Origin of the sequence: Paenarthrobacter sp. YAF11_1 (genome assembly GCF_052113445.1) — a bacterium.
Taxonomy (GTDB): domain Bacteria; phylum Actinomycetota; class Actinomycetes; order Actinomycetales; family Micrococcaceae; genus Arthrobacter.
The window spans coordinates 57,672-173,014 of record NZ_JBFRDF010000006.1 but is presented as its reverse complement, the minus strand read 5'-3'; the positions used below and the strand labels follow the sequence as shown (position 1 = coordinate 173,014).

The 115,343-nt window shown below is 60.7% G+C and carries 94 protein-coding genes and 1 tRNA gene (1 of these 95 only partly in view); 61 read left to right on the top strand and 34 right to left on the bottom strand.

From position 1 onward, the window contains the following. A protein-coding gene (locus AB4Y77_RS11845) for a TIGR03085 family metal-binding protein (protein WP_172323894.1) crosses the window boundary here: on the bottom strand, nucleotides 1–635 show its 5' portion. 10 nt of this gene lie to the left of the window's left edge; 635 of the gene's 645 nt are visible here — the first part of the coding sequence; it begins with the start codon at nucleotides 633–635; the stop codon falls past the left edge of the window. An 89-nt stretch (nucleotides 636–724) separates the two neighbouring features. Here AB4Y77_RS11845 and hisI point away from each other — a divergent pair, with 89 nt between their 5' ends. The 11 genes from hisI (at nucleotide 725) to pyk (ending at nucleotide 15,957) form a co-directional block, all read left to right on the top strand. Next, nucleotides 725–1,141, top strand: a complete 417-nt coding sequence (hisI, locus tag AB4Y77_RS11840) for a phosphoribosyl-AMP cyclohydrolase (protein ID WP_400386401.1) — start codon at nucleotides 725–727, stop codon at nucleotides 1,139–1,141. A gap of 57 nt (nucleotides 1,142–1,198) precedes the next feature. Then, nucleotides 1,199–2,782 carry an anthranilate synthase component I gene (locus tag AB4Y77_RS11835; protein ID WP_089594624.1) on the top strand — a complete coding sequence of 528 codons (1,584 nt, stop codon included), beginning with the start codon at nucleotides 1,199–1,201 and terminating at the stop codon, nucleotides 2,780–2,782. Further along, complete coding sequence (locus AB4Y77_RS11830; RefSeq protein WP_442014096.1) at nucleotides 2,779–3,384, top strand: Trp biosynthesis-associated membrane protein; 606 nt, start codon at nucleotides 2,779–2,781, stop codon at nucleotides 3,382–3,384. The genes AB4Y77_RS11835 and AB4Y77_RS11830 overlap by 4 nt, the downstream gene beginning before the upstream one ends. Before the next feature lie 132 nt (nucleotides 3,385–3,516). Further along, entirely contained in the window at nucleotides 3,517–3,789 is a 273-nt protein-coding gene (locus tag AB4Y77_RS11825) for an HGxxPAAW family protein (protein WP_089594626.1), read from the top strand. A gap of 2 nt (nucleotides 3,790–3,791) precedes the next feature. Continuing rightward, complete coding sequence (gene trpC / locus AB4Y77_RS11820) at nucleotides 3,792–4,610, top strand: indole-3-glycerol phosphate synthase TrpC (RefSeq protein ID WP_311215105.1); 819 nt, start codon at nucleotides 3,792–3,794, stop codon at nucleotides 4,608–4,610. A gap of 115 nt (nucleotides 4,611–4,725) precedes the next feature. After that, a complete protein-coding gene (gene trpB / locus AB4Y77_RS11815) occupies nucleotides 4,726–6,102 on the top strand; it encodes a tryptophan synthase subunit beta (RefSeq protein ID WP_442014095.1) in 1,377 nt (458 codons plus the stop codon). Then, nucleotides 6,102–6,914, top strand: a complete 813-nt coding sequence (trpA, locus tag AB4Y77_RS11810) for a tryptophan synthase subunit alpha (protein WP_311215107.1) — start codon at nucleotides 6,102–6,104, stop codon at nucleotides 6,912–6,914. The genes trpB and trpA overlap by 1 nt, the downstream gene beginning before the upstream one ends. Before the next feature lie 20 nt (nucleotides 6,915–6,934). Further along, nucleotides 6,935–8,089, top strand: coding sequence for a prolipoprotein diacylglyceryl transferase (lgt, locus tag AB4Y77_RS11805; RefSeq protein WP_442014094.1), 1,155 nt, complete (start codon nucleotides 6,935–6,937; stop codon nucleotides 8,087–8,089). A 259-nt stretch (nucleotides 8,090–8,348) separates the two neighbouring features. Next, nucleotides 8,349–12,962: a glutamate synthase large subunit gene (gene gltB / locus AB4Y77_RS11800; protein ID WP_442014093.1), complete on the top strand. Its 4,614-nt coding sequence runs from the start codon at nucleotides 8,349–8,351 to the stop codon at nucleotides 12,960–12,962. Beyond that, a complete protein-coding gene (locus tag AB4Y77_RS11795; RefSeq protein WP_311215110.1) occupies nucleotides 12,955–14,412 on the top strand; it encodes a glutamate synthase subunit beta in 1,458 nt (485 codons plus the stop codon). The genes gltB and AB4Y77_RS11795 overlap by 8 nt, the downstream gene beginning before the upstream one ends. Before the next feature lie 54 nt (nucleotides 14,413–14,466). After that, the gene (pyk, locus tag AB4Y77_RS11790) at nucleotides 14,467–15,957 is read left to right on the top strand and encodes a pyruvate kinase (protein WP_231338917.1); all 1,491 of its coding nucleotides are present in this window, start codon (nucleotides 14,467–14,469) and stop codon (nucleotides 15,955–15,957) included. A gap of 143 nt (nucleotides 15,958–16,100) precedes the next feature. On the opposite strand, the gene AB4Y77_RS11785 is transcribed toward pyk, so the two are convergent. Next, complete coding sequence (locus AB4Y77_RS11785) at nucleotides 16,101–16,706, bottom strand: ANTAR domain-containing response regulator (RefSeq protein ID WP_442014092.1); 606 nt, start codon at nucleotides 16,704–16,706, stop codon at nucleotides 16,101–16,103. A 198-nt stretch (nucleotides 16,707–16,904) separates the two neighbouring features. Between AB4Y77_RS11785 and AB4Y77_RS11780 the strand changes: the two genes are divergently transcribed. Continuing rightward, a tRNA-Leu gene (locus AB4Y77_RS11780) sits at nucleotides 16,905–16,986 on the top strand. An 86-nt stretch (nucleotides 16,987–17,072) separates the two neighbouring features. Next, nucleotides 17,073–18,203 (top strand): tyrosine-type recombinase/integrase, encoded by a 1,131-nt coding sequence (locus AB4Y77_RS11775; RefSeq protein WP_442014091.1) that lies wholly within the window; start codon nucleotides 17,073–17,075, stop codon nucleotides 18,201–18,203. A gap of 608 nt (nucleotides 18,204–18,811) precedes the next feature. Here AB4Y77_RS11775 and AB4Y77_RS11770 read toward each other — a convergent pair. After that, nucleotides 18,812–19,615, bottom strand: coding sequence for a hypothetical protein (locus AB4Y77_RS11770; RefSeq protein WP_442014090.1), 804 nt, complete (start codon nucleotides 19,613–19,615; stop codon nucleotides 18,812–18,814). 667 nt (nucleotides 19,616–20,282) lie between these two features. Here AB4Y77_RS11770 and AB4Y77_RS11765 point away from each other — a divergent pair. From AB4Y77_RS11765 to AB4Y77_RS11745, 5 genes are all read left to right on the top strand, one after another. Beyond that, entirely contained in the window at nucleotides 20,283–21,431 is a 1,149-nt protein-coding gene (locus tag AB4Y77_RS11765) for a hypothetical protein (RefSeq protein WP_442014089.1), read from the top strand. 174 nt (nucleotides 21,432–21,605) lie between these two features. Next, nucleotides 21,606–22,097 (top strand): hypothetical protein, encoded by a 492-nt coding sequence (locus AB4Y77_RS11760; RefSeq protein ID WP_442014088.1) that lies wholly within the window; start codon nucleotides 21,606–21,608, stop codon nucleotides 22,095–22,097. After that, nucleotides 22,094–23,116: an MAB_1171c family putative transporter gene (locus AB4Y77_RS11755; RefSeq protein ID WP_442014087.1), complete on the top strand. Its 1,023-nt coding sequence runs from the start codon at nucleotides 22,094–22,096 to the stop codon at nucleotides 23,114–23,116. Before AB4Y77_RS11760 ends, AB4Y77_RS11755 begins: the two co-directional genes overlap by 4 nt. Nucleotides 23,117–23,276: 160 nt before the next feature. Beyond that, on the top strand, nucleotides 23,277–23,558 hold the full coding sequence (locus AB4Y77_RS11750; protein ID WP_442014086.1) for a hypothetical protein: 282 nt from the start codon (nucleotides 23,277–23,279) through the stop codon (nucleotides 23,556–23,558). 304 nt (nucleotides 23,559–23,862) lie between these two features. Beyond that, nucleotides 23,863–24,759: an alpha/beta hydrolase family protein gene (locus tag AB4Y77_RS11745; protein ID WP_442014085.1), complete on the top strand. Its 897-nt coding sequence runs from the start codon at nucleotides 23,863–23,865 to the stop codon at nucleotides 24,757–24,759. Here the strand turns inward: AB4Y77_RS11745 and AB4Y77_RS11740 are convergent. Then, nucleotides 24,728–24,994: an ArsR family transcriptional regulator gene (locus tag AB4Y77_RS11740; protein WP_442014147.1), complete on the bottom strand. Its 267-nt coding sequence runs from the start codon at nucleotides 24,992–24,994 to the stop codon at nucleotides 24,728–24,730. The genes AB4Y77_RS11745 and AB4Y77_RS11740 overlap by 32 nt on opposite strands. 193 nt (nucleotides 24,995–25,187) lie before the next feature. On the opposite strand from AB4Y77_RS11740, the gene AB4Y77_RS11735 reads away from it, so the two are divergent. Continuing rightward, a complete protein-coding gene (locus AB4Y77_RS11735; RefSeq protein WP_442014084.1) occupies nucleotides 25,188–25,694 on the top strand; it encodes a hypothetical protein in 507 nt (168 codons plus the stop codon). On the opposite strand, the gene AB4Y77_RS11730 is transcribed toward AB4Y77_RS11735, so the two are convergent. Next, a complete protein-coding gene (locus AB4Y77_RS11730; protein WP_442014083.1) occupies nucleotides 25,648–25,971 on the bottom strand; it encodes an ArsR/SmtB family transcription factor in 324 nt (107 codons plus the stop codon). The genes AB4Y77_RS11735 and AB4Y77_RS11730 overlap by 47 nt on opposite strands. Before the next feature lie 182 nt (nucleotides 25,972–26,153). On the opposite strand from AB4Y77_RS11730, the gene AB4Y77_RS11725 reads away from it, so the two are divergent. Both AB4Y77_RS11725 and AB4Y77_RS11720 read left to right on the top strand, forming a co-directional pair. After that, nucleotides 26,154–27,053 carry a hypothetical protein gene (locus AB4Y77_RS11725; protein ID WP_442014082.1) on the top strand — a complete coding sequence of 300 codons (900 nt, stop codon included), beginning with the start codon at nucleotides 26,154–26,156 and terminating at the stop codon, nucleotides 27,051–27,053. A gap of 763 nt (nucleotides 27,054–27,816) precedes the next feature. Beyond that, nucleotides 27,817–28,929 (top strand): C40 family peptidase, encoded by a 1,113-nt coding sequence (locus AB4Y77_RS11720; protein ID WP_442014081.1) that lies wholly within the window; start codon nucleotides 27,817–27,819, stop codon nucleotides 28,927–28,929. A gap of 4 nt (nucleotides 28,930–28,933) precedes the next feature. Here AB4Y77_RS11720 and AB4Y77_RS11715 read toward each other — a convergent pair whose 3' ends face one another. After that, nucleotides 28,934–31,747 (bottom strand): NACHT domain-containing protein, encoded by a 2,814-nt coding sequence (locus AB4Y77_RS11715; protein WP_442014080.1) that lies wholly within the window; start codon nucleotides 31,745–31,747, stop codon nucleotides 28,934–28,936. Between the two features lie 205 nt (nucleotides 31,748–31,952). Here AB4Y77_RS11715 and AB4Y77_RS11710 point away from each other — a divergent pair, with 205 nt between their 5' ends. From AB4Y77_RS11710 to AB4Y77_RS11665, 10 genes are all read left to right on the top strand, one after another. Next, the gene (locus tag AB4Y77_RS11710) at nucleotides 31,953–32,267 is read left to right on the top strand and encodes a hypothetical protein (protein WP_091551245.1); all 315 of its coding nucleotides are present in this window, start codon (nucleotides 31,953–31,955) and stop codon (nucleotides 32,265–32,267) included. A gap of 12 nt (nucleotides 32,268–32,279) precedes the next feature. Continuing rightward, nucleotides 32,280–33,695 (top strand): type IV secretion system protein, encoded by a 1,416-nt coding sequence (locus tag AB4Y77_RS11705; protein WP_442014079.1) that lies wholly within the window; start codon nucleotides 32,280–32,282, stop codon nucleotides 33,693–33,695. Further along, nucleotides 33,688–35,178, top strand: a complete 1,491-nt coding sequence (locus AB4Y77_RS11700) for an SCO6880 family protein (RefSeq protein ID WP_442014078.1) — start codon at nucleotides 33,688–33,690, stop codon at nucleotides 35,176–35,178. Before AB4Y77_RS11705 ends, AB4Y77_RS11700 begins: the two co-directional genes overlap by 8 nt. Continuing rightward, nucleotides 35,175–36,635 (top strand): ATP-binding protein, encoded by a 1,461-nt coding sequence (locus tag AB4Y77_RS11695; protein ID WP_442014077.1) that lies wholly within the window; start codon nucleotides 35,175–35,177, stop codon nucleotides 36,633–36,635. The genes AB4Y77_RS11700 and AB4Y77_RS11695 overlap by 4 nt, the downstream gene beginning before the upstream one ends. A gap of 26 nt (nucleotides 36,636–36,661) precedes the next feature. Further along, nucleotides 36,662–38,434: a type IV secretory system conjugative DNA transfer family protein gene (locus AB4Y77_RS11690; RefSeq protein WP_442014076.1), complete on the top strand. Its 1,773-nt coding sequence runs from the start codon at nucleotides 36,662–36,664 to the stop codon at nucleotides 38,432–38,434. Then, a complete protein-coding gene (locus tag AB4Y77_RS11685) occupies nucleotides 38,431–38,931 on the top strand; it encodes a hypothetical protein (RefSeq protein WP_442014075.1) in 501 nt (166 codons plus the stop codon). Before AB4Y77_RS11690 ends, AB4Y77_RS11685 begins: the two co-directional genes overlap by 4 nt. 84 nt (nucleotides 38,932–39,015) lie before the next feature. Beyond that, on the top strand, nucleotides 39,016–40,173 hold the full coding sequence (locus AB4Y77_RS11680) for an ArdC-like ssDNA-binding domain-containing protein (protein ID WP_442014074.1): 1,158 nt from the start codon (nucleotides 39,016–39,018) through the stop codon (nucleotides 40,171–40,173). A 52-nt stretch (nucleotides 40,174–40,225) separates the two neighbouring features. Further along, complete coding sequence (locus AB4Y77_RS11675; RefSeq protein ID WP_442014073.1) at nucleotides 40,226–40,732, top strand: single-stranded DNA-binding protein; 507 nt, start codon at nucleotides 40,226–40,228, stop codon at nucleotides 40,730–40,732. A 98-nt stretch (nucleotides 40,733–40,830) separates the two neighbouring features. Then, nucleotides 40,831–41,112 carry a hypothetical protein gene (locus AB4Y77_RS11670; protein WP_442014072.1) on the top strand — a complete coding sequence of 94 codons (282 nt, stop codon included), beginning with the start codon at nucleotides 40,831–40,833 and terminating at the stop codon, nucleotides 41,110–41,112. Nucleotides 41,113–41,366: 254 nt separating this feature from the next. Then, nucleotides 41,367–42,992, top strand: coding sequence for an AAA family ATPase (locus tag AB4Y77_RS11665; protein WP_442014071.1), 1,626 nt, complete (start codon nucleotides 41,367–41,369; stop codon nucleotides 42,990–42,992). A 574-nt stretch (nucleotides 42,993–43,566) separates the two neighbouring features. Here the strand turns inward: AB4Y77_RS11665 and mobF are convergent. Next, entirely contained in the window at nucleotides 43,567–47,133 is a 3,567-nt protein-coding gene (gene mobF, locus AB4Y77_RS11660; protein WP_442014070.1) for a MobF family relaxase, read from the bottom strand. 903 nt (nucleotides 47,134–48,036) lie between these two features. On the opposite strand from mobF, the gene AB4Y77_RS11655 reads away from it, so the two are divergent. From AB4Y77_RS11655 to AB4Y77_RS11635, 5 genes are all read left to right on the top strand, one after another. Beyond that, a complete protein-coding gene (locus AB4Y77_RS11655) occupies nucleotides 48,037–48,255 on the top strand; it encodes a hypothetical protein (RefSeq protein ID WP_442014069.1) in 219 nt (72 codons plus the stop codon). Between the two features lie 230 nt (nucleotides 48,256–48,485). Further along, nucleotides 48,486–48,761, top strand: a complete 276-nt coding sequence (locus AB4Y77_RS11650; protein ID WP_442014068.1) for a hypothetical protein — start codon at nucleotides 48,486–48,488, stop codon at nucleotides 48,759–48,761. Nucleotides 48,762–49,376: 615 nt separating this feature from the next. Next, a complete protein-coding gene (locus AB4Y77_RS11645) occupies nucleotides 49,377–50,000 on the top strand; it encodes a hypothetical protein (RefSeq protein WP_442014067.1) in 624 nt (207 codons plus the stop codon). A 216-nt stretch (nucleotides 50,001–50,216) separates the two neighbouring features. After that, a complete protein-coding gene (locus AB4Y77_RS11640; RefSeq protein ID WP_442014066.1) occupies nucleotides 50,217–51,317 on the top strand; it encodes an ImmA/IrrE family metallo-endopeptidase in 1,101 nt (366 codons plus the stop codon). Next, the gene (locus AB4Y77_RS11635; protein WP_442014065.1) at nucleotides 51,314–51,883 is read left to right on the top strand and encodes a hypothetical protein; all 570 of its coding nucleotides are present in this window, start codon (nucleotides 51,314–51,316) and stop codon (nucleotides 51,881–51,883) included. The genes AB4Y77_RS11640 and AB4Y77_RS11635 overlap by 4 nt, the downstream gene beginning before the upstream one ends. A 138-nt stretch (nucleotides 51,884–52,021) precedes the next feature. On the opposite strand, the gene AB4Y77_RS11630 is transcribed toward AB4Y77_RS11635, so the two are convergent. The 11 genes from AB4Y77_RS11630 to AB4Y77_RS11580 form a co-directional block, all read right to left on the bottom strand. After that, nucleotides 52,022–52,870, bottom strand: coding sequence for an HIRAN domain-containing protein (locus AB4Y77_RS11630; RefSeq protein ID WP_442014064.1), 849 nt, complete (start codon nucleotides 52,868–52,870; stop codon nucleotides 52,022–52,024). Between the two features lie 572 nt (nucleotides 52,871–53,442). After that, nucleotides 53,443–54,987 (bottom strand): family 43 glycosylhydrolase, encoded by a 1,545-nt coding sequence (locus AB4Y77_RS11625; RefSeq protein WP_442014063.1) that lies wholly within the window; start codon nucleotides 54,985–54,987, stop codon nucleotides 53,443–53,445. 132 nt (nucleotides 54,988–55,119) lie between these two features. Further along, complete coding sequence (locus AB4Y77_RS11620) at nucleotides 55,120–55,326, bottom strand: hypothetical protein (protein ID WP_442014062.1); 207 nt, start codon at nucleotides 55,324–55,326, stop codon at nucleotides 55,120–55,122. A 53-nt stretch (nucleotides 55,327–55,379) separates the two neighbouring features. Continuing rightward, on the bottom strand, nucleotides 55,380–55,682 hold the full coding sequence (locus AB4Y77_RS11615; protein ID WP_442014061.1) for a hypothetical protein: 303 nt from the start codon (nucleotides 55,680–55,682) through the stop codon (nucleotides 55,380–55,382). A gap of 154 nt (nucleotides 55,683–55,836) precedes the next feature. After that, nucleotides 55,837–56,898: a cupin domain-containing protein gene (locus AB4Y77_RS11610; protein WP_442014060.1), complete on the bottom strand. Its 1,062-nt coding sequence runs from the start codon at nucleotides 56,896–56,898 to the stop codon at nucleotides 55,837–55,839. A gap of 110 nt (nucleotides 56,899–57,008) precedes the next feature. Beyond that, nucleotides 57,009–57,650, bottom strand: coding sequence for a GDSL-type esterase/lipase family protein (locus AB4Y77_RS11605; protein WP_442014059.1), 642 nt, complete (start codon nucleotides 57,648–57,650; stop codon nucleotides 57,009–57,011). A 46-nt stretch (nucleotides 57,651–57,696) separates the two neighbouring features. After that, on the bottom strand, nucleotides 57,697–58,992 hold the full coding sequence (locus tag AB4Y77_RS11600; protein WP_442014058.1) for an MFS transporter: 1,296 nt from the start codon (nucleotides 58,990–58,992) through the stop codon (nucleotides 57,697–57,699). 55 nt (nucleotides 58,993–59,047) lie between these two features. Then, on the bottom strand, nucleotides 59,048–59,977 hold the full coding sequence (locus AB4Y77_RS11595) for an alpha/beta hydrolase fold domain-containing protein (RefSeq protein WP_442014057.1): 930 nt from the start codon (nucleotides 59,975–59,977) through the stop codon (nucleotides 59,048–59,050). 169 nt (nucleotides 59,978–60,146) lie between these two features. Then, nucleotides 60,147–61,499: a glycoside hydrolase family 1 protein gene (locus tag AB4Y77_RS11590; RefSeq protein WP_442014056.1), complete on the bottom strand. Its 1,353-nt coding sequence runs from the start codon at nucleotides 61,497–61,499 to the stop codon at nucleotides 60,147–60,149. 68 nt (nucleotides 61,500–61,567) lie between these two features. Then, entirely contained in the window at nucleotides 61,568–64,294 is a 2,727-nt protein-coding gene (locus tag AB4Y77_RS11585; protein ID WP_442014055.1) for a family 78 glycoside hydrolase catalytic domain, read from the bottom strand. Between the two features lie 43 nt (nucleotides 64,295–64,337). Continuing rightward, entirely contained in the window at nucleotides 64,338–65,642 is a 1,305-nt protein-coding gene (locus AB4Y77_RS11580; protein WP_442014054.1) for an MFS transporter, read from the bottom strand. 138 nt (nucleotides 65,643–65,780) lie between these two features. On the opposite strand from AB4Y77_RS11580, the gene AB4Y77_RS11575 reads away from it, so the two are divergent. The 4 genes from AB4Y77_RS11575 (at nucleotide 65,781) to AB4Y77_RS11560 (ending at nucleotide 70,231) form a co-directional block, all read left to right on the top strand. Beyond that, the gene (locus tag AB4Y77_RS11575) at nucleotides 65,781–66,392 is read left to right on the top strand and encodes a TetR/AcrR family transcriptional regulator (protein WP_442014053.1); all 612 of its coding nucleotides are present in this window, start codon (nucleotides 65,781–65,783) and stop codon (nucleotides 66,390–66,392) included. A 576-nt stretch (nucleotides 66,393–66,968) separates the two neighbouring features. Beyond that, nucleotides 66,969–69,077, top strand: a complete 2,109-nt coding sequence (locus tag AB4Y77_RS11570; RefSeq protein WP_442014052.1) for a GMC family oxidoreductase N-terminal domain-containing protein — start codon at nucleotides 66,969–66,971, stop codon at nucleotides 69,075–69,077. Nucleotides 69,078–69,137: 60 nt separating this feature from the next. Next, nucleotides 69,138–69,719 carry a heme-degrading domain-containing protein gene (locus AB4Y77_RS11565; protein WP_442014051.1) on the top strand — a complete coding sequence of 194 codons (582 nt, stop codon included), beginning with the start codon at nucleotides 69,138–69,140 and terminating at the stop codon, nucleotides 69,717–69,719. Beyond that, nucleotides 69,716–70,231 carry a LacI family DNA-binding transcriptional regulator gene (locus AB4Y77_RS11560; protein WP_442014050.1) on the top strand — a complete coding sequence of 172 codons (516 nt, stop codon included), beginning with the start codon at nucleotides 69,716–69,718 and terminating at the stop codon, nucleotides 70,229–70,231. The genes AB4Y77_RS11565 and AB4Y77_RS11560 overlap by 4 nt, the downstream gene beginning before the upstream one ends. A 60-nt stretch (nucleotides 70,232–70,291) precedes the next feature. Here the strand turns inward: AB4Y77_RS11560 and AB4Y77_RS11555 are convergent, their stop codons facing one another. The 4 genes from AB4Y77_RS11555 to AB4Y77_RS11540 are packed head-to-tail and all read right to left on the bottom strand — an operon-like array spanning nucleotide 70,292 to nucleotide 76,570. Then, nucleotides 70,292–70,969 (bottom strand): SDR family NAD(P)-dependent oxidoreductase, encoded by a 678-nt coding sequence (locus AB4Y77_RS11555; RefSeq protein WP_442014049.1) that lies wholly within the window; start codon nucleotides 70,967–70,969, stop codon nucleotides 70,292–70,294. Continuing rightward, entirely contained in the window at nucleotides 70,966–71,991 is a 1,026-nt protein-coding gene (locus AB4Y77_RS11550; protein WP_442014048.1) for a Gfo/Idh/MocA family protein, read from the bottom strand. Before AB4Y77_RS11550 ends, AB4Y77_RS11555 begins: the two co-directional genes overlap by 4 nt. Beyond that, nucleotides 71,992–74,868, bottom strand: a complete 2,877-nt coding sequence (locus AB4Y77_RS11545) for an FAD-binding and (Fe-S)-binding domain-containing protein (protein ID WP_442014047.1) — start codon at nucleotides 74,866–74,868, stop codon at nucleotides 71,992–71,994. Next, a complete protein-coding gene (locus AB4Y77_RS11540) occupies nucleotides 74,855–76,570 on the bottom strand; it encodes an IlvD/Edd family dehydratase (RefSeq protein WP_442014046.1) in 1,716 nt (571 codons plus the stop codon). Before AB4Y77_RS11540 ends, AB4Y77_RS11545 begins: the two co-directional genes overlap by 14 nt. Before the next feature lie 50 nt (nucleotides 76,571–76,620). On the opposite strand from AB4Y77_RS11540, the gene AB4Y77_RS11535 reads away from it, so the two are divergent. The 6 genes from AB4Y77_RS11535 (at nucleotide 76,621) to AB4Y77_RS11510 (ending at nucleotide 82,219) form a co-directional block, all read left to right on the top strand. Beyond that, nucleotides 76,621–77,424 (top strand): IclR family transcriptional regulator, encoded by an 804-nt coding sequence (locus tag AB4Y77_RS11535; protein WP_442014045.1) that lies wholly within the window; start codon nucleotides 76,621–76,623, stop codon nucleotides 77,422–77,424. After that, a complete protein-coding gene (locus AB4Y77_RS11530) occupies nucleotides 77,421–78,326 on the top strand; it encodes an SMP-30/gluconolactonase/LRE family protein (RefSeq protein WP_442014044.1) in 906 nt (301 codons plus the stop codon). Before AB4Y77_RS11535 ends, AB4Y77_RS11530 begins: the two co-directional genes overlap by 4 nt. A 42-nt stretch (nucleotides 78,327–78,368) precedes the next feature. Continuing rightward, nucleotides 78,369–79,229: a fumarylacetoacetate hydrolase family protein gene (locus AB4Y77_RS11525; RefSeq protein ID WP_442014043.1), complete on the top strand. Its 861-nt coding sequence runs from the start codon at nucleotides 78,369–78,371 to the stop codon at nucleotides 79,227–79,229. A 7-nt stretch (nucleotides 79,230–79,236) separates the two neighbouring features. Continuing rightward, the gene (locus AB4Y77_RS11520) at nucleotides 79,237–80,250 is read left to right on the top strand and encodes a zinc-dependent alcohol dehydrogenase (protein ID WP_442014042.1); all 1,014 of its coding nucleotides are present in this window, start codon (nucleotides 79,237–79,239) and stop codon (nucleotides 80,248–80,250) included. 24 nt (nucleotides 80,251–80,274) lie between these two features. Next, complete coding sequence (locus tag AB4Y77_RS11515; protein WP_442014041.1) at nucleotides 80,275–81,018, top strand: SDR family NAD(P)-dependent oxidoreductase; 744 nt, start codon at nucleotides 80,275–80,277, stop codon at nucleotides 81,016–81,018. A gap of 223 nt (nucleotides 81,019–81,241) precedes the next feature. Continuing rightward, nucleotides 81,242–82,219, top strand: a complete 978-nt coding sequence (locus AB4Y77_RS11510; protein ID WP_442014040.1) for a Gfo/Idh/MocA family protein — start codon at nucleotides 81,242–81,244, stop codon at nucleotides 82,217–82,219. A gap of 183 nt (nucleotides 82,220–82,402) precedes the next feature. Here AB4Y77_RS11510 and AB4Y77_RS11505 read toward each other — a convergent pair whose 3' ends face one another. Next, nucleotides 82,403–84,670 carry a family 78 glycoside hydrolase catalytic domain gene (locus AB4Y77_RS11505; protein WP_442014039.1) on the bottom strand — a complete coding sequence of 756 codons (2,268 nt, stop codon included), beginning with the start codon at nucleotides 84,668–84,670 and terminating at the stop codon, nucleotides 82,403–82,405. 426 nt (nucleotides 84,671–85,096) lie between these two features. Between AB4Y77_RS11505 and AB4Y77_RS11500 the strand changes: the two genes are divergently transcribed. The 5 genes from AB4Y77_RS11500 (at nucleotide 85,097) to AB4Y77_RS11480 (ending at nucleotide 92,163) form a co-directional block, all read left to right on the top strand. After that, a complete protein-coding gene (locus tag AB4Y77_RS11500) occupies nucleotides 85,097–86,644 on the top strand; it encodes an ABC transporter substrate-binding protein (protein WP_442014038.1) in 1,548 nt (515 codons plus the stop codon). Between the two features lie 78 nt (nucleotides 86,645–86,722). Then, nucleotides 86,723–87,664 (top strand): ABC transporter permease, encoded by a 942-nt coding sequence (locus tag AB4Y77_RS11495; RefSeq protein ID WP_442014037.1) that lies wholly within the window; start codon nucleotides 86,723–86,725, stop codon nucleotides 87,662–87,664. Beyond that, nucleotides 87,661–89,475, top strand: coding sequence for a dipeptide/oligopeptide/nickel ABC transporter permease/ATP-binding protein (locus tag AB4Y77_RS11490; protein WP_442014036.1), 1,815 nt, complete (start codon nucleotides 87,661–87,663; stop codon nucleotides 89,473–89,475). The genes AB4Y77_RS11495 and AB4Y77_RS11490 overlap by 4 nt, the downstream gene beginning before the upstream one ends. 1 nt (nucleotide 89,476) lies before the next feature. Next, nucleotides 89,477–90,361 (top strand): ATP-binding cassette domain-containing protein, encoded by an 885-nt coding sequence (locus AB4Y77_RS11485; protein ID WP_442014035.1) that lies wholly within the window; start codon nucleotides 89,477–89,479, stop codon nucleotides 90,359–90,361. Between the two features lie 740 nt (nucleotides 90,362–91,101). Further along, nucleotides 91,102–92,163, top strand: a complete 1,062-nt coding sequence (locus AB4Y77_RS11480; RefSeq protein WP_442014034.1) for a family 43 glycosylhydrolase — start codon at nucleotides 91,102–91,104, stop codon at nucleotides 92,161–92,163. 182 nt (nucleotides 92,164–92,345) lie between these two features. Here AB4Y77_RS11480 and AB4Y77_RS11475 read toward each other — a convergent pair whose 3' ends face one another. Beyond that, complete coding sequence (locus tag AB4Y77_RS11475) at nucleotides 92,346–93,611, bottom strand: FAD-dependent oxidoreductase (RefSeq protein ID WP_442014033.1); 1,266 nt, start codon at nucleotides 93,609–93,611, stop codon at nucleotides 92,346–92,348. 34 nt (nucleotides 93,612–93,645) lie between these two features. After that, nucleotides 93,646–94,896 carry an MFS transporter gene (locus AB4Y77_RS11470; protein WP_442014032.1) on the bottom strand — a complete coding sequence of 417 codons (1,251 nt, stop codon included), beginning with the start codon at nucleotides 94,894–94,896 and terminating at the stop codon, nucleotides 93,646–93,648. Between the two features lie 176 nt (nucleotides 94,897–95,072). Here AB4Y77_RS11470 and AB4Y77_RS11465 point away from each other — a divergent pair, with 176 nt between their 5' ends. Together AB4Y77_RS11465 and murJ are read left to right on the top strand one after the other, a co-directional pair. Continuing rightward, nucleotides 95,073–95,951 (top strand): LysR family transcriptional regulator, encoded by an 879-nt coding sequence (locus tag AB4Y77_RS11465; RefSeq protein WP_442014031.1) that lies wholly within the window; start codon nucleotides 95,073–95,075, stop codon nucleotides 95,949–95,951. Nucleotides 95,952–96,245: 294 nt separating this feature from the next. Further along, nucleotides 96,246–98,120 carry a murein biosynthesis integral membrane protein MurJ gene (gene murJ / locus AB4Y77_RS11460; RefSeq protein ID WP_442014146.1) on the top strand — a complete coding sequence of 625 codons (1,875 nt, stop codon included), beginning with the start codon at nucleotides 96,246–96,248 and terminating at the stop codon, nucleotides 98,118–98,120. Nucleotides 98,121–98,986: 866 nt separating this feature from the next. On the opposite strand, the gene AB4Y77_RS11455 is transcribed toward murJ, so the two are convergent. From AB4Y77_RS11455 to AB4Y77_RS11440, 4 genes are all read right to left on the bottom strand, one after another. Continuing rightward, on the bottom strand, nucleotides 98,987–100,501 hold the full coding sequence (locus AB4Y77_RS11455) for an aldehyde dehydrogenase (RefSeq protein WP_442014030.1): 1,515 nt from the start codon (nucleotides 100,499–100,501) through the stop codon (nucleotides 98,987–98,989). Continuing rightward, nucleotides 100,447–100,956 carry an NADPH-dependent FMN reductase gene (locus AB4Y77_RS11450; RefSeq protein ID WP_442014029.1) on the bottom strand — a complete coding sequence of 170 codons (510 nt, stop codon included), beginning with the start codon at nucleotides 100,954–100,956 and terminating at the stop codon, nucleotides 100,447–100,449. Before AB4Y77_RS11450 ends, AB4Y77_RS11455 begins: the two co-directional genes overlap by 55 nt. Before the next feature lie 40 nt (nucleotides 100,957–100,996). Beyond that, the gene (locus tag AB4Y77_RS11445) at nucleotides 100,997–102,337 is read right to left on the bottom strand and encodes a flavin monoamine oxidase family protein (RefSeq protein WP_442014028.1); all 1,341 of its coding nucleotides are present in this window, start codon (nucleotides 102,335–102,337) and stop codon (nucleotides 100,997–100,999) included. Nucleotides 102,338–102,421: 84 nt separating this feature from the next. After that, the gene (locus AB4Y77_RS11440) at nucleotides 102,422–103,711 is read right to left on the bottom strand and encodes an NtaA/DmoA family FMN-dependent monooxygenase (protein ID WP_442014145.1); all 1,290 of its coding nucleotides are present in this window, start codon (nucleotides 103,709–103,711) and stop codon (nucleotides 102,422–102,424) included. Nucleotides 103,712–104,055: 344 nt separating this feature from the next. Between AB4Y77_RS11440 and AB4Y77_RS11435 the strand changes: the two genes are divergently transcribed. Then, nucleotides 104,056–104,670, top strand: a complete 615-nt coding sequence (locus AB4Y77_RS11435) for a flavin reductase family protein (RefSeq protein WP_442014027.1) — start codon at nucleotides 104,056–104,058, stop codon at nucleotides 104,668–104,670. A gap of 6 nt (nucleotides 104,671–104,676) precedes the next feature. After that, nucleotides 104,677–105,036: an ArsR/SmtB family transcription factor gene (locus AB4Y77_RS11430; protein ID WP_442014026.1), complete on the top strand. Its 360-nt coding sequence runs from the start codon at nucleotides 104,677–104,679 to the stop codon at nucleotides 105,034–105,036. Between the two features lie 353 nt (nucleotides 105,037–105,389). Here the strand turns inward: AB4Y77_RS11430 and AB4Y77_RS11425 are convergent, their stop codons facing one another. The 4 genes from AB4Y77_RS11425 to AB4Y77_RS11410 form a co-directional block, all read right to left on the bottom strand. After that, nucleotides 105,390–106,601 carry a cytochrome P450 gene (locus AB4Y77_RS11425; RefSeq protein WP_442014025.1) on the bottom strand — a complete coding sequence of 404 codons (1,212 nt, stop codon included), beginning with the start codon at nucleotides 106,599–106,601 and terminating at the stop codon, nucleotides 105,390–105,392. Between the two features lie 27 nt (nucleotides 106,602–106,628). Continuing rightward, a complete protein-coding gene (locus AB4Y77_RS11420) occupies nucleotides 106,629–107,600 on the bottom strand; it encodes a PDR/VanB family oxidoreductase (protein WP_442014024.1) in 972 nt (323 codons plus the stop codon). Nucleotides 107,601–107,670: 70 nt separating this feature from the next. Further along, nucleotides 107,671–108,462 (bottom strand): IclR family transcriptional regulator, encoded by a 792-nt coding sequence (locus AB4Y77_RS11415; RefSeq protein WP_442014023.1) that lies wholly within the window; start codon nucleotides 108,460–108,462, stop codon nucleotides 107,671–107,673. A gap of 153 nt (nucleotides 108,463–108,615) precedes the next feature. Beyond that, complete coding sequence (locus AB4Y77_RS11410; protein ID WP_442014022.1) at nucleotides 108,616–109,263, bottom strand: NAD(P)-dependent oxidoreductase; 648 nt, start codon at nucleotides 109,261–109,263, stop codon at nucleotides 108,616–108,618. A gap of 94 nt (nucleotides 109,264–109,357) precedes the next feature. Between AB4Y77_RS11410 and AB4Y77_RS11405 the strand changes: the two genes are divergently transcribed. Then, nucleotides 109,358–109,738 (top strand): winged helix-turn-helix transcriptional regulator, encoded by a 381-nt coding sequence (locus tag AB4Y77_RS11405; protein ID WP_442014021.1) that lies wholly within the window; start codon nucleotides 109,358–109,360, stop codon nucleotides 109,736–109,738. A 619-nt stretch (nucleotides 109,739–110,357) separates the two neighbouring features. Next, the gene (locus tag AB4Y77_RS11400) at nucleotides 110,358–110,573 is read left to right on the top strand and encodes a hypothetical protein (RefSeq protein ID WP_442014020.1); all 216 of its coding nucleotides are present in this window, start codon (nucleotides 110,358–110,360) and stop codon (nucleotides 110,571–110,573) included. Nucleotides 110,574–110,853: 280 nt separating this feature from the next. Here the strand turns inward: AB4Y77_RS11400 and AB4Y77_RS11395 are convergent, their stop codons facing one another. Next, nucleotides 110,854–111,096 (bottom strand): hypothetical protein, encoded by a 243-nt coding sequence (locus tag AB4Y77_RS11395; protein WP_442014149.1) that lies wholly within the window; start codon nucleotides 111,094–111,096, stop codon nucleotides 110,854–110,856. On the opposite strand from AB4Y77_RS11395, the gene AB4Y77_RS11390 reads away from it, so the two are divergent. Genes AB4Y77_RS11390 through AB4Y77_RS11375 form a run of 4 tightly spaced genes read left to right on the top strand, consistent with a single transcriptional unit; the run spans nucleotide 111,010 to nucleotide 115,207 of the window. Next, nucleotides 111,010–112,350: an amidohydrolase family protein gene (locus tag AB4Y77_RS11390; RefSeq protein WP_442014144.1), complete on the top strand. Its 1,341-nt coding sequence runs from the start codon at nucleotides 111,010–111,012 to the stop codon at nucleotides 112,348–112,350. The genes AB4Y77_RS11395 and AB4Y77_RS11390 overlap by 87 nt on opposite strands. 43 nt (nucleotides 112,351–112,393) lie before the next feature. Further along, nucleotides 112,394–113,596 (top strand): thiolase C-terminal domain-containing protein, encoded by a 1,203-nt coding sequence (locus AB4Y77_RS11385; protein ID WP_442014019.1) that lies wholly within the window; start codon nucleotides 112,394–112,396, stop codon nucleotides 113,594–113,596. After that, nucleotides 113,593–114,042, top strand: a complete 450-nt coding sequence (locus tag AB4Y77_RS11380; protein ID WP_442014018.1) for a Zn-ribbon domain-containing OB-fold protein — start codon at nucleotides 113,593–113,595, stop codon at nucleotides 114,040–114,042. The genes AB4Y77_RS11385 and AB4Y77_RS11380 overlap by 4 nt, the downstream gene beginning before the upstream one ends. Beyond that, nucleotides 114,029–115,207, top strand: coding sequence for a CaiB/BaiF CoA transferase family protein (locus AB4Y77_RS11375; RefSeq protein ID WP_442014017.1), 1,179 nt, complete (start codon nucleotides 114,029–114,031; stop codon nucleotides 115,205–115,207). Before AB4Y77_RS11380 ends, AB4Y77_RS11375 begins: the two co-directional genes overlap by 14 nt. The last annotated feature ends 136 nt before the right edge of the window (nucleotides 115,208–115,343 follow it).

Here is a 115,343-nt window from a genome sequence, read left to right as displayed (position 1 = left end):
ATGTCGGCGGACTGCAACAGAGCGACGGCGTCAGGCTGGCCTTCGAAGGTGACCAGGGCCTGGCTGGTGCGGCCGTGTGCGTGCATGAGCAATTCGCCCGGTTCGCCAACAATGGCAACGGAAACGGGGGCGCGCTTGGCGACGTGCCGCGGCCCGGTGGGGCGAACCAGCACGATGCCGAGGTCCACGCCGCGGTACAAGAAGGCAGCCCGTTTGATGAGGTCGTCCCAGAGGGCGTCCGAATATGCTTCATCGAGTGCCCGGGGCGCCCAACGGTCGCCGGCGCGGCGGATGTCCTCGGTGTGAACAAAGTACTCGATGAGGTTGGACGTCTCATCCAGGGCTTTGATCTTCAAGGGGGAGAGGGCCGGAGGGCCGGCGCGGAACGTCTTGATGAGGTCCGCGTAAGCGTCAGGACTCTTGAGCTTGGCTGCAAGTTTGGAGGTGGCCTTTTCTGAGGCCTTGCCCAAACTGGGAATCAGAAGGCCCAAACCCACTGCAATCTTCCGTTCGCGCAGATACAAATGCGCAGCAAGATCCCGGGTCTGCCACCCTTCGCAGAGCGTGGGGGAGTCAGGTCCGGCCGCCAGCAGGGTTTCGGCCAGTACTTCTCGGGAAGGATCGACGAAATGCATCACTTGTGAAACTAGCACGATCGGCGCACTCTTGCGCAGTGGAACCGCCGCAGAATCGGGCTCCCGTCAAAGGCACTAGACTTGATCTGATGTCAGAGCAGTCCGCCCCCAGCCACTCTCCCGCCGTGGAGCTTTCCAGCGACCCCGCGGGCCCCTTGCCGCAGGAGATCGCCAGCGCCCTCAAGCGTGATTCGTCGGGGCTCGTCGCCGCAATCGTGCAGCAGCACGATACCAACGAGGTCCTCATGCTTGGCTGGATGGATGATGAGGCCCTGCACCGCACCATGACCACGGGCCGCGTGACGTTCTATTCGCGCTCCCGCCAAGAGTACTGGCGCAAGGGCGACACCTCCGGACACGTACAGTTCGTGAAGTCTGTCGCCCTTGACTGCGACGGCGATGCCCTCCTGATCCGCGTGGACCAGATCGGCGCAGCCTGCCACACCGGAACCCGGACCTGCTTCGATGGTCGCGACTTCACCGTCGTTACGGGCCACCGCGACTAAGGCACCCACTACTTTCCACTGACGCACCACCTCAGACAAAAGGCGGAGAACATAGCCATGCAGGACCTTGGAATCATCAGCCCGGGCCTGGAAGAGTTCCGCGAACTCGCCGTCCACAGCCGTGTCATCCCTGTCCGACTCAAAGTCTTGGCCGATGCCGAGACTCCCATTGGTTTGTACCGAAAGCTGGCCAAGGGGCAACCAGGAACCTTCCTCTTGGAATCCGCGGCAGTTGGCGGCGCGTGGTCGCGCTACTCCTTCATCGGTTCCAAGTCCCGCGCCACGCTGACAACCAAAGACGGCCAGGCCCACTGGATTGGTGAGCCGCCCGTGGGGGTTCCCGTCTCGGGTAACCCCGTTGACGCGGTTCGGGACACCATCGCGGCACTTCAAACTGACCGCTTTGATGGGTTGCCGCCGTTCACATCCGGTTTGGTGGGCTTCCTCGGTTGGGAAGCGGTCCGTCACTGGGAGCGGCTGACGTCCCCACCCGAAGACGACCTGCACTTGCCTGAGATGGCCCTCAACCTGGTCACGGACATGGCTGTTCACGACAATATGGACGGCACCGTCCTCCTGATTGCCAACGCCATCAACTTTGATGACAGCTCCGAGCGCGTGGACGACGCCTGGCACGACGCCGTTGCCCGGGTGAAGGGGCTGCTGGACCAGATCAGCACCCCCGTGGCCCAGCCGGTCTCCGTGCTGGAAACCGCCGCTTTGGATTTCGCTTCCAGCGTCCAGGAGCGTTGGGATGAAGCCAAGTACCTGGAAGCGATCGACCGCGGCAAAGAAGCCATTGTTGACGGCGAGGTTTTCCAGGTGGTGATCTCGCGGCGTTTCGAAATGGAGTGCGCGGCGGACCCCTTGGACGTTTACCGCGTCCTGCGCAACACCAACCCGAGCCCGTACATGTATCTCTTCAGCCTGGAGGATGCGGACGGCCGCGAGTACTCGATTGTGGGGTCGTCGCCAGAGGCTTTGGTCACGGTGACCGGTCAGGAAGTCATTACCCACCCCATCGCCGGTTCGCGCCCCCGTGGGAAGACCGTTGAGGCAGACAAGGCCTTGGCAACAGAGCTGCTGGCCGATCAGAAGGAGCGGGCCGAACACCTGATGCTGGTGGACCTGTCGCGCAATGACCTGTCGAAAGTCTGTGTAGCGGGAACGGTTGATGTTACGCAGTTCATGGAAGTGGAGCGGTTCAGCCACATCATGCACCTCGTCTCCACCGTGGTGGGGGAGCTCGCTCCCCAGGCCAAGGCCTACGACGTCCTCAAGGCAACCTTCCCGGCGGGCACGCTGTCCGGTGCTCCCAAGCCCCGCGCTCTGCGCCTGCTCGACGAACTGGAACCCCACCGGCGTGGCATCTATGGCGGCGTGGTGGGATACCTGGACTTCGCCGGTGACATGGACATGGCCATTGCCATCCGGTCAGCCCTGCTCCGGGAGGGCCGCGCCTATGTCCAGGCCGGCGGTGGAATTGTGGCCGATTCGCACAAGCCATCCGAAGCGCTGGAGACGGTGAACAAGGCGGCCGCGCCCCTTCGGGCCGTCCACACCGCGGGATCGTTGCAGAACATTTCCGCTGAAACGGTAGGAACTGCAGACATCCACGACGACGGGACTTCCGCCTCATGAGCACGGCACCCTCAGCGTCTCCCGTCAGGCAGCAGCCGCGCTGGGCACGCAAATCCACGCTGGTCCTTGCCACCACCATCCTTGCCCTGGCGGTATTCGGCGCCACCACGCAGACCTGGATCGAGGTCCGGCTGGATCCGACCGGAGCGTCCAACAGCGACCTCCATGTCCAAGGCAGCAAGGCAGCCACTGCGGTTACTGCCCTTGCCGTGGTCGCCTTGGCCGGCGGACTCGCAGCCTCCATTGCCGGAAAAATCGCGCGCTGGATCATCGCGGTCCTCATCGTCCTGTCAGCGGCCGGGATCATCCTTGCCGCAATTACCGTCCTGCTCGACCCGTTGGGTGCCGCCCAGGGGGCCATTGCCGCGGCAACAGGCGTCTCCGGCGGACAGGCTGACGCTGCCTCCACGGCGTTCCCGGTGGTCGCCATCGTGGCGGGTGCCCTGCTGGCCCTTTGCGCTGTTGCGTTGCCGCTGGCCGGACGGTATTGGACCTCGCGGACCAAGTACGACACCGGCGCGCGGGGCCGAAAGAGCACAGACGAACCGGTGGACGAGATTGACAGCTGGGACAGCCTGTCGCGTGGTGAGGACCCTACGTAGGCAGCCACAGCGGGCTCGCGGGCAGGTGCTGCGCAACAAAAGCCCACACGCCTGTCCTGACGTCGGACGATGTCCCGGACGCCGCCAATAAATGGCAGAATGTAAGCAGTATTCATCCTGAGGAGATTTCACATGAGCAAAACCACAGTGTCCGCAAACCAAGCTGAATCCACCATGGCCAGCCACGCTGACGCCATCGGCCACGGAAACAGCCCGGCTGCCTGGACCTGCGTACTTGTGATGCTGGTCGGTGCCCTGATTTCCTCCATCGCGTTCGTCATCGCCAACACGCCGATCTTCGTTGGCGGACTGGTTGTCATGGTCATCGGCCTGATCGTTGGCTTTGTCATGCGCAAGGCGGGCTACGGAGTTGGCGGCAGCAAGCTGCAGAACAACGGCCACTAATCGTGACCGTTCTTGATGACATCATTGTTGGCGTCAAGGAGGAGATGGAGACGCGCAGCCGTCTCGTGTCCCTTGCGGAGCTGAAGGACCGCGCCGCTGGTGCGGCCCCGGCCCACGATGCATGGGCCGCTCTGGGCGGTCCCTCATCCGTCCGCAACGACCTCAAGGTCATCGCAGAAATCAAGCGTCGCAGCCCTTCCAAGGGCGACCTCGCACCGATCGCGGATCCCGCCTCCCTGGCGGTTCAGTATGCCGACGGCGGAGCTTCCGTCATCAGTGTCCTGACCGAACAGCGCCGTTTCGGCGGCTCGCTGGCTGACCTCGATGCCGTCCGTGCCGCCGTCGATGTTCCCTTGTTGCGCAAGGACTTCACGGTGGACGAGTACCAGATCTGGGAAGCCCGTGCCCACGGTGCCGACCTCATCCTGCTCATTGTCGCGGCACTGTCCGACTCGGAGCTGGCGGAATTCAGCGCACTGAGCCACGAGCTCGGCATGAACGTGCTGGTGGAAACCCACACCGAGGAAGAGATCGAACGCGCCGTTGCGGCGCAGGCCAAGATTATCGGCATCAATGTGCGCAACCTCAAGACGCTCGACGTCGACCGCTCGGTTTTCGGGTCGTTGGCCGGATTGATTCCTGCCGGGGCCGTCATTGTCGCCGAATCGGGTGTCAGGGGCGCGGACGACGTCTCGCATTACGCCGCGGGCGGCGCCAACGCCATCCTGGTGGGGGAGGCGCTGGTCAGCGACTCCACGCCGCGCGAACGCATCACCGAATTCAAGGCAGCTGGAGCTGCCGCCATCGCCGTCAGGAACTGAGGCAGTCACTGAAATCACGGCGAACAGTCGCAAGGCAGCCCGGGCTTGAGCCTGCGGCTGCCTTGCGGCACGTGGAACTACCCAATGAACTAACTGGAACAGGACGGTGAGACTGATGGTCGACGCGCCAACAGCCGGCTCAGAAGAGAATGCGGCCGACGCATTCCTGCAAGGTGGCCCTTCGCTGCGCAACGCCTCCGGGCCCTACTTCGGCAACTACGGCGGACGCTGGATGCCGGAGTCCCTCATCGCCGCCCTTGACGAAGTCCAGGACACCTTTGAGAAGGCCAAGGCCGACCCCGAGTTCATCGCTCAGCTCAAGGACCTCAACAAGAACTACTCCGGCAGGCCTTCCCTGCTCACCGAAGCCAAACGCTTCTCCGAGCACGCCGGGGGAGCACGCATCTTCCTCAAGCGCGAGGACCTGAACCACACCGGGTCCCACAAGATCAACAACGTCCTGGGCCAGGCACTCCTCGCCAAGCGCATGGGCAAGACCCGTGTCATTGCCGAAACCGGTGCCGGCCAGCATGGCGTGGCCAGTGCCACTGCCGCTGCCCTGCTCGGGCTCGAGTGCGTGGTCTACATGGGTGCTGAGGATTGCCGGCGCCAAGCCCTGAACGTTGCCCGCATGCAGCTGCTCGGAGCCACCGTGGTGCCCGTGACCAACGGCTCCCAGACACTCAAGGACGCCATCAATGACGCCTTGCGCGACTGGGTCGCGAACGTGGATCACACCCACTACCTTTTGGGTACCGCAGCCGGGGCACACCCGTTCCCGGCCATGGTCCGCTACTTCCACGAAGTCATTGGCGAGGAAGCCCGCAGCCAGATCCTGGAGCAGACGGGCAAGCTTCCCGACGCCATTGCCGCATGTATCGGTGGTGGGTCCAACGCGATCGGCCTGTTCCACGCTTTCCTTGACGACGCATCCGTGCAGATCTATGGCTTTGAAGCAGGCGGAGAAGGTGTAGAGACCGGCCGCCACGCTGCTGCGATCTCCCTGGGCCGTCCCGGCGTCCTGCACGGCGCCCGTTCCTATCTCATGCAGGACGAAGACGGCCAGACCATCGAGTCCCACTCCATCTCGGCAGGCCTGGACTACCCCAGCGTGGGTCCGGAGCACTCCTACCTGGCCGACATTGGGCGCGTCACGTACGAGGCGGTCACAGATACCGAAGCCATGGACGCCTTCAGCCTCCTGTGCCGGACCGAGGGCATCATTCCTGCCATCGAGTCTTCGCACGCCTTGGCCGGCGCCATCAAGATCGGCCATCGATTGACCGAAGGCAAGGAAAACCCTTCCGACGTCACGGTGATCGTGAACCTGTCCGGTCGTGGAGACAAGGACGTGGAGACAGCCGCGGCCTGGTTCAACATGTTGGATGAAGAAGGGCACGTCAAGGGCACTACATTGTCCACGCGCAAGCCCAAGGGCCCCACCGAGCGCGCGTCCGATGCAGCCATGGATGTCAACGAGGACCAGAACTGATGACTGAAGAATTCGCCAGCAAATCCGCTGCCGCCATCGATCGCGCCAAGGCAGAGGGCCGCGCTGCCCTGGTGGGCTACCTCCCCGCGGGGTACCCCACGGTCCAGGAGAGCATCGAAGCGGGCATCGCTTTGGCCCGCAATGGCGCTGACCTCATCGAAATCGGCATCCCGTATTCCGATCCCGTGATGGACGGCCCGGTCATCCAGGCTGCCACCACCGAGGCGATTGCCAACGGATTCCGTGTCAGCAACGTTTTTGACGTTGTCGCCGGCATCACCGCCGCGACCGATGCGGCCGTGCTGGTCATGACCTACTGGAACCCGGTCATGCGCATGGGCGTCGATGAATTCTCCCGTCGTCTGGCGGAAGCGGGGGGAGCAGGGCTTATCACCCCCGATTTGGTCCCTGACGAGGCTCATGAGTGGTTCGAGGCCTCGGATAAGTACGGCTTGGACCGGGTGTTCCTTGTGGCACCTTCGTCCACCCCGGAGCGACTGGACATGACCGTTAAGGCAAGCCGTGGATTCGTCTACGCTGTCTCCATCATGGGCGTCACCGGAACGCGCACCTCTGTCAGCAGCAGTGCTGAAGACGTGGTGGCCCGGTCGCACGCTGCCGGAGCCGAGCGCGTGTGCGTCGGTTTGGGCGTGTCCAACCCGGACCACGTCCGCGAAATTGCTGCCTATGCTGACGGCGTGATCGTTGGAACCGCCCTGGTGGCGGCCCTCCGCGATGGCGGCGTGGACGCCGTGGGGCAACTCACCAAGAACCTCAGCGCCGGCTTGGGCCGCGCAGCTGCAGAAGCCTAGAAAAGGAAACAGCGAAGCGAATGCAGACCGTCCTCCACGCAGCGGCAATGGTCCCCATGAGTATCCCGAGCCCATCGTGGTCCGGTTTCGACATTCCGCTACCGTGGGGGACGCTGCGTATCCACGCATACGCCCTCTGCATCCTGGCGGGCATCATCGTTGGCCTGTGGCTGACGTCGGCCCGATGGAAGCGCCGTGGCGCTCCCGAAGGCAGCCTGTGGGACATTGCCATCTGGGCAATTCCTTTCGGCATCATCGGCGGCCGGCTCTACCACGTGTTCTCCTCACCTGACGCGTACTTCGGTCCGGGCTTTGACGGTACAGGGGACCTCTCGCTGATTCCGCAGATACAGCGAGGCGGACTGGGCATTTGGGGTGCCGTCATCCTGGGTGCGGTAGGGGCGTGGATTGGTTGCCGCCGGGCCGGCGTCAAACTGACGGCTTTCCTGGACGCGGCAGCGCCCGGACTCCTGCTGGCCCAGGCAATCGGCCGTTTGGGGAACTGGTTCAACCAGGAACTCTTCGGTGCGCCGACCACCCTGCCCTGGGGACTCGAGATTGATCCAGCCAACGCGAACTTCCCGCCGGATATGGCTGCAGACACGCTGTTCCACCCCACGTTCCTCTACGAGATGCTGTGGAACCTGGTGGGCGTGGCCATCCTGCTGCTGCTGGACAAGAAGTTCAACTTCCGGTGGGGCCGGCTCTTCTGGCTCTACGCCGTGTACTACACCCTGGGCCGTGTGTGGATTGAGGCGTTGCGCATTGATGATGCTGAACAGATCAACCTGTTTGGCATCACCACCAGGCTCAATGTGTGGACCAGCATCTTTGTCTTCATTGCTGCGCTGGCCATCTTCTTCATCCTCGGCCGACGGGGACGCCCCGTGCCCGACACCCCTTATTTGGCGGGGCGTGAGCCGGAAGAGAAGGCCGAAAAAGAGCGCGTTGCGGTGACAAGCGTCACCAGTCATGATGTGGACGCATCTGTTTCAGATACTGGTTCGCGTGGTAATCTCCCTGATAACCAAAGCGATTCGGGCCACGTTGACGAGCCGCAGGAAACAGCAGGGAAGCCGGAAAACGACACTACGTCCGCCACGGATTCCACAACTGCTGCGACTGCCGCAAGGAAGGCCCCCGGATCCACGCCGAAGGCTGACGACACCAAGTAGTCACGTTCGGTAAAGGGGCAACAGAGTCACCGCTCGTAGGGCCCAGTCCACAGCGTCGTGGCACCCCGGAAACCGGACCGCAGCATACCGATGTTCACTGGTCAAGCCGGGGCCAGAGGTCTGCGTAACTGTTCGTTGCGCTGGATCGGCTGGCCTACAATTCCAATTACTAGCGCTTTGTTGTGCCCGTCACAGGGCAGGCAAGGTGGGGCCAACGTTGTCCCTTCCATACGCACGATTCCGAGGAAGGACGTCTCCCATGACCCATCTTCATAACCCCGGTTGGTCCGAAAATATCGAACCTCAGGGTGCCATGTCTCCATTCAAGCGCTTTGCCGCGCTCCCGGAGGCCCAGGGTCTTTACAACCCTGATAAGGAGAAGGACGCCTGCGGCCTGGCTATTATTGCCACGCTCCGCGGGGAACCGGGATACGACATCGTGGAAGCGGCTCTGACCGCCCTCCGCAATCTCGAACACCGCGGCGCCGTGGGCGCCGACGAAGGTACTGGCGACGGTGCGGGCCTGCTCATGCAGGTTCCGGACGAGTTCTTCAGGGCCGTCACAGAATTCGAACTGCCTGCTCCCGGCCAGTACGTGGTGGGCACTGCCTTCCTCCCTGCTGAATCCCGCGAAGCGGAAACCGCCAAAGCCGGCATTGAAGCCCTTGCCGCTGACGAGGGCCTGACGGTCCTCGGCTGGCGTGAGGTTCCCGTGGTCGCTGACCTCGTCGGCGCCATGGCACGGGCCTGCATGCCGTACTTCTCGCAGCCATTCTTTGCCTCTGCCACCGGCGAGCAGCTGGAACACAACGAGCTGGACTCCCGTGCCTGGCGTATCCGCAAGCGTGCCCAAAACAAGTTCGGCGTGTACTTCCCGTCGCTGTCCTCGCGCACCATTGTGTACAAGGGCATGCTGACCACTGCGCAGCTGGAGCCGTTCTATCCGGACCTCTCGGACCAGCGTTTCAAGACCAAGCTCGCGATCGTCCACTCGCGCTTCTCCACCAACACGTTCCCGTCGTGGCCCTTGGCGCAGCCTTTCCGCACCATCGCGCACAACGGCGAGATCAACACTGTCAAGGGCAACCGCAACTGGATGCGTGCGCGTCAGTCGCAGCTGGCGAGCCCGCTGTTGGGCTCCATTCCCGAAGAGCTGTACCCGATCTGCACCCCCGGTGCCTCGGACTCCGCTTCCTTCGACGAGGTTGCCGAGCTCCTGTGGCTGTCCGGCCGCCCCATCACGCACTCCATCATGATGATGATCCCGGAAGCGTGGGAGAACCACGCCACCATGGATCCGGCCCGCCGTGCTTTCTACGAGTACCACTCACTGCTCATGGAGCCGTGGGATGGTCCGGCTGCAGTCTCGTTCACCGACGGCAACCTCGTTGGCGCAACGCTGGACCGCAATGGCCTGCGCCCTGGGCGCTACTGGATCACCGAAGACGGCCTGATCATCTTCGCCTCCGAAGTTGGCGTGATCGAGGTAGAGCCTTCCAACGTCGTCAAGAAGGGCCGCGTCGCCCCCGGCAAGATGTTCCTGGTGGACACCGAAGCCGGCCGCATCATTGACGACGCCGAGGTCAAGGCCGAGGTAGCCGCTGCCAACCCGTGGGCCGAATGGCTCAAGGACAACCTGATCGACATCAACGAGCTCCCTGAGCGCGAGCACGTGGTCCACACCGCTGCGTCGGTCAACATCCGCCAGCGCACGTTCGGGTACACCACCGAAGAACTCAAGATCCTCCTCGGACCGATGTCACGCACCGGTGCGGAGCCCTTGGGCGCCATGGGCTCCGACACTCCTGTTGCTGTCCTTTCCAAGCGCCCACGCTTGTTGTTCGACTACTTTGTGCAGTCCTTCGCCCAGGTCACCAACCCGCCGCTGGATGCCATCCGCGAAGAATTGGTCACCTCCCTGACGTGCGCCATCGGCCCCAACGGCAATCTTTTGGACGGCAAGCAGGTCCGCCAGCCGCAGATCTCCCTGCCGTTCCCCGTGATCAACAACGATCAGCTGGCCAAGATCGCGAACATCGAAACGCCCGACGGCGATCGCATCGCCATGAAGGTCCGCGGACTGTACCGCCCGGAGGGTGGGGAAGCGGCACTTCGTGCCCGCCTGACCGAGATCTGCGAACAGGTTTCCGGCGCCATCAACCGCGGCGTGCAGTACGTGGTGCTGTCCGACCGTGACTCGAACGCCCAGTGGGCGCCGATTCCGTCGCTCCTGCTGGTCAGCGCCGTTCACCACCACCTGCTCCGTAGCGCCAACCGCACCAAGACCGCGCTGGTGGTCGAGGCCGGCGACGTCCGCGAGACGCACCACGTGGCGGTACTCATCGGCTACGGTGCATCTGCCGTCAACCCGTACCTGGCCATGGAATCGGTGGAACAGCTGATCTCCAACGGCGACGTCACAGGCGTCACGGCCGAAGACGGGGTCTACAACCTCATCAAGGGCCTCGGCAAGGGTGTCCTGAAGATCATGTCCAAAATGGGCATCTCCACGGTGGCTTCCTACACGGGCGCCCAGACCTTCGAAGCGTTGGGCCTTTCCCAGGAGCTCGTGGACGAGTTCTTCTCCGGCACGCACTCCCAGCTGGGTGGCGTCGGCCTCGATGTCATCGCAGCCGAAGTTTCGGCACGCCACCAGATGGCTTACCCAGAGGGCGGCATTGAGCACCCGCACCAGCCGTTGCTCGGTGGTGGCGAGTATCAGTGGCGCCGCGACGGTGAACCGCACCTCTTCAACCCCGAGACGGTGTTCCGCCTGCAGCACGCTACCCGCGAACGCCGGTACGACATCTTCAAGTCTTACACCAAGGGCATTGACGATCAGTCCGAGAACCTGATGACCCTGCGTGGGCTTCTGAAGTTCAAGGACGGAGTACGCCCGGCGGTTCCGCTCGAGGAAGTGGAGCCGGTCTCCAGCATCGTCAAGCGGTTCTCCACTGGTGCCATGAGCTACGGCTCCATCTCCAAGGAAGCGCACGAGACCCTGGCCATTGCCATGAACCGTTTGGGCGCCAAGTCCAACACCGGTGAAGGTGGCGAGGACGTTGACCGCCTGCTGGATCCGGAGCGCCGCTCTGCCATCAAGCAGATCGCTTCCGGCCGCTTCGGCGTCACCAGTTTGTACCTGACCAACGCCGACGACATCCAGATCAAGATGGCGCAGGGTGCCAAGCCCGGCGAAGGTGGCCAGCTGATGGCCCAGAAGGTTTACCCCTGGGTGGCCCGGACGCGGCACTCGACTCCCGGCGTCGGACTCATTTCGCCGCCCCCGCACCACGACATCTACTCGATCGAAGACCTCGCGCAGCTCATCTACGATGCCAAGCGCGCCAACCCTTCGGCCCGTGTGCATGTGAAGCTGGTTTCGGAAGTCGGGATCGGCACGGTGGCGTCCGGCGTCACCAAGGCGAAGGCCGACGTCGTGCTTGTTTCAGGTCACGACGGCGGTACCGGCGCCTCGCCGCTGAACTCGCTGAAGCACGCGGGCGTGCCGTGGGAACTTGGCCTTGCCGAGACCCAGCAGACCCTGATGCTCAACGGTCTCCGTGACCGCGTGGTGGTTCAGGTGGATGGCCAGCTCAAGACCGGCCGCGACGTCATCATTGCTGCCCTGCTGGGTGGCGAGGAATACGGTTTTGCGACTGCTCCGCTGGTGGTTTCCGGCTGCATCATGATGCGCGTCTGCCACCTGGACACCTGTCCCGTTGGTGTTGCCACACAGAACCCCGAGCTCCGTTCCCGGTTCAACGGCAAGCCCGAGTTCGTGGTCAACTTCTTCGAATTCCTTGCAGAAGAAGTCCGCGAAATCCTTGCCGAGCTCGGTTTCCGCAGCCTGGAAGAGGCCATTGGCCACGCCGAGGTCTTGGATACCCGCGAAGCGATCAACCACTGGAAGGCCGAAGGGCTGGACCTGGACCCCATCCTGCACGGGCTGGAGTTCGACGACGACGTGCCGCTGCGCAACATGACCAGCCAGAACCACGAGCTGGACAAGCACTTCGACCAGCGGCTCATCACCATGGCCCAGGAAGCGCTCAGCGACCGCATGCCGGTCAAGATCACCTTGGACGTCATCAACACGGACCGTTCCGTGGGCACGATGCTCGGCCACGTGGTGACCAAGACGTTCGGCATCGATGTCCTGGCGACCGACACCATCGACGTCACGCTCAACGGCACCGCGGGCCAGTCCCTCGGCGCGTTCCTGCCCGCAGGCATCACGCTGCGCATGTTCGGCGATTCCAACGACTACGTCGGCAAGGGTCTCTCCGGCGGACGGATCATCGTCCGCCCGGACCGCACCAACGTGTTCCAGGCTGAACGCAACGTAATTGCCGGCAACGTCATCGGTTACGGTGCCACCAGCGGCGAGATGTTCCTGCGTGGGCAGGTGGGCGAACGCTTCCTGGTCCGCAACTCCGGTGCTACCGCCGTCGTCGAAGGCATTGGCGATCACGGGTGCGAGTACATGACCGGTGGCCAGACGCTCATCATCGGCCGCACGGGCCGTAACTTCGGTGCCGGCATGTCCGGTGGAACCGCGTATGTGCTGGACCTGCAGCCCGAGCGTGTCAACAAGATGGCCCTCGATACCGGCGAACTCCAGCTTCTGGAGCTCGACGCCGAGGACCGCGACATCGTTCACGGCCTGCTCACCAAGCACGTTGAGGAAACCGAATCCGTCCTGGCCGGCCGTCTGCTCGAGAACTTCGACGACACCGCCGCCCGCATCACCAAAGTGCTGCCGCGCGATTACGCCGCAGTCCTGCAAACCCGTCTCGACGCCATTGAAGAGGGCCTTGACCCCGATGGCGAAGAAGTATGGTCTCGAATCCTGGAGGTAACCGGTGGCTGATCCACGCGGATTTCTGAAAGTCCGGCAGCGCGAAACGCAGCCACGCCGTCCCGTTCCCGTCCGCATCATGGACTGGAAAGAAGTGTACGAAGCGCAGGAGAAGGGCGTCCTGAAGAGCCAGGCCGGCCGCTGCATGGATTGCGGTGTTCCGTTCTGCCACCAGGGCTGCCCCTTGGGCAACCTCATTCCCGAATGGAATGACCTCGTGTGGCGGGACAAGGGTGAAGAAGCCATTGAGCGACTTCACGCCACGAACAACTTCCCGGAATTTACGGGCCGTCTGTGCCCTGCACCCTGCGAAGCGTCCTGCGTGCTGGGGATCAACCAGCCTGCAGTGACCATCAAGCAGGTTGAGGTTTCGATCATCGACCAGGCTTTCGACAACGACTGGGTCCAGCCGCTGCCGCCGACGCGCCTCACCGGCAAGACAGTGGCCGTGGTCGGTTCAGGCCCTGCCGGCCTGGCCGTCGCACAGCAGTTGACCCGTGTTGGCCACACTGTGGCTGTCTACGAACGCGACGACAAGATTGGCGGATTGCTCCGCTACGGCATCCCCGACTTCAAAATGGAGAAGGAACAGGTTGACCGCCGCCTGGAGCAGATGAAGGCCGAAGGCACCCGCTTCCGGACCGGAGTCGCCGTTGGTACGGACGTCACGTGGGAGCAGCTGCGTCGCCGTTACGACGCCGTTGTGGTTGCCACCGGCGCCACTGTGCCGCGTGACCTGCCCATCCCGGGCCGCGACTTCGAGGGCGTCCATTTCGCCATGGACTACTTGGTTCCTTCGAACCGCATGGTGGCGGGGGAGAACCCCGAAAACCACATCGATGCCCGCGGCAAGCACGTTGTCATCCTTGGTGGTGGCGATACCGGTGCTGACTGCATCGGCACTGCCCACCGCCACCAGGCCGCTTCGGTGACCACGCTCGCGATCGGCAAGCAGCCGCCGTCGGAACGCGCAGGACACCAGCCGTGGCCGACGTTCCCCACCCTGTTCGAGGTCGCCAGCGCCCACGAAGAAGGCGGCGAGCGTACCTACCTTGCCTCAACCGTTGAGTTCGTTGGAGAGAACGGCAAACTCACCGGCGTCAAAGTTGCTGAAACCGAGTTCGTGGACGGCAAACGCCTGCCCAAGGCCGGTACAGAACGGATCATCCCAGCTGACCTTGTCTTCCTGAGCCTTGGCTTTACCGGCGCCGAGCCGGCAGGAATCACGGAGCAGGTCAGCGCAGAGTTCGACGGTCGGGGCAACGTTGCCCGCGACGGCTACTACATGACGAACACCGAGGGCGTGTTTGTTGCCGGCGATGCCGGACGTGGCCAGTCACTGATTGTGTGGGCCATTGCGGAAGGCCGTGCATGTGCGGCCGCAGTGGACAAGTTCCTGATGGGAAGCACCATTCTCCCGGCACCGGTCGCCCCCACCGACCGGGCGATAGCGGTCTTATAGCGCCGGCAGGAACAATCTTTTACTCAATCAGCATGAACTACTTAGGGTAGGTATATGAGACGCGCGAAAATTGTGGCAACTTTCGGCCCGGCTATCTCCAGCTTCGACAACACCCTCGCGGTGCTGGAGGCCGGCGTCGACGTTGCTCGCATGAACATGAGCCACGGCGACTACTCCGTGCATGACATCACCTACGAAAACGTCCGCAAGGCTGCGGCGCAGCTGGGCAAGCCTGTTGCGATCATGGCCGACCTCCAGGGACCCAAGATCCGTCTTGGCCGTTTTGTTGACGGACCCCACGAGCTGGCCGTCGGCGACACCTTCACCATCACCACCGAAGACGTCCCCGGCACCAAGGACATCTGCTCCACCACGCTCAAAAGCCTCACCGAGGACGTCAACGTGGGCGACGCCCTGCTGATCGACGACGGAAAGGTGGCGCTGCGCGCCATCGAGGTTGACGACGTCAAGGTAGTCACCACCGTGACAGTTGGCGGCAAGGTGTCCAACAACAAGGGCATCAACCTCCCCGGGGTTGCAGTCAACGTCCCCGCCCTGAGCGAAAAGGACGAGGACGACCTCCGTTGGGCTCTCAAGCGCGGCGCCGACCTCATTGCACTCTCGTTCGTTCGCGATGCCTCAGACATCACGCGCGTCCACGAGATCATGGATGAAGAGGGCCGCCGTGTGCCAGTGATCGCCAAGATCGAAAAGCCGCAGGCCGTGGAGCAGCTCCACGAAATCATCGACGCCTTCGACGCCATCATGGTTGCCCGTGGCGACCTCGGCGTCGAGCTGCCGCTCGAAGAGGTGCCGATCGTCCAGAAGCGCGCCATTGAACTGGCACGTCGCTGGGCCAAGCCGGTCATCGTGGCCACGCAGGTCCTGGAATCCATGATCGACAACCCGCGTCCGACGCGTGCCGAGGCTTCCGACTGCGCCAACGCAGTGCTCGACGGCGCCGACGCAGTCATGCTCTCCGGCGAAACCTCCGTGGGCCAGTACCCCATCGAAACCGTCAAGGTCATGGCCCGGATCATCGAATCCACCGAAGTGCACGGCCTTGAGCGCGTACCCCCGCTGGGCACCAAGCCCAAGACCCGCGGTGGCGCCATCACCCGTGCCGCCGTTGAAATCGCGGATCAGCTGGATGCCAAGTACATCTGTACGTTCACGCAGTCCGGTGACTCGGCACGACGCCTCTCGCGCCTGCGCCCCGTCAAGCCGGTGTTCGCGTTCACGCCTGTGGAGCACGTCTGGAACCAGCTCGCCCTCACCTGGGGCATCCAGCCGGTATTGGTCCCCACCGTGGGCCACACCGACGAGATGACCGCACAGGTGGACCGCAGCCTCCTGGACATGAAGCTCGTGGACGAAGGGGACTTGGTTGTCATCGCTGCCGGTTCCCCTCCCGGACAGGCAGGTTCCACGAACTCGCTGAAGGTCCACAAGGTAGGCGACCTCGCCGATACGTCCACTGTGGACGCCTCGCGCAAGGAGCCTGTTGGCCCGTGGCCTGAAAAGAAGTCCAAAGCCAAGGCATAGTTCTTCGGTTTCTTGAATGCAGGCCCCGCCTTTTTGGTGGGGCCTGCATTTTGCTGTGTCTTTGTTTTGTTGGTAAGTACGACGGCGGCCGCCCACCTCGCAGGAGGTGAGCGGCCGCCGTCGTGCGTTTACTGCTGGAGGCGCTAGTTGACCTGGTTGATGATGGTTTCGGCAACCTCACGCATGCTGAGGCGACGGTCCATGGAGGTCTTCTGGATCCAGCGGAAAGCTTCCGGCTCCGTCAGGCCCATCTTGGTGGTCAGGAGGCTCTTGGCGCGCTCTACAAGCTTGCGCGTGGCGAACTGCTCCTGGAGGTCGGAAACCTCGTTCTCAAGCGCCTTGATCTCCTCGTGGCGGGAGAGAGCAATCTCAATGGCCGGGATCAGGTCCGCGGGGGAGAACGGCTTGACGACGTAAGCCATGGCACCGGCGTCGCGTGCCCGCTCCACCAATTCCTTCTGGCTGAAAGCAGTCAGCAGGACAACAGGCGCGATACGGGCCTTGACGATCTTCTCAGCCGCCGAGATGCCGTCCATGACGGGCATCTTGACATCCATGAGGACAAGGTCAGGCCTCAGTTCCTCGGCCAGCTGCACGGCCTTCTCGCCGTTGTCTGCCTCGCCGACGACGTCGTACCCTTCGCCCTTCAGGATCTCGATAATGTCCAAGCGGATGAGGGTCTCATCCTCGGCTACGACAACGCGTCGGGCCGGCTGGGCTGTGGACGTGGACTCCGTCTGTTCGGTCACGGGATCTCCTTGAAAAGGTTCGGCGGGTTCATGTCCATCTTAGTGTGGACTCTTTGATGGCTGGTTTGTGTTGCATCAGCGCGCCCGGTTCTTTGAATCAGCCTATCTGCATGTAGAGTAGTTTCGCGTGCTGGGAAAGGATCGCGTTGCTCACAGAAATGAGAGCAGTCAGCGAGAATTAACTTCCCGGTAATCCGCGCCCGAGTGGCGGAATTGGCAGACGCGCTGCACTCAAAATGCAGTATCGAAAGGTGTGTGGGTTCGAGTCCCACCTCGGGCACAGTAATGTCGCAGGTCAGGGGCCTATATGGCCCCTGACTGTTGACAAAAGCCCCAAATCTGTTGACACGGAACTAACATTTTTATGTGGCTAGTATCCGGAAACGCGTCAAAAAGGACGGCTCTTCGTCCTTCATGGTGGTCTGGCGCGACCCCAAGATCCGGAAGCAGCAGGGCATCACTGTCGACTCCGCGCATGAGGCTGAAACGCTCAAGCGGTTGCTCGATGCGAACGGTCAATCCTTTGAAATCGCCCAGCAGGCACTTCTGGACCACCGGGCGAACATACCCACGGTTGGCGAAGTAATTCAGGAGCACATCGACCTCCTGATCCGGCCATCGAGCGGGACCGTCAAGACGTATCAGACGATGCTTGATCTCCATGTGAAAAAGGTCATTGGCCACGTCCCCGTCGACAAGCTCGACTATCGGATGATCGCCTACTGGGTGAAGTCGATGATGGCCAAAGGGCGCTCACCGAAGACGATCAAGAACGTGCACGGGCTGATCTCTGCGTCGATGAATACCGCAGAGATGCTGGGGTACATCACGCGCAATCCCTGCCGCGGCGTGCAGTTGCCGAGCATCGAGAAGGCCGAGGACGAAATGATGTTCCTCACCCATGCGGAGTTCGGATTGATCATGGACGGGATGGGGGAGCGGTACAGGGACTTCACCAACTTCCTGGTCATGACCGGGACGCGTTTCGGGGAGGCGACGGCGCTGACCGTCGCGGACATCGACTTGCTGGGCAAGCCAGCCACCGCCCGGATCAACAAGGCGTGGAAGCGGGACGGGCAGAACCAGTTCTACATCGGCCCGACGAAGACCGGCGCTGGCAAGCGGACCATCGGGTTGAACCCTGCCCTTGTGGACCTTTTGATTCCATTGGTGGCTGGGCGGCCGAGCAGCGATCTGCTGTTCACGACCCCGAAGGGGGAGAGGATCGTGCACAAGCTGTACTGGCATCATTATTGGGTGCCGGCGGTGAAGGCGGCCCAGGAGTTCGGGCTGCGGAAGAACCCGCGCATTCACGATCTACGACATACTCACGCATCATGGTTGATTCAGGATGGTGTCCCCATCTTTACGATCTCTCGTCGGTTGGGGCATGCGTCGACCAGGACGACAGAGGGCGTTTATGGGCACCTGATGCCGGAGGCTCTGCAGGCAGGGGCGGATGCGACGGAACGTTCGGTGTCCGCGTTCATGCGGTGACGCTTGTTGCTCCTGGCTGTCCCTAGGAAGCCATCCGGCTACGGGCTCGGTTCCCGATTAGCCGTGTGCTTGTTGGGGCGGCAACCTGTGCCGCGGTTGACGGATGGGAAGCTGGCAGGATTTCACTGAGCCTTGCTATCTCTGCAATGTGCTCAGAAGTAAAAACGATCTTTCCCTTGCCCCAACACGAATGCGGGAACCGGCCCGCTGCCGCGCCGTCACGCAGCCATCCTTCACTGCAGCGCATGAGCGCTGCGGCCTCGGCAGGTTCAAAGAATTCCAAGTTCACGTCTGTCCCTCATGTTCGTTCGTCCTCGCAGTTCATGCGGATCCCGGGGCAAAAGGACATGACGGACTTCGAGTTTTCGGTAGAACTTTCCCATCATAGGAGCCACAGTTCATGACAAATCTGTCTGATTCGCATCAGTACCGAGTGGAAAACGCTCAGTATCCGCGGCGCAAAACCGATCAGCGTGAGAATGCGTCCGAAGCGTCGTTACCGCCGACGTCGAACCAAAACTCGAAGCCACTCGCCCGGCCGCTGCCAAAGACGAACTCTTTTCTCGACTTCTTCAGTTTCACTGACATGAGAACCGTACTGGTCGTCCTCACTGTTCTTCTTGCGGCAGCTGGTCCAAGGCCTTCTTAGCGATTTCGCCGGCTGCCCATCCTGCCGGTAAGCCGCCACCGAAATCTAAACCGAAGGCGTCAATCACAGCCTTAAGCTCCGGGCTGTCAGTCCCTATAATCAGCAACCCAGCGCCGACGTAAAGGGCCACAACTATGCGGACAAACCATACGATGAGGGCGCGATCGGTTTTGGTGAGCACGTAAAGCGCGGGGCTCTCATCGATATCCCCTGCAAGCTCCGGGTGGCTCTCGAAGAAATCATCGATCTCCTCGAGATCTTCCTCGGCCAGCTGTTCGCGAAGTTTGGAGGCGCTGGCGAGGATGTCCTGAAACTGCGACGCATCAATAGTGCTGGCGAACGAAGAGGCCATCGCCGCCATTGATTTCTGGAAGCGCTCCTCGTGCTGCATCATCCTGATTGCACCCAAGGACGGGTCGATCATCTTGAAGATGGCCGTTTGGTTGTCGTTGATCTGCTTGGCGATGCGTTCTGCGCCGGTGGCCTGGCTGAGCATCTTCTGCATGGCCTCTCGGTGCTGGTCCACAAACTTTGGAGCCATTGCCGCCGTGATCTTCCGGGTGAGTTCGGCCATCTTGTCCGCCGTGGAGTCCGTCAGCACTGACGGAACTAGCTTGCTGAAGTCAGGAATCAGTTTGTCGTAGTTTGGGAAGAGTGCCGTATTGAGCGATGACTGCTGCATCTTGAGCCAGGTATCAGTCACACCGCGTCCCGCACTGATGTTTATGACGTCTACTTTTCCCTTGGCTTCACTCGAACTCATGTTCTAATGCTAGCGTCCATCCTTGGCATTTTGTGGAAGGCTGTGGAGAAGCCCAAGCCTCGACGCCGGCATCTGCTGGTAAAAGTTGAAGACCAACTATCTCGCAACGTGCTGTCTGCAGTTAGAGCACCCTTTCCACTCGTAGTAGAGAGCTTCATTCTTCGACCGCTTTACCGCTGCATATTCGACTACACGAAGACATCCAGCAACCACATTCGAAGAGTCAGCCACGATTTGTTAACGAAATCGACGTGGGGCCCACCTCTGCCCGTGACCGACGAGCGATCTCACAGCTCGCAAAACGACCCCCGTACAATTTCCCACTATTACGCGAGCGAAAGAGTCTCCACTACGGCCTTGGACAGTTTGGCAGAGCGTAGGACCTTCGGGTCTGCACTCTTAGGCCTTGAAGGCCCTGCTAGAAAAGCCGCGACGCAACTTGAACCCAATCTGCGGTTGAGAAGACCGATGGCCGGCAGCCTGGACGTGTTCAAAACAAGAGCCAGGGCCCTGTGCAATACGCTGTGCGCACGACTTGAGTCGGCGATCCAAAGAATAGCGCCAAACTGGCTTCCGCACCGTTGTCGTGGAAACCGAGGTTGCGATGGGTCGAGTCGACAGAACGTAAACGTGCCCGACTTCGATCTGCTTGGGTTACCGTCAAGGAATGATCGAGAAATCGTATGTCCCGCGCGTGACGATTCACAATGTCGAGACAGGCGTGGGTACACCAGTGGAAGCCCATATGGTGCGCGGCTTGGACGAATTCAGTGAAGCCTGGGAACCTCAGTTGGAGACGCCTTCACCGATGCTGTTTGAAGGGTGGCAGATGTCCGACGACGAACACCCTCCAGGGGGCGGTCGCCCTGGATATCGGATCGTTTATAAAACGCTGCGGACAATCGTCGTACCTCAGGCGAGGCTAGAAATGCCCAACCTGCTAGTAACATTCACCAACGGTGAGGTCACCATCGGGCGGCCAATTTTTCATGGCACACTCGATTCGAGGCAATCGGGTCACTTCATCGTGCCTGAGTGGGGCTCAGTTACTCCTGATGATGGTGGGCGCGGGATGCAGTACGAATTCACTGTCAACACGGACGTACATATAGAGGCCGCACAGGATACATACCCGGCCTGCAATTATGTGGAGGTGCTCTACGTCCTAAACGACGGCGTTCCATCTACCTATGAAGCCTCAATGTCAGCAGGCCGAGCCGGAATCGCTCCCTTCACTGCCACGTTGGACTTGTCATATGGAGATCGACTGCTCGGCCCAATCCTGACGGAAGAAGTTGGCGAACTTTTCGATGATTGGCACTGGAACCGACGACTTGGCGGCCGCACCGTTGCACTCGAGTCTCAGGCCAAAATGAGGACGATCTCGGGGCACCAGCTGGTGGACGCCCTACGATCAGTAGTTGATCGTCAGCTAGGGCTAACAGAGCAGAGCCGCGCATCTGCCAGGGTCGCGGCCCAATGGTACTGGGAAGCCGAGAGTCAGTCTGATCCTGGCCTCGGTTTCGCTTCGTATTGGCTTGTGTTAGAGGCCCTAGAGCTCGGAGAGAACGCTAATATCCGCCCCCTTCGCCTCGCCTTCTCGGCAATGCTCGGTTGCAACGAAGATGACGTCAAAGAGCCCTTGGGGCGGCTGTACGGAGAGCGCAGTGGGTTGCTGCACGGCAATATTCGAGCCGTCGACGCAAATGAAGTGGCGAAGGTCAGGGTACTCGCAGGCGCCTTGCTCCATAAGCATCTCCTAGGCGACGTCTCTGATGATCGAGTGAAGGAAGTGCGTCACGTTCTCCTGCCATAGCAGTCACGGGAACGTTCGGTCAACATCAGCAGTCATTCAAGCCCTTTCAAGTCCAAGACGCTCTGGACATGTCCAGAGGACGGGGGTTCAATGAAGTGGAGGGTTCGCACGCTTCAAGCACCATTCGCCTTTGAGCTACCAACGAACCGAGGGAACGCATCACTGGGGATGCTCATGGACAACCACACATACCCCTTAGGACAGTCGCCGGCGGACCGCGCCGAGAGTGCCTTCGTTTCGTTAGCGCTGCCGACTCACCTGAATCTGGAGCGTCTGGTCAAGGTGGTCGAGGATGTCCGGCATCGTCCCATACAAATCGAAGCTATCGGAGCTCTGAATGGTGGTTCCGTTTGCGGCTTGTGGCTGTCCACCGACGCTGTCGAGATTATCTTGCATGCAATCAGCCCATCTGGGCTTCACCGGCAGCAGTTCGTCCTTCACGAGCTGGGGCACATGGTTTTGAGGCACGACGAACTAGTCGTGCCGGCCGACTACATAGAAGTCCTGTTCCCGAATCTTCCCGCGGGGCTCGTCTCACGCGTCCTTGCCCGGAGCAGTTTCACTGATGACTTGGAAGCGGCCGCAGAATCGCTCGCGGATCTCTTCGCAGCAGCCATCAGGAACAGCGCCAGAGAGCCGAGATCGTTCGAGAGGGTTTTCGAATGATCCAGATTGTGGCCGCAGCACTGATTTGGTTACTCGTCGTTTGCCTCCTGCCTGGAATGCGGCGACGACGTGATCACAGCGTGCTGACGGCGGCCATCACGATTTCGGTAGCACTGACGCTGAACATCGAATCGGTCTACAAGGGCATCGATTCGCTCGCGGGCGGTCGTAATTTCGTTGACCTTTTGGCCAATGTCTCGATGGTCGTTGGGATCTACTTTCTCTCGAGAGCAATCATTCGGGCGGCTAATCCGGACGATACGGTCGTGAAACGAGACAACGCGGGCATAATTCTCTTGGCCGTCGTGATCGTGGGGCTTGCAGCCAGCTTCAGTGCCATCGTTACCCAGGGCAGTTCCACTCGTTTCATGGTGGATTACGGTGACCAGTGGTCTGCTGCCCTCTACTCATCCATTCAGTTCGTATACATCGGCTACGTGGTTAGCGTTACCGGCGTTACGTGTTTCCGCTTCCGCGGAGACATGTTGAGGCCCTACTTCCGCACGGCATTTACCTGCATCGGGGTTGGCTGCGTCTTTGCCGTTCTCCTTGTAATCCTGGTGCTGGTCATGGACATTCTGCACCTGCAAGGCCGCCTAGATGCCATGCGCTCAGTCTCGCCTTTTTATGATGCGGCAGTCGTTGCTGCCATGACTTTCCTATGCATAGGTCTCGCCATCCCGCCCGTGGCGCGACGAGTTCTCCGCCATAGGGAATCCGTGACCGAGGACGAGTTGGTCGGCAGCCTTACGAAAATCTGGGAAAAGACAACAAAGAAACGGCAAGACGTTCGGCTCGTGCGAGACACCGAAATGAGCAGCCAACAGGACCGCGCCCAAAGGCTCCATAGAATGCTTGTTGAAGTACAGGACGCACTCTTAGTCGAGCCCGGGTTGGGCGGCTCCTTGGACATTCACGACCTCAATGTCATGAACGCTGCTGAGAACTACCTGGCTGGACCTTTCGTGCGCAAAGTCCCAGTTCGTCGACGGAGGGGGAGTGGGCGATATGACGGGTGATGCTAGTTCCTCCGAAACCCCTCAGACCAGATTGGCTCGAAAGCTCAACCTTTTGCTAGACCTCTACGAGGCCGGGGGATCGGAGGCATTGACCTACCCCGAGATTAATCGGCACATGAGTCAGCGTGGAACGCCACTTTCCCGCTCTCGATGGGCCTACATGCGCAGCGGGGATAGCTCGCTGGCGACCGATCCCATGCTGCTTCGTAACCTTGCAGAATTCTTTGGAGTGGACCGGGATTACCTCTTGGACGATGCCGGGGAGATACCAATGCTCGTAGATGCCCAGCTGGAACTTCTTCGTACCCTGCGTGAATCACGTGTGCGGAACTTCGCTGCTCGTCAGTTACAGGGGATTTCTCCGGAAACCTTGGTGAGGCTCCGCCAAGTGATCGACGAGCGCAAGAGGGCCCAGGAGGTGGAAGATGCCGAGAGCAACTAGTCGTAGGGCTATAAGCGTTGGAGTTCTCGCTGCATCCGGGGCTTTGCTTGCAGGCGTCGCTGGTGCAGCCTTCTTCGCTCGTCAAGTTGTGGTGCCAAAAAACAGCCGTCGTGAGGATTTGGACGTTCGGGCCGTGCGCACTGACGGAGACGGATCTCTGAAAATCGAACTTCCCGCTACGGAAGAAACGAGAGCGCCGGGACGATATAGCTTTTGGTACGAGCAGGGGATTGGCCACGCATGCCTAGGACCGGTCGTCGAGTCTCACCCCGGCCGAAGGACAGTAACCCGGACGGTTGAGCGAGTGGACTCTGGCAACCTCAAACAAGCCGCGGCAGGTATCTGGAGTGGGTACGTTTACTCGAAACCGGAGCAACTCGGCCTGCCGTACCAAGACGTTGTGATTCCGGTTGAGAATGGCGTCGCCCCGGCTTGGAAATTCGATCCTCCAGCCGGCGTCAACCCATCCGGCGAATGGGCAGTCCACATCCATGGCATGGGCGGTAAAAGAGCCGGCACCCTTCGCGGCATACCGGCCGCAAGGCGTCTGGGACTGACGTCGCTGGTTGTCTCGTTCCGTAACGACGGCGATGCACCGCCGTCGTACGATGGCCGCTACAACCTCGGCCAAGGCGAGTGGCGCGACGTCGATGCCGGCATCAACTACGCCATTTCCAATGGCGCTGAACGCATTGTCCTTTTTGGGTGGTCACTGGGAGCTTCCATCGCCCTTCAAGCAGCGGCTCTGTCGCCGAATTCCTCGCGAGTAGCCGGAATGGTTCTCGACGCGCCAGTCTTCGACTGGCGAACGACCCTGGCAGCGAACGCCAAGGCGGCCGGACTTCCTCGGCCACTTGTGCGCCTGGGCTTCACCATTCTTCGATCCAGGGCCCTCCGGTGGGTAACTGGCCTTGCTGAACCGATATGTCTCGATTCCCTGGATTGGCTGGCGCGAGCACCTGAATTGAACAAGCCGGTCCTCATACTCCATGGACAGAAGGACGCCACAACGCCCTTCGAAGCATCCAAGAAAGCTGCCAGTCTGAGGCCGGACCTAGTCAGGTTGGTGCAGTTTGAAGCTGAGGGCCACTCTCTGGAGTGGAATGTCGACCCCGAAAAGTGGGAGCGATCGGTCGAGGAGTGGTTCTACGGTCTCCCGCGGGCCGGCGCTAGTCCTGAACAAGCGGCGGCGCAGTCGTAGGAGTTATTTGCACTGAGTACTGGTTCGCTAGGTCGACGAGCTGGCACTCGACGAGTGAGGCGTGAGCGGAGTAACGCTCGTCGGCCAAAGCCTGAACGTAACCAGCCGACTCAAGGACGAGCAGATGACGCCGGACCGTTGCTCGAGAAGCTCGAAGTCCCGACGCCAAAATGCCGGGGGATGATGGCCCGCTTCTGATGAGAAAGCGAAGGATCTGGCTCCGTGTTCGGTTCATCAAGATGGATGTCGACATTCAAACCACGGCTCATGATTGTGGAGGCTGATGCTGTAGACGGGTCTACAGCATCAGGATACGCCTCATGTAGGCAGCGGACTAGATTCAAGGTGGGGTTGATTGTTTAGTCACTGCGCTCGCGGAATACTGATGGCAACGCAGCAGTATTTCTATTGAAACGAGGCAGTGGAGCATGCCGGCAAAAGACGCTAGCCGCAACGGCGAGTTGTCACCACAGGCGACCCTTGCCCGCCGGCTAAACCTGCTGCTCGACGTCGTTGTAGCCGAGAGGGGTTCGACCGTCACTTTCAGGGAGATTGAGGCCGGACTCCGGTCTCGAGGAATCAAGATCTCTCGAGCAAGATGGTTCTACATGAAGGATGGAACAGGCCGCCTGGTCAGCGATCCGCAGCTGCTTGCCGCTATCTGCGAGATGTTCGACGTCGATCCCTCCTATTTGCTGAACGGCGTCGAAGGCGAGGTTCCCGAACGTATCGACTCGCAGTTGGAGTTTGTGAAGTCTCTAAGGGCAGCCCGGGTGAAGTCATTCGCTGCTAGGACGCTCGGGGACGTCTCGCCGGAGACACTTCGCGCAATCTCCGAGTATCTGAACAAAGACATCGACTTGCACCCGAACGGGGAGCGTGCCGCGGCTACTCCTCCAAAACATACCGGAGATGGGCGTCCAGCAACTCCTTGATGCGGGCAGGATTGGCCGAGTAGCGGGGAGAGCGGCCGTGACGCCGCCCAGCCTCCACATCGACCTCAATGGCGCCGACCTGTTCTAGTGCGATGAGGTGTTTGGCTACGCTGGGCTCGCTGGCGCTGACGGCTGCGACGATGTCCCCTCTGGACGCAGGACCACTTGCCGTCAGGAACCTCAGAATTTCATTCCGTGAGCGGTTCCCGAACGTCGCCACGGCGTCTTCAACGTCAGGCGACCAGGCGTCGTCGTGAGGGTGCGTGATCCGTGGCATGGCTCCATTCTTGCTGAACAACATGCAAAAAGTAAGAACTTGGGTCTTGACGATACTTTAATTACCTTTGACAATAGTTTTGAGAAGATTGTGTTGTGGTCGGTGTCGTTACTGCCACGTCGAGTCGCCACATCTGGTGACCCTGGAGATATTCGAATCCGTTAGTCGAAGCGGTGAGAGCCATGAGCCTGGAACACCTGGCGGGCAACGCTGAAATAGAAAACTCAAACTCATCCGCGGTGGACGTTTCGCTGCTGAGTCCGGTGACACCGGCCCTGCGAGTCTCCGTCGACCAAATGATGGGAGCGGTCGAAGGCGTGCGTCGCTACGTCATCTCACACCTGGCTCGGATCGGCCGCTCGTGCGATGTGGACGATGTCATGCAAGACATTAGGACGGCTGTCTGGGACGGGGTGGCACGCGGAAACTACCGGCAGATCCCAGGAGTTCCGTTCGAAGCCTGGGTGCAAGGTGTCACCGGGAATGTCTGCGCCGCGCACGTCCGCAGGGAACTCGGCCACAAGACGTTGCCGCTGCTTTTAGATCCGGGCAACGGTGAGAGCTCGGACAATCTCCAGCAGCTAACGGTGCTGGTCGTGTCCCGTGGTTATCGCGATGCTGAGGAGATCATCGATCAAGAGTGGGCGCACATGGTTCTTGGGCTGACTCGGGCCGCTGTGTCAGCTCCGGTATGGCGCCTCGCAGTGGGCAGCCTTACCGAGCCGCGACGATACGCCCCTCCGTCACCGCAAGACCGTCGCCGTTGGAATGCAGTCACCGCGGTTCGGCAGACTGCAAAGACAATAACTCAAGCGTTGGAAGTAGATCCTGAGGCTGTGCATGACATGCCCGGTCTGTGTCGGCACGCCGTTGGTTGTCTGCCGAGTCCGCTGCTGAGGGGAGTGGCCGAAGCAATCGTGCTCCCGGAACATCACGGCGCCGAAAGGCAGGTTGCCATAGCCGCGGTTGCCGAGGAGTTCAAAGTCACTGATCGATATGTGGCCGTGCAAATCGGCACGGCCCGTCGCCTGTATCAAACGGCATGGAGAGTCATTCGCAGTTCCATGACTTCCGCTGTTTGAGTCATGTTGCTCATTAGCGAGCTGAGCCATGAACAGGCTAGGAGGCAAACATGGTGGAATCCGTTTGGCATGGGCGAACAACTCGTCGGTGGGTGTTTGGCCTAGCACTGGCAGCCATCCTAGGCGCCTTCATTCTCGTTCTGGTCGCACCGCGGGAGTCCCCGTCTACGAAAGGGACAGGTGGCCCATCGGCAGAATCTTCGACGCCGCGGGCATTGCCGAGCATTTCCCCGACTACTACGGCGAAACCAACGAGGTCAGCTCCACTCTCTAAGGTGCCTGCGTCCGGTCCGCCGGTCACGGCCGATTTTCGGGCGCTGGCTTCCGCGGCCGCCGTGTCAATTTATAGCTGGGACACCCGAAGTTCGTCCTATTCGGATGTTTACGCTCGAATTCGGGGTTGGTGGTTCGTCCTTCCTGACGGATCGAATCCATTGGCCGTCCTGGTTCAGGAGTTTGAGGCGACGGGCATAAACGCAGGGTCGTTCGCTTCGCTTGCGGGCCAAGGTGCCTACAGGGTGGCATCGTTCGAATCCATGGCATGCGACAACGAACTCGTAAAAGTTCGCGAACGCCCGGCTCCCTGGGCGGGGCTTCACGTCTGCACGGTTCAGCTCAAGGTCGTTGACCAGACAGTCAGTAGCAGCAATTCATACACAGCCCCGGTCAGTGTGATGGCTAATTGCCCGCCGGCAGCGACCGCCCCGCCTGATCGATGCCAAATGGTCGGCTTCTATGCCTCGACTAGCCGGATCGTCTACTGATGCCGCATCCGGCTTTGGCGATGGCCCTAGTCAGGCGCCGGGCGCTCGTACGGGCTGCAACCGCCGTCGTTCTCGTCATCGTGCTTTCCCTGGGTGTTGTCGTCAGTGCCGTCGCTTTAGCCTTGGCGGGCGACAAGCCGGAATCGCCTGTTGGGTGTGTGTCGAGCAGCGGAGCTGTCACACAAAGCGTCCTCGAGAACAGTGGAAGTCGGCCGAATGGTCACGCCGTTGGACTCTCGGCAGGGCAGATTGCCGTGGCGCAGGGGTACATTTCCGTCGGGAAGCAACTTGGCGTTCCTCGGGAGGCGGTGGTGATCGCCATAATGATGTCTCTCCAAGAGTCGACCCTCCGGATTCTCGCCAACGCGAATGTCCCCGCGTCATTTCAGTTTCCTCATGATGGGCTTGGGAGCGACCACGACTCAGTAGGTTCGGCGCAGCAGCGGCCAGCGGCAGGGTGGGGAACCGTTGCAGAGCTGATGGACATTTCTTACAACGCACGGGCATTCTATGGAGGGCCGTCTGGACCGAATCAGGGTAGTCCTCGAGGTTTGCTGGATGTGCCAGGCTGGTCTGCCATGAGCAAAGGGCAAGCAGCCCAAGCAGTCCAAGTTTCAGCGTTTCCAGAGCTCTATGCTCGGTGGGAACCACAGGCGATAGCCATTGTTGACTTGCTCGAGGGCGTCACAACTGTCCCGAAGTGCAGTGCAGGGGAGAGCGGGCGGCCAGAGCCGATCGCTGTAGAGGGCTTGTCCCAAGTCAGGCAGGATATTTTGCGTTTCACGCAGGCGGGCTTGGGCGGTGCTTACGTCTGGGGTGGGACGGCGTACAAGGCGTGGGATTGCTCTGGATTCGTGCAGTGGATATATCGGCAGGTTGGAATCGAACTTCCGCGAGTGGAACAGTGGCGGGTCGGGCGAATGACGGATACCCCGCAGATCGGAGACCTTGTCGTTCAGAACCCACAAGGTCCCTACAACTGGGGCCACGTTGGGATCTACGCTGGCGACGGCATGATGTATAGCGCGCTCAACCCGTCCGCTGGGACGTTGCTACATCCGATCGACTGGAACCCCGGGACTGCCTACTTTGTCTTGTTGGGACATGAATAATCGTCTATTCGTAGCTCGAATCTTCTAGTAAGTAACCCTCACCTTTGACCCAAGCCAGCAACCTGGTTGGAAGCACCCGCAGTGTCGCTCTGGCTTGCGCCTGCCTTGCGGGTGAAAGCTCCTTTCCGACGCCAATGCGCCAATCTCGGTACGCTGCCACTTGGCTGATACGTCCTGGCCAGCTATCTGCCGCTGCTTCAAGCTGTCCTTTCTCAACATGTTCCTCGTGGAGCGCAAAGAGAATAACGACCAAGATCTCACGAAGCTTGACTATCGCCTCTTCGCTTCCCTCGGACCATCTCAGAAGAGGCGATAGAGTGAAATGCTCGTTACGGTCCCACAGCTCGATCAAATGATTGGGAATTTGGCGGCCCTGGGCAATGAGTTCATGGACAGCGTTGACAGCAGACAGTTGTGCTTCCGTAAGATTAGTTGAATTCATTGTCTTTATAGCCCACCAGACAAAACCATCCGCAGGGCCGAAGGCGCCGACTGTTCGAATGTATGACCACGGATCCTCCAATTTTTGGGCTGGGAGATCTGTGGTTAACCGCCAGTTGATTACACACTCGTCATCACTCATCTCAAGTTCAGCGCCGTGAGTGTCAAGAGCCTGTTGTACAGCTGAAGCCCAAGTATTTTCAAACCTGCGGCCCCCGGACAGTCGATAGCTTGCCCAGGATCCGATAAACAGCCCTCGGGCGGCGCCGCCGGGGGCAGTGAGCAAGAACTCATTCACAAAAAGATTGCGCGCGACGGTGTTGACCGATAGCAAAGCCAAGAATTCATCGCGGGGGATTTCACCCGAGGCCTCCCAGCGAGTCTGCAGAAGGGCGAATCCAGACGTTAGTGCGTACCGGGCGAGGACAGCGCCGTCCAATAGACGGAGTAGAAGTAGGCTTGGAGCAGGTGAAGGCCGCGGTTTGCATAATTCTTCGAAGACGTGGGTTGCACCTCTCTTCCTCACGGAGTGATAGCTCTGAATAAGTAATTCAGGCAAAACTGATGTAGCGTCTCTTTCGAATGCTTCACGGATTCGGTCTGCTATGTTGGACGGAGACGCATCATCAGACCTAGCAAAAGCTTCGCTTGCAAAGAATTCGAAAAAGGTTCGATGAACAAATGAGTATATACGTTGGCCTGTTGTGTTAGTTCCAGGGCTCCCTAGTAACCATGCCCGCGTCGCACAAAAGTTCAGAAACTGCTTAGACTGTTCGCGGGATTCATCCAAGGACATTCCAATTTCATCGACCATGTATACCGAGATGGCCTTGGCAATTTGTCTTTCTTCGACACCGGCCTGCGCAGACGTGTTGGTGTAAAACCAGCGTGCTATCTCTCGCATTAGCTCATTCGCGAAGCTGGGCATGGAATGCGGAACATGAACTTGTCGATGCGCATCCCAGCGTTTGAATAGCAGTTGAGCGCATTCTTCATAGATCTCGCGCCGATTGGTTGGAATTTCGCCGCTACTTCTGTAGAGGGTGCATAAGAGTGAAAGGAGTAGCGGATTTATTCGAAGATCGGAAACAGTCTCGGACTCAAACAGGAAACTTTGGCTAAGTTCGGGTCGGCCAGCCGTAGCAAACCATCGGTTGGCGTACTCTGCAACCTGCGCGGGTGAGAATTCCTGCAGTTCAAGATGAACGAAGAGTCGGGGGTCGACGGGTGCCCGCTCGTATCCTACGGCGCGCGTGGTGATAAGTATGGACGTAGGCGGGTACTGGGCCGAAAAGGCCTGAATGCGTTGAACCATTTCGACACGTTGGGATCTGTCCATCACTTCATCTAGTCCGTCGAAGACTACGGCTAGCTGCCCTGTGAGCAACATTGCCTCGGTCAGTGAAGCCGTCAAAAAATCTGCGCCGAGCTGGGCCTTTAGCTTTTGAGTCCCATATTCGGTAAGAGTCAAGGTCCAACTTGCCCCAGCATACTCGCGACAACGAATGACTATCGTCGGAACACCAGGTCGTTCGGGTGTACTTGCCGCCAAGGTTTGAACAAAATGGCTTACAAACGTACTCTTTCCAGCACCAGGAGCTCCCTTTAATACGACTCGAAATGGATTTTCAGAAGTAACGAGACTATCTGAATTTACACGCTGCTCGGCATTTGATTGGATGAAGCTTCGATTGACGTACAAATCCTGAAATTGAGTATTCGCGACGTCAATATGATTGATGATTGGCCCGTATCCGGATGCCTTAATTAGCTGCGCAAGTTGCATGGAAGATGTTCCGGCGCTGGCCAGAAGATCCAGATCTCCGGCGAGTTCAGTCATGCGATTCAGGTATGTCGTTGCCAAGCCGGTGTCATTAACAGGATTGCCTAGAGGGGAACTCAGGAAGCGAGTATAGTTTTCGGCCTCGGCGAACAGTTCCGATTTAGGATCGATCGGTCGTACGAAGGTTTCATAAATGTCGATTAGGCGCAGCCATATCGCATCTACAGAGTCCTTCCACTTCTCGCTTGACGTTTCGAGCCACCGGTCGGCTTCGGTGCGGAAGGACACCTTCATCGTTTCCTTGATGTCATTGTGCCCCTCCGACGTCGGCGTGAGAATGCTCAGTGCCATGAAGCGGAGGACCGGTTGAAGCCTTGGTGAAGTTAGGAAAGCGTGAACGTCGGCAACTTGCGACGCCGTCAGAGCTTCGTTTTCAAGCCCGAGGTTAAGCCACTTCGGATCATACCGGCCATATTGTCGGAGTTTTCGGGCGGCAAAGCGGCCACCTTCCAAGACACTCTTCGCGCCGGCGATGAGGGCGCCGCCAGTCTTGGCCGCCGTTCCAGCAGCCGCGCTAATAGAGAATGGATCCATGCTTGGACTCTAATGGACGCTGGCGTTCTGCAGGATCATTACGTCGTCTTGGCCTGAGTGTCTTTGCATTGAACTAAATATGCCTTCGATTCTTTCCCCGCCGTGCCGCGGAGGCCAGCAGCACGGAAGTTGTGAATCGCGCAAGAGGTCATGTCGTTCCCTGCCTCCCCATCCATGAAGTCGTGAGCCCAATCAGCTCATTCCAATGGAAGACGACTGGATGGAGCACCAGATGGTACTGGCAGCGGTGGATCCTGGGATCACACCAAACGCGAACTTTCCTTTTCTTGAATCCCTCAAGCAGATCGGCGGCGGCATCCTCGTCGGCGCCTTCATCGTGATTGCGATCGTGGCGATTATCGGGGCCGCGATGCTGTTGGCCGGCAAGCTGAGCCAATCGTCGCGCTTGGCCTCCGGCGGTGGGGTGATCCTGCTGTGGACAGGCCCAGTCGCGGCAATCCTCGGCGGCATCAACGGATACATACTCTGGTCCCAGACGGCCTTTCCGTTGGGCTTCTAGCCGCACCCGATCATGCCTATCGAGTGTGACCTCAATGGTTGGTGGCCGCCGGGCTGCGGACTGGTTTCCCAAGCCAACGACGGCGTCCAAGGTTCCATCACTTCAATCTTCGCCAACGTCCTTCAGAACATCGCATCGTGGATGTGGGGGTTCATCACGGGGGCCTTCAGTGTTTCCGAAGTCGACGATTCGCAGTGGGCGGCTATTGGTGGACTGACTAACTGGTGGGTCATTGTGATGATGACTCCGCTGGTGGTTGTGATGATCATTCAACTCCTCTCCGGACTGATCAGCCAGCAACCTCGCCGGCTGATCAGGGCTCTGGTCGGGGGAGCCGCAGCGGTTCCTTTGGTTGCAGCGGCGGTCTACCTTATCCAGCAGCTCACCCGAGTGACCGACTCCGCTTCGACCGCTCTCTTGGAGTCGATCGGGACAGATCCGTATGTCGTGTTCATGCGGCTCTTCGGCTTCGAACGAGCTCCCCAAGGCTCCGAACGCGAATGGAATGTCATCTCCCTGGCGCCGGGCAATCAAGGCGGAGCCGTCGGCGGCGCGATAGTGACTGTAATGGCAGTCATCGTCGTTTGGATTCTGGCGTTCATCCTCATGTGCTCGATGATCTTCAGGACGTTCGCCCTCGCCGTTCTCGCGGCTGTCGCGCCGGTCGCCCTCATGATGATGCCCTGGGAGAAGTCAAAGGCCTGGGCCGGGCGGTGGTGCGAAGTCGTCGTCGCGCTCTTGCTGGCGAAACCGCTGGCGGCGACAGTTCTTGCAGCGGCGATCAAACTGTTTGCGGATACGACGTCCTTTGCTGGTTTGGCAGCCGGCACTGTCGGCATGGTTCTTGCCTGCGGAGCGCCGCTGATGGCGCTGAGGCTGGTGAGCTTTGCGGGCGGCGAACTCGCGGCAGCGGCTCAAACAGCTGGTGGCGGCCACGTTCTTGCTCGCAGCAGCAGCGTTGTCTCCAGGCAGTTCAGTCGACAACTCGGTGGCATGACGATTGCCTCAATGTTGGGCAGATCGTCACTAGCGCGACCAATTCCCTCAAGTCGCAGAGACATCCCTACGCGTGTTCTGGCACCTTCACTGCCTCTGCCGCGCAGCCTGACGAGTACGACGCCGATACTCACCTCAGGTGAAAACCCTTCGGCATCGTACGGGGCAAAATCTGCTCGCGGAGGCGCGGCAAGGCAGGACGACGTGGTGAGTGGAGAAGTCGTTACCGAGCAGACTAAGCAAGCGTCGTCTGCGACGCCTTCGCCGATTGGCCGGAACCCGGCCGCCGGGCCGCCAAAGTCAAACCGCCCCAGGGCCCCTCGGCAGCCCGAAGTGCGAAGTTCCGGGAGCGCGCTGCCCACATCGCAATTGCCGCCCATCAGGCCCAAGGCTTCTGATGGGCACCTCCCTCCGGAGAAACCCCATGACTGAAGATACGCGCGCCCTCGAGGCCGTCAAATTTCCCCGATACGAGCGCCGCGGCATATTCATGGGGCTGAAGTGGTACCAACTCGTGTTGCTGGCACTCGGCATCCTGACAGCGATTATTGCCTCCGCGACGGGAGGTCCTGTCGGACTGACGACGATGAGTCCCATCTGGCTGCTGCTCATGCTCATGGGAGTGCTGCAACACGCTCGAATCCCTTACCCCATTTGGGTCAGCCTCATCACGCTGTTCTTCGTTCGACTCATCGTGGGCCAAACCCGATACCTCGCCCGGCCCGAGAAGGCATTGAAAGCGGGAAAACTTGCGCTGCCAGGTGGGCTTGGCAGCCTCAAACTTCAGATGACTAGCCGTGGAGAGTGCTTCATCGTCGACCCTCAGGGCAAGGAAGTAACGGTCGTCTTGCGTTGCACCACCAGATCGTTCGCTCTTCTCGACGATGATGACAAAGCGTGGGCAGCTCAGGCATGGTCACGGGTACAAGCAGGACTCGCCCAACGCTCGGACATAGCAAGAATCGCCGTGCAGGACTACACGGTTCCCTATCCTTCGTCGGCCCTTCAGGATTTCTATGACCACACCATCATGCAAAACGGCGGCCACGCTGGCGGCAATTCGTGGGGTGAGCTGGCCTACCAGGATCTGATAGCTGCGGCTGGATCCGCCATGAGTCACGACGTGTTGTTGTCCGTTGTTGTGGATACGGCCAAGTCGAGGAGGCGCATCAAAGAGGCCGGCGGCGGCGTAGGTGGGCTCGAGCGTGTTCTGCGCTTGGAGGTACAGGCAATCACTACATCCCTGGCAACTCATGGGGTGCGGGTGGACGAGTGGCTTTCGGAGTCCCGACTACTTGAAGTGTTCAGGGGTTCCTTCGATCCTGAAACGGTCTCGCGAGGGTCGGTGAAGAAAGACAGCGAGCCGCAGGATGCCCAGCCGAGCGAGCAACGGCGACTGAGTTCGAGTCCAATGGCCCTCGAGGAACACTGGACTTACCTCCGCACGGATTCCGGATTCCACCAGACTTTCTGGGTCGCAGAATGGCCGCGGCAAAAGGTGTATCCCGGATTCCTGCACCCGCTGGTTTACGTCGGCGACTTCCGGCACACAGTTACGCAGGTGATTCGCGCCGTACCCACCCTGGAGGCGCTGAGGGACATTCGATCGGCCCAGGAAGCTCATGAAACCCGTCGTAGGATCAATGCCCGGTTCGACCGACCCACGACGAGGGAGCAGCGGGCTGAGGAAGAAGAAGTATCCCAGCGGGAAGAAGAGATCGTTGCCGGACATGGCGATGTCCGTCCTACCGCCTTCGTGACGATTACCGCAGCGTCCTTGGAGGACCTGGCCCGACACCGCCACGAACTTGAGTCCGCAGCAGCCGGTGCATTCGTGGAACTTCGATTGCTTGCCGGGCAGCAGTGGGCAGCCTTCATTGCGGGTGGATTGCCGTTGGGAAGGGGATTGCGATGAGCCTCAAGAACCAAGAGGTGACCTATACGCCGTCGGGCACTCGCGCCGAACGCAAGAGTCTCAGAAGGGCGACAACTGCTGAGTCATTGCCACAGAAGCGCCAACTCGGCCAGCGGATTGACGAAGCCTTGGAGCGGCGCGGTGACCGCGAGCGCCTTGCCGGCGACTGGGGGAGCAGGGAACCGCAGTCACTATGGGGACCGCATAGACTGCGGCCGGCACCTCACCGTGCCTCGACCATGACCTTCGCGGCGGCCTACCCCTTCATCACGGAGTCAGGACTTGGCCACGAGGGAACCTACATAGGAACTGACGTCTTTGGTTCGGGCGCCTTTTCCTACGATCCGTGGATCCTGTACGACAAAGGAATCATCAGCGGTCCTTCGATCGTCGTGATTGGCACTGTTGGCACTGGCAAGTCGATGTGTGGGAAGTCGCTGGTTGCTCGCTCCATCACGTTGGGACGGAAAGCGGCAGTTGCGTCGGATCCCAAGGGTGAGTGGGTGTCAGTGGCTAAGGCAGTTGGCGGCAAGGTCATTTCCGTTGGCCCAGGGCGCACGGCACGTGTCAATCCTTTGGATGCTGGTCCACGGCCCAGTTCACTGTCCGACACGCAGTGGAAGGCTGTCGTCCGGCAGCGGCGTCGGCAACTGATCGTGGCTTTGGTGTCCCTCATGCGTCAGGGCACGCCCTTGCATCCTGTTGAGCACACCGCTCTCGACATGGCCCTCATGGAAACCACCGCTGAGAACTCGACGCCGACCCTCCCTATGGTACTGGACCACCTCTTGAGCCCTTCCGCGGAAACGCTCGCCCTTGTCGGTAAAGATGGCGGAGCGTCGGTCAGTCACTCGCTGCGACGCACAGTCTCAGGCGACCTGGAAGGCATGTTCGATGCACCGTCCACGGTGGCTTTCGATGCAGACGCGCCAATGATGGTCATGGACACTTCCGCCCTCATCGGGGCGTCGGAGCAAGCGTTATCTCTCGCCGCGGCCTGCAGCGCCACGTGGCTGGAAGCTGCAGTGACAAACCCCGACGGCGGCAAGCGGCTTGTGGTATACGACGAAGGTTGGCGGATGCTCGCCGATCCCTACATGTTGGCCAAGATGAGCGAGCAATGGCGGCTTGCTCGCACCTACGGGATCGCGAACCTCCTCATCATGCACAAGGTGGCTGACCTCAATGAGATCGGCGACAGCACAAGCGGCCACCGTCAGAAAGCCCTGGGGCTGCTGACAGAAGCGGACACGCGCATCATCTATCGCCAGAAGCATGACGCCATGCGCCTGACCAAGGAAGCCCTGGGTCTCACCGAAGCTGAGTGCGAGCACGTCGAGAACCTTCCGAAGGGCGTAGGGCTTTGGAAGGTTGGGAACCGTTCATTCATCGTTGCCAACAGAGTGACCACGGACGAGCTGGACGTGTTTGGCACCGATGACCGGATGCACCTGTGAGGGCGAGATCGAGTAGCAGCAGTCCCATGGTTTCAGTGGGACTCTGGGCTTTGACGGGTTACATGGCTTTCTGCCTGTTGGTCCAGGCAGCTGCCCACCTTGCTGGCACGGGGCACTGTGGCGGCAGGACGCCGTCGTTCTTCAACCCCGGTGCAGGCGCCGGGCTGTTTGCGGGCCGCCAGGACTGGATTGTTGGTGCTTCCCGCAATTGCACCTTAGACATGGTGGCAGTCTGGTGGATTGTGGGAGTCGTCCTCACGTTGCTTGCGGCGCTCGCAGCCGGGTCGGCGCTGGCGTGGAGAACCTGGAAACAGTCCGGCGCGTGGCTACGGCAGGACATCCTGGGCAGGGATGGCGTGGCTGGCCGGGCAGAGATACTTCGGGACTTCGGAGCCAGAGCGGTTCGCAAGCGTGGGCAATACACTCGCCCGGGCCTCAGCAAGCCGAGCATTCACGATGTTTCGTGGACACTTGGGCGCTCCCGCGGGGTGACTATCCATGTTTCCACCGAAGAGTCGATGGTCATTCAAGGGGCTCCTCGCTCCGGCAAGGGGCTATACGTGGTCATCAACGCCATTCTCGATGCGCCCGGTGCTGTTGTCACCACATCCACGCGAGCTGACAACCTGGTGGTCACGATGCGAGCGCGGATGTCTGATGGGCGGCCGGTTACAGTCTTTGATCCTCAGGGCATGTCGGGTCTGCCAACGACGCTGCGCTGGTCGCCGGTACGTGGTTGCGGTGACCCGGATATCGCCACCCGACGGGCACTTGTGATCACCGCAGATACAGAGATGAAGGGCGAGAACGCTGCCTGGCAAAAGCGCTCGCTGATCGTGCTGCAGTGCCTCCTCCATGCCGCTGCGCTGTCCGGCGAAGGTATAGCAGCATTCCGTCGGTGGTCGTCCAGTCCCGTGTTAGCCAGAGAGGCGCTTGATATTCTGGGGCGTCCAGGTGCGGCCTTGGGGTGGCAGGCAGATTTGATGGGGATTTTGGAAGACGACCCACGGAACACATCCAACTCTTGGATTGGGGTCTCGGCCGCGGTGGCCCCACTCTCTTCTCCCAGAGTGTTGGCGGCTCTGAACCCACAGGACGAAGCGCAAGAGTTTGATCCCAAGAGCTTCATCAGGCAACGGGGGACGCTCTACCTTATTGGCACACGTTCTGGAGCGGCGGCCGCTGGCCCCTACCTGTCCGCTCTGATCGACGACATCGATAACGCCGCGCGAGAGCTGGCTTTCATCGCACCTGGAGGCCGGCTCGATCCACCGCTTTCCCTGATCCTTGACGAAATAGCGAATCTATCGCCGTGGCCCGGCCTGCCTGTAGTGCTCTCTGATGGTGGTGGTATCGGCATCTCAACGCTCGTGGTTCTGCAGTCCCTTTCGCAGGCGCGGAGCGGGTGGTCGATCGAGGAGGCGGCCACCATTTGGGATTCCGCGATCATCAAGGTGATCTTCGGCGGAGGTTCGGATGAGCGTGACCTGCGCTCGCTGGCGGGTCTGCTGGGGGAGCGGAGCCTGATCCTCAACACTCGTTCCTGGTCCTCTCAAGGAAGGCAAGATGGAGAGCAGATTCGAGAGAGTCCGGTGATCCGGCTGGATGAGATCCGGCGCCTTCCTGTCGGTACGGCGCTCATGCTCGGCCGACGAACTCGTCCGATCCTCTTGGACTTGCGTGACTGGCATCGGCGGAAGGACGCCGCTGAGCTGGGGCGGTCGAAGCTGGAGACCGAGCGAGAGCTGGCCGCTGGCCACCTGAGTCGGCAGGAAGCGAACAGAGAGCCTGATTCATGAGCACCCAGGCTGATGATTCTGACTTCGAGGTGGGGCGAGTATCTGACCTGGATGACGAACTGACAGCAGAACTGTTCCGTTCCTCATTCCAACAGTCGCCGCGCAACGTTGGCTTGACCCATCGTTGGCGGGACATGTCATCGGCGCAGGCGGAAGTGGTGTGGCAGAGCCTCTTTGACTGGGTGCGGTGGTTCGTTGCGACGTATCAGCTGACGACGTCCGTGGTGCCGGATTGCTGGTGGCGGCACACGGAGATCGTGGCTGAGTTGTATGCCCTTCAGCGGGCGGAAGCGGCGTCCTTCACGTCAGACGACTCGGGATTCGGTCCGCTGGCGTTCCACGAAAGGCTGCCCCACGGCGTCGAACGTCTCCGAACCCATACGCGGACGGCCGGGTGCGTCGGGCTGCAGAGCCACAAGGAACCGGTCGTCAGGATCTTGCCGGCCGAGCCGGCCTTCGAGGACTGGAAACTGGGCACCCATCAGACCACTAGCTGATTCCGTCATGCCGTTGCTCCGGTCGCTCGACATGAATAGGTGATCCCTTCTTGGGGCTGTCTAGAAGCACGAAGGATGGCTGTCGTGGCCTCTGCATCTGAACTGAATCCTGACTCAAGCGGGGCTGAAGGAGCCTCCGCGCCGCCGTCGAACGTTCGCCTGTCACCTGAGGAGCGCATAGCCGACCTGACCAGGGGACTTCACACGGCACTTGAGGAAGCCATTGATTCGCCCATGCGCTGGCAGGTTCTGCTCGACGCCTCCGCAACACTGTGGCGGTACTCCGGGGGCAACGTCGCCCTGCTGATGATGCAAATGGCGCAGCGCGGTACCCAAGAGCCGACCCTGGTGGCCGGGTACAAAGAGTGGGCCAGACACGGGCGGACGGTTCTGCGTGGAGAGCACGCGCTCTGGGTGATCGCGCCCCGGACAGCCTCGATGCAGGAACTGATACTTGCCGACGGGCAGCGCAAGCTTTTACCAGCGAATCAGACTGCACCTGTTGATGCCGTCAGCAGAGGCAAGAAGAACGTGATCACTGGTTGGCGTGGGCAGGCTGTCTTTGACGTCACCCAAACGGAGGGAACGCCGCTGTTGGTGCCTCGCGCGGATCCGAAAGGTGGGGCGGACGTGGGTGATCTGTGGAGTTCCCTGCGTGAGGTTGCGAAGGAACACAGCTTCCGGGTTGAGGTGTCAGGATTTCAACAGGGCTACACGAGTGGCTACACCGACTTTGATGCTCGTCGAATTCAAGTTGGTGCCTGGATGAACGACGAGGAGCGGGTAGCGGTTCTTGCCCACGAACTCGGTCACGTCCTTTTGCACGGACCAGACGACCGCCTTGGGCGACTGTATGGCAGCAGCGCGAACCATCGCGGCCTAGCGGAAGTAGAGGCCGAATCGGTTGCCTATACCGTCCTGAGGGCCCACGGCATTGATCGTGGACCTCAGTCAGCTTCCTATCTGGCTGGGTGGGCCGACGCTGTAATCAGAGCGGAAAGGGACTTGAAGCACGACTCCTCAGAAGGTTGGATGCCGACGTCGCGCGTCGACATCGCCAAGTCGGTGCTGGGGCGGGTGACCGCCGCAACCAAAGGGATCCTGGCGATCTCGGACCCTCCTGGATTCGGCGGGAAGTTCGCCGCCGCAAGTACTGAGCGCGCTGTGGCGGCTAGTCCGAGTTACGCCGGAGTCCCTGGACCGAATGCTTCATTGAACGGTCCCGAGATTGCTGGTCCTTGAACGCACAGATGTCCGTCGGGAGAGGCCCGTCGACTAAGGAAGGTAACCCATTATGAATACAAAGATCCCCATCACTATCACGGGGAACCTGGTCGCAGATCCCGAACTGACCATCGGGGAATCCGGCACTCCGCACGCGAAACTCCGCGTTGCCGTGAACCAGCGGATTCAGAACCCGGACGGCACCTGGCGAGACGGTGAACCGGTCTTCCACAACGTGTCTGCGTTCCGGATGCTCGCGGAGAACGCTTCTACTTCTCTGAGGAAGGGTGACCCCGTGACGGTGTCAGGAGAGCTCGAGTTCCGTTCCTATGACAAGGATGGCGAACGTCGTGAAGCCCGGCGGATTATTGCTGACACGATCGGTCCGGATCTTCGCTTTGGAACGGCGACGTATCAGCGCTCGGCCAGGGCAGTCTCCGAGCCGGAGGCCGCCGTGGAGGCGTCAGGGCCACAAGCGACGACGGCGACAGGCTGGCCTGCGTACAACGTCACCACGAAGGGGCCGGTGGTTGTGTCCCCTTTAGGCGGAGCTCCGGTGAATGACATGACAGTCTGACCCGTCTTGCCTCTTAACGGCCCACGTCTCTCCAGAGGCGTGGGCTTCTATTTTGTACGCGGGATCCATGTTCGAATATATGTTCTAATCTTGTTGCTATGAGACCAAAGCAAGACTCCACCGCTTTTGCCCGGATGATGGCTCAGATAGACGCCGACAACAGCCACCCCAAACCTGACGACGGCAAGATCATCGAGCTTGAGCTGGGAAGCCAGCCACTGGTTCGCGTGGGGGAGATCTATGGTCGGGCAATCAAGTACACGAGGACCTTCGGGTTGGTTGAGTGGGTGGATGATCGCCGGGTCTATCACGTTCAGTGGTTCCCGGCGGGGCAGGTTAGGCGCATGGACGCGGAATCGTGGAGGGGGCGGGCACTATGAATCTTCTCCGGTCGCGTGTTGGCTGAGCGGCTTGGGCGCCGGACGTAGGTGCTTCACATGCTTATCGACGCTGCGCTCGCAGTCACGAAGCGATGCGGGGTATTCGGGGTCGAGTTCCCTGGCAAGTGCTGCCCTTGCCAATACTTCTCCCTACATAGGCCATGATGGAGAGCGTGCTAATTAGTGGATTCGTTTTTCGGGGTTATCGGAGTTTCTCGTCACAGCAATCAGCTGTTCTCTTCCCTTTGCGTAAGGTGAATCTGATCGCAGGTCAGAACAACGTTGGAAAGTCCAATATCCTGCGTGTGATTGCAAGAACGTTCAACAATGAGCCGGGTAAGAAGACCTATTCCCGATGGGATAGGCCAGTCGGTGACGCCGAGCATGCCTTTGTGCGCGCTCAGGTGTTTTCCTTGGAACAAATCTTCGAGTGGAGCAAGTTGAGGGCTCTGCCGACAGAGGTCTTGGAACAGTTGCGCAGTTTCCTAGGGCTGCATGGTATTGCTTCAACTTTGGGTCCCGACCTCGTGTGCTTAGGTATTTCAGATGGCGGTTTAGGCGATGATCCGGCTCTGAAACGGATGGCCGTCGAAGCGCATGGTGGCCAATTGGCAGAGGTGTTGTCTAGCCGACTGACAAGTACTACCGGTGGTGGGCCGGGGGGAGACGCGCATCGTGTTTTGGATTGGCTTGTGAAGCAACGTCCTACGCCTTCTTCGTTTACCGTAGGTGGCGTTAGGTCAATCTCGGACGATAGCGCAGCTGATCCTGATCTGAACGGCAGAAGCATCAAGCGCCGTCTATTAGAGCTGCAGAATCCCTCCACGGATCGATTGAGGGACAAGGAAGTCTTTCTCAAGGTGCAGGACTTCGTCAGGGCGGTTCTGGATGACCACACGATCACAATTGATGTTCCACACGACCTGTCGACCATCCACGTAACGCAGGGCGGGCATACCTTGCCCATCGAGAATATGGGGACGGGAGTTCATGAAGTCGTAATTATCGCCGCGGCTGCGACGGTGACCCAAAATTCTATCCTCTGCGTCGAAGAACCCGAAGTTCACTTGCACCCGATATTACAGCGAAAGTTGCTGAGCTACTTGGAGTCGAGCACGAACAATCAGTACTTTATCGCGACCCACTCCGCCCACATGCTGGACTCTGCTATTGGGAGTATTTTTCATGTCACTCGTGATCAAGGTGTCTCGCACGTCCGTTTTGCAGGTTCCGCCAAAGCACGAGCAGCCATCTGTGCGGATCTCGGTTACCGTCCTTCAGACTTAGTGCAGACAAACGCCGTGTTGTGGGTCGAAGGGCCTTCTGACCGTATCTACCTCAAGCACTGGATTGAGAAGCTCGCTCCAGGAGAGTTTGTTGAAGGCACTCATTACTCCGTCATGTTCTACGGCGGTGCCCTATTGAGCGCTCTATCACCACTCGACGCGGAGGAAGTTGAAGAGTTCATCTCCCTCCGCAGTCTTAACCGCTACATGATGGTCCTGATTGATTCGGATAAGACCAGCAGGAATGCCCGCATCAACGCTAACAAGCGACGCGTGGTTGACGACTTAGCCAAGGACCCGTCGACGGGGCTGGCATGGGTTACTGCCGGATACACAATTGAAAACTATGTTCCGGAAGAGATCCTCTGCGACGCGGTGCGTAAAGCTCACCCATCCACTGGCAAACGGGAATTAGCTGGTATGGAGCGCTGGAAGAATCCTCTGGATGCTGCACGGATCGGTGTTAAGCAACCCAGCAAAGTCGCGGTCGCGAAGATGGCTGTCGACGGTTGGGGCGATGACTGGCCATTGGACCTGAGGAAGCGCGTCCTTGAAGTCATCGACCTAATCAGGGCCGCCAACAGCCACACGTGAGGTTTGAAATGTGGTCCTGATGCCTTAAGAGATCCGAGGTTGGATGCGTCCTGTGAGGGGTGCCCATGCCAAAACCTGGTCGCCGCTGATCCGGTAAATTTCGGGCCACGGAGCTCCAGGCCGCACCTGGGCCGGATCTGGCCGAATCAGCAGAACAGATCCAGGCCAGATGGGCTCGGGGAGTGCTTCGATCCACGCTGGTTGGACGTGGTCGAAACGGTTCCACCTAACGGTGATCCAGGAGCCTGTCGGCTGCAGAGCGTCTACGGTTAGGACGGTGACCTCGGTTGTGGTCCCGCCGGTTGCCTTCATGCCCTCAAGCCGCTTCCAGTGTTCTGCTGTTTCGGCCTGCCACTGCCGTCGGAAACGGAGACGTTGGGCCCAAAAGAGCAGGACTACTGCACATAGGGTCGTGAGGGCGACCAGTAACCAAGCCGTGCCGGAAATCGTGAAGCTTAGAACTGTCAGGATCACAGCAAGCACCAGCGTCACTGCGCTCGCTACGATAAGAGCGGGTGTGGCTACTGTCGGCTTGAGGACTGGGTTCATCTGCATACTTGCTCCAGCTTCTAGTTTAAAGCTGCCATCCAGTGCTTGTCAGGCTTATTGGGGAGTCGAACTCATACGAGTTGCGGACATCTTCTAGCGCTGGTTGTGGTGTGGCAACTTGACCGATTGCTCGCTGCAGAAAGTCCCACTGCGCTCGCTGTTCCCATTCCCAGTCCGCCGGAGTCGGACCGAGGGGGATGGCTGCGCTGTTGACACCCCAATGATCCCTGTAGACGGCCACCTCTCCAATCAAGGCGGCCATCTTAAACGGATCTGCCCCTGCACCGATGTCCTGCCACAATTCTGTGGTCCAATCAGGCTCACCAAGTAGCGCAGCGTTGGCGACCTGCTCCGCACGGTTCCCAATCCGCCGTCGTACTTGGTCCAGCAGCGCTGCCAGGTCTGGCCGGTCTATCGTCATCTGCTCAGTCAATGGATCGATAGGCGATTGGGGCATTTCCGAGCAGAATCGGCGAAGTCGGCCGTGGGCAACGGCGGTTAGGTCTCGTCCGCTGGCCTCAGAGCTCAAACTCTCGCTCAAGACCCGCAGGGCACTTGGCCTATTTATGTTGCTGGCTCGCCGCCAGGCAGCGACGGCGGCGCCCCATGCTGGAGAGTCGCGCATCTCCTCAGAGCGGCCGGGCATGAGACCGTCGATAGCCTTTGCGAGCTCCAAACCCGCAGCGATTTGAGCCAGGTAATCGTACTCGCGGTTCAGGCGCTCCAGGCTGTCGGCGTGCTGCTGTTCGAAGTCCCGTACCTCGTGGGCGGTTCGTTCCGCACCTTCCGCAGCGAGGACTTCACCCAAGATCACCCGCCAGCTCGTTCGCGCACCGGGATCCAGGATCTCGTCCTCGTCGGGGTCGTTCTCGCTCACATAGGCCGTGTTCGAGTGCCGGCCCCGGGTCATGCTGACATAGAGCAGCTCGCGCGTGAGGCGGCCTGGGGTCACGACGGTGTGGCCGGTGTCAACAGTGAGACCTTGACTGCGGTGGGCTGTGGTGGCGTAGCCCAGCTCCATCGACGCCTCCACATAGCTGCTCGGCACCAGTATGGTCGCTGCGGTGTCCTTTCGTATCGCCCGCAGAGCACCGTGTCGTCTATCCACTTCGGTGACTTCGAGGAGCGTTCCATTGCGAAGGAACTCACCTCGATCGTCGCGAATGGATCTGTCATTCCGACGGGCAATAACGATGTCGCCACGACCGGCTCGAAGCCCGTCCCGAAGGAGCAAGGTACGTTCCGCGTCCACATCGCCCAGACTTACCCGGTCGGCTTGAGCCCGTTCATTGAGCATCTGAACGGTCTCGTTATCAGGAGCTATCAAGACCGAAACTCGACCAGCCAAGACATCCGAGTGCCACGCGGAGTAGGCATGGTCGACCATGTCCGAGTAGTGGCCATGCCTGATACGACCGTGGTCCTCATACTCTGCGAGCACCGACGGACGTCCCTCACGCAGCCCAAGGGAGGCTGACCGTTCCCACGGATCCTTGAAACGCCAAATCGTGCTAAGTCGGGTTGCCTTCCCTTGCCGATCAAGCCAACCAAGCACTCCGCCGGCATCGATGGAATCGAGCTGGGCCGGATCGCCAACCAAGAGGATCTTGGCTCCCGCATCGTTGGCTTGGCGGACCAGGGCTGCTAGCTGAACAGTCGAGACCATGGAGGCCTCATCGATGATCACAAGCTGATTGGGATGAAACTGCCATTGGGACTGCTCGGCGGACAGTCGTGCGACCTCTTGTTGAAGGCGGCTAACGATTGGACCGCTGATGGCCGCCGCCACACGGAGTCGATCGTCCGCTCGGAAGAACCGCCCTGCCCTCTCGGCCGCACCAGACCCAGCAGACTCGTGCAGCCACTTAGCGACGTTCTCAGTGACCATGCGCAGCTCCGAGCCGAGAACCTCGGCGCTCGCAGCAGCCGGTGCCAGACCCACAACGCTGCCCTCCCCATACGCCGCCTCCCATGCTGCTTTGACCGCGCCAAGGGTCGTCGTCTTGCCCGTTCCGGCTGGCCCCACGATGGCGTCGAGCCTGCATGAACTCAGCAAGATATCCGACGCCGCTGTCAGTTGGTCATCGTGTAGCGGGGACCCTTCGCCGTTTCTGAAAGAGGTGAGCGTCCCGAAGGCGAGATCGACTGGAACAGCCGGGCCGCCGTCGTCGTTCTTCGCCGTCAGGACTTCGTCCTCAAAGGTGAGCGTCAATGCATCCGTGTAGAGGCGCGACCCGTGGAAATCGAAGACGCTTCGCCCGGCGAATCGCAGATCATCCGCGGTATCCGCGGGGACGCCGTACCGATACTGGTTGAGTGGCACGGATTGACGCTCAGCCGCTGACGCTACGGCATCGATCAGTGCGTTGCGGGCGGCGGGGGAGGCGCAGCGAATCTCAGCGCACACACGCTCACCTTCGGCGATGAGGTTCCAGCGATTCCAGGTTGAGCGCTTGGCCGCCACACGTTGTCGGGTGACAAGCCCGACGGCGGCAATCCAGTCCGGAGCAAAGTCGCCGCTGCGGAACGGACGTGATTGGGAGCGTCTAATGGTCGAACCAACTACGGATTCGGGATCAAAACCCTTGGCCTTTGCTCTGTCACGCCACCGTGCGGACAGTGTTCGTAACGGTGCCGGCTCAACGTTCTTGGGAGTTCGAGTCGAGAGGGTGGCTTGTTGGCGCAATCTCACGATGGTTGTCGCTGTGGGGCGACGTCCGTGGTCCGTGGTCCACTGATTGACTAGGCGATCGGTCTCGATGTCGATGAGCATTGAGCGGTTGGAGAATTCGCGGACTAGAGCTTCAGCGATGCCAGTAAGTTGCTGGCTCGGGTTATGAGTGTTTTGCGCCGGGGCTCGGATGTCGGTGTCCGTGCCGTGGCTGGTGTGCAAGGCATCGAAAAGCAGCCCGTTGTAGTGTTCGCTGGCGGCGACTACGGCTTTGTATAGGGAACGGGAGTCCACGGTGACCCAGGCGCCGTCCGTAACGCGCTGAACTCGGTTCGCGATGACAAGGTGAGTGTGGAGCTGAGGGTCTCCGGCGCGGGATTCCCAATGATCGAATGCTGCGGTGATGACTCCTCTAGTGCCGACGTGGGCTACTCCGTTCCGCCCGGATCTGGTGTTGATGACCTGTTCTTCCATCCAGGCAAGTGTTGCTTCGATGGCTTCATGGTGGGTCTGAAGGATCTGCTCTTGGAGGTCTCGTGGGCTGAGCGCCCACAGCGCGGAGACTGACTTCGGGACGCTGAAGGTGAGGTCGAAGCCGGCGACGGCGTGCTTCGTCGCGCTGTGAATGCTTGCCTCTTGGCTGATCGGCGGCTGCCCGTGGGGCCTTCCTAGCGGTTCCTTGCTGTCGGGGTGGGTCGCGTCTTGGAAGATGGAACGCGCGTCGGATTCCGTGACCGTATCTCCGGCTTTTCTGGCGATCCCTTGGAGACCGCTGCCGAGCCAACGACCCTGTGGTGTTCCGGCTTTTACGTAGTAGCTGATGGTGTCTTGGGGAGTAGGTGAGAAGTCGTCCAGCATCGTGGACTTGAACAGGTACTTGAGCCCTGATCGAACCGAGAGCCTGGCGATCGACACGGTCATGGCCGTGTTCCCGTCCGGTTCCTTGCGGGAAGCCAGCCTCGCCGACGGAGAATATCGAGTGTCGCTGGGTCGAGCGCGATGCCCTTAGCACGCGAAATTTGGAGCAAGACGGCCGCCACTCGGGCGAGGTCTTGCACGTTTGTTCTCTGGGCACGCTTCAGGCGGAGGACTTCGTTATGGAGGAGCCCGTTTCTGGTTTCCAATTCGTCGTAGAGGGCACGTAGACGCTCTAGTTCGGAGGACTGCGATCGGAGCTCAGTCAGGAGCCGGTCCATGTGGTTAGCGCCGTATTCAGGATCGCCATCTGTTCGCTGTCCGTTGCTCTGCCTGTTCACACCAGTTCATGCGGTTCGCGCACATAGCCTGCATGACATTCCGGTTGGTCGGCCTTGGATGCCAGAGGTGTGAGTTTTATTAACTACGCGAGTCCTCTAAAAGCTGAGGTGGTGATGGAGAGGCAGGAATGTTCGGTCTAGGGCCTCGTCGCGTGACTTGCCGTAGAGCGACTAGCGTGGGATCTGGGTCGCATCGTGGCCATGGAGTTTGCGAAGGTGCAGGCGCTGCCATTGGGTTGCGGATGTCGAACGAAGACAAGCCAACGCCATCCACGACGAGGTGCTTCAATCATGACTTGTACCCAACTGACACCCGCTGTGGCGCAGGCGGCATAGAGGAACACTATGGAACACGCAAAGGATGGAACAAACACGCGCGAGCCGCGATGTACACGCGCATATCCAAGGACCTGACGTTGGAAGGGTTGGGCGTTGCACGCCAGTGGAAAGACTGCCGGGCCTTGGTGAACGCAAAGGCTGGCGACTCCTCGACGAAAAGTTTGAAGACAATGACATCTCAGCTTCGGCTGGAAAGAAACGTCCCGGCTGTCTGAGGCTCAAGGCTCTCATGGAAGCAGGAGGCGTCGACGTTGTCGTTGTGCTGCAGCATGTTCTGGCCAAGGGCCGCACCTTCAAACCGTTGGAGTCCTTGCCGGCGATGGACGGCAGAGAAGCCGCCTACATCATGGTTTTCGACGAGTACAAGCAGTTCTACATCGGCGAATCATGGGACGTCCGGAAACGGATCAAGCAGCACTGGGGTGCCGGAAACCGTTCGATCGGCTGATATTTGGACGGAGCATATACGGCTCGATCTTCCCGGTGGACGAGCTGCGTGCTTTGGACAACACCCGGATCTTCGCCGCCCGCAGCCGTAACCCATACGCGGTGGAAGAACGAGCAGAGGCCGCCGCTGACTAACGGTTCTCCTTGAACCGGATGACGGGTGGCGAACCGACGCCAATGGCTCGGATGCTGTCAGGCCTCAGCCCCCGCAGCCGTACCCATGGGGTGGCAGTGGCATCGCCGAGCTACGAAGAATACGAACGGGAATGGGATTCAGTCCGCGAGGCCATAGTCCTGCAACGATCCGCCGGCGAACAGGGGATGACCAGCATGCTCGCACAGATGGACATGAGCATTCATACGGTCCAACGCGAAGACGGCACCGAGTTTCTGCGGTCTCGCCGGGACAGTATCCCCACAGCAGCCAAGCGGGGTGACCTCGGACTGGAGGAGTACGTGGCCTTCCTCAACGCCATGGGCGAAAAAGTTGTCTGGCCGGAGGACTGAGAACAACTCCAGCTCATCAAAGGACCATCTGGGAACCACGAAAAGTCCTCCTGTGGATCATGGTGGATTCCGGGGCGGACCGCCCTAGCAGATTGCCGACTGTAGCCCATGGCAGTCGCGTAGGTATCGCCAGCGGTGCGAGGATTACCACCCTTGGTTGCGGGGCGGTGCTGTTAGGAGGCGAGAGGCCTACGGTGGGTGCTGCGCTAATGCTCGCCACCTCCATGTGAGACTAATCCAGTGATCGAACGGGTAGTGGATTTTCGGCGTCTCCGTAATATGCGTTGCAGGTCGTGTCGGCATGAGTGGCTGGTCGACGCTGAGTGGTTGGACCGCTTCCATCAAGCATACGAAGCTTGTCCATTGTGTGGCACTGACTGTCAGGCCGAGGATCGGCCTGACTTCTGGGTCGCGACGCAGGATCCCTCATACGATGACTCGACCGTCCGCGAAACGTACTGGTATCACACCTCAACGCATGCGAACTGGCCCAATCGTGCGTTCGACCCAGCCGCTGAATTTACTAAAGTCACCAAGCTAAGAATGCAAAGAGCCAGCAGCGACGGGCGAGGTTTGGAACGATGGTCCGCGGACCAGAGGACCAAGGCATTGCACTTGGGTACCTACGAAGCGGCTATTGAGAACATGCTGAGGCGGATGGACAGTCAAGCTGGCGCCGAGGCGCAGTTTTACCTATACCGGGTCCGACTTCACCGTGACGTAGGCATAGAGCCGGGGGTGCATCCCGAGCCCACCAACTTTGTCGGCGATGTGCAGTTGGAAGGGTTGTGCTCTCCTGGTGCTGACGTATTCAGGTACGTCAACGTCCACGAGGACCCGTCGAGCGTTTCTCTCGCGGTTCGTTTTGGGGCTATCGAAGCCGTTCAGGGCATACCTATTCCTTTGGCCTTCGACGCGGCTGATCCATGGGTGGCTGCAGCGGCGGCACGACTGCTCGACGCGGCATCACGGCCGGCACCTGAACCACAAACCGTCCTTGAACGCATGCAACGCCGCCTGCCCTCGGCGCTCTCTATTGAGGCCAGCAGATTAGAGGAGGAAGTCGCTGCCACCCTGCCGTTGGGGCTTCGCCGCAGGTTCAATGCAGGTTCGTACGTCCACAATCCACCAGAGGACCATCGTTTCTTTCCTTTTAAACTGATGGCTTTGGCGCAGCTCATCAAGGACCCTCGGCCAATATTCGACGCGTTGGACGAACAACCGTGGCGCGAAATCTGACGGCCCCTCATCGGCGGGCTCGGATGATGAGCTACGTGGCGATCGACGTACCCCAGCCCCTGGGTTCGGGTGCAAGTCATCATTTCCCGAACGCTGTTGTAGGCAGCCTTGGCGTCTCCTTTATGTGGGGGCGCTGTGGGCGGAGGCTTGAGGAGGACTAGGCGCCCGGAGAAACCGCGGATTGGGATATTCCCAATTCGCGATAGAATGAAAGTTATGGAGACCGTAGGCACCCGCATCCGACAGCGCATCAGCGAACTGCAGCTCGGCGTGCCTGAGAAAGACATTGCAGCCTCGATTCGCATGGCGCCGGACGTGTTCTCCCGTTCCCTCAACGGAAAGCGGACGTTTACAAGCATTGAGCTGGCGCAGCTCGCCGAGCGTCTTTCAACCTCTATGTACTGGCTGGCAACCGGAGAAGCCGACCCGTTCGAAGCCAGGATAGCGGCACGCCACCAATACAACTTTGCAGCCGGTAGTTACGTCAACGACAAGGACGATGACACCAAGGCCGTCCTGGAGAATCTGGAACTGGCGTATCGGCAGGTCTTCCAGGGCCGCAATGACGAACCGACCAAAACAGCCACCGCCGAAGAGGTTCTTGAGCTGTTGGGGGAGGACTTCGTATGGAACTTTGTCTCCAACATCGAGGAGAAGCTCGGTATCGATGTAGCGCGCGTTGAAGGTATCAGCTCGGCGTACTCCGTGCGTGCCGGTGGCCGATACTGCATACTGATCCCACGCAGCAGCAACTGGTTCCACCAGAACAGCTCCATGGCCCACGAACTGGGCCATATTTTCCTAGGGCATTTCAATACCCATGGCGAAGGGGCCGAAGAATCGAAGGAAATCCCAGCCTTCGACTTTGCCGCACAGGTTCTTCTGCCCGAGAAGACCATGAGCTCATTCGATTGGTGGACCACTGGCCAATCCGATGTCATCAATTTCCTCTGGAAGCACGGCGTCTCCACGAAATACCTGTCGAACCGTCTTCGTAAACTCGGACTCCGGGTCCGAAAGGAAGTCTGGGATCTTCTAGAGCTGTCCACGTTCGACGTTTTGAACCGTCCGCTGGAGGGAAAAACCTTCACCTCGCTTGCCGTCGCCGTGCGCACTCAACGTGCAGCCGAGCGTCGGTTCCCGGATGCTTTGGTAGCCGCCCATATGGACGCCGTCGCAGTGGGGGAAGCCCCAAAAGAGACTCTGGCATGGATGCTGGACGTGGATCCTGAGGGAATAGAGGTTCATCCACCTCAAACTGATGCAGTCGACCTGGATGACCTCGCGGCGACGTTGGGCTTGGCGGCAAAAGCTTGAGCGGACCGCTGTTCCTGCCCGATAACACAGTTTTGGTTAACTTTGCCCGGATCGGCCGCATGGACCTCCTCGAACTTGTCGCGGCTGGCCGATCCACCTGGTGCTACACCGTGGCACAGGAATGCGCGAAAAGTTCACGCGTGACCGGGCTCGAGCAGTTGTCCCGGGCACCGCAAATTTTTGGAGAGCCCCTGATGCTTGAAACGACTTCAGAGTACCGGGACACACAGGCTTTTCGGGCTCAACTGAGTAAACCAGGGGACCGGGCCAGCGCAAACCTGGGGGAGGCGGAGAGCCTGGCGATCATAACCAACCGCGGCCTCGGCGCCACGTTCGTGACCGACGACAATGGGGCACTGGGGTTTGCCATCACTCACAGCATCAAGCACCTGACTACATGGGATCTGCTGAAGCTCCTGGTCCGGGCGAAGAAGCTCGGACGGGAAGACGCTTGGGATTACGTGGTTGTCCTCAAGGGGCATCACCGGCGATATATGGAGCTTCGCGCCCAGACCTCCTTCTTCGCTTGGCTCGAGTCGCCGCTTGGTCTGCGCTACATCCCTTAGAACGGTTAAATCGCGTGCGGCTATCGCTTTATAAGCCTGCTCGGGCTCCTGGGCGGAGAGGCAGAGGTATGCTCCTGAGGTAACACCATTGCCGACGTGACCCTGTGGCAAGAGTCTATGGTCTCCGAATGACGGTCTTCATTTTGTGCGGGTTTCCAGCTTGGCGAGTCGTTCTCCGATGCGGCTTCCGTCCCGGCGTGCCTTCGGACAGCGATCCATCCACCTTTGGAGGACAGCGATTTCTTCCTCTTTCTGCCCGAGCTTCCGGTGGACGATGGCGGCCTGCTCCGTGTACCAGGGTGCTGGTTCGCGTCCCCCGGCGTCGCCCTCGGCGGCCTGAATGGCTTTGTAGCAAAGGACGAGCGCCTTTTCGTTGCGGCCCTCGCGCTTCAGCTGTTTGATCGGCTCAATGAGTTGCAGGTAGTGGACCCCGTCGACCATGCCGCGCTTGAATTGGGCTGCGCGTTCACCGCCGCCCTCCAGCGCTTCCTGAACCATCGCGGTAGCGTCAGCGTGGGCTTTGTTCTTCCTGGCGTGCGCTGTGAGCGCCGGCGGGTTCTCCCGAGAGTACGCCCACTCCGGCTGGCCCTCGGCAAGCCAGACATAGGCCTTCGCAAGCAGCTTCTGCTCCCGCTGGATGTGCAATTGGTACCTCGCCGGGTGACTGACGCCTTCCGGCAACGCGATCTCTCGCGCAGCAAAGGATGGAAGGTATCCGACTTTCTCGCCGTCCACCACAACGGAGACTGCCTGCGGGTCTGCCGGATTTTCCGGTTCGCGCTGCAGCTGGGCCGCGCCCTCGTAATAGCCTCGGGTACCTAAGGATTCACGGTGAGCCAAGGCAGCCACGGCCTCACTGGCGAATGTGGTGGTGCCGGCGACTTCCACACACGGGCTGAAGGACAACGTGATACGTAGAGCGGGCACTGCCGGCGTGGACGTGGACTCCGCCGCCGGCACCGGGGGAGGAGCCGCGCTTCCGCTCACTAGTTGCCGGATCCATTTGCCAAGCCCCACTGCGGCCCCCTTATAAGTGTCCGTCGGCAAGGATGCCGCGTTGTTGATGCTATCAACCAGTGGGCTCATTTCGCGGTGAGCCTCTCCTAGTGGTGCGCCTATCAGACCATGAAGTTACGCGACACGATGGCTCGCTAAACGTCGTAAGGGCTTGCCAACCGTCTGGCACTCCCATCAAGGGGCCCTGGCATGGTTTGCGGTTTCTCCGACGCTGCCAGCGTACTTACTGGTTCACCCCGGTCCGGGTGCGGTCCATCAGAGTGGTCCGTGCCGTGGTCCAAGGTGGTCCCGCCCGGTACTTCAGGTGGTCCGCGTGGAACTGGCGCGAGAGGCGCTTTTAGCCCTCCCTGCCTGGTCATTGCGGTGGTCCTCTGTGCCGCACTGAGTTTGGACCATTCGAAAGGACCACGATGGACCACCCGGAAGGACCACCTTGGGCTACCAGACAGGACCACGCTGGACCACGTGGGTGGACTAGCGTTGTGGACCTCCAACTGGCCGTCATTGACTGCTGGAAAGGCTGCGGCAGGATGTGGTGTCGTTTAGTAAGGAACAGCGAAAGTCGGCGGCTTAATGTCGAGTGGCTTTTCCACTCGCACGTGACTGAAGCGAGCCGAACCACCCTCCGACCCGTGGTCGACAGCCACAAGCGCAAAGTTCACGTTGACGAACCACTGTGCTGCCTCTGCTGAGATGAGGCGTGCGTTGCCCGAGCCAAGTTCCCAGCTGGCCTCGCCGACTTTTGCAGTGAAGGTGTATGTACCTCCGGTGGCGGTGACGGAAAGTCGAATATTCCCTTCGGCGGGGATCACGATCTGGTCTTCCGTGATGATGTCGTCGACGACGCGGCGGAAAGAGACATACCGCTCTGTTTCTGCTGCGCGTACCAGGGCCGAGAAGAAGTGCACGGAGTTCGCGTACACAGCAATACCGGCATCCACCCTAGTGTCCTGGGTTACCGTCGCCGTGAAGCTCTGATCGAATTCGGTTTGGGCCCTGAAGAGGGCACCAACGGGCGGGCGGTGGGTGAGGTCCAGGCCTGCCAGCACTTCAATGTGATCGTCGCTCTGTGAGGCGTCGATGGCTGTGTCCGGAGCTTGGAGGGTTCTCCATCCACGCAACCAGAGGGAGTCCGGAGTGTCGATCCGGGTTCCTGTACCGCTGGGGAGTGGTAGATCTTCGAATGTTGATTCGGTGTGTCCACCCTGCCCAACGACCGGCCATCCGTCCTCGGTCCAGGTGACGGGAGTCAGGAAAGTTTCCCGACCAAGGGTGTGATGGCTAGCGAAGGGCTCGTGCCGGGTGCCCAAGGAAACGGCCCACCAGTTACCTGTTGCATCTTCAACAAAGTCGGCATGCCCGACGGATTGGATTGAGTGCGCCACCCGATCACGGTGGGTGAGGATCGGGTTGTGCGGGGCTGGTTCGAACGGCCCCCAAGGCGACTTGCTTCGGGCAATTGTCTGCATATGGCCTTTCCAGCTGCTGCCTTCTGCTGCGGTGAGGTAGTACCAGCCGCCGCGACTGAACAGGTGGGGGCCTTCGATGTCGTTGCTGGAGAACCCGCGGTTATTCTCGGTCAGGGCATGGAATTCGCCCAGTGCGCCTGTGGAGATGTCGATCCGCGCTTGCACGATGGGGCCCAGGTTGCCGTCGGGACGGAACTGCAGGGTGCGGCGGGTGTAGTACCAGCTCCCGTCAGAGTCGCGGAACAGGGACGGGTCAAAGGATTCCTCGTCGAGCCATACGGCCTTCGACCAAGGACCAGAGGGGTCTGTAGCCGTGACGAAGAAGTTTCCTTGGCCCTCTGCCTGATTGGTGCACACGAGGTAGAAGAGGCCTTCTTCGTGGCGCAGCGTCGGCGCGAAGAGGCTGATCGGACCAGGCTCTCCGTCTCGCCGGTACTGCTCGGGTCGCGACACGGCAAATCCGATGGTGCGCCAGTTGACGAGATCTGTTGAGTGCGAGATGGGGATGCCCGGCAGAAACCCGAAGCTCGAGTTGGCCAGGTAGAAGTCGTCGCCAACGCGGACGACGCTCGGGTCCGGGGCGTGGCCGCGTATGACTGGATTGGTGATGGTGTTCATCGGCTAGCGTGCTTCCTCAGATCGTTGGCGTTGGACGTACTCGGGTCGTCCTCAGATTTTTTGGTACTCGCCCCGTTGCCAAGACGTTCAAGAGACCGCGGGGGGCCGATTCGCCCTCAGGGGGTTCAAATATTAATGCAGTTCGCGGGTGAGGCCGAACGGAACGTTTTCAGATAGTTCAGCTGTGTATCTTTGGTGGCTGTGGCGGGTGAGGAGGATGCCGGATGTTCGGCCGAGCAGGGCTTGCTCCTGCAATGCCTTTACGGCATCGTCCAGGCGCTTATCAAGTGCACTCCGGGAGTGCACGATGATTTCGATTGTCTGAGTAGACGAGGACATGGTTCGGCCTTCTTGATGTCGGGTGGAGGAGCCGTGGCGGTTCGGCATGGGCGTCAGCGCCTGCGCAGCCGCGCGTAGAGCTTCAGGAAGTTGGGGACGACGAGGTAAATCGCGGTAGGCACCATGACCAGTGTCAGGACGAGAGTTCGCAGGACGGGATGCAGAGCCTGTACCAGCGGGCCAAGTACCGATTCAATGATCAAGACCAGGGGAAAGATGGCCATCCAGGTCAATACTGCCCGGACATGGATCGATGGTGGGGCCGAACGTGGAGTGGGTTCCGGGCTGGCTGCACCGTCACCTATCCACCTGGCTGGTTCTCCGGTGGTGCTGTGGTGGTCAAACCGTGCGGTCATTCGATGGGCTCCTGCTATTCGTAGCAATCAGGGGCGAGGGTTGAGGCTGCCGTGTGTGGATACTGGTGCGGCCGGCCGGGCTTACCGGGATGTGAAAGTCCAGAACATCCCCGGTAAGCCAGCCGACGTCAGCTGCTTCTAAGATTTCTAAGGTTTAGCCGATTCCGGGCGGCGGCCCTGCGACGACGAGGTCGAGTTCCTCCTGGGCGCGCATGAACCCTGCAAATGGCATTTGGGGGTTTCCGCCTTCGACCTGAACACGGTTAGACGTTGCTTCGCCCATGAACTCGAAGAAAGGCTCGAAAATCCCCGGGGTCAGGAGGCCGAGAAGCTGGGTGTTGTTCGCTTCGATGGCGAAGGAGTGGATGGTGCCGGCGGGAGCGTGCACGAAGTCGCCCTTGGTGAGCAGAATTTCTTCGCCGTTGACGTAGATCCTTACCCTTCCATCGACGCAGATGAAGTTTTCGCTGTGCAGACGGTGGAAATGCCGGGGGAAGTACGGGCTGGGGGCAGACCGAGTCATCAAGGCGAAGAACTGGTCATCGGTGTTCTTGTTACGGGTCAGGTACGTGTTCAGCTGCTCCATGGACCGCCAGCGGTCACCGCCACCTGCCTTGGTGATGAAGGCCTCCGGCCCTTCGGGCAGGTCTTCGCCGGTCTTCGCGGGCAGGTCGTGCTTCGCCAGGTCGTGCCAGCGGATGCCAAACCGTTCAGCAGTTTCATCCTGCTGTGCTTGGGAGGGCAGGGTGATGGTCTCATTGGAGAAAACGTGTGAGTCCGTGGACGAGCCGAGGTCGGCTGCGTACTGGTGCGCTGCGCCAGTGGTGGAGTAGCTGAGGTAGCGGTTGTAATGGGCTTCCATGCGCCATGCCCACGGGGTGCCGGCGGGGATGGAGACGGAGTCACCGGCTACGAGGACCTGGGCTTCGCCGGGCAGCCAGACCCGCAGCTGTCCGTCCATCACGTGGATGAATGTCGCGTCTGGCGTGGAAGTAAACGGGGATTCCGCGCCCTTCTTGCCGGTGATCCATGCTGCACCGAATTGACCTGCGGTGTCTTCGGGCCGGGCGAAGACGGTCACCAAGGTGTCGCCAAGGTCGTAGCGCTTGCCCTCGCCGGAGGTGATGGCGAAAGGTACTGCCGCGCCGGGCAGGTCGTTGATGACGGGTTTGAGGTCGTGGACTTCCTCCACGGCCGGAATAGCGTACTCGGTCATTTCTTGCTCTCCTTTGTAAGGTGGACGGTCAGAAAATGGGAAATCTGATGTGATCGACGCGGACAGAAGTGCCCGGAAACCCCGAGGGGCAGGTGTCGTTTGTGATGGGCTTAGACCTTCGTGGACTGGGGGTCCTGTGATCGCGTCGCATAGGGTGCGATGAACTCCTCCAGCACGTTCGTCCACGCGGCATAGCCCTCGCCGTTCAGGTGCAGGCCATCGAGTGTGTAAGCGGGACTCAGGGACCCGTCATGCAGGGCAAGTGCTGGCCACAGGTCGATCCAGGATGCGCCGTATTCCTGCGCAGCTTCTTTGTACTGTGCGTTCAGTTTCTGAACTTGATCGCGTTTCTTCAGTTGACGGGGCATGATGCTCTGCAGGAATACGTGTGTGCTGGGGTCGTTGTCTGAGATGCCTTGAAGAATCTGCTTGAGGTGTTGCATCGTTTCAACGTCTTTGACGCCGAAGCCGATGTCGTTGGTGCCAATGAGCAGAAACACTGCAGCCGGTCCCGGGCCGATGGAAGACTTCAGACGTCCCAGGACTCCAGCACTCTGATCTCCGTCGATACCGCGGTTGCGGATGGGAACCTCAGGGAACCACTCGTGCCAAAGGCCACCCGCGGTGATGCTGTCACCGAGGAAAATGACGTCGCCCCTTTTAGCTTCGAGCGTTTCGAATTGTGATCTTTTCATCTCCTGGGCGGGCTCTACGAACTTGCGGTAGACGATTTTGGCTAGTGGACTGGGCATCCTGCCGTCCTTTCATGATGTGGTGAAGGCGTCGTGATCCGGAGCGTCAGCGAACGCGTTTGACGAAGAGCACCGCGATCCCACCCAGGACAGCGAAGGCGGAGATGATGGGGAAGAAGACGGCGTAGTTGTTGTTCAGGCCAACGAGTACAACTGCGCCGATGATGGGCACTATCAGCGAAGGGAGGTTGCAGAACATCTGGTAGACGCTCATGGCCTTCGCAGCCCTTTTGGGGTCGTCAATAACTTCTGCTGCAATTRCCAGATCCACGGTCAGGTAAACCGCCTGACCGACGGTGTTGAGGATCATGGCAATGACGAATCCTTCAACGCTCTGCGTGATGGCGGCTACCAGAAATCCTGCGGCGAGGATCATTGATGCGGTGGCCGCGAACGCCTTCCGGCGGCCAAGCTTGTCCGAGAGCCAGCCAGACAGCACGAACAGGCAGATCGAAATCGGGGTGGTGATCAATGTCGCTTGAGTGTAGACGCTAGTTGCCGCTGTGATGTCGAGACCTACACCGTCCACGAGGAAGTAGACCGCATAGGTGGTCATGCCGTAAAGGGCAATGCCAAAGAAGAACCGGCTCAGAACATTCCAGGCGAAGTCAGGGCTGGTGCGGGGGTTGATCCAGAAGCTGCTGGCAAATTCCTTCGGCGAATACCGCGGGAAAGAACCAGAAACTGCGCTTCGGTCTGCGTGGCGGATGACGAATGCGAGTGTACAGATGGAGATGAGCCCAACCACGCCCGGGACCGCCATCATGAGTACGGGTGAGGATGCCAGTTGGCTGACGAAAGCGATGCCGGTCAGGACGGCAAGGGCAGTGACAAGCCCGATACCGCCTGATACTCGACCGCGGAGATGATCAGGAACCATGTCCGGAATGATCGACAGGAAGGCTACCCCGGAAGCGGAGAAGCCGACCTGTGCTATCACCGATCCCAGTGCTGCCAACTGAACCGAGGGTGCAAAGCCAACAATCAGGACGCCGGCAAGCGCCACTATCATTCCCAGAACCAGCCATGGCCGACGGCGACCGAAGCGTCCAGTCGTTCTGTCCGACAGTGATCCGAAGATTGGGGTACTAACGATGCCAGCGACGGCACCTGCGCCGATAATGACCGAAAGGCCGAGTGTTTTGCCCTCGGGATCAATCTGTGCGACTCGAATGGCGATGGAAACGATCATTGGAGTGAGGCTGGCGAAGAACATTCCGAACCCACCGAAAATGATTCCGGGCACCAGCGCTTTTGGGGTTGGGGGTTCTGCGAGGGTTGGAGCGTCCTTGACCGCGGTGAGGGTCGAGAGCGGGATCTGCTCCGGCTGGCTGGTCGTCATTGACTTCCGTTCTCCTTCAGTGGTGGCGTGGCATTCACGTTTGCTTAGAGCCCGGTCAATTCGTGCTCACCTGTGAGAGGTGGCCGGTGAGATAGGCAGATATGGCTGAGAATGATGCGGAGGGAAAGCGCTCCAGGAACGCCTTCCCTTCGGGTGTCGTGGCCTGCGTCTCGGCTCTCGCGGACGGTTCAGCTTCGAGCCTTCCCGTATCGAGGACGTGGTCCGGCCCCAGTTCCTGGACGGGTCCGGGGTTGAGGAAGCCGTGGCCGAAGCCCGCGATCTCGTAGAGAACAACATCGAATCCGGAGTCGGCCAGGGCGTTGTAGAGCAGGTGGCTTTGTGCCGCTGGCATGAGGTGGTCTTCCTGGCCATGAAGGATCAGGAACGGGGGAGCGACGGATCCGACATTCAGGGCAGGGCTGGCCGAGCGGGCCTCGTGAATACGTTCGAGGACGGGACCTCCCAAGAGGTCGACTTCCGGGCTGTTCCCTGATTTCCACGGCGGAGCGTCCTTGGCCAGCGCCAGCAGGTCGGCGGCACCGTAACCGTTGACGACCGCCTGCACTGACGGGCTGATCTCTGATGGTTCTTCGTCGGGGAGGAGCGCGCGATGGGAGGTCAAACCTGCCATCGCGGCGAGGTGGCCACCCGAGGATGAGCCGAATAGCGCGATCGCCTCAGGGTTGATCCCGTATTCCGCCGCGTGTTCACGGACGAACCGGATCACCTTGCGAACGTCCAGCAGCTGCCCCGGCCACCGTGTTGCCGGAGCCAGCCCGTAGTCCGCGCTCACCATGACGAAGGAGTCCTTGGCGAAGTACTGCGCGAAATCAGGCCGGGCTTTACGGTCCTGCATCCGCCACCCGCCGCCGTGCAGCCAGATCACAGCGGGCAGGACTTCGGCGGTATCGGGCCTGACAACGTCAATCATCAGCCCTGGGGCGAACTCGACGTCCAAGTTGGATCTTATGGCTACATCCACCATCTGCTTATCTCCTGCGTGTCGTATGCCCGCTGCGGGCGGAATGGATTCGCTGCAATCAGCCTACAATAAACAGTGAATCCATGGTTTTTTGTTTGCCTGGTTCGGCCTTGAAGATCCCACGCTCCGGGCAGGAGTTGCCCGGGGCGTGGGTTTTGGGCCGGATGTGGGCTTAGCCGACGGGTGTGAAACTGCGGTTCTGGTTCACGGCCTTGTACCAGTGGCCGGACTTCTTGTAGCTGCGTTCGAACGTCTCAGGGTCCGTCCTGACGATGCCGTAGCGCATGCTGTAGCCGGCAGCCCACTCGTAGTTGTCCATGAGCGTCCAGAGGTAGTAGCCCTTCACCCCGAGGCCGGCCTCATACGCTTCGACGGACTTCTGCAGGAAGGCGCCCACGTATCGGATGCGTTCGTCGTCCTCAACGACGCCATCGGCCAGTTGGCCGTCGGCCGGTGTGCCGTTTTCGGTGACGTAGACAGGAACCGTGACGCCGTATTCGTCGCGAATCACGTGGAGGGCGTCCATAAGGACGTCCGGGTAGAGTTCCATGCCGTTGGACAGGTAGTTGCCCCCGGGCAGTTGTTCAGTACCTTCGAACGGGTTGGCCTTGTAGTTGGTCGAATCGATCATGAGACGCCCATAGACGTTCAGGCCAAGGAAGTCGATCGGTTCGGCGCTCACTTCGGCGTCGCCGGCGTGGATGTCCGGAAGAGTTCCTTCTGCCTTCAGTCGTGTCTGGATGCGTTCACTAAGTCCGCCAGCGAAGAGCTCGTCGTAGAAGAACCGGAAGGTGTCATCCTCGTCGCGGTTGGCCAAGGCGTGGTTTTCCGCGGTTTCAGCCACGACGTGCCGCTTCCAGACATCGATGACGATGCCGATCTGTCCGGTGGCGCCGGAAGCGCGGAACTCCTGGACGGCTCGCCCGTGGGCGACCATGGCATTGTGCATGGCCTGCTTGCCCTGCCGCGGATCACGGAGGCCGGGGGCGAAGAACCCGACTCCGTATCCCATCCAGAGCGAGATCGGTTCATTCAGGGTTGACCAGAGGGGCACGCGGTCGCCGAACAGGTCGAACGCCGTACGCGCGTAGGTGGCGAACCATTCGATGACGTCCCTGTTGGCCCAGCCTCCGAGGTCTTGCAGCTTCTGGGGCAGGTCCCAGTGGTAGAGCGTGACGTTCGGAGTGATCCCGCGTGCGAGAAGACCGTCAATGAGGCGGTTGTAGAAGTTCGCGCCCTCAGCATTTACCTCGCCGACACCATCCGGGATGAGCCTTGACCAGCTCAGGGACAGCCGGTAGCTCTCGATGCCGAGGTCCTTCATAATGTCCAGATCCTCTTCGAGCCGGTCATAGTGTTCGGCTCCACGGTTACCCGGGATATTTCCCTGGACCCTGCCCGGGGTCTGGGTGAAGGTGTCCCAGACTGAGGGCCCACGGCCGCCGCGGTCATGGGCTCCTTCGATCTGGTAGGCGGAGGTGGCGACGCCCAACAGGAAGCCGTCCGGGATGTTTACTGTATTCACGTGAAGTTCACTTCCTGGGGCTTATGCCCCGAAACGATGCGGAGTTGTGGTTAGGGCGTGCGTGGAGACTAGGAGACAGGCACCAGAGCGGACGCGCCCTTGACTGCCGTCGTGGGAACCGTCCTGCGATGTTGGCCGGGCGGAAGAACCTCGCTGCTGTCGCGCAGTTCCAGGGTGGCCTGGGTGCCGGGCGGGACTGTAATATCCAGCTGCACTTGGTTCCCGGTCACGGTCCATTCGCTGCCGATGAGCCCGTAGGGGCTTTGGTGTGTTGCCTTCGCGAAGTCGAGCCCTCCACCGATGTGGGGGGCCACCAAGAACCGTCTGTAGCCTGCCGTGTCTTCGGTGGTCTGCGGGGCGGGTCGAATGCCAGCAACGTACTGATGCAGGAAACTGATCACGGCACCTTTGCTGTAATGGTTCAGCGACGCATTCGCCGCTCCCGTCTCGTTCACACCGTCCCAGCGTTCCCAGATGGTTGTGGCGCCGCGGTTGCGCATCGCCATCCAGGAGGGGATGCCGTCGGACATCAGCACCCGGTAGGCCGTGGCCGTGTGGCCGTTGTCGGCCAGCGCCTGCAGCAGCATTCCGGTGGACAGGAACCCGGTGCTCAGGCGGTAGTCGCGCTCCGTGACCAGCTCCGCCAGCCGATCCGCCACGGTTTGGACGTGGGCGGGCGGAACCAAGCCGAATTGCAGGGCCCTGACGTGGTTGGCCTGGGAGGGCACCGAGATATGTCCGTCTTCATTCAGGTACTCCAGCGCCCAGGCTTCACGGGCGCCGTCGGCTATTTGCCCGAATCGATCATGGTCGGCGTCGCATCCGAGGGCTGCTGCTGAGTCGGCGAGCAACCGGGCGGAATGCGCCAGGTAGGCGGTGGCGACGATTCCGTGATCTTTGGTGGGGTCCATCGATGGGATCTCATCGGGCTCCAGCCATTCGCCGAAGTGGAAGCCGGTGTCCCACAGGTAGGTCTCGTGCGCCCGCGGCTCGGGATGCTCGGCAGCCCGGAGATGGTGCCGGCCGCCAGCGGCCTGTTGTGCAGCGGATTCGACCCACTTCACCATGGACGGATACTGGCGTCGGAGCAATTCGAGGTCTCCGTACTGGCGCCAGATCTTCCACGGCACGATCACGGCGGCGTCTGCCCATCCGGCGGAACCGGCGGACATGTCCGTGAACGGGTTTCCGGAGGGGACGTTCCCCGGAGGATTGGGGATGACGGTCGGCACGGTGCCGTCGGACCACTGGTCAGCGGCCAGATCCCGGAGCCATTTGTCGGTGAAGCCGGCCACATCATGGGTGAAGGCGGCCGCGTCAACGTAGATCTGCCAGTCTCCGGTGAAGCCTGAGCGTTCCCGCTGCGGGCAGTCGGTCGGAATGTCGCAGGCGTTGCCCAGGAAACTCCGGACCGCTGCTTCATGCAGCCAATTCACGGCCTCGTCACTACAGGTGAACGTGCCGCGCTCTTCCAAATCAGAGTGGACAAACACTGCCCGAATGTCCTCGGAACTGAGCTCTTCCGGGCCGCCATCGATTTGGACATACCGGAATCCGTGCGTCGTATGGCGTGGCTCAAACACTTCGCCCTCTACACCTTTGGCGACGACCACATCGACCTGACCTGCGGGCAGGAGTTCCTGAGTGGCGAACATAAACGCCCGAAGGTGGTCGGTGGTGACAGAGCCGTTCTGGTTGAGGCTTTCGCCATGCAGCAGCGCCGACCTGGTTCCTTTCGGTCCCAAATTGCTCAACCGCACCCAGCCGTTGATGTTCTCGCCGAAATCAACAACCCACGATCCCGAACCGATGCCGGTGACAGATACGGGTTCCAGGGTTCGTTTGGCCTTCACCGGAGGCGCAACGCTGGTGATGAGCCGGGTCCGGTCAAGGGTAAGGGGTTCGGAAGCGGGCAACGCGTTCGCCCAGCCGGAGGCGTCGAATCCCGGTGCCGCCCAGTCGGCGGTGCTGCCTCCGAGCTGGAATTGTCCATCCATGAGGTCAGCCGCGGTGACCAGGCTCGGCGTTGAGCGCCAGCTTCGGTCTGTGCCCACGACTTCCGTTGTACCGTCGGCGTAGCTCAAATGCAGTTCGGCGAGGACGGCTACCCGGTTTCCGAATCCGTTGGCTTCGCGTTCGAAGCCATGCCGGCCACGGAACCAGCCGTCACTGACCAGGAGGCCCAGGGCGTTTCCGCCTTCGGTGACCATGTCGGTCACGTCGAACTGCTGGACCTGCAGATTGCTTCGATAGGAGGTGAACCCTGGCGTCAGTTCCAGATCACCGACCCGGTGGCCGTTGAGGAAAGCCTCATAGATGCCATGGGCTGTGACCAGCAGCCGTGCCGAGGCAATCGATGTGCGGGTCTCGAAGCTTTGGCGGAGGGAATAGGCCGGGCGGCGTCCGGGCTCCTCGGCTACGGACTCGAAGGGCTCGATCCATTCAGCTCCGAGATCTGCAGGGGACAGGAGACCCGTCAGCCAAGGATATTCGCGTGACCAGTCACTGGTGCCCTGTTCAGTCCAGACCTTCAGCTGGATGGTACGCCGTTCACCTGCGACCGGGGACGGGCAGCCGGCCAGGGCGTCGACAAGCACGTTCCGGTCGTTCTCGACGCGGCCGCTGGACCAGGTCCCTGGCTCTACGGTGTTGGATGCGATCCCTCCGACTTCGATCTCGTAGGCGGTTTGGCTGCCTGCATCTTCCGGGAGCCACCAGGAAAGCCTTGGGGTCGGGACTCCGCAGGGTTCCCCCTCGTTGAGGTGTTCGAGACGGACGTGCGTGGGCGAATTCATGTAACAGGTCTCCAGAGGCTGCAGGGATGTGGACGGGGTGCGGTCAGCGGACGCGTTTGACGAACAGCACGGCGATTCCGCCGACGAGGGCGCAGGCTGCACAGATGAGGAAGAAGAGAGCGTAGTTATTGCCTGTTGTTCCCAGAATCAGTGCGCCGACGATCGGGACAATGGAACCTGGGAGCTGGGCCGAGAGCTGGTAGACGCTCATGGCCTTGGCGACGTTCTTCGGATCAGGGACGACCTCGGCGGCGATGGCCAGGTCCACGGTCAGGTATGTTGCCTGGCCGATGGTGGAAATGATGAAGGCGGTGAAGAAGCCCTCAACGCTCTGGGTTACTGCGGCCACGATGAATGATGAGCTCATGATCAACGCTGCGGAGGCGGCGAAGGCTTTGCGCCGGTTGAGCCGGTCGGAGAGCCAGCCGGAGATGATGAAGCAGAGGATGGAAATCGGTGTGGCGATGATCGTCGCCTGGGCGTAGATCCCTGTTGCGGTCCCGATGTCCAACTTTACGGCGTCGACAAGGAAGTACACCGCGTAGGTGACGAGTCCGCCCATGGCGATCCCGAACATGAACCGGCTGGCCCAGTTGAAGGCGTAGTCACGGTTTTTGACCGGGTTGATCCAGAAACTGCGAATGAGGTCACCGAAAGAGTAGCGGCCGAAGGATCCTGGTGCGGCACCTTTGTCTGCCTTGCGGATAACAAAGGAAACGACAAGCACGGCCAGGACAGCTACGGCACCGGGCAGTGCCATCATGAGCGCCGGCACGGAGGCCAGCTGCGTGACGAGTGCGACGCTCAACAGCACAGCCATGGACGTGACCAGCCCGATGAGCCCCGAGACCCGGGCCCGCAAGTGATCCGGAACGAGTTCTGGGATGAGGGCGAGGAAGGCGACTATGGCACCGGCGAAACCGATCTGGGCGACGGCGTAACCGATTGCCGCAACAGTGATGCTCGGAGCAAAGCCCACCACCAGCAAACCGAGAAGGGCCACTAGGGAGCCTCCGATGAGCCAAGGCCGGCGTTTGCCGAAACGGCCCCGGGTGCGGTCCGAGAGTGAACCGGCGATCGGGGTCGCCACCGTTGAGGCCAGTGCGCCCACAGCCATGATGGCCGATAGGCCCAAGGCCTTTCCTTCGAGGTCGATCTGGGCCGCGCGCAGGGCGATGGTGACCACCAGTGGGCTGAGGCTGCCGAAGTATAAGCCGAAGCCGGCCAGGACCACTGCCGGGATGAGCAGTTTCGAGGGCGGGGCAGCGGGATTCAGCGGAGCGTCGGGAACCACTGAAGATTCGGTCGGGACAAGCGGGGCGGGGGATTGCGGCTGCATAGTCGTCATTGACCTCAAACTTCCTTGTAGAGATGAGCTACATCACACGCTACCACGAAAACCGTGGATCAACTGTTTTTTGTGATTTGAATAAACAGTTTCTCTCATGGTTTTTTCTTTGGGTGCCTCTTGCTCTACCGTGGTGGCATGGGACTACGAGCAACCGGCAGCTACCCCACGGGTATGCGGCGCCGCGAGAAGATCATCGACGTTGCTGTTGATATGTTTGGCGCCGACGGCTATTACGCGACGCCCATGTCGGCAATAGCCGAGGCTGTCGGCATCAGTGAAAGCGGCCTTGCCCACCATTTCCGCAGCAAGAATGTTCTACTGCAGGCCGTGGCCGAGCGCCGGCTTCAGGAGACGGCCGCATGGTGGGAAACCCTTCCAGGCTCCGACTCTGCGATTGGGATGTTCGACGAGATGGTCGAGGCAACGCGTCGCTTCCTGGCCCAACCCGGACTGATTGAGTTGTTCGTCCTGTCCATCTCCGAGGCTGCAGATGCAAGCAGTCCGGCTCATGCCAGATTGTCTGAACGCTACGAGGCTGTTGTCGCGCAGTTCGCGGCCCGCCTTCAGAAAGCTGCCGACCGCGGAGAAATCCGGACGGACGTGGACATGGAACTTATTGCCCGTGAGAGCATCGCCGTCAGTGACGGCCTGCAGGTCCAGTGGGTCCTGTCCAGCGGCAAGGTGGACATCGTTGCCGGGATAGCCGAATATGCCAGGAACCTTAAGGAGCGCCTTACCCCTGCGTGACCAGCGGCGGTACTTCGTCTGCGGGTGCAGGCGCAGGCCGCCGTTTGAACTGCATGCCCCGTCGTCGGAAAATTCCGACGGCAGCGACGCGTCCAAGCCGTAACGCGCTTCGCGGCGTCCCGTTGCAGGGTGACCGGAATTCGCGCGGGCGTGGGTGCGACCCTTCTTGGTGCCTCCATTCGAGGGGACCGGGGCAGTCCAGGTCCTCTGCCAGTGCATGCGCGCGGTTGGATGTCCGGCAACGGCCGTCGGCGTCCTGACGAGCATCGCCGGCTTCACGTACCAATGCACACCTGGGCGGCCGCTGCGCCCTAAGCCTCAGTGCCCCGGTGGAGGGGCGGGTTGGCTGTTGGCGCGTGCGGCTTCGATCTGATTAGTCGTTGCGTACAACGACTAGGTCGACAAAAAACAGTGAATGCATTGTTTTTTCGGGTATCCTGAACGAGGATTAGTCCCTTCGGCAGCCCTTGAAGCTTAGTGGCCGCCCCGAACAAACCCTGGGCCAGATCACCGTACGAACCTTGCGGCGGCTCGTTGCCGCGTAGTTGTTTTGCGTCGAAATCAAAGGAGATTGTGATGACGATGACCCATCCGCTGAATGACTCTTTCCAAGACGATGAGATCGCCACCTTGCAGGCAGCCTTCGACATTGTCATTCCGCCTGATGAAGCCCCCGGGGCCTGGTCGGGAGGTGTCGAAAACCTCCTGACGGAACATTTGTCAGGGTTCATGTCCTGGTGTGTTCTCCCGCTCCGCCGCGCCGCAGAAGCGTTGGACACCGCTGCCCGATCCGCACTGGGCGAACATTTCAGCGACTTGGAAGCAGACCAGCAACTTGCCATTTTCAACGAACAACATGCGTTGGAAGAAGCACCTACCCCTGTTCCCGGGGCATCCGACCACCAGGCGCCACAGCCCTTGGCCGCATTGATCGCTGTCGCCTACCAGGGCTACTATGCCGGCACTTCAGAACCCGCAGGGTGGTCCGTGGCCGGATTCGCTTCAGTCCCGACGGGGGTCACAGCACTCGACCCGGACCCTATCGCTGCGACGGCGCCGGAGTTGCTCGCAGCCTCGTACGACGCGATCGTGATCGGAACCGGCGCCGGCGGCGCTGTAGCGGCCGCTGAGCTGGCGGCCGCCGGTCTGAGCGTCCTCTGTATTGAACGCGCCCGCGCCAGCCGTGACGTTGAGCTGCGTGGCAACCACTTGCAAGGCAAACGGCTCGAACTGTACGACGTCACAGCGGGTCCGGGCCCTGGCAGCCCCCGCGTCCTCGAAGCAGAGGACGGCACGACCGAACTTCTCGACGGTCAGGGCAATGGGACGGAATACGGCCTTGTTGCGATGGCCGTGGGCGGTGGAACCAGGGTATGGCAGGGCATGTCCTGGCGTTTCTACCCGGAAGACTTCTCCATGGCCTCGCACTATGGCGTCCCCGAAAACAGCACGCTGGCGGACTGGCCGTTCGGCTACGACGAGCTGGCCCCGTACTACGAGCGGGTCGAGTGGGAACTTGGCGTCTCCGGAGAGGCTAACAGCGCCGTCGGGCGCAGACCAGCGCGGGCAACGCAATATCCCATGCCTCCGTTGCCCGGTGACCGGACCCGGCTCCTCCTCAGTGCGGCGGCACACGATCTGGGCTGGGAAGCGTCGCCGATTCCCTTCGCCATCAACAGCACGCCCCGGAATGGCAGGGGAGCCTGTGTTCAGTGCTCCCAGTGCGTCGGGCACACCTGCCCCGTGGGCGCAAAAAACGGCACCCACAACACATTCCTGCCGCGCGCTCTCGAAACAGGAAACTGCCATCTGCTGACGTCAACGCAGGCCGTGGCCATCGAGCACGACAACCATGGACGGGCATCCGCGGTTCGAATGATCAGTGAGACCCCCGAAGGCCCCGTCGAACGAACCCTGAGGGCAGGTCTGGTGGTCGTTTCCGCCGGGGCGATCGAAACACCCAGGCTCCTCCTAGCCTCAGGCCTGGGAAACGAATGGGTCGGACGGAATCACCATTCGCACGGCGTAGCCCTGGCCATCGCAGGACACTCCCCGGACGGGGCCAAAAGCTATGCCGGACCAGGGCATTCGGTAGCCAGTGTCGATTTCGTCCACCGGGACGGCGAAGCATGGGGTGGCGGGGTGATGTTTGACGTTCCGCCACCGCTGCCGCTCAGCAGGGCCCTGTCCGGCGCGATGTTTTCCGGCGCGCCTTTCGGACTCAGGCACAAGGAATGGATGCGTTCAAGCACCATTGCCCTGGGCACCATGTCAATGGTCCAGGAAATTCCGCATGCGCTCTCAAGAATCTCGCTCGACCCACGGGTAACCGACCGCTACGGCATGCCCGCCGCCAGACTCCGGGGTGTCCCACATGAGGCAACCCGGGAGGCGACGGACTATATGAAGGACAAGTGCCGGGAATGGGTGGAACGAGCCGGAGGGCAGGGCGTTTTCGCGATAGGGGACCCCGGCGGTTCCCGCGGAGCCGAACATTCAGCTGGAACGGCCCGCCTCGGCCATGACCCTCAGACCTCAGCCTGCGACCCGCAAGGGCGCCTGCACGGGACGAACAATGTCTACGTCGCCGACGCGTCCCTGCATCCAACCAACGGCGGCTTCAACCCAGGCCTCACCGTCATGGCCAACGCCATGCGCGTCGGAGCCCTGATCGCCCGCACCTGACCGCCAACCGTCCCGACCATAAACAGCCACCCTCACCATCCGTCTACGAGGAACCTCACGATGAAAACAGCAGAACAACCAGCAGCGCCCACATCCCGCGAGACCACCGCCATCCTTGACAGCCCAGCGGGCGCTTCCGAGCCCGTTATTGAAGACGCCTTGACGTCGTTGGCCCGCGAGGCGCAGGAACTCGACTTCGAATCGTTCGGCTACGGGGATGCGTGGGCTGTCGGCTCCCACCTGGTCCATCTGGCTACCGACCGGGAACTTCCCGTCGTGGCGACCATATTCTTCGGAGACCAACGCGTATTCCACGCAGCCCTTCCAGGCACCAGCGCCGACAACGACGACTGGCTCGAGCGAAAAATCCGGACGGTTCGCCGCTTCGGACGGGCCTCGATGCAGGTGTCGACACAGTTCCAGTCCGTAGGGCTCCGACTCGAAAACCTCCCCCACCTGGACCCGGCACTCTTCGCCGGGGCAGGGGGAGCGGTGCCGATCCGGATCCGCGGATCGATCGTCGGCATCATCGCGGTCTCCGGACTGACAGACCAAGCAGATCACGACCTCGCCATCGAAGCGCTCCACCACCATCTCCACGGCCACGAGGCCGTCAGGGCTGACACCGGAGAAACCGCGTGAGCGTAGGTCAGGACGCCAGCGGAGGCTCGGCCGAACCGGACACAACCCCTCGCCCCGTCCTGGTGGACGTGGCACGCCGGGCCCGGGTATCCACCGCCACAGTCTCCAACGTGTTGAACAAACCCCAGCTCGTGGCCTTCAAAACAAGATTGCGGGTCATCAAGGCAATGGATGAGCTGAAATATCACCGGAACGAAGCCGCGGCCTCACTCCGATTGGGCAAAACCAGTCAGCCTGCCACCGCGACACCTGTACCGGGGCGAGTGCCGGAGGATCCTGCCGGGCCCGTCACCGATGAACCACGCAGGGAACCTGGAACCACCCATCGCGCACCTTGGCACGAAATTCCCCGTGGCATGCCGGTGCATGTCCTCGTGCACGGGCAGGTAGTCGGCACAGGAACGATCGATGATGCCATGCCTGACGGCTCCGCCGTGTGGATCTGGCTTGAGGACGGCGCCGGTCGGACCATGATCGAGCAAAAACCCGGTGTGTTAATCGCGTATGCGTAAAAACCCCGGCTCCTACCTTCCAAAGGCAGGAGCCGGGGTCGTGATTACATCAAGCATCGCCTAATAAGTAGCGCGGCCGCCGCTGATGTCATAGACAGCTCCTGTGGAGAAACTGACTTTATCGGAGGCGAGCCAGGCCGCCAGCTCAGCAACTTCCTCCGGACGACCGGCACGCTTCATGGGAATAAGGCCCGTGATATGCGCCAGGACTTCCGGAGCGGTGTCATCGTTCATGGGTGTCTCGATGACGGCCGGAGCGATGGCATTGACCAGAACGCCGCTTGTCGCGAGTTCCTTTCCCAACGATTTGGTCATGGCGATGACGGCCGCCTTGGAAGCGGAGTAGGCAGACAGGTTGGGGTTACCGTCCTTCCCGGCCATGCTGGCGAAGTTGATGATCCTGCCCCAACCCTTCGCCCGCATTCCGGGTATGAAGGCCCGGCACAGGTTGAACGTACCGGTGACGTTGACGGCGAACACGTGTTGCCATTCCTGGTCCGTGACCTCCCAGAGGGGCTTATTTGGGCCGACAATGCCCGCACAATTGATGAGGATGTCTGCGCTGCCGACGCGCTCCGCTGCCTCGGCGATGCTGGCGGAATCTGATACGTCGACCACGACGTCTGCGCTCTCTGCCAGGTCAAGGGTGATGACCTTGACGCCGTCAGCGGTGAGGCGTTCTGCGGCGGCGGCGCCTAGCCCACTGCATCCGCCGGTGATGACGGCTGTTCGTGTCATCGGATGTACGCACTTTCGTAGTTGAGCCCGATTTGGGCGCGGACCTGGTCCATGGCTGCCATGATCGCGGCGCTCTCCTGAGGGGGCAGGACCTCACCGCTTGTGGCCCCGGCCCGGATGAGTCGCTCCACTTCGGCGGCTTGGTACTGCATCCCCCGGCTCGTGACGGACTGGTCGAATTCTTCGACGACGTTCCCGTCCGCGTCAGAACGCGTGAACGCTGAAGGGGCGTACCAGACCGCTTCGATGTCAATCCGCCCGGCGGTGCCGATGATGGATGCCCGGTTGGGACCGGCCGTGTCCAGGGCACAGTGAATCAGGGCCTGTTCTCCGTTGCTGTATTCGAAGATCATTGCCGTCTGCCTGTCCACGCCCGTGGGTGTCTTGCTCGCTGTTGCGCGGATGGCCGTCGGAGACCCGAAAATGTCAAAGGCAAACGAGACAGGGTAGATTCCGAGGTCCAGAAGTGCCCCTCCGCCGAGCGCCGGGTTGTTGAGCCTGTGTGCAGGGTCCTTGGGCAGGTTCTGGTTATGGTCAGCGATGAGAGTCCGGACCTCGCCGAGAGCGCCGGAACTGATCAGTTCGCGGATCCGGACCATGTGCGGCAGGTACCGGGTCCACATGGCCTCAAGGACCACGAGCCCGCTGGATTCCGCATATTCCGTGACTTCCCGCGCCTGCTCTGCGTTCATGGCGAACGGCTTCTCCACGAGAACGTGTTTGCCTGCCTTGAGCGCCAGCAACGCATTCTCGGAATGAAACGTATGAGGTGTTGAGATGTAGATGACATCCACGTCCGGGTCGGCGACGAGGTCCTCGTAGCTGGCGTGCGCTGTCGGCAGACCAAACCTGGTGGCAAAGGACTGCGCCGATTCCAGGGTGCGTGACCCCACTGCCTGCACAGTGAAGCCGTTCTCGAGCAGGTCTTGGGTCTGGAGGCCAGCGATGAATCCCGTCCCCAGGATTCCCCAGCGCAGGGGAGGCGGAGCCGGGGCGTCCGTGCTGATGGAGAGGTTTGACATTTATAGGGTTCCTTTCGGCGTAACTGGGCCCTCTGTGGGCGGCCGGGTCGCCTGTTCGAGTAGTTCCAGCAAATGGTTGTATTGGTGACCGGTGGCGCGCGTGAGCCCGATTTCGCAGGTCCGGTTGGTGGAGGCATAAGCCTCGAAACTCCGCGTTCCGATAGCTTTCGCTTCGCGGGCGGTCGCTGACGCTGTCAGTTCGGGGTGTAGCATGCCGCGGTCCCCGGCGAATGCACAGCACCCCCAGTTATCGGGAACGACGACCTCGCCGGCGAATTTTGCTGAGATGCGCATCATGGCATCGTTGGTGCCCAGCTGGGTTGAGGAGCAGGTTGGATGCAGGGCCAGTGAACCGATAGGCGTGGTAGCGCTGAGGTGAACGAGGACCTGCTCGTCGACAAACGTAACGGCGTCCAGAATGCGGAGGCCCGGGAAATCAGCGCTGGCGGCCTCTGTCAGCTTTTGTAGTCCCTCCGTGCAGGATGCAGCATCACAGACGATCGGTAGCCGCCCTTGGCCGCTGGCTTCCCACAATGCCGGCAGGACGCGTCCACGCATGACCGAAAGCCCGTCAGTGAGTCCCTTGGACTTCCACGGCGTCCCGCAGCACATGCTCTCGATGCCCGCTGGCACGGCGACGTCAACTCCGGCGCGTTCGCACAGTGCCAGGAAAGCTGCGGTCACCCCGGCGCCGCCGTCTGCCGGTCCGAACATCGTGCCGATGCAGGCAGGGAAGTAGACCGCCTGCGGATTGGCGGCGGTCTGGGCGGCGCGTGCCGTACCTCCCGCCGGCAGGTCTACCTCCCACAGGGGAACCGTCTCGTGTCCCAGGATGCCGCGTGCCGCGTGCGCGGCGCCGGTGACCAAAGGCGCGGGGAGTTTCTTGACAGCACTCAATGCCAGCCCGCCGATTTTGGCTGCCGCACCCCAATGGTTGGCTGCCGTCTTCCAGCCGCGCTGCTCCATTCCAGTCCGTTGCTCGGCTCGGAGCCGTCGGACCAAGTCGCCGGTGTCGATCAGGACCGGGCACGCCGTCTGGCACATGCCGTCCACGGCACAGGTGTCGATCCCGTCGTATTGGTACTCGGATTCGAGTTCCTTGAGCAACGCAGTGTCACCGGCCGCTCTGGCGTCGGCGATTTCTCTGCGCAGGGCGATCCGTTGCCGCGGCGTGACCGTGAGGTCTTTGCTGGGACATACCGGCTCGCAGTACCCGCATTCGACGCAGCGGTCCACTTCCTTTTCGACAGTGGGGGCGACTTTCAGGTGTGAAATGTGTGAGTCCGGGTCTTCATTGATCAGAACGCCGGGGTTGAGCAGCCCGGCCGGGTCACAGAGCTTCTTGATCTCCTGCATGACGGCATAGAGCTCATCGCCGTATTGGCGCCGGACGAAGGGGGCCATGATCCTTCCGGTCCCGTGCTCGGCTTTGAGGGTTCCGTCGTGGCTAAGAACCAGTTCAACCATGTCCTCGGTGAAGGCAACGTATCGGTCCACACCTCCCGCACCGTTGAAACGCTCATTGAGCAGGAAGTGGATGTTGCCGTCCTTGGCGTGGCCGAAAATAACGCTGTCTTCGTAGCCGTGACGGTCAAAGAGTTCGACGAGTTGCTCGCACGTGTCCAGCAGGGCCGGCACTGGCACGGCGATGTCTTCCAGGAGTGCCGTGGTGCCCGAGGGCCGGTTGCCGGCGACTGTGGCGTAGAGACCCTTGCGGATGTGCCACAGGTCGGCGCGGTCCCGCGGGTCCTGACTCAATGCCGCGGGGCCGGCCAGTGGAAGCCCTTCCAGAAGGGTGCGGCTGTTCTCGGCGAGGTGAGCGAGCTCTTCGGCGGAATCGGCCTGGTGTTCGACGAGCAGGGCAGCGTGACGGTCCACCGGCAAAGTACGGAGCATCTCGATGGCCCGTGGGTCGCGTTGGGCTACACGGAGCGAGGTCGCATCGAGCAATTCGACGGTTGCGAAGCCGGAGCCGACGAGCCCGGGAAGGGCGCCGGTGGCGGCGCCCAGGGAATTGAAAACCAACAGGGCTGTCGAGTGCCGGGACAGGGCCGGGATGGTCCGGAACGTTGCCTCAGCGATGAACGCGAGGGTTCCTTCGCTGCCGATGACGAGATGAGTGAGGATGTCGATCGCCGAATCATGGTCRACGAAGGAGTTCAGCCCGTACCCCATCGTATTTTTGATCGCGTACAACTTCGCGACGGTCCGTAGCGAGTCCGGGTTGCCGCGGACGCGGTCCCGGAGCCTCAAGAGCCCAGCGTGCAGTTCCGGTTCAAGGTGACGGAGCCGGGCGTCGGCGTCCTTGTCTGCGCTGTTGATGACCGTACCGCTGGGCAGGACAAGGACGGCAGATTCCAGTGTCTGGTAGGTGTTGTATTCGATGCCGCATGCCATACCGCTGGAGTTGTTGGCGACGACACCGCCGATGGTGCATGCTGCTTCGCTGGCGGGGTCGGGACCGAGTTTCCGCCGGTACTGGGCCAGACGTGCATTGACTTGGCGAACGGTCGCGCCGGGCTGGACACGGACCTTCAAGCCATCCTCGAGCACGTCGATCTCCCGGAAGTTGCGGCGGCTGTCGACAAGCACCCCGGCCGTGCTGGATTGCCCACTGAGGCTCGTTCCTCCGGATCTGAATGTCAGGTGCGTGCCCTGCGAGGCGCCGGCGCGCAGCAGGTTGGCGATGTCGGCGGTCCCGTCCGGGGTGACGACAGCCTGGGGCGTCAGGAGGTAGTGGGAAGCGTCATGGGCCAGCGCCAGCCGGTCGGTTGCCCGTGACCTCAGGCCCCCGGGCACGGCCTCCTCCAGGGCCGACAACAGCTGCCGGTCTACGACGGGAAGACGCGCTGGAAGGGGCAAGCTAGTGGGATTCACGGGAGACCTCCGGGCCGCTGGAGCCGAGAAGGAAGTCAAGGTCCGCGCCGGTGTCTGCCTGCATGACGTGATCCACGTACAGCTTCTCCCACCCTCGGGTCGGGGCAGCGAAGCCGTCAACCGTGGCCTGGTTCGGCCGTCGCTGGTCAAGTTCGGCTTGGGGGACGTCGATGGAGAGCGTGCGGTTGGGGACGTCCAGGATGATGTAATCGCCGGTCTCGACAATGCCCAGCGGTCCGCCCGCGGCGGCTTCGGGAGTCACGTGCAGGATGACGGTGCCGTAGGCGGTGCCGCTCATACGCCCGTCACAGATACGGACCATGTCGCGCACTCCCTGCTCCAAGAGCTTTTTCGGCAGCGGCATGTTGGACACTTCCGGCATGCCGGGGTATCCCTTGGGGCCGCAGCCGCGCAGGATAAGTACCGAGTCGGCGTCGACGTCCAGGTCCGGGTCATCGATGCGGGCATGCATGTCTTCAATCGAGTCGAACACCATGGCCCTGCCGCGGTGCGTGAGCAGGGCCGGAGTGGCTGCCGCTGGTTTGACGATCGCACCGCCAGGGGCAAGATTTCCGCGCAGGACAGCGATCCCGGCGTCGGGCTGCAACGGGGCGGTACGGGCGGTGATGACTTCCGGATCCCAGATGCGTGCATCGTCGAGATAGGCGACCAAGGGTTTGCCGGTGATGGTGAGAGCAGTGGGGTCCAGCAGGTCCTTGACCTCACGCAAGACCGAGAGCAGCCCGCCGGCGCGTTCGAAGTCGTCCATGAGGTAACGGCCTGCGGGCTGCAGGTTGACCAGAAGGGGGACACCGGAACCGATCCGGTCGAAGTCATCGATCGTCAGGTCGATGCCGAGGCGTCCTGCGATAGCGAGCAGGTGCACGACGGCGTTCGTGGAGCCTCCGATGGCGGCCAAGGCAACGATGGCGTTGTGGAATGAGCCGCGGGTCAACAACGTGCTTGGCGTGCGGCCTTCGGCGACGAGTTCAACGATCATACGTCCGGTGTCGTGGGAGCGTTCCAGCAGCCGGCTGTCCGGTGCCGGTGTTCCGGCGATGCCCGGGATGGTGGTGCCGAGGGCTTCGGCGACAAGGGCCATGGTGGAGGCGGTGCCCATGGTGTTGCAGTGTCCGCGGCTGCGGATCATGGACGATTCAGATTTGAGGAACTGTTCCTGGGTCAGGGTGTTGCCGCGGACTTCTTCGCTGAGCCGCCAGACGTCTGTCCCGCAGCCCAGAGCCTGGCCTTTGAAGGTTCCGGTGATCATCGGACCACCCGGCACGACGACGGCGGGAAGATCGACGGAGGCCGCTGCCATCAGCAGCGAGGGGATGGTTTTGTCGCAACCACCCAGTAAAACGACACCGTCGATGGGGTTGGCGCGGAGCATTTCCTCGGTGGCCATGGCCGCCATGTTCCGCCAAAGCATGGCGGTAGGACGCACCTGGGTTTCGCCGAGCGAGACCACCGGAAGGTTCAGCGGGATGCCGCCTGCCTCGTAGATGCCGTTCTTGACGCTTTCGGCGACTTCATTGAGGTGGGAATTGCAGGGCGTCAGGTCCGATGCGCTGTTCGCGATTGCTATGTGGGGCCGGCCGTCGAACGCATTTGCCGGGAGTCCGCGGCGCATCCATGCCCTGTGGATGTAGGCATTCCGGTCGGTTCCCTTGTACCACTGGGAGCTGCGTTGCTCAGTCACGACTGCTCTTCTTCCGTTTTTTGGAATATGTATCTAAGATATGGAACATCATGAACAGTATTCCTCAAAATGACAAGACGGAACAGGGGCAAGACGAGAAGCTTGTCGGTTCCGATCGGGTGCTCGCGGTCCTTGTGGAGCTGGCGCGCCATCCCGAGGGCAGCGGCCTTGATGAACTCGCCAAAGCACTCAGCAGTGCCAAGCCCACCGTCCACCGCGCGTTGGCGTCCCTGCGGCGTGCCGGGCTGGCCGGCCGGGACGGTCGGGGACGCTATTCCCTGGGCGATGAATTTCTGCGGATGGCCTTCGCCCACCACGAAGCCAGGCCCGATCACCTGCGTGTCCAGCCCATCCTGGAGCGGCTCGCAGAACGGTACGGGGAAACGGCGCACTACGCCGTGCTCGACGGCCCCGACATTGTGTACCGGGCCAAAGTCGACCCCTCCGTTGGTGCCATGAAGCTGACCTCCACCATCGGCGGCCGCAACCCCGCGCACGCCACAGGGGTTGGAAAAATGCTGCTTGCGCTACAGCTGCCGGACCTTGAATCCGTGCAGACGTGGGTTGGCGAACGGGAGCTGGTGCGCCGGACCGAACACACCGCCACCACGGCGCAGGAGCTCCACGCAGCCCTGACCTTGGTCCGGGAACGCGGTTACAGCATCGATGACCAGGAAAACGAACCCGGCGTCAACTGCGTCGCCCTGCCCATCTATCTCTCCTCACCCAGTGTCCCGACAGGGGCGATCAGCATCAGCGCCCTCTCGTACCGGACACCCCTGCAGACGCTCGTCGATGACCTCCCGGCCATCCGGAAAATCATCGCGGGCCAGGACGAAGACACCGAATCATGACAACATTCACCGCAAACGTCGCCTCGGAAGAACGCCACGTCCTCGCCGAGGGCCCGTATTGGGACGACGCCGCCGGAGGCGTTCTCTGGGTGGACATCGTCAAAGGCCAGGTGTTCGAAGGACGACTGAACAGCGACAAGGTTGTTCAAACCCGCCGCCACGACTTTGACGGCATGGTCGGCGCAGCGGTCAGGTCCGTGCCTGGTGACCTGCTCGTCGCCGGGCAGGAACAGTGCATTGTCGTCTCTGCCTCGGGCGAACGCACCATGGGCCCCCGGATTGTTCCCGAGGGCAAGCCCAGCCGGACCAACGACGGTGCCTGCGACCCCGCCGGGCGGTTCCTGATTGGCACTCTCGCCCTGGACGGTCGCACCGGCGAGGAAACACTGACCCGCGTCGAACACGACGGGGAACTGACCAGCATCGATGACGATCTTTCGCTCTCCAACGGTCTGGCATGGTCCCCGGACGGGCGGCTGTTCTACAGCACCGACACCATCGGCGGCATCATCCGGGTCCGGGACTACGACCCCGACACCGGCCACATGGGTACCCGGCGAGAGCACCTTCGCATCACAGATGGCTACCCGGACGGAATCTGCACCGATTCCCGTGGACACCTCTGGGTCGCCATCTGGGGCGCCGGGGAGATCCGGTCCTACTCTCCCGAGGGCAACCACGAACACACAGTAAAAGTCCCCTGCCCACACCCATCCAGCATCGCCTTCGTGGGCCCCGGACTGGACCTGCTGTTGATCACCACTGCATCACGTGACCTCACCGAGGCCGACCTCCGCACCTACCCGGACGCCGGGCGCCTCTTCACCGCCCGCGTGGGAGTCTCCGGAACCCCGTGCAGCCCATGGTCCGGGCGTTGGAGCAGCACGCCGTCCAGCCACTGACACTTTCCCGCATCCACCTTTACTCAGCACAGGAGATCACCCATGTACCTCATGAGACTCGGCGAAGCCGGCTCGGAAAAACCGGTCGTCCGCATCGACGACACCCACTACGTTGACGTCTCTGACGTCGTCACGGACTTCAATGAGGCCTTCTTCGGCGCCGGCGACATGACCAGGCTCCAAGGCGTCGTCAACGAACGGTCCGCCGCCGGCAACGTAAAGGCCTTCGCCGGCGAGCGTATCGGCGCCCCGATCGCACGTCCCCATCAGATCCTCTGCATCGGTTTGAACTACAGCGACCACGCCGCCGAAACCGGGCAGGCTGTGCCGGAAGAACCAATCCTCTTCACCAAGTCACCCAACACCCTGATCGGACCCAACGACGAGGTCCGCATCCCACGCGGATCAACCAAACCGGACTGGGAAGTTGAACTAGGCATCGTCATCGGCAAGAGGACCAGCTACCTGGACAGTATCGAGGAGGCACGTGAGGCCATCGCCGGGTTCGTCGTCGTCAACGATGTCAGCGAACGCGCCTTCCAGATCGAACGCGGCGGCCAATGGTCCAAGGGCAAATCCGCCGAGACCTTCAACCCCGCCGGGCCGTGGCTGGTGACCCCTGATGAGATTGATGACGTCCTGAATCTGGGCATGTGGCTGGACGTCAACGGCATCCGCCGCCAGGACGGCTCCACGTCCACGATGATCTTCGACCCCTATTTCATCGTCCACTACCTCAGCCAGTTCCTCGTGCTCGAACCAGGGGACCTGATCAACACCGGCACCCCGCCAGGGGTCGGCATGGGCTTCAAACCGCAGATCTGGTTGCAGCCTGGTGACGTGATGGAACTGGGCATCGAGGGCCTCGGCTCCCAGCGCCAGCCCGTCCTGGCGCCGCGGTAACCCCGCCATGAGAGCCTTCATACTGACCGGGGCAGGAGAGTCCGAAGTCCAGGAGGTCGCACCTCCGGTCGCCGGCCAAGGACACGTGGTCGTAGACGTTGAACGCGTTGGGGTGTGTGGGACGGACGTCGAATTCTTCACCGGCGAAATGCAGTACCTGCATGAAGGACACGCCCGCTACCCCATGCGGCTCGGCCACGAATGGAGCGGGACGGTCTCCGCCGTCGGTGACGGCGTGGATGCCAGCTGGCTCGGCGTCCGCGTCACCGGCGACACCATGCTCGGCTGCGGCACCTGTCGACGCTGCCTGGGCGGGAACCAGCACGTCTGCGAAAACAGATTCGAAGTTGGCATTCGGGGCGGCTTCGACGGCGCCCTTGCCGAGCAAATCACTGTCCCGGTGAACTCCTTGCATGTACTACCCAACGGCGTCGACGAAGTCCTCGGGGCCTTGGTCGAGCCCGGCGGCAATGCGCTGCGCTCCGTCGAGGCAGCGGCACTGCAGGCCGGGGACCGCGCCCTGATTCTGGGGGCCGGCACCATTGGCCTTCTCGCAGCGCTCTTTGCCCGTGCCCAGGGCGCCGAAGTACACCTGATGGGGCGGTCCCAAAGATCGCTGGCATTTGCCCGGTCTCTGGGATTGGACGGCGTCTGGACGTCGGAGGAGTTGCCGGACCTGCCCTTCGACGCCGTCATCGATGCCTCAAATGCGCCGTCACTTCCGGCGAAGGCGGTCCAGCTGGTGGAACCGGCCAAGCGCGTGGTTTTCGTCGGACTTGCCGGAAGCCCCAGCCTCGTCGACACGAGGGATCTGGCGCTCAAGGACGTGACCGCCGTCGGCATCCTCAGTGCTTCCCCGGGCCTGGCCGGAACCATTGATCTCTACGCCTCCGGCACGGTGGACCCGCGGCCGTTGGTGGCCGCCACCGTTGGCTTGGATGAGGTGGGCTACGTGCTGGCCGGCCAACGGCCAGCCGGCGCCGGGATGGGTCCCAAGGTCCATGTCGATCCACGAATCTAACCCACCAATTACAAAGGATCCTGCATGAATGACTTCAACGATCTTGTGGCCGTTGTCACCGGGGGAGCGAGCGGCATCGGCGCCGCCACAGCCGCAATGCTCCAGGCACGTGGCGCACGCGTGGCCGTGCTTGACAGGACGCTGGACGCCATCCCCGAGGGGATTCTTGGGGTCCGCTGCGACATCACTGACGATGCCGGGGTGAAGGACGCAGTGGCCGAGGTCGCGAAGCGGCTGGGCGGCATTGACATCGTCGTCAACAATGCCGGCATCGGTGCGGCCGGTGACATCAGTGCCAATGCTGATGAGGAATGGCACCGCGTGCTCGACGTCAACGTCGTCGGCGTCGCCCGCGTCACGCGGGCGGCTCTTCCCCATCTCCGGGCGTCCAACCATGCATCGGTGGTCAATACGTGTTCAGTCGTCGCTGGCATCGGTGTGCCTAACCGCACGCTTTACGCGGCAAGCAAGGGGGCGGTGGCCGCCCTTACCTTGGCAATGGCCGCTGACCACGTCGCCGACGGCATCCGGGTCAACGCGGTCACTCCCGGAACTGCCGATACGCCTTGGGTGGGCCGCCTGCTGGAGTCAGCAGAGGACCCGGGGCGGGCAGCCACAGCGCTCCGGAACCGCCAGCCCATGGGCCGGCTGGTTTCCGCAGCCGAAGTAGCCAACGCCATCGTCTATCTGGCCTCCCCTGCAGCCTCGTCGACGACCGGGACCTTGCTCGCCGTAGACGGCGGCATGTCGGGAATACGAGTCAACTAAGTAGGGTTTGTGGCCCCGTGACGGGATGAGTACGCAAGGGATGACGAGTACGGCCTGGCCGGGTTCGCGTGATCTTTGTGGCCTTTTGCTTCATATAAGTGGTCCCAAAGGGCGGGATGGGGCGGAAATTTCGGAGCACGCAGCCGCGGGTGACGAGTACCAAGCAGCGGGCGCAGTACGTGGAGCCTTCGCTGGCAGAAACTATCAATGAAAGGCAGTTCATATGAGCGGCACAAAACTGAGATGGGGCGTTGTCGGAACCGGGGGGATCTGCAGGAAGGTCGTCCCCGATCTCCAAGGGACCGAGAATGCGGAGCTTGTCGCTGTCGCATCCCGGGACCAGGGCCGGGCTGGTGCCTTCGCGGAGGAATTCTCAATACCGACCGCCTACGGAGCCTTTGAGCTGATGCTCCAGGACCCGGACATCGATGCTGTGTACATCGGCACACCCCACGGCGTTCATCACCGGATGGTGAGCGATGCCCTGCGTGCCGGCAAGCACGTTGTCTGTGAGAAGCCACTGGCGCTCAACGCCGCCCAGGTCAAGGACCTCACAGCTTTGGCTGCTGAGTTCAAGGTGTTCCTCATGGAAGCGATGTGGATGAAGTTCAATCCGGTCCTCACCGCCATTTCCGAGGTCATAAGTTCGGGAAAGATCGGTGAGGTCCGCAGCGTTCGGGCCTCATTTGGTCTGCCTTTCCCGGAAGATGGATCCAACCGATGGCAGCCGGGACTCGGGGGAAGTGCCCTGCTTGACCAGGGCATCTACCCTGTTACGCTGGCCCACACGTTCCTCGGCCGGCCGGAGAAAATCCAGGCCACGGGCACTGTCCGCCCCAGCGGGATCGATGTCGCCGAAGCGTTCACGTTCGGGTATGAGGACGGTCGTTTTGCCCAGGGCGCCAGCTCCATGGTCGAGTTCCTGGACCTCACGGCCTCGATTAACGGTACAAAAGGCTGGGTCACGATCGCGGCGCCTTTCTGGGACACCTCGGAATTCACTGTCCACGCCCCCACCTTCCAGGACGTTTCAGCGTCCGAGACGGTTGTGCTGGAACGGGAAGGCAATGGATACGTGCCGATGTTCAGAGCTGCAAGCCAAGCCATTCTGGACGGATCGCTGGAGCACCCCGTGCATACCTGGAGCGACGCTACCGAGGTATTCGAGATCATGGATGAAATTCGTCTACAACTTCAATAGGCGCTGCAGCCACTGCTTTTGAAATCCATGAGCCGGGCACGCGACACGAAAGCAGATGGCGCCCCACCTTGGGACGCCATCTGCTTTCGTCTTTCGTGCGCTCTGAGCAGGCACGGCCCGGTCGGCTAATTACCGCAGTCCGGTGCCGTCGGCCAGTCCTTCACCGGCTCAACGTGCGTAAAATCAGTGTGCTCCCACCGATGTGATGCTGTAACGACCGGGCGGGAGTTCCCGGTCAGGCGCGCCGTCCAGCCGGAGAAGCGCCGTCGCACCTTCAGGGATGGTGATGTCGAGCCGGAGCTGGTCATCGACCATGTCCCAACGGACGGATGCGAGGCCCAGGGGCGTCTCCAGAACACTCTCGGCCCAACTGAGCCCGCCGCCCGGTCGAGGTGCAATAAGGATTTTGGTGTAGCCGGGTTCCAGTGCCGCAATGCCGCCAATAACCCGGTGCATCCAATCGGCGACAGCGCCCAGAGCGTAGTGGTTGAAGGAAGTCATGTCCCCGGAGTTGATGCTGCCGTCAGGAAGCATGGAGTCCCAGCGCTCCCAAATCGTGGTCGCGCCCATGGTCACGGGATATAGCCAAGAGGGACATTCCTGCTGCAGGAGCAGCCGGTAGGCCTCGTCCAGGTGACCCGTGGTGCTGAGGGCATCCATGATGTAGGGAGTGCCCGCGAACCCCGTAGAGATCCGGTATTCGCTTTGGATGACGAGTTCCGCCAAACGGTCCCCGGCCCACGACAGATCGCCCGGGTCAAGGAGTCCGAACACGATGGCCAGCGTGTATGCCGTCGTGCAATCGCTCGTGATCCGCTGCCCGGAAATGTAGTTGGCGCGGAATGCTTCCCGGAGACGCCCTGCCATTTCGGCGAACTCCGCCTCTTCATCGGGCCTGCCCAGGATCGATGCTGCACGCGAAATCAGTATCGCTGAGCGGTAGATCGACGCGGTGGCGACCACTCCCGGATCCGCCTTGGCTGCCCATGGCTGGTTCGGCGGCGCGTCAGGGTCCAGCCAGTCACCGAACTGGAAGCCTGAATCCCAGGTCCCATTGGGTGAGAGCTTGTCACGCACGCGCCGGGCGTGCTGAATCATCGACCCAAAGCTTTCAGCGAGAACCCCGGAATCGCCGTAAGCCTCCCACAGGGCCCAAGGTACCCACACGGAGGCGTCGCTCCAGATCGCGGTGGAATCCGGCACAGGATAGCCCGGCGGCTGGGGGATGTATTTGAGCACATCGGGTACGACTGTGGGTACAAGTCCGTCCTGATGTTCTTGTTCCAGCCGGAGGTCCCGCAGCCAGTTGCGGAGGAAGTCCTTTGCCTGGAACAGATAGGCGGCGGTCGGCGCGAACACCGAGATGTCGCCCGTCCATCCCAGCCGCTCATCCCTTTGCGGGCAGTCAGTGGGGATGTCCAGGAAGTTGCCGCGCACACCCCACACAACGTTACGGTGCAACTGGTTCAGATGGCTGTCCGAGCAGCTGAAGTGTCCTGTGCGGGGCATGTCCGAGTGAATGATGACCGCGGTCAAGGAATCGGGCTGGAGAGCTTCAAGGCCCCCGGGCCAACCGTCGATTTCTACGTAGCGGAACCCATGAAAAGTCAGCGTCGGTTCGAACACATCCCCGTTGCCGCTGAGCGTGAACCGGTCCGTGGCTTGAGCGCGCCGAAGAGGCCTTGTGCCCAGGTCACCGTTCTCAAGGACCTCCGCATGCCGGAGAGTGACGGTGCTTCCTTCGGGCCCTGTCACTCGGACCCTGACCCAGCCCACGAGATTCTGGCCAAAATCTGCCAGGATCCGGCCCTTCGAATCCGCCCAAACCCGCTCTGGAAGTCGTTCCTGCTGCGGTCGTACCGCCGGTCCCACATAGGGTTCCAACTTGTCGAAATCGAACGAAACGGCGCGGACGCCGGACCATCCGGCCGTGTCGAGCCCCGGTTCATTCCAGCCGGGAATTCGAAGCCGGGCGTCGACGTGCTGGCCATCATAGATGTCGTTGGCCAGCACCTCGCTGGGGGATGAGAGCCACGTTTCGTCCGTTCCGATGACCTGCTCGTGTCCATCATCAAAGCGGACACGCAGTTCGGCGAAGCCAGCCAGTTCCTGCCCGTAAAAGGCGCGGTCCCCGTTCGGTCCCAGCCGTCCCCGATACCATCCATTGCCCAAAGCAAGTCCAAGTGCGGCACTCCCGGATCCGAGGAGCGCCGTGACGTCGTATTCGGCATACCGCAGCCTCCACTCGAAACTCGACCAACCCGGCGTGAGCAAGTCGGGGGCGACCGGCTGTCCGTTAATGGATGCCTCGACCACCCCCAGCGCGGACAGCACCAGTGAAGCCTTCAAGATGGGACCGTGATCGGGATCGATGGTGAACTCTTTGCGGAGTAATGGGGCTCCGTTGGAGTCTTCATCTGCGGCGATGAATTTAGCGGTCCAGTCAGTCATGTTTGGTTCTCCTCATAGCAATTGGTCGGCATGCCTTCGCCGGCCTGCGGTGCGGCTGTCGATGCGTCGTGCCGACGAGAAGGTGATCCCGGTGGGCGACTGCGCAGTTACAGCTTTCTCTTCCGATCCAAACCAGACGCCACAGTGCTCCGCGTGACGCCTGCATCGCGCCGAGTCCTGTGCCACTTTGACCCCTTTTCGAAGCCAGCTGGTAGACCCTCTTGAATCGTTTCGATAATCCTAAAGGAAAAACCGTGGATTCGTTGTTTATTGTGCTACGGTATCACTCAATGGCCCCGATGTGACCCGGCCCACATGGAAATCGTGAACCCGCAACACCGTATGGCGCCATACAAGACCCAGTTGAACGATTCGTTGCTTAGGTCCGTGGCAATGGCCGCCGCGGACAGTCAAAGGAGACTACAAATGACGCAGATTAGCCGACGCAGCTTTAACCAAACAGCCCTTTTCGGCAGCCTCAGTGCTGTCATGCTCGCGGCAGCCGGTTGTGCCCCGGCAAGTTCCGGGACATCGGGCGGTGCAGCCTCCACCAGCACCGACTTGATCACCCTGGCCCTGGACCAGGATTTCGTTGGCTTCGACCATGCCAAGCTGCCGAGCGGTTCCGCAGCCGTCCAAGCATGGCAGGCCGTCTACGACACCTTGCTGGTGATGGACTCCAACGGCAATGTTGTTCCCAACCTGGCGGAAAGTTTCGAATTCAACGACGCACATACAGTGCTCACCTTGAAGCTGCGGCAGGGCGTCAAGTTCCATGACGGAACTGTGCTTGATGCTGCAGCCGCCCAAGCCAGCCTGGAACACATGAAAACCGGCGGTGGCCCCGACTCCGGCCGCTTGGCCGATGTGACCATCACGGCTCCTGACGCTACAACACTTGTGCTGACCAGCAGCGCACCCAACGGACTCCTGCCGATGTGGATGGCTATGGCGCCCGGCATCGTTGCAAGCCCGGCCTCACTCAAATCGGCAGACCTCGAAATAAACCCTGTCGGCTCGGGGCCCTACAAAATTGATGCCTCTGCCACCACCTCGGGTGCAACCTACACCTTTGTCCGGAACGCTGAGCACTGGAACAAGTCCGCTTTCCCGTACGAAAAACTTGTCTTCAAAGTCATGACTGACATCAGCGCCCGCGTGAGTGCCCTGAAGTCCGGTCAAATCAACGGCACCAACATCAATTCCCAGTCGGCAGCCGAAGTGAAAGCATCGGCCACCTTGCTCGAAAGCCACGTCCAATGGGCCGGGCTCATTCTCGGTGACCGCAACGGCAGAGTCATCCCGGCCCTCGGAGAAGTCAAGGTCCGCCAGGCGATCAACATGGTGTTCGACAGGCCTGCCATCGTCAAGGCACTCTTCCAGGGCCAGGGCAAGGTGACCAACCAGATCTTCAACGACAGGAGTGAAGCGTTCCTCCCGGACATGATCGAGCACTACCCGTATGACGTTGAGAAGGCAAAATCCCTGATGGCCGAAGCCGGCTACCCTGACGGGTTTGAGCTGACCATTCCTTCCATCACGGGACTGGATTTCGCCAACCCAATCATTGTTCAGCAGTTGGGACTCATTGGCATCAAGGTGCAGCAAACGAAGCTCTCCGGCCCGCAGGCTTTCCCGGACATCTTCGCCGGCAAGTATCCGGTGTTCTTCTTCATCATGGACACGCGAACACCGTTGTACGACATCGTCGGAAACCTCCCTGTCACCGGCACCTGGAACATCAACCGGGCTGTCGATCCGGAACTGAATCCACTCCTTGAAAAGGCCCAGATCGCCACAGGTGCCGAAGCTGAATCCAACGCCCAGGCCATCAACAAGATGATCATCGAAAAGGCGTGGTTCTGCCCGTGGGCGCTGCCGACARACTTCTATGCGACGGACAAGAAGACGTCCGCTGAACCTGACTTCGGCAACAACGCACCAAACCTCTCTTCCTTCAAACCCAGCAAATAAGGTTTCGGCGCGGGCAGGCGGTTGGCTGGTTCTCCTTCGTGGCCGTCTGCCCGCTCCTGAATCACCAGAGGAAACAAAATGCTAAACCTCATCTTGCGCAAAGTTGCCGCCAGCGTGGTGCTGCTGGTCGTAGTCAGTGCCACAACCTTCATGCTGATGTTCATCGACGGCGCCGCAATCGCCCGCCAGGTGCTTGGCCTGGGCGCCACCAACGACCAGGTCGCCGCCAAAGTCGTTGAACTAGGCCTGGACCGGCCCGTCCTCGAACAGTACTTCCAGTGGCTCGGCGGTGTCGTCAACGGCAGCCTGGGAACCAGCTACTTCAGTGGGGAACAAATCACCAATATGATGGCGACGCGCATCCCCGTCACACTGTCTCTGGTGGTGATCTCGTTGTTTTTCACCATGATTCTGAGCACCTTGATCGGCGTCCTGGCCGCCGTCAAGGGTGGCTGGGTGGACCGGTCACTACAAATCGTGTCAGTCGGTGGTGCAGCCGTTCCCAACTTCGTCGTAGCAATCGCCCTAGTCCTTATGTTGGCCATTACAGTGCCGATCTTCCCGGCCACAGGCTACGTCGCCCCGGACGTCGATACCGCGGCCTGGGCCATGTCCCTCGTGCTCCCCGTAGCAGCCATTCTTGTCGGGTCAACGGCCAGCGCCGCGCAACAATTCCGCGGCGCCATGATCGATGTCCTGAGCCAGGACTACATCCGAACCCTGCGCACCAGAGGAATTGACGAGCGGTACATCGTCTTCCGGCACGCCCTACGCAACGCATCGGGGCCCGGCCTGACCATCCTGTCATTGCAGACCATCGGCCTCATGGGCGGGGTCGTGGTCATCGAGCGGGTCTTCGCCATGCCCGGGATGGGGCTCCTGGCCAGCAACGCAGCCCTGCAAGGAGACATCCCGGCAGTGATGGGTTGCGTACTCTTCTCCGTCATTGTCGTCGTCGTCGTCAACATCTCCGTCGATCTACTCAACGGCTGGGCCAACCCGAAAGCACGAATCTCATGAGCGAACTCCTTGCCGAGGCAGCAGCCGCGCCGCCCACCCCTCAGAACGCCGCAACCAAGCGATCCGTACTCTCGCTGGTACTGAAAAATCCCGTAGGCCTGACCAGCAGTGTCTTTCTCCTGCTTGTCCTCGCCTTCGGCCTCCTGGCGCCGCTGCTGGCCCCTTTCGATCCGAACTTCTCGGATCTGGCCCTCACCAACGCCCCGCCCTTCACAAGTGAATTCATCCTCGGAGGTGACCAGGCCGGCCGTGACATCCTCTCCCGGCTCATGCACGCCACCGGCGGAACACTGGCAGCCTCAGCCGTTGTCCTTGCCGTGTCCCTGATACTGGGTACAACCACCGGTCTCATCGCCGGCTACTTCGGCGGCGTGTTTGACGGGATCAGCAGCTGGATCGCCAACGCGATCATGGCCCTGCCAGGATTTGTCCTTCTGATCGCCCTGTACACGGTCATCGGCCCGTCCATTCTTACCGCGATGGCAGTCTTCGGCATACTGATTGCCCCGGCCTACTTCCGGCTCGTCCGCTCAATGGTGGTCAACGTCCGAAATGAGCTGTACGTCGACGCAGCAAAGGTCTCGGGGCTCTCCGACTTCAGGATCCTGTCCCGTCACGTCCTGACAGCCGTGCGCGCCCCCATCATCATCCAAAGCGCCTTCATCCTCGGAGCAGGAATCGGGATCCAGGCCAGCCTGGAATTCCTGGGGCTGGGGGATCCCACACAGCCTTCCTGGGGCGGAATGCTTCAGGAAGCCTTCAACTCGATGTACATCGCCGGCATCAACATCGTCTGGCCCGCCGGGCTCATCAGCCTCACCATCCTGGTCTTCGTCCTCCTGGGAAACGCCATCCGTGACGGGCTGCAGACCGCTGGAACACGCAGCCACACCATCAAACCATCGGCGCTCTCAGCCCTCCGGAAGCAGTACGGGAACGGCAACCGTCCCCGGCGGAACGGAAACGACGAGCTGGGTGATTTCGACGTTCCGCACCTGTCCATTTCAGACCTCGTGATCGCCTACCCCGACTCGGACAAGTCCGTCAGGGAAGTCGTTCGCGGGATCGATTTGGACGTCCAAAAGGGGGAAATCCACGGACTCGTGGGGGAGTCAGGCTCCGGGAAATCACAAACAGCCTTCTCAATCCTGGGCATCCTGCCTAAAGCGGCAGTCATTCTCAACGGACAGATCACCTATCAAGGCCAAGACATTCTCACCTCGCCGGAGCTGCAGAAAAAGCTGCTGGGCAGGAAGATCGCGTTCATCCCGCAAGAACCCATGTCCAACCTCGATCCGAGCTTCACCGTGGGCCAACAACTGACATACGGACTCCGGGCTGTGAAAAGAATCGGCCCCAAACAGGCCAGAAGCGAACTGCTCGCCATCTTGGCACGCGTCGGGATCAAAGACCCGGAGCGAACCTTCAACTCCTATCCGCACCAGATCTCCGGCGGCATGGCCCAAAGGATCCTCATAGCCGGGGCCATCGCTGGTGACCCGGAATTCATCATCGCCGACGAACCAACAACTGCCCTAGACGTCACCGTTCAGGCCGAGGTGCTGGACCTCCTGCGGGAGCTCCAGCGTGAACGCCACCTCGGAATGATCCTTGTAACGCACAACTTCGGGGTCGTGGCGGACATCTGCGACCGGGTCAGCGTGATGCAGCACGGTCGCATCGTGGAGACCAACACCGCCCACGAACTGTTCGCTGCACCGCAGCATGACTACACCAAGATGCTGCTCGGATCCACACTCGACGACGCAGAACTTCGGCCACCCCTTTCCCCAGTTCGACAAGGAGTCTGACATGGCACCCCAGTACAACGGCTCGCTGCTATCGGTGAAGGATCTGCAGGTCGCCTTCCCCCGCAAAGGCTTCCGCAAGGAACCGTTCCAGGCCATCAGATCAGTCACACTCGACGTCGCCCGGGGCGAGACGCTCGGCCTCGTCGGAGAGTCAGGTTCCGGTAAGTCAACCATCGGCCGTGCCATCCTCGGGCTGGCACCCATCACTGGAGGGGCCGTCACCTTCGAGGGCGCGACCGTCAGTAGACTCTCGACACCGGCGCGTCGAAACCTCGCCAAAGACATCCAGGTCGTCTTTCAGGACCCCTACTCGTCCCTCAACCCGGCGATGACCATAGAGAACATCCTCTCCGAACCACTGCAATCAGTGTCCCGAAAAGAGGCTCGCAACCGCATACGGGAACTGCTGGACGCCGTTCAACTGCCAGCCGATGCCGCGGGCCGTCTTCCCCGGGAGTTTTCCGGTGGACAGCGGCAACGCATCGCCATCGCGCGGGCGCTGGCACTGGAACCCAAACTGATCATCTGCGACGAACCAACGAGCGCCCTCGACCTTTCAACGCAGGCAAAAGTTCTTGATCTGCTCCTGGAAATCCAGGAACGCACCGGCGTCGCCTACCTCTTCATCACCCACGACCTTGCCGTCGTTCGCCGCATGAGCCACCGAGTCGCGGTGCTTTTTCGTGGTGAAGTGGTCGAAATCGGTTCCGCGAAACAGGTCACGGAAGAACCCGAGCACCCCTACACTCAGCGGCTTCTCATGGCCGCGCCCATTGCGGACCCCATCGAACAGGAAAAGCGCCGCGCTGAACGACATCGAATCATCGAACTCCAACGACAACAGATCGAACAGGTCGGAGGCAATGCAGACAGGTGGATTGCCTGACGTTAAAGGAGCACCCGGCAAACAGCCGGTTTCCGAAGGGCCATCCGAGGTTCCTGGCAACGGCACTGATCCCGGAAGGAAAGAAGATCCTCATGTTCCTCGGATCCGCCAACCGGAACCTGCAGCGCTGGGATAACCCCTGTGCTTTCGATCTGGCCTGGGACCCTTCCGGCCATATCGGTTGGGCTTCGGCATCCATCAATGCGTGGGCCAACACATCGCCCGGTGGGAAGCAGCAACCATACTTCAGGCCCTGGTAAAGCGATCGCAACGTTCCAGATCCACAGCATACCCCGCCGCCACCACAACAACACGCTGCGGGCCTGGGACTCCCAACCAGTCCGCGTCCGGCTGGCCTGACCACTCCTCTGTGTTCCACCCGCGTGTGACGTCGAGGCGCGGCCAAAGCCGTGCATCGGGATGGTCCAGGATGCCCTCGTGTGTGGGAATTGCTGCAAGTGGTCTAAAGAGATGAGAAAACCGAACGGACACGTATCTAACCAAAAAACCTTTGATCCTCTGTTTTTTGAGCTAGAATTGCATCTGCTACCAATGAAGGAAACGGGGTAGTGGTAACCAAGCCCAGGCAAAGCCTGCTGTAAGTGGCCCGGAAACGGTCGCCAATTCAACCGGCTCGGTGCCCGGATGCCTCCGCTCGATCGGAGCAGTGGGAAACGCCTTTCAGTACAGGGCTGCGCGTCGATATCTCATTTATCCACCTACAACGACAAGGTCCGTTGATGTCTTCTCTTACGAAAACCAAAACCGCGATCTGGCCAGGACAAGTCTGGCTGGACACGGACGGCAAACGCATCCAAGCCCACGGAGGTTCCATCCACTACGAAGACGGTGTCTTCTACTGGTACGGAGAGAACAAGGAGAAGACAACACCCGGCAGTGGAAATTGGCACTGGGGTGTCCGGGCCTACGCATCGGCGGATCTCTACAACTGGGAAGACCGTGGATTGATCATCCCTCCAGTGCTCGACGATCCAGAGTCGCCGCTGCATCCGGCGCAGAAAATGGACCGCCCCCACATCATTTTCAACCAGCAGACGGGCAAGTACGTGTGTTGGGTCAAGGTCATGATCGACCTGCACACCCAGGCCTCGACCGTTCTCGTGGCTGACTCGTTTCTTGGGCCGTACGAAATCGTCCAAACGAATTTGCAACCCAACGGCATGAACGCGGGGGACTTTGACCTCGCGGTGGACCCCGACACTCAGAAGGCCCACTACTTCTTCGGCAAAGTCCACACCGAGCTCATTTGCGCCGATCTCTCCGACGACTACACCGACGTCACCGGCAATTTCACCAGTCACTTCCCGCACCAAGGACCGCCACTCTCCCGGGAAGCGCCAGCGCATTTCGAACGCAACGGAACGCACTACCTGATCACCTCAGGCACAACTGGATACTTCCCCAACGAATCGGAAATTGCCAGCGCACCCACCTACCACGGCCCATGGACGGTACTGGGAGACCCGCATCCCTCGGACCAGACCCGAACCTCCTTCCGGTCCCAGGTAACGTCAGTCTTCAAACATCCCCACAAGGAAGACCTCTACATTGCTTTAGCCGACAGGTGGCTACCGGAACTGGCGGCCGAGGACATTGGGGCGGCCATTGAGGACATGCATCAGGCTTTCGCGAAACTGGCCGAATCACCCGAGTCCGTCGACGCGGGCGAACTGCTCGCCTCCGACACCTCGATCTCTGACTACGTGTGGCTGCCCATCCGATTCGAGGGTGATCACCCAGTCATCGAATGGCACGACGAGTGGCGGATCGAAGATTTCTAACCTGAATCCGGCCATCGAAGGTAACGCCCCTGGGTTCGCAGGACTGGCCCGGCGATGTGGAGTGAAGCCCTGTTCCGCCGCTGGCAAAACAATAGTGGCCCGCCTCCGATAGGCATGCAAGCCCGGGTACCCCGGACGTCGCCCGGGGTACCCGCTGCAGGGGGTCTTGGTGTCGATTCTATTTATGCGTCCAGCCGCGCCGTTGCCGGCAGCCACACGTTCTGGTCGCGAAGTCCTGCCCGGACGTCGGCGACGTTTACGATGCCATGACGGGTATGAAGTGCCGCCGCGACACCAGTAGCCTGGCCGGTGGCAAAGGCTGTGCCCATGGCCCGCAGTGATGCGCCAGCCCCGCGGTCGCCGTCGATTGCCCGTCCGGCAGCGTACAAGTTGGTCCTGTTGACGCTTGTCAGGCAGCTGAGCGGTATGCCGTAATAGCCGGGATCGTCGATGAACTTCCATTCGGACGGAATGCCAGGGCTGGGGTGGTACTCCATGGGCCAAGCGCCGATGGCAACAACATCATCGGCCAGCGGTGACGGGTGAAGGACTTCGTCTTCGGATAGCTTCCGGGGTGCCACGACGTGCCGGGATTCTCTGGTGCCAAGTTCCGGACCAGTGGTGACGATATAGGCATCCCCGCAACCAGGAATCATCCGGAGGGCCTCGAGATAGGCCTGGGCTTGGCGGCGGGCGTGAGCCTCTGCCTGGCTTGTCTGCTCGGCGCTACGGGCGTCATAACCCTCATCGACGACGTACGCGATGACGTCTCCGGAGATGGGCATTCGGGCAACCAGGCCGGTTTCGGCGTTGAGGGGAGCGATGCCCGCCGCTTTGGCTTCGCGGATCGCGGCCTTGAACTCAGCTTTCCCGGCGGCAATGTCCTGCGGGATTCCGCCGAACCTGACGCCCAGACTGCCGTTTTGGACCCAACCATCGTTGCCGTAGCGCACTTCGGCTCCGCTGTGTTGAGCCAGGTCGGCGTCTCCGCTGGTATCGATGAAGGCATCGGCTGAGACCCAGCGAAGGCCCTCGTGGTCGGCGATGTGCACGGCGGTGACTTTGCCGTCATGCGCTGAGGCTCCGACGACCAAGCTGTGCAACAGGACGGTGACGCCTGCTTCTCGGCACATTTCGTCCAGATGGAATTTGACGCTTTCCGGGTCGAAGACGACGGCGACGGCGTTAAACTTGTGAGGTTCGCTGACAGCCGCGCTCTTCCGGAGACGGGTGAGAAGCTCATCGGCAACGCCGAAGACCACTTGGCGCTGCTCCTCGCGGGTGTACAGCCCGCAGTAGGTCACGACGTTTCGCAGGGTGGCCGCTCCGCCGAGGCAGGGACCCTTCTCGAGGAGCAGGGTCCGGGCGCCTGCCCGGCTGGCACCAATGGCTGCGGCTACACCTGCGGAGCCGCCGCCAGCGACGATGACATCAAAGTGATTCTTCATGGGGTTTCTTTTCTCTTCTCTGAATGGTCTGGTGTTAGTTGTTGGTTGCGGATGCGCGCTCGGATCCGGTTGTTGCGGCGTGGATCTTGGGAACCTCGCGGATGGCCAGCATGGGGATGATGGCCAACAACGGCCCGGCAGCCAGGGTGAAGAAGGCCATCTGGAAGGAACCTGTCGCTCCGAAAACCATGCCGACGACGGCGGGAACGATCGTGCTTCCCAACTGCCAGAACGCGTTGACTCCTCCGGAGGCGGAACCAGCGAGCTGTTCTCCCGAGAAGTTCGGAATCATGGCGATCATCAGCGGGCTGTACACGTAGGCGGCTATTCCCAGGATGGGGGCGATCCAGAGAAACTGGACGATGCCAGATGCGCAGCTGAAAAGCAGGAGAGTGGCGCCGAACACGGCCAGGATCCCGATGATAAGCATCCTGTACGGGATCTTCAGGAAGTCGGCGACGATGCCGATGAGAGGCTTGGAGAAGATGGCGACTGCCCCAAAAATCACCAAGACACCGCCTGCCTGCACAGGGTCAACGTCGACGCCCTTGACCATGAGCAGGTTGGCCCACGTGATGAAGCCATAAGTTCCCCACAGTGCCCCGAACCCAGCAATTCCCAGAAGCAGCAGATTGCGGTTTCTCAGCAGTGGCCGCAGGTTGGGCAGTTGGCGTGGCTGTTTTTCCGCCTCACCATCAGCCGGTCCTGAGCGGAGGAATACGAGGCAGAGTATGCCGATGGCAATTGATGCGAAACCAAACAGATGATACGAAGTCCTCCAGCTTCCGGCCTGGATCATGCTGGGGACGATGGCGTTCGCGATCACTAGCCCGAGGGAGGTGGCCGTCATGAAGACGCCCATTGCGGTCCCTCGTCTTTCGCGGGTGAACCACGAGGCGATAATCTTTACGCCGCCACCAAATTCGGCTCCGGCACACAACCCGACAAGGCCTTGGAACAGCATTCCCAGACCTTGGGAGTGGACCTCCCCGAAGAGCAGCATGAAGCTGCCGGACAGAAGAATGCTCACTCCTACGACGAGCCGGGGACCAAGCCAGTCGGCCAGGAACCCGCCATATGCGTTGGAGAGCACGTATCCGATGTAGTAGGTCGTTGCGAACAGCCCCAGCGCGGTGAGCTCCACGCCAAGGTCTTTGCCGACAGAACCAGCTGCGGGACCCCAGGTGGCACGGTCGACCGACGTCATGGTGAACGCGGCCCAGCAAAGCAGAAGAATCACCCAGCGATACGGCCTTGGGGCAGTCTGGCGAAGGGAAGTCATCATTGACTGTATTCCTTAATCGGATGGCGGGCTCCTGCGGTAAAACTGTCAGCAAGCCCGATTTTGTGTCTGTGCTCACAAGTGAACGCGCTTTTCCGAAGTGTTTCCAATACTGTTTGAACCTGCCCGGTATAACCTGAAGGTATGGGACAACTCGGCGGTCCTCGTGGGAAGGAAACATGGAAATCCGACAATTGATTTACTTTTCAGTCACGTTCCGGAATGGTTCGGTCACGCGGGCTGCCGAGGAGCTAATGATCTCCCAGCCGGCCTTGACGCGGCAGATCCGGCAATTCGAACGTGACATCGGAACACCCCTGTTCGACCGTGTACCGACGGGCGTGACCCCAACGGCCGCAGGTACAGCTTTATATAGGCACGCCTTGGCAATCCTTGACCTCGTGGACAACGCGGCCGAGGTGGCTGCGCTGGCCGCGCCGGTGATGGAACCCGTCGAAATGGGGCTCGCGCCCGGCCTGCCGGCCAGCTGGGTCTCCAAGCTCTTAGCGGCGGTAACACAACAGGTGGGCTTGGCCCGCATCAACTTCACGGATGCGGACAGCACTACCCAGCTTCGGATGCTCAGAGAAGGACGGCTGGACATCGCCTTGATCCACCAACCGCCCCCGGCTGGTTTGATTTCCCGCAGTATCGGGCGTGAACCGTTCGGAGTCGCAGTGCGACCCGGCGAGACGTTGACGTCCGGCGACGTCTGGGCGATGAAGCACCTTGGTGGGCTCCGCGTGCTGGTGCATGCACGCAATCAATTGCCCATAGGGCATGACCGGTTGGTGGCGGCGGCCCATGAACTAGGCATTACGCCGCAATGGCAATTCGCCAGTTACACCGAACACGCCGCCGCCTGTGCTGATGCAGTCAGTGCAGACGTAGCCATCATGACGCAGGCCAGCGCGACACGGCTACTGCCCGATTGGGCGTGGTTCCGTTTGGTCGAGCCGTCGGTCATGCTCGAGACATGGTCGGTGCGCCAGTCAACTACACGCCCCATAGTGGCCAGTGTCGATGAAGCTGTCAGGACCGCCTTCGCCGCGGTCTAGCGAGGTGGCCGTGCCGGCTTCCGTTGATCCGACACGGACCAGAAGAAACTGACGAAAGCCGGAACTCAAAGGGATGGAAACTCCGCCCGTCAGTCCGTCCCGAGGGAACATCCAGCGTCGTGATGAAGGATGAACTCGATGTCATCTTCAAACTTCCCCTCAGAGCAATCAGATGGTCCTGCCGGCGGATCGGTGATCGAGAAGCCGATCCCGACCAAAAACACGGGTGCCACGGAGCGACCTCCTACGGAATTGGCAACCCCTGACAGCAGCGATGCGCGGTCCGGGTCAATCATGGCAGCAGGAACCCTGATTTCGCGTGTTCTGGGTTTCGGCAAGACGTGGTTGCTGGGTGCCGCTTTGGGGTTGGGTTCCACGATCAATGACACGTTCATTAACGCCAACAACCTCCCCAATCTGGTCTTTCTCCTGGTTGCCGGTGGCGTGTTCAACGCTGTGCTGGTGCCGCAGATCATTAAGGCCAGCAGGGCTTCTGACAAAGGCGCAGACTACATCAGCCGACTGTTGACTCTGGCTGTCCTGGTGCTGGTGGTCCTCACCTTGCTTGTAACTCTGGCAGCCCCGTTGATCATCGAGCTGACCACCCAAGGCTACTCACCCCAGCAGAAGGCACTTGCCGTCGTCTTCGCGTTCTGGTGTCTCCCGCAGATCTTTTTCTACGGGCTCTACGCCCTCCTCACCCAGATACTGAACGCCCATGGGGCGTTTGGTCCTGCCATGTGGGCACCCATTCTGAACAACGTGGTGGCCATTGCTGGCCTGTGCATCTTCATCTGGAGCTTCGGTCAGAATGCTGTTACTCCGCACGCACTGGACAATTGGGGGCCAACCCAGACCTTCCTTCTGGCTGGCTTCTCCACCATTGGAGTCATCACGCAGACGGCCGTGCTGGTGATCCCGGTCCTCCGCCTGAAACTAGCCCTTCGTCCCAAATTCGGGTGGCACGGAGTGGGCCTGGGGCGTGCAGCGAAATTGAGCGTCTGGAGTCTCCTGGCAGCCGCAGTCGGGCAGGTGGCCCTTCTGTACGTCATGCGCATTGCCACCATCCCTGGTGCCGAGCGTCTCCGGTTACAAGAGGCGGGAGACCCTGCGGCGGACATGCTCCCAGGCAACGCTGTTCTGGAAGTGGCCAGCCAGCTATATCTGCTTCCTCACTCCATTGTTGCGTTATCCCTCGCAACCGTTCTTTTTAATAGGTTGACCGTGGCATCGCAAGCTGGAAACCGCCCGGAACTGCGACGTGCCCTCTCGCTCGGGCTACGCACCATGGCTGTGGCAACCGTCTTTGGCGCCGTGGCACTCTTCGCCCTGGCCGGTCCGCTCGGAATGTTCTTCTCCGGTGGTTTGCGTCAGGACGGTGTGATCCTGGCTCAGACGTTGACCATCCTGTCGCTCAGTGCCCCCTTCCTGAGCGTCAACTTCATGATGGTGCGAGTCTTCTATGCCAACGAGGATGCACGCACGCCGTTCTTCATCCAACTAGCCCTCGCCGGCGTCTACGTCGTTGGCGCGTTTGCCGCACAGTTCATGCCAGTCGGAAAGATCATTTTCGCCATCGCCATCCTTTATGTCGTCGGCAATATTCTGTCGGTCGTCATCACAGCGTTCTTTCTGCGCCGCCTGCTCGGACACATCGACGGTCCGCGGATCGCCAACTCCTATATCCGGATGGGTTATGCGGCCGTGGGCTCAGCTCTTGTCGGCGGAAGCCTCCTGGCGGTCATGGGCGGCTACGACGCGGATGGCTTTGCATGGCGTGACCGCTGGACCGCCCTGGCGACGATTCTGGCGGTGGGACCGGTGATGCTGGTGGTCTATGTCGTCTTGCTTAAGCGGCTCCGTGTGTCAGAACTGGAGGACCTGCTGGGGCCGCTGCTACTCCGATTGGGGCGAAGGGCAGAGGATGCCCCGCTGGCATTTCCCGCACATGGTGAGTCTGCCGCACAGAACCCGCACCGGTCAGAGCGAGCCACCATGTCCGTAGACACCGGCCTCATCCCGCGCATTTCCGGTGAGTTCGACCCTGCCCTATTCCGGGCGAGCGAAACAACTCGGCGGGGACTGCGGTCAGGACATGCTGTTGACGGTGACCGGCAGGCGTCCAGCTCGGCGCTGAGCCCGACGGAGTCCCCGCGAAGCAGCGATTAGATTGGCCCACAACCGGCCAATTTCACAAGGTGTGTACTCGTTGATGTTCGTGGCGGGCTCGCCTGTCTGGTTTATGGCTGTCGTTGGGTCAATTGCCCAGTCATCGACAGTCCATCCCGGAATGATCAGTCCGCTCATGAGGGAGTTCTGGGACGAGGCGATCATCTGTATACGTGCCCGGTCCGGGTTTCTATTCCGATCTTGTAGGGCTTCAGCTGCGGCTTTACTGTTTGTATGGTCAAAGGGCTGTTCTTGAGAGCTTCCAGTACAGAAGTCTTTTGTGAGTTGCCGGTGCCGGATGAGTTCCGGCACGCCGTCCTGCCAGGTGGCAGCCAGCATGTGCGTGGCGCCACCAAGGCGTTGGAAGGGCTGTACGCGAAGCACCGCTGGATGCCGTTCGCGGAGTTGGATGGTCCGAGAGTCCTTGAAGCGAACGGGACAGTTACTGCTCGTTCAACTCTCCACGCCAGTTCCGGGGTTGTAGAGGGAACTCGCTGGTCACCCTCAGGGAGAGCGCAGAAATCGCTCGGACCTGCTTGGGAAGTCGTTTGCAGATGGATATTCCCGTCGGCGGCGCATCAACGTAGAGCCCTCCAGTCCCACTTAGCTGAAGCGGGCGGTGCAATGCAAAATAGCCTCTCCGACTTGAGCGGTACAAATGTATGTACTCCCCGTGACGGTAGATGAATAGCGCCTACCGTCACGAGGATGTTGGTTTGCACGCCGGCGATCATGCCATCTTTCACGCGACGGAAGGAATCAGACTGCGCACTATCAGTAGCAGGCTGACCGGGTAGACAAGAACCACGCATCTAATGCGCGGCAAGTCCGAATTTCTTGGGGAAGGTGGGGCCGGCGACACTCTCCTAATTGGTGAGGGCGCCGAAGGTGGCGTCCGTGAGGTTTATCGTTTTGAGTTCGTAGTAGGCGTTGATGCCCTCGGCTGCCATTTCTCGCCCAATGCCGGAGTCTTTTACGCCTCCGAAGGGTGCCTGAACGTTGTGGGTATAGGAGTTAATGCTGAAGGTTCCTGACCGTACAGACCTGGCGACGTACAGAGCCCGCTCTGGATCCTCAGTGAAAACAGCTCCATGGAGGCCATAGTCAGAATCGTTGGCAATGTCGATGGCTTCGTCGAGGGAATCGTAGGGCATCACTGTGACGACCGGACCAAAGATCTCCTCCCGGGAAATCCGCATGGCGTTGGTGGCACCCGTAAAAACAGTCGGTTCTACATAGAAACCCTTGTCGAGCCCAGTTGGAATCCCGCCACCCAGTGCCAAGTGTGCGCCTTCGGACAATCCTGCTTGGATGTAACCGAGAACGCGGTCACGCTGAACTCTTGAGACGAGTGGACCCATGGTGGTTAGTGGGTCAAAGGGGTCTCCTACGCGGAAGGACTTACCTGCAGCTACCACGACATCTGTCCACGTAGACGTTGATGCCGAGGGTACAAGGATCCTGCTATAGGCCGAGCAGACTTGGCCCGAGTTGGCGAAGGATCCTGCGATGATACCTTGCAAGGTTTTGGCCGGATCGGCGTCATCGAGGACTATGGCAGCGGACTTGCCACCGAGTTCAAGTTGCAGCCGTGCGAAACGCTGTCCGGCGGAGGCGGCAATTTGTCGCCCGGCACCCGTCGAACCAGTAAAGCTGACTTTGTCGACGTCGGGATGCTCGACCAACCACCGGCCTGTGTCGGCGTCACCGGTAACCAGATTAAATACGCCTTCGGGCAACCCGGCGCCAACCAGTGCCTTGGCGATGATGTAAGCGTCGAGCGGAGTGTCGGGAGACGGTTTGTAAACCACCGAGCATCCAGTGACAAGAGCGGGGAAGATCTTGGATATGGCCATGTTGAACGGGCTGTTCCATGGGGCAATTGATGCCACCACCCCGACAGGTTCCTTGATGACGGCGGCGGGCCCCCACAGCGTTTTTCGGACATCCACAGTTTCTTCGGCCAGTGCCGTTTCGAGAAAGTAGCGGCCCGCCCAAATGGCTCCGGGGGTTTTTTTTCTTGAAACGCTGGTCGGCAGTCCCATTTCGGATGAGACAAGATCAGCTACGTCCTCGATCTGTCCCTCGAGCAGGTCCAGGGCCCGTTCCAGAATGGCGGCCCGCTGTTCAATGCTGTGTTTTCGCCATGGCCCAGTGTCGAAAGAGCGCCGGGCAGCTGCCACAGCTGACTCGACGTCCTTGCTGTCACCATTTGGAACCGTGCCTATAACGTTCTCTGTGGAGGGAGAGATCACTTGGAGTGGTTCGCGGGAGTTTGACTGCTGCCATTGACCGTTGATGAGTAACACGTCGTAGTTCTGCTGCGTCATGGCTTCTGCACCGTCGCGTTGCGGGAGGCGGCCATCAAAGTGCTTCCCCATCGTTCCGCGTACGCCTCAATAGCTCCGTCAGTGTCATATGAGGAGTCGCGCAAGTACAGTCCGGGGGACGGAGTCGTTGCGCCAAGCTCCGACAGAACCGGCTTCAGCAACAGCTCGGGTGCTAAGGCGTGGGTCGGTCCTGCACCAAGCATCAAGGGCACGACGACGACGTCGCGGAGGCCCTCTCCGCCGGCAAACTGGTCCAGGAATACTTTCAGCAGTCCGCTGTATGTCGCTTTGAAAGTTGGACTTGCCACAACTGCGAAGGTGGCCGACTGCACGATTTGAACGGCAGCTTTGACATCCGGATCACCCCACCCCAGGACTCCGGGGCCGAGCGCAGCGATCTCGATATTGTGGGCCGGAGCGGAGCCGGTAATTGCCTCGTGGACCCGGGCTGCGGCATGCAGAGTGCGCGAGTCCAGTTTGGGATTGCCGATAACTATGACACTCATGACGCCGACTCCAAGGAAGAATTGAGTACCTGTTTCATTCCTATGACTCCTTGATCCGTGTATTAGTGCTCAGGCTGTAATCGTCGATAATTTGTCGGGCCGCCCGGCGGCCGCTTTCGAGGGCACCGTCGATGTGGCCGGACCAGCCCAACGCGTAGTCGCTTCCCGCGATCCGTACTCTTCCTTCAGGCTTGACGAGCTCTTCCAGACTGTCGCCCAGTTGGCCCGTCCGGAGCATCGCCCACGTTTCCCCGGCCAAGGGATCGGATGTCCAGTCATGCGAATCGACGGAGATCAGCTCAATGTCCGGGCGCCACTGCCGTACGGCCGCCTCGACGGCACGAACGTCGGTGATATCCAATGCCTCACAACTGGGTCCGAAGGCCAGCAGGATGGTGTCGCCCTCGATTTCGTACTCGTAGCCCATCATCGTCAGTGGGTACTTGTCGGCTGCGAAGGCAATGAACTTGTCCACCTTGCCCTTGGCCCGCATCCAGACCTTGAATCCTGAGGACACTTGGCCGCTCTCAGCTGCTTCCAGCTTTCCTTGGGAAAGGGGAGGATTGAAGGAGATTTTGTTGAGGACGTTCAGGGGGACCGTAACGATGAGCTCCGCGGCCGTGAAAGTCTCGCCGCTCTCTGTCGTGACGGCAACCTGGGTATCTGAACTCGTCACGGACTTAACCGTCGCACCGAGCCGAATGTCGGCCTGGACGTCTTTTGCCAGCTTGTCCAAGAGAAGGCCAGTGCCACCCTTGATGATGTAGGCCGAAGCGGTCTCGCCCCTCATCTGCCAACTACCGCCGGCAAGGGCGACGAGCCGGAGGATCTGGGACAGAGCACCTTCCTGCGTAGGTCCGTTGAAAGAAAGCGTCCAATGCCCCTGCAGCATCTGCGCGAGGTCATCGGGCAGGTTCAGCTGGTTGATTCGCTCCGCAACGGAGATAGTGTCTGCCTTGGAAGCAGCAGCCGTCAGGGGGAATGGCTCGTGCGGCAAAGGAAATGCTTCAAGAGATCCAGCAGTCAGAGCGGCCATCGCGGGACCAACAAATTTTCGATACTCGTCAATGTCGGCACTGTGAACCTCGTCGTTCACCAGCCAGTAAGCCGTATCTACTGCTTCGATGGCCTCCAGCTCCAAACCGTAGGCAACCATTTCTGCCCATAGGTGCGGTTGCAGCCAGTGGACAAACGCACCGCCGAATTCCAAGGGGCGGCCAAGCTTGCTTTCCCGAAACCAAGTACGGCCACCCAAACGATCCCTCGCCTCCAGGATGGTCACCGTCTTGCCCGCCCGTGCCAAGTCCCGGGCGGCGGCGAGGCCTGCAAACCCCCCGCCGATGACGATCACATCCGAGGTTTGTGAGTTCATGCCAGTCATGTCGTCCTTCTTGTCGTGTGTAAATCAGGGGTTGCGCCGCGGGGCTTACGCACGGTACCGGCTGCAACCAGGGGTCAGTTCCAGTTAGAACGCGAAGAGGTTTTCGCGCAAGGTCTTGCCAGAATAGTCAGTGCGCATCGCGCCGAGGCGCTGGAGCTCCGGGACCAAGCCCTCAAAGATTCCGTCCAGATGTGCCTGGTTGGCGTCTTGAGTGGCCATGATGATGTAGCCATCACCGCCTGCTTCTTCCATGGCGTCGATGAGGCTGCGGGCCACACTTTGTGCTGTGCCGACAGCCCCGATCTCGTTGTCGCCCCAATTGAAATCGATCATTGCCTCACGAAGACTGATTCCACGGCGACCCTTTTCCTTCAGGGACTCCAGCATGCTCGTTGTTCCATTCGTCACGACGTGGTCGGGGAATGGTTCGTCGAGGTTGAACTGGGTCAGATCCACGCCGAGGTGGGCGCTGTGCTTGCCCAAAACGGGTGCCAATTGCGCGTCGGTGATGGATTGGCGGAACTCACTAAAGCCGTCGCCGACGTAGGTGTGCAAGGCGTACATGATGCGGCATTCGCGGGGGTCGCGCCCGAACTTACGCATTCTGTTGTGGATGTCCTCCCGGAAGGCCTTCATCGCCTCGACACCGCCGATGGTGGTGGACATGATGAGTTCGGCATTGGCGGCGGCGAAGTCGCGGCCGCGGGGAGAACCGCCGGCTTGGGCGAGCAGCGGGGTTCCCTGTGGCGAGGGGTAGGAGTTGAGTGGACCGCGGACTTTGAAGTACTTTCCCTCGTGATCGATGGAGTGGACTTTCGACGGATCCGTATAGAAATTTGCTTCGAGATCTTTGACTACTGCTTTCTCGTCCCAGGAAGCCCATAGCTTGCGCGCGACCTCCACGAATTCTTCGGCGATGCTGTATCGCTCGTCCGTGGGTGGCAGTTCGTCCATGCCGAAGTTTTGAGCTGCTTCCGTCTCGCTGGACGTGACGATGTTCCATCCGGCGCGGCCGCGGCTCAAATTGTCGATGGTCGCGTACAAACGGGCCAGTAGAAATGGCGGGTAGAGCGTGGTTGACGCCGTTGAAATCAGGCCAAGTCGTTGCGTGGTAGCTGCCAGATAACTCAGGAGGGCTACGGGGTCGTTCTTGGGCGACGACAGCGCGTAGCGCAGATCGGTGTCCATGTTTCCGCCGCTGGTACGGGAGACGCCGGCGGTGTCTTCAAAGAAAATAAAGTCGAACGCCGCTTTTTCTGCCCGCTTGGCGAGCCGTGCGTGATATTCCCCGGACCACCAGTCATCTCCGAACATCCGATCTGACGGAGCATGCCATGCAGGCGGGGAGAAGGAACTGAAAAAGCCAAAATGCATTGGGGTGGGCATGGGTAACTCTCTCCAGGATCTCGGGAACAACTGTGATCTAAGTCGGGAACGCCCCTCGGTTGTGGATGCGTGTGGCGACCTCTCCTGAGTTCATCACATCGACCAACTGCCGAGATCGACCCTGATCTCTATCTGTATGCACTTCAGAACTTACTTTGTTGGAAAAATGAAGTCAAGAGCCTGATACATAGACTCTGAGGGGTTAACTGCATACAATTGCATCTCATTACGTCTTCAGCTTACGAATTTCTAAGCAATGGCCAGCGCCGACGCGGACGACGACCCCGCGAAGCTATGCCCCGCCCATCGGATGCCCTCACAGTAGGAGAGAAATGAACACCACGACAGATGATGTACGAAGGGATTCCGACAAGTCTGAGACAGACACTGAAAGCGCCGTGGACGCGTCGTGGACCTCGCTATCCAGCGAGGATTTCCGATCTGCCTTCCGCCAACATCCTGCAGGAGTTTCCGTCGTCACTGCCGACGACGGGAACGGGCCAGTCGCTCTCACTGCAACTTCGGTATTCTCTGTCAGCGCTGAACCACCTTTGTTGATCTTCTCTGCCTCGAAGATTTCGTCGAGCACACCTACGCTGGTCAACTCCGACACTGTCGTAGTTCATCTCATAGATTCCGATGCCCTGCATATAGCCAAGCTTGGCGCCACCAGCGGGATCGACCGCTTCGCCGATACGTCCATGTGGTCGCGGTTGGCGACGGGGGAACCTGTGTTCCATGGTGTCAGTGTTTGGATCCGTGGCAAGGTCGTGAAGCGCATGGATGCCGGAGGGTCTACCGTGATCTTGGTCCATGCACTCGAATCGAGCATCTCATCCGGAATCCAGGAGGAACGTGCAGATGCGAGCGGCGATGTGGCGGCACCACTTGTTTATCACAGCCGGAGCTGGCACCAACTTGGGGACCACTCGCACATCAGTGCCTGAACTGCCATGTCGGTCGAAAGCGGATGGTCCCCGACCGTGGACGCGGCCCACGCGGCATATGGCACGGCTCCGAGAATAAAGATAATCCGCCAACTCCGGGTGGATGGCGGCGCCATGACCCGCTCTGAGATCTCCGACGCTACTGACATCGGCCCGGGCCAAGTCGCGCAGGCTCTTAACAAACTCAAGAGCCTCGGGGTGGTTACAGACAGTCTGGTGTTGCCGCAGAGTCCTGCCCGGGAACGTCGGTTCACTCTCGATACGAACCGTGCCGACGAACTACTTCAAGCGTTGGGGACCTTCGTCACCGTGGTTAGTACGGACGACGTGCCCACCGAGCGCCAAGGAGTTCAGAGCAACTCCTGAGGGAGGGAGCACAAAGGAGGGGCGCGGCCATCAGTGGCCACGCCCCTTCTCACTGTCCAGCTAGTACGCGGTGTATTTTCAGTTCACAGTCCGCCAAACGTCGGCCGCGGCAATCTGCGGCTGACCCGAGTGGGCTCTTCGTCCGGCCACCACCAGCCCTCCCAGGCCGCAGACGTGATATTCCCCGGCGAGGTAATTCGGTGGTTAGCCTGGCCATCCCACTCGGGACCGTCACCTCCAAAATCCAGAAGTGCGACCAGAGTATTCAAACAGACATTAATCACTTTGCTTCTCCTTTGTGCTGAGGCCGGCCCAGGAATCCCCAGGGCTGCGCATGATGCTGCACCCCTTCATTACGAAACGGGCTTGACCCTTACTGGCAAAGATTCCCAGGCTCGAAGGGTGTTGTTGTGATGGCGCCGCGTTTTCCCGATCAGCTCAAAGGACTCGACGCGCTTGGCGAGAACTCCGAGGACTGTGGCGGCTTCCATGCGTGCCACGTGCTGACCCACGCACTGGTGGATGCCGAAGCCGAAACCCACGTGCCCTGACGGATCCCGGGTCAGGTCAAAGTCGTTGGGGTTTTCCCACCGAAGGGGATCGCGGTTGGCCGATCCCAGGAACATAAGAATCTTTTTTCCCTCAGGAATGAGTGTCCCGCCTATCTCAATGTCCCGGGTCGTCGTCCTGAAAAATGTTTGGACGGGGGATTCCAACCTGACCGCCTCATCGAACGCGATCCGCACAAGGCTAGGGTCACTCCGGAGCCTCGTCCACTGTTCCGGGTGCGAGGCAAAGGCGAAGAGCACGGCGGCTATGCCGTTCACGGTGGTGTCGACCCCGGCCGTGAGCAGTGATCGAACGATCAGCGGCGCTTGGGAGTGCGTAATATCCCCCCGGTCAGCGGCCGCCCAGATTTGGGCTCCGAAGCCGTCCGGTGTGAGAGCGTCACGCCCACACATACCGCTGATCGATGCCATCAATTCAGCGATGCGCGGCTCACCCTTTGCAACCAGTTCATTGGGCGGGCCAAAAGTGTTAAAAGCGTGGTCGCCATAGGGGAGAAGATTCTCCCGGCCCTCTTGCGGGATACCCACGGCATCGGGAAACACGCGGAGGGGAAAGGCCGCTGCCAGATCTGTGACTGCATCGAATTCATTACCCGCACTGAGCAGTTCGTTTACGAGCGACTCTGCATCGGCTGCCCAAGCGGCGGCAAGCCCGCGGAGTTCCCGCGGACCAAGAACTTTTGTCAGAACCGCCCTTGGCGCATCGTGGTGCGGAGGATCGGCTTCGAGCAGGAGGCTGGGGGTACGCCACGGCTTTTCTTTGCGGAAATTGGATAAGCCGACACCGGCGGCAGATTGAAACGTCTGCCAGTCAGTGAGGGCCGCATGCACTTCCTGGTATCGGCCCATCGCGTACACGTCATATCGTTCCAGGTAGACCACAGGGCCGGCAGCTCTCAGAGCAATTTGAAACGGCAGCGGGTCTTCAAGAATTTCGGCGGAGAAGGGGTCGGCCCCACTCACGGGGGTTGGCTCCGCTGATGTAACAGTAGTCATCGCGATCCTTCAGTATTTGGGTTGGGGTCAGAGATCAAGGACCAGGCGATCCCCGCAGGAGCGGGATACACAGGGAAGCATGCAGCGACCTGATTCTCGGTCGGCCTCGCTGAGGATGGAATCCCGGTGGTCGGGTTGTCCTTGCAGGACGTCAACCTCGCATGTACCGCAGGTGCCAGCTTTGCAGGAAGTCAGAACGTTGATTCCGGCCTGGTGGAGGGCGTCTACGACGCTCACGTCGGGCGTCACTGTTACGGAAAGTCTTGACCGGGCAAGTTCTACTTCGAACGGTGTATCCCGTACCGGGGCACCTTGGGCTTTCGCCGAGAAGTGTTCTATTCGCAGGAGACCGGGAGGCCAATGTGCGCAGCGTTCCTCGAGCTCGGCGAGCAGTCCCTGTGGTCCGCAAGCGTAGAGCTTGGTATCTGCATCAGGCGCTGCACAGATTTCGTCCAGGGAAAACCGTCCTCGTTCGTCCTTTGGCCAGACAAGAACGCGTTCGCCGTAGACCTCAAGGTCCTGGAGAAAGGCCATCGTTCCCCGGGTCCGTCCAAGATAGACGAGTCTCCAGTCGGCGCCGACCAGCTCAGCTTGGTGAATCATCGGGATCATGGGGGTAATGCCGATACCACCTGCGATAAACAGGTACTTCTTTGATGGAACGAGGGGAAAGTTGTTCCTCGGCCCGCCGAGTGCCACCTTTGAACCGTGTACGAGTTCCTGGTGGATGTATGAAGACCCGCCTCGGCCAAGCTCCTCATGAAGCACGCCTATCCTGTAATTGTGGGAATCCCACCTGTCGCCGCATAGGGAGTACTGTCTGGCGGCACCGGACGGCAGGACCACATCAATGTGCGATCCTGGGGTCCAATCCGGCAGTCTGCGCCCGTCAGGGTGTGACAGTGTTAAGGACACCACTCCGTCGGCAACGATCGATTTCCCCGTAACCTGCAGCTCTGCCTGGAGCGCTGTGACAGTTGATTCTCTTGACAGGAACATTTGGGCTCCTTTGCTCACTTTGTTCTAAGTCAAGGTTCCGCGTTAGACGCATCAGATCACTACAAGAATCTCAATGGTTGATATTTTTTCTGGGTGGTCCGGCTATCGGTGGCGCCGGGTACTCCATGGCGCGGCTGACTGCCCCCGAGGCCGCTTGGAGCACGGCGATGCGGGACTTAGCAGCCGCATCGTTCGGCACAATGACGGCCAAGGCTGCTATGACCTTGCCCATCGGGTCGCGGACCGGCACCGCAATTCCGGTCGCCTCAGGATGTATGTGGCCTGCCAGGAAGGCGTAGCCCTGCTGCCGGACCTGTGCCAGCGCCGCACGAAGGCCCGAAGGGGTACGGATGGTGTTTTCGGTGAAACCCTCGAGGGGGCCTGCGATGACCCTCTCTTGTTGCTCGGCCGGAGCGTAGGCCAGAAGTAGTAAACCCGACGATGAGGCATGAAGAGCGAGTCTGCTTGCCACTCGGGTGTAGTTGATTACAGCCCCGGGTGCAGTGAGCCTCTCTATGAAGAGGACGTCGTCGCCCTCAAGCACGCCGAGCTGCGTGTGGTGCCCCACGATGGCATGTAGGTCCTCCATGACGGGCATCGCGGCTTCTCGCAGGCTCAGGGTTGGGGAGGCCCGGGATACGACCTCCCACATTCGAACGCCGATGCGGACCTTCCGTTCCTTGTCCCGCTCAAGCCATCCGAGCTTGGTAAGTTCTTCGATGAGTCGCGAGGCGGTAGCCAGATGCAGACCCGAGCGGTGTGAGATTTCCGTGACGGATAGGGCTGTGTCTCCGGCACCGAATGCTTCAACGATGCGGACGGCACGGGAAAGCACTGATTCGCCTGCTTGGGTTCGGGGCATTGATATAGCTTCCGTGAAGATAGGCGGTCTGTCGAGCATGGCCGTCCTTTAAACCCGAACAGGGATGTGGCCGCCTTCGACGTACGGCCACATCCCTGAACTAATCGGCCCTTTTAGATCTGTCGCCGCGGTCCGGACTACTCGGGTCGACGCTCAGTACATGACTGAGAACTGCGCCCTTCGGTGAGCCGGGGTATCAATTTCGTCCAAGACGGCCAAGGCGAAATCGGCGCCCGAGATGAAAGATTGCCCGTTTTCGTCAAACTGCACTACGTCTCCTCCAACTCGGTACCGGCCAGTCGCCTCTCCCGGCGCGTATGAGCCATACCCTGCGGCCGGACTGATGAAGAACCAATCGAGGTTCTTTGGGGCTGCCTTTTCCAAGTTTTCCGCGATTGTTGCCAAAGTCTGCCCTTCTGCGGCGTATTCAGCTGGGACGTCATCGCCGAATGCCATTCGAGGACCCCCTTCGAAGGGACGAAGCGAGCCGAAGCCCCCAATCACACCAAATCGTGCCCCGCTGGCGGATGCGAGCGTTGCCAAGTCGTCATAGAGATCGACGAATCCTGCTTCCATCTCACCGCGCGGGGCCAGTGTGGCGACTACGACGTCCGCGTCAGCGACAGCCCGCTCCCGTTCAGTGGAGTCAATCAAGGACGCCGTCACATAGCTGACGCCACGTTCAGGATTCTCGGTCGGCTTCCGGCTGTAGGACGTCACTTCGTGCCCACGTCTTGCTGCTTCTTTGACGATGTTCGACCCCGTGTATCCGGTGCCGCCGAGGACAGTGATTCGTGCCATTTCGGTTCCTTTCTGGTTGGGTACTCCGCCACTGTATAGACGCTAGTATCTATTTGTAAGTAGGCACCTTCTAGTAACTAATGGATGGTCAGCAATGCATAGCCCAGACGTTTACGACCTGAATCCCTACCGAAATGGTTGTCCCACTCGCAGAATTCTGGATCTCGTGGGGGACCGGTGGACTGTCTTAGTGGTAGGTTCCCTCACGGGCGAGACTCTGCGGTTTTCGGAAATTGCCCGCCGCGTGGAGGGAATCTCCCAGAAGATGTTGACGCAGACGTTGCGCGCCCTGGAACGTAATGGGCTGGTCGCACGCACGGCATTCGCCGAAGTGCCGCCCAGGGTCGAGTACCGACTGACGTCTTCGGGCCGATCACTGCTGGGCCCGCTTAAGGCGCTCGAAGTGTGGTCCATTGAGCATTTCGTGGACGTGCACCGTTCGCAGGAAAGTTACGACGGCGGTCAGCAAGACTAAGGTGACTACCTTCCACGGCGGCCGGCCAGCGACAAGGACAGCGGGAGCGGGCTCCTGCCGAAGCTGCGTCCTTTCCGGCCTGGGGGAGGCTGAGGGCCCCGTCATTTCGGTTCGAGCAGTACCCCAGACTCGGATGCGGGCTGAGCGAGCGCACAGGTCAATCGATCAGTTCTGAATATGCGCCCTGCCGGTGATTGGGCGCCGAAGCGGACTTGGCGATAGGTGCTTAGTCCTTGTGGGTGAAGAAAGCGCGGCATTGAAGCAGCTAGCGAAGCGTTCGGGCTCCTAATAGCAACCTCTTGCCAAGGTGAATTGTGTCACGTTAGACTTGATCATCCGCTCAGGTCGCGGAATCAGCTACTCGCCCCAAGAAAGCCAAGACGATGAAATCTAAGACCCATCCCCACGCTCATGTACCTACAACTTCCAACCCCCACCCCGTTCCGCCGCCTGCAGCCTGGGCTACGATCCCCATCGCGCCTTACGACGGTCCGATTACTCGAAAAGTTGGATAGTCGAAGAGTTGGATAGTCGAAGAGAAACTTCAGTGAAGTGTCGTGATCCGTTCGGGTCGGAGGCGTAGATGATGTACGGGTACGAAAGCCTGAAGCATTCGGACATGCATGCCACAGATCAGTGGCAGTCCTTAGCGGGATCCATTGTGGAGGTCCGCGAGGCCGGGCGACTCTATCGCCGGGGCTGGGTGGAGCATGTCATGGCAGATGCTTCGGGGTTCTGGCTGGCCCGCGACGGGGTGGCTACGCGGGAGTTCATCCACAAATCCATGGGTTACCAAGTCTTGACGGGTTTCTATCCACGGCCAAGCTCGGTTTAGTGGTCCAACGTGAAATCCCGGTAGCTGATCATCCAGGTCGATTGCGATTGGCAAAGTCATGATGGGGCCCTTTGGCCGGCCGCTGGCACCTACAGAACTACCGGCCCGCGAATTACTTTTAATCCGAAGCGTTCCGCCTTCCCCCGGCCTGCACTGAGCCACAAGTAACTGAGTGCACTTAGAACGGCAACTACACAAGAGGGCTTGGATCGACTCGATAGAACCGCTTAAACCTTGCAGTAACTCAAGATTTCCTATAAAAAGTGTATACACATAGCGATCAATGTTGATCAAGAACTGGAGATGAAGTGCTTCTCATGATGACCAGGCGAACAGAAACCTTGCTGAGCGATGTCGAGCGGGCCCAGCGATGAGCCGGCGTCGGATCCTTGTCCGAGGCGGGCATGTTGTCACTGTTGACCCCAACCTCGGCAACATTGCAGACGGTGAGGTACTCATCGAGGACGGCGTGATTGTGGCTGTGGGCCGGCACCTGGGCGTGAGCGATGCCGAAGTCATCCATGCCGAAGGCGGCATCATCGCCCCGGGAACGGTCGATACGCACCGGCATACATGGCAGACCCAGCTTCGGGGCGCCGGTACCACTATTTCCCTTCAGGAATACATTCAGGGGTTCTGGGCCGACTCGACACCGTCATACGATCCTGAGGACGTCCGGTTAGGCACATTGGTCGGCGCACTGGACGCCTTGGAGTCGGGTGTCACCACTTTGCTCGATTACTCGCACATCACCAACAGCCCTGAGCACGCCGATGCGGGAGTTGATGCCCTGATGGAATCGGGGATTCGTGCGGTGTTCGCATACGGAATGGGACAGGCCGATATTATGGCGCCGCCAGCGTTTGACCGGATGGCAGATTTTGCGCGCCTTGCCAACGAACGATTCTCCTCTCCGGGCCTGGTGACACTGGGTGCGGCACTTTCGGAAATCGGTCTCGCGCCTATTTCATTCAACGTGGCCCAAAAGCGACTGGCGGACGACCATGACGCCATCTCGACAGCGCATATTGCAACGAGTAAGGCACTGCCTCCGGGACTAGAACAGCTGGCGGCAGCTGGCGTCCTTGACTCACGGATGATTTTGGTCCACGCCACAACACTTCAAGAGACAGACTGGCAACTGGCAGCCGAGGCAGGCGTGAAAATCTCCACGACGCCAGAAAGTGAGCTGAACATGGGCATGGGCCGCATTGCAATCAACGATGCAATCCGGCACGGACTCAAGCCGACCATCGGCGCAGACGTCGTCTCGCTCAACGGTGGCGACATTTTTGCCCCCACCCGACAGGCACTTGCATACTCGCGCTGGGCTGACGCGGAACCCGTCCTGGCACAGGGCCGGGACGTTTACGGCATCGCCATCAATCCGGACGATGCACTGAAGTGGGCCACCATCAACGGTGCGGATGCAATGGGCCTGGGAAGCCGGGTCGGCAGCCTCACCCCGGGAAAGCAGGCCGATGTCATCGTCGTCAGCGGGCGCCACATCGGTGTTCGTCCCGTCAATGAACCAGTCGCACAGCTGGTCATGCAAACGCACGCAGGAATCATCGACACCGTCATCGTGGGTGGCAACGTGGTCAAACGCGATGGTCATCTCGTCGGCTTCGACGTGCCGAAACTGCTGCGCCAGCTCGACGAATCCTCACAACGGATCCAAGAACGCATGGCAGAGCGTGCAGCCGCCAAGGTTCCGCTATCGCCTGAGATAATGGCCGGCTTCCCGGGCTGGGTTGCACATAACCTGGCCAGCTGAGCGCCGCAAGATACACCCCAGGATCCACTTGCCGGAGGTCAGTGTGAGCAAAAACAAGATCATGGATCGGACGGCCATCACCGGCGTCGGTTGGACAGCGATTTCCAAGAAGAGCGGGCGAAGCACTCTTTCGCTGACTACAGAGGCCTGCTTGAAAGCCATATCCGATGCCGGCCTGGAACCCCGGGAGGTGGACGGCCTCGTTACCTACTACTGGGCTCAGAGAGACACTCCTGCCCCATTCGAAGTGGCGAACAGCCTTGGGCTCTCGTCGTGCAGGATGTCGTTCTGCGACAGCAGCGGGGGAGCGTGGGCTGTGTCCGCCATAGCTGCGGCGGCTATGGCTGTCTACTCGGGAATGTCCAGGCATGTGCTCGTGTACCGAGGTGCAAATTCACGCTCCGATCCCGGGTTCCTGCCCGGTTTGGATACCTGGCACTCGGGCCAACGGCAATGGAATGAGCCATTCGGGGCCCAGCACCCGGCCACGATCTACGGCCCGCATGTCAGTGCCTATATGCATGAGTACTCACTGAGTAACCGCGACTTCGCTCCGCTTGCTGTTCAGCAACGTGCCAATGCGTCGCTAAACAAGAAGGCGCTTATGACAGCGCCCATGACAATCGACGACCACCAGGCTTCGCCATGGATCGTCGACCCTTTCCGGCTGCTCGATTGCAGTGTCTGGAACGACGGTGCCATGGCAGTTGTCGTGTCAGCGACGTCCGACGCTCGGCGGATGGCGTCGTCGCCGGTGACCATCCGCGCAATCGAAGGTGGGACCCTCGGGGCGCCTGTGCGATCGAGGTTGGGGCTGAATCACTGGAACCTTCACGCGGGATCCATGGCGTCAGGACTCTACGACAAGGCCGGCATTACCGTAGACGACCTTGACCTCGCGGAGCTCTACGATCCGTTTACGGGAATGACAATGATGCACATCGAACAGTTTGGCCTGGCACCGGCGGGAGGCGCCGCGGCCCGAATCAAACGCGGCGAACTGGCACTGGATGGTCCAATTCCCACCAACACCCATGGTGGCCACCTCTCTGAGGGGACCATAGCCGGACTAGGGCACGTGGTTGAAGCCGTCCAACAGCTGCGTCGCGACGGCGTGAGCGATGATCACTGCGACGGGGAGCACGACTACAACAGGCGGCACTGCCGTCAGGTTCGCAATCCTGAGCTTGCCCTTGTGGGCAGTGAAAGCGGAGACAGCGCCATGATCCTCCGGAAGCTTGCATGAGCTCGCCTACCAGACCTGGAATCCTGCCGGATCCTGACAGCTCACCGTTTTGGGAAGCGTGCCAGAGACGCGAACTCATGGGTCAGAGGTGCGGAAAGTGTCTGGCTTGGCGTTGGCCGCCGAGAGAATATTGCCCCTCATGCCATACCGCCGACCCCGTTTGGGAACGGCTTAGCGGGGAGGGAACGATCGTCGGGGTCGTAGTCACCCGCCGAGCGCTGGACCCGGCGTTCGAAGAACACACCCCGCTGGCGATCGTTCACGTCCGCCTCGACGGAACCGACGGTGAAATGGTTTTGACCTCCAACCTTCTGCCTGGCCAGTGGCCTCAGGCCGAGGTAGGCAAGCCCGTTTCGGTCCGGTTCGCAAGGGTCCGGAGCGGCCTGACCTTGCCACTCTTCACCATCAACTACACGGAAGGAAGTTCCCGTCATGACCGGAACTAATGCAACTGGCCCGCTCAAAGGCGTCCGGGTCCTCGACCTGTCACACGTGCTGAACGGCCCCTTCGCCACGATGCTCCTCGCCCACATGGGTGCCGAGGTCATCAAGGTTGAGCAGCGCGAAAGCCCTGACCGATTCCGCCACGCCTGGATGCCGGTGGACGCCGACCATGACGGCTACGAATTCCTGGTGGTCAACGCCAACAAGAAGGCCATCACGCTCAACTTGAAAAACGAGCATGGTCGAGAGGTCTTCACGGAACTGGTCCGCAACTCCGACGTCGTGGTGGAGAACTTCTCAACGGGTGTCATGGACAGGCTCGGCTTTGGATATGAGGCGCTCAAAGAACTGAACCCCTCGATCATTTACGCGTCGTCGAAGGGCTATGGTGAAACGGGTCCCTACGCAGATCAGCGCTCCTTCGCCACAGTCGCGATGGCGGTCAGCGGTTGGGCCGACGCTTCCTGGCGGCTGTCGAAAGCGCCCGGCACCCAGGTCTTTGGCCCTGGAGACGAAGCGGCAGGCGTGTCTATGGCACTGGGAATCTGTGCCGCGTTGTTCCACCGTGCGCAAACGGGTGAAGGTCAGAAGATCGAGGTGTCCATGCAGGAGGCACTCATGGGCTTCATGGTGAGCAGTTTCCACGAACACTTTGAGGGAATGGGACCTGCCGGAGCCTACATGGAGGCAAAGGACGGACACATTGCCACCCACCTTCCGGACCTGACAGACGACCAATTCACCAGATACACGACGGCACTAGGGCATCCCGAAGCGATTTCTGATCCCAACTTCGCCGATGCAGAGGTTCGTCGGAAGAACCTCAAGTTGGTTCAGGCGACAGTGGGATCCTGGATGAAGGAATTTACCCCAAAGGAATTGTTTGACATCCTGAGGGCTCAAAAAGTCCCAGCAGGTCCTGTCCTGACCATCAAGGAAATTCTTGAAGACGAGCACATCGTCGCCAGGAAGGCCTTCGTGGAGGTGGAACACGCGGAGGCCGGGCAGCTTACCTTGCTGGCTCCGTGGATCCGGTTCAGCGACACCCCGTCGAGTATCTCGCACGCCGGCCCAGCCATCGGAGAAAACAACTATGAGGTCTACCGTGAGCTCTTGGGCTACGACGCAGACAAGGTGGACAAGCTGCGTGAAGTAGGCGCCATCTAGCTAGACCCGAATTCGACCTCCCTCCGGTGACGGCCTGCTGGCCGTCCATTGGAGGGAGGTCTTTTGTTTGGGAAGTGCTTAGTCAACAGCAGAAGTGACACAAGAGGCTTCCCGGCTGTCCGCTTTGCAGCGGCGC

Coding starts and splice junctions, on each gene's coding strand:
- hisI (WP_400386401.1), top strand. CDS start 725: ATGTCAGAGCAGTCCGCCCCCAGCCACTCTCCCGCCGTGGAGCTTTCC.
- AB4Y77_RS11835 (WP_089594624.1), top strand. CDS start 1,199: ATGCAGGACCTTGGAATCATCAGCCCGGGCCTGGAAGAGTTCCGCGAA.
- AB4Y77_RS11830 (WP_442014096.1), top strand. CDS start 2,779: ATGAGCACGGCACCCTCAGCGTCTCCCGTCAGGCAGCAGCCGCGCTGG.
- AB4Y77_RS11825 (WP_089594626.1), top strand. CDS start 3,517: ATGAGCAAAACCACAGTGTCCGCAAACCAAGCTGAATCCACCATGGCC.
- trpB (WP_442014095.1), top strand. CDS start 4,726: ATGGTCGACGCGCCAACAGCCGGCTCAGAAGAGAATGCGGCCGACGCA.
- trpA (WP_311215107.1), top strand. CDS start 6,102: ATGACTGAAGAATTCGCCAGCAAATCCGCTGCCGCCATCGATCGCGCC.
- lgt (WP_442014094.1), top strand. CDS start 6,935: ATGCAGACCGTCCTCCACGCAGCGGCAATGGTCCCCATGAGTATCCCG.
- gltB (WP_442014093.1), top strand. CDS start 8,349: ATGACCCATCTTCATAACCCCGGTTGGTCCGAAAATATCGAACCTCAG.
- pyk (WP_231338917.1), top strand. CDS start 14,467: ATGAGACGCGCGAAAATTGTGGCAACTTTCGGCCCGGCTATCTCCAGC.
- AB4Y77_RS11770 (WP_442014090.1), bottom strand. CDS start 19,615: ATGAGTTCGAGTGAAGCCAAGGGAAAAGTAGACGTCATAAACATCAGT.
- AB4Y77_RS11765 (WP_442014089.1), top strand. CDS start 20,283: ATGATCGAGAAATCGTATGTCCCGCGCGTGACGATTCACAATGTCGAG.
- AB4Y77_RS11760 (WP_442014088.1), top strand. CDS start 21,606: ATGGACAACCACACATACCCCTTAGGACAGTCGCCGGCGGACCGCGCC.
- AB4Y77_RS11755 (WP_442014087.1), top strand. CDS start 22,094: ATGATCCAGATTGTGGCCGCAGCACTGATTTGGTTACTCGTCGTTTGC.
- AB4Y77_RS11750 (WP_442014086.1), top strand. CDS start 23,277: ATGCGCAGCGGGGATAGCTCGCTGGCGACCGATCCCATGCTGCTTCGT.
- AB4Y77_RS11740 (WP_442014147.1), bottom strand. CDS start 24,994: ATGAACCGAACACGGAGCCAGATCCTTCGCTTTCTCATCAGAAGCGGG.
- AB4Y77_RS11735 (WP_442014084.1), top strand. CDS start 25,188: ATGCCGGCAAAAGACGCTAGCCGCAACGGCGAGTTGTCACCACAGGCG.
- AB4Y77_RS11730 (WP_442014083.1), bottom strand. CDS start 25,971: ATGCCACGGATCACGCACCCTCACGACGACGCCTGGTCGCCTGACGTT.
- AB4Y77_RS11725 (WP_442014082.1), top strand. CDS start 26,154: ATGAGCCTGGAACACCTGGCGGGCAACGCTGAAATAGAAAACTCAAAC.
- AB4Y77_RS11720 (WP_442014081.1), top strand. CDS start 27,817: ATGCCGCATCCGGCTTTGGCGATGGCCCTAGTCAGGCGCCGGGCGCTC.
- AB4Y77_RS11715 (WP_442014080.1), bottom strand. CDS start 31,747: ATGGATCCATTCTCTATTAGCGCGGCTGCTGGAACGGCGGCCAAGACT.
- AB4Y77_RS11710 (WP_091551245.1), top strand. CDS start 31,953: ATGGAAGACGACTGGATGGAGCACCAGATGGTACTGGCAGCGGTGGAT.
- AB4Y77_RS11705 (WP_442014079.1), top strand. CDS start 32,280: ATGCCTATCGAGTGTGACCTCAATGGTTGGTGGCCGCCGGGCTGCGGA.
- AB4Y77_RS11700 (WP_442014078.1), top strand. CDS start 33,688: ATGACTGAAGATACGCGCGCCCTCGAGGCCGTCAAATTTCCCCGATAC.
- AB4Y77_RS11695 (WP_442014077.1), top strand. CDS start 35,175: ATGAGCCTCAAGAACCAAGAGGTGACCTATACGCCGTCGGGCACTCGC.
- AB4Y77_RS11690 (WP_442014076.1), top strand. CDS start 36,662: ATGGTTTCAGTGGGACTCTGGGCTTTGACGGGTTACATGGCTTTCTGC.
- AB4Y77_RS11685 (WP_442014075.1), top strand. CDS start 38,431: ATGAGCACCCAGGCTGATGATTCTGACTTCGAGGTGGGGCGAGTATCT.
- AB4Y77_RS11675 (WP_442014073.1), top strand. CDS start 40,226: ATGAATACAAAGATCCCCATCACTATCACGGGGAACCTGGTCGCAGAT.
- AB4Y77_RS11670 (WP_442014072.1), top strand. CDS start 40,831: ATGAGACCAAAGCAAGACTCCACCGCTTTTGCCCGGATGATGGCTCAG.
- mobF (WP_442014070.1), bottom strand. CDS start 47,133: ATGACCGTGTCGATCGCCAGGCTCTCGGTTCGATCAGGGCTCAAGTAC.
- AB4Y77_RS11655 (WP_442014069.1), top strand. CDS start 48,037: ATGGAAGCAGGAGGCGTCGACGTTGTCGTTGTGCTGCAGCATGTTCTG.
- AB4Y77_RS11640 (WP_442014066.1), top strand. CDS start 50,217: ATGGAGACCGTAGGCACCCGCATCCGACAGCGCATCAGCGAACTGCAG.
- AB4Y77_RS11625 (WP_442014063.1), bottom strand. CDS start 54,987: ATGAACACCATCACCAATCCAGTCATACGCGGCCACGCCCCGGACCCG.
- AB4Y77_RS11620 (WP_442014062.1), bottom strand. CDS start 55,326: ATGTCCTCGTCTACTCAGACAATCGAAATCATCGTGCACTCCCGGAGT.
- AB4Y77_RS11615 (WP_442014061.1), bottom strand. CDS start 55,682: ATGACCGCACGGTTTGACCACCACAGCACCACCGGAGAACCAGCCAGG.
- AB4Y77_RS11610 (WP_442014060.1), bottom strand. CDS start 56,898: ATGACCGAGTACGCTATTCCGGCCGTGGAGGAAGTCCACGACCTCAAA.
- AB4Y77_RS11605 (WP_442014059.1), bottom strand. CDS start 57,650: ATGCCCAGTCCACTAGCCAAAATCGTCTACCGCAAGTTCGTAGAGCCC.
- AB4Y77_RS11595 (WP_442014057.1), bottom strand. CDS start 59,977: ATGGTGGATGTAGCCATAAGATCCAACTTGGACGTCGAGTTCGCCCCA.
- AB4Y77_RS11585 (WP_442014055.1), bottom strand. CDS start 64,294: ATGAATTCGCCCACGCACGTCCGTCTCGAACACCTCAACGAGGGGGAA.
- AB4Y77_RS11580 (WP_442014054.1), bottom strand. CDS start 65,642: ATGACGACTATGCAGCCGCAATCCCCCGCCCCGCTTGTCCCGACCGAA.
- AB4Y77_RS11575 (WP_442014053.1), top strand. CDS start 65,781: ATGGGACTACGAGCAACCGGCAGCTACCCCACGGGTATGCGGCGCCGC.
- AB4Y77_RS11570 (WP_442014052.1), top strand. CDS start 66,969: ATGACGATGACCCATCCGCTGAATGACTCTTTCCAAGACGATGAGATC.
- AB4Y77_RS11565 (WP_442014051.1), top strand. CDS start 69,138: ATGAAAACAGCAGAACAACCAGCAGCGCCCACATCCCGCGAGACCACC.
- AB4Y77_RS11555 (WP_442014049.1), bottom strand. CDS start 70,969: ATGACACGAACAGCCGTCATCACCGGCGGATGCAGTGGGCTAGGCGCC.
- AB4Y77_RS11550 (WP_442014048.1), bottom strand. CDS start 71,991: ATGTCAAACCTCTCCATCAGCACGGACGCCCCGGCTCCGCCTCCCCTG.
- AB4Y77_RS11535 (WP_442014045.1), top strand. CDS start 76,621: ATGAACAGTATTCCTCAAAATGACAAGACGGAACAGGGGCAAGACGAG.
- AB4Y77_RS11530 (WP_442014044.1), top strand. CDS start 77,421: ATGACAACATTCACCGCAAACGTCGCCTCGGAAGAACGCCACGTCCTC.
- AB4Y77_RS11525 (WP_442014043.1), top strand. CDS start 78,369: ATGTACCTCATGAGACTCGGCGAAGCCGGCTCGGAAAAACCGGTCGTC.
- AB4Y77_RS11520 (WP_442014042.1), top strand. CDS start 79,237: ATGAGAGCCTTCATACTGACCGGGGCAGGAGAGTCCGAAGTCCAGGAG.
- AB4Y77_RS11515 (WP_442014041.1), top strand. CDS start 80,275: ATGAATGACTTCAACGATCTTGTGGCCGTTGTCACCGGGGGAGCGAGC.
- AB4Y77_RS11510 (WP_442014040.1), top strand. CDS start 81,242: ATGAGCGGCACAAAACTGAGATGGGGCGTTGTCGGAACCGGGGGGATC.
- AB4Y77_RS11505 (WP_442014039.1), bottom strand. CDS start 84,670: ATGACTGACTGGACCGCTAAATTCATCGCCGCAGATGAAGACTCCAAC.
- AB4Y77_RS11495 (WP_442014037.1), top strand. CDS start 86,723: ATGCTAAACCTCATCTTGCGCAAAGTTGCCGCCAGCGTGGTGCTGCTG.
- AB4Y77_RS11490 (WP_442014036.1), top strand. CDS start 87,661: ATGAGCGAACTCCTTGCCGAGGCAGCAGCCGCGCCGCCCACCCCTCAG.
- AB4Y77_RS11485 (WP_442014035.1), top strand. CDS start 89,477: ATGGCACCCCAGTACAACGGCTCGCTGCTATCGGTGAAGGATCTGCAG.
- AB4Y77_RS11480 (WP_442014034.1), top strand. CDS start 91,102: ATGTCTTCTCTTACGAAAACCAAAACCGCGATCTGGCCAGGACAAGTC.
- AB4Y77_RS11475 (WP_442014033.1), bottom strand. CDS start 93,611: ATGAAGAATCACTTTGATGTCATCGTCGCTGGCGGCGGCTCCGCAGGT.
- AB4Y77_RS11470 (WP_442014032.1), bottom strand. CDS start 94,896: ATGATGACTTCCCTTCGCCAGACTGCCCCAAGGCCGTATCGCTGGGTG.
- AB4Y77_RS11465 (WP_442014031.1), top strand. CDS start 95,073: ATGGAAATCCGACAATTGATTTACTTTTCAGTCACGTTCCGGAATGGT.
- murJ (WP_442014146.1), top strand. CDS start 96,246: ATGGCAGCAGGAACCCTGATTTCGCGTGTTCTGGGTTTCGGCAAGACG.
- AB4Y77_RS11455 (WP_442014030.1), bottom strand. CDS start 100,501: ATGGGGAAGCACTTTGATGGCCGCCTCCCGCAACGCGACGGTGCAGAA.
- AB4Y77_RS11450 (WP_442014029.1), bottom strand. CDS start 100,956: ATGAGTGTCATAGTTATCGGCAATCCCAAACTGGACTCGCGCACTCTG.
- AB4Y77_RS11445 (WP_442014028.1), bottom strand. CDS start 102,337: ATGACTGGCATGAACTCACAAACCTCGGATGTGATCGTCATCGGCGGG.
- AB4Y77_RS11440 (WP_442014145.1), bottom strand. CDS start 103,711: ATGCATTTTGGCTTTTTCAGTTCCTTCTCCCCGCCTGCATGGCATGCT.
- AB4Y77_RS11435 (WP_442014027.1), top strand. CDS start 104,056: ATGAACACCACGACAGATGATGTACGAAGGGATTCCGACAAGTCTGAG.
- AB4Y77_RS11430 (WP_442014026.1), top strand. CDS start 104,677: ATGTCGGTCGAAAGCGGATGGTCCCCGACCGTGGACGCGGCCCACGCG.
- AB4Y77_RS11425 (WP_442014025.1), bottom strand. CDS start 106,601: ATGACTACTGTTACATCAGCGGAGCCAACCCCCGTGAGTGGGGCCGAC.
- AB4Y77_RS11420 (WP_442014024.1), bottom strand. CDS start 107,600: ATGTTCCTGTCAAGAGAATCAACTGTCACAGCGCTCCAGGCAGAGCTG.
- AB4Y77_RS11415 (WP_442014023.1), bottom strand. CDS start 108,462: ATGCCCCGAACCCAAGCAGGCGAATCAGTGCTTTCCCGTGCCGTCCGC.
- AB4Y77_RS11410 (WP_442014022.1), bottom strand. CDS start 109,263: ATGGCACGAATCACTGTCCTCGGCGGCACCGGATACACGGGGTCGAAC.
- AB4Y77_RS11405 (WP_442014021.1), top strand. CDS start 109,358: ATGCATAGCCCAGACGTTTACGACCTGAATCCCTACCGAAATGGTTGT.
- AB4Y77_RS11400 (WP_442014020.1), top strand. CDS start 110,358: ATGCATGCCACAGATCAGTGGCAGTCCTTAGCGGGATCCATTGTGGAG.
- AB4Y77_RS11395 (WP_442014149.1), bottom strand. CDS start 111,096: ATGGATGACTTCGGCATCGCTCACGCCCAGGTGCCGGCCCACAGCCAC.
- AB4Y77_RS11380 (WP_442014018.1), top strand. CDS start 113,593: ATGAGCTCGCCTACCAGACCTGGAATCCTGCCGGATCCTGACAGCTCA.
- AB4Y77_RS11375 (WP_442014017.1), top strand. CDS start 114,029: ATGACCGGAACTAATGCAACTGGCCCGCTCAAAGGCGTCCGGGTCCTC.